Source organism: Chryseobacterium sp. JV274 (assembly GCF_903969135.1).
Lineage (GTDB): Bacteria > Bacteroidota > Bacteroidia > Flavobacteriales > Weeksellaceae > Chryseobacterium.
The window spans coordinates 4,988,898-5,104,240 of sequence record NZ_LR824569.1 but is presented as its reverse complement, the minus strand read 5'-3'; the positions used below and the strand labels follow the sequence as shown (position 1 = coordinate 5,104,240).

Sequence of the window (115,343 nt, the reverse complement as noted above, 5' to 3'; positions counted from 1 at the left end):
GGGCTACCCGTGGTATTACCTATCTTTTTATTAGTAAGCTGTCCAAGGTCATTGTAGGTGTTTTCTACCAGAAGTTCTTCTGTTAGACTGTTCACCTTATGATAGAGCTTAAGCAGCCTTTTCTGGTCGTCGTATACAAATCTTTCTTTGATAACCACTTCCGCATCTGCATTTCCTTTTTTGTGATAGGTATAACTTTCATCCACAGCACCAGCGAAATCAAGCTTGAATTCTTTTTTGGTATATCCGCCTAGATGATTCCAGGTTTTTTCAGCTACCTTTCCACCTTTGGTGTTGTAATAGAAATAGGTTTTCGTCCAGTTGTCATCCTCTATGTTCTTTATATAAGAAGCTGTGGGCAGACCTTGGGTATTGGCACCTCCGTTGAGAGCCTTATCTTCATTAACTACATATTGATCGAGGATTTTCGCCGGAGGGAACTCTTTAGTATCCCTTGGATAAGAGTCATAATAATTAACGGAAAGAAGAGTTTGAAAATTAGTAAAAAGCGTGTTGGTATAATAAACTACAATCCCATTTTTGCTAAAACCTACAGCAGTAGGTGTTTCGCTGATAACAAGATTATTAATCTGTCCTTGTAGATCTGCCCGGCTTCCTCCGGTGATAAGCCCTGTGTAAGCAACACGACCAAAAGCATCGTATTTGGTCAACAACCACTGTCCCTTATTTTTCAGGTTCACATCCTGGGTAAGCACCGGACGGTCTGCAGCATCATACACCACAGATTCCCAATCATCCCTTCCAGAAAGTCTTTTTTCCACCTGCCTGTCTAGTCCATCATATCGGTACTGGTAGCAATAGGTGTTCAAAATATCTGTAGTAACAACGTTATTATTCTGCTCAATCTTCTTTACTGCCAGAGCCGGAATTACAAATGCCTTTTGGCCGTATTCGTTGTAGACATAATAGGTATCAATATTCTGTGCTCCGTCTGTTCTGCGTACCAGTACCGTCTCACCGCGCCCATTTTGAAATTGAATAACCGGAGTTCCGTCTTCATCGGTAACCGTATTTTTGTATAGTATCCCTGCATCATAAAAGCCACTTCCTGATGCTATGGAAACCGAAGAAATGGTTTTATTATCCGTTCCTACCGTATTGGTAGTTGTATTGGTAATAAATTTCTTAACCTCTGTCCCAAGGTTTACCTCATATTTAAATTTTTGGGTGTGTCCGCTGCTCATCTTCCAGGGATCACCCGGCTGAGCCACTTGCTTTATCCTGTCTAAGGGTGAATTTTCAATTTCCTTTTCTGTGTAGGCATTAGCTGCTCCATAATAAGAGTTAGCTGTACTTTCATTTACAATTCCGGTATGGATAGCTGAATTGAGGGTATTGGCGGGAACAGGAAGAATTTCCTTAGCCTGTCTTCCAAAGGCATCATAAGTGATAGGAGTAACAAGATCTTTTCCTGTTGTGGTCGCTTTTACACTGACAATTTGCTTGGGTCTTCCCAGTCCATCGAAATAGGTAACGGTCTCTGTCTTCTTAGTACAGTCACCGCTTAGACAGGTTTTGGATTGTATATAATTTTCTGTTGTACTTTGTGCATAGGTCGTCATCGCTGTAAACAGCAGACCTAAAATTTTAATTTTTTTCATTGGTGTTTTACTGCTTATAGTTATACTTAAATTCTTTGACTACCTTAAAGCTGTATGTTCCTGCATTATCTCTTTCTCTTACCTGAATTTGTTTCAGCCGCTTCGCACTGTCATAGACATAGAGTTCCCTAACACCTGATGGGGGTGTTATCGTTGTTACCCCCACCAAAGGATCGTAGGTATATTTGGTTACCATTCCTACTGGCTGGAAGGCATCAAGAGCCAGTAACAGGTCTGCTTCTTTGGTTGGATCAGCTGCATCTTCATTGGATCTGGCTACGATAGTACTCATCAAACCTTCCACCTGGCTGTACAATGCCCCTACAATTTTTGCAATAGGTCTGGTTTTGTTGTATCCCCAAACTAAACTCACCGGAGTTCCGTCTTTCTCCCTGTATTGGAGAATATTTCCTTTTTCATCATATTTTTCATAGTTGACGTCCTTAGAAGAAACAGTAGGGCTCAGGGTATCATAAGAATATTCAGACAACGGAAGCACTAAATTCCCGGTAATTGCATGAGGCAGAGCGGTTGGGTAACTCGTTTCTTCTCTTGATGTTACTTTAGTGATGTTATCTACAGTTTGCTGTGTTTTGGTTTCCAATGGAATACCCACCATATTCTTATCAATCATCAGCTGGTTGCTTTTCTCGTGGGCGTACTGATACGTTTTTTCTGTAGTGGACAGATCAGGGAATATGGTCTTTTGTGATGTGATCTGAGTATGCTTTGGATTGTTATAGAAATACTGGGTTTCCGTTTTCATCGCATTTCCATTCAGATAATCTGTTGTTTTCTGGGACTTCAAATATTCAAAATGAGAAATGTTTTTGTACTGCATAATATCCAGATTATCCAATTGTTCTTCATAGGTGATCATTTCGCCTGCATTCTTACCATAGCACCTGGTTTTGTAATAAGTTGTCACATTATTAGCTCCGGGGGCAATGCAGTCTTTAAGTGCATCGGAAGTTGAGTAAAAATGATGATGATTGGCAGTACAAGCGGTATATGAAACCATTTTTGTGATATCTTCAGCGCTGCAGGTATAAGTAACGTTCTTCGGGATTGGATTTTCATAGTTCTTTCGGATAGAATAACCATCTACCTGGTATTTTCTGCTATTGTCTTCCTCGTAATTCATCTCCACAGTACGCATCAGGCTTCCTCCTGCATCAAGATATTGGGTGGAAATTTCCCGCCCATTATTCCATCCCAAATTTGTCCACACAGAGTTGCGGATATTATCTCCACGGAGAACTTTTCCAAAATCGTCAGAAGCAACAGAATATTTATGAATAATATTTGATTTTCCCTCTACAATCTCCTGAACGGTTTTATAAAATACGTTAGGATGGGTGGCAAACAGCTGGTTGATATTAGAAGAAGTAATCATCGTATAAGGAAATCTTTCAACACCATTAGGAACCGGCCCACCAATATTTCCTGCTGGAGGGTCAGTATAACAGGTTCTTGTAAATTTGAGCTGTTCCTCAAACGCAGGAGGTCTTAATACAACGGCTTCTGTATATTGTTCATTTAAATCGCGGTAAACAAATTTTCTTGTAGATGCCACCCCGTTTTCTGTTGCATCTGTAATCTTAGCAATTCTTAATCCACCAATAGGAGCTTCTCTGTCTCCATAGACCGCCTCTTTAGTAGTATAACTCGCTGATGCGGTGGAACGGGTACAAACAAAAAGCGTCCAAAGTTTAAGAGTTAAAGGTTCGTCTTTCTGAACTTGGGCAAAAATGCCTCCTCCATTATTAGTAGGGAAAGTAACCGAATTTCCTGCAGGGGTAACAACACCTGTTGAAGTTTTATAATACAATGGTACGGCCTGTCCGCCAGGCTTTAGCAGGCTAACAATAGCTCTGTGTTTTCCGGTAACCTGTTCAGCCGGATCACACGCGCTATTAAACTGGGCACTTCCTCCCAAGCTGATCTCTTCTGTTCTCAGCGGAGTAAAAACCGTCGTATTCTCAACATGACCATTATTATCGTCAGCTGTTGCTTTGATCTGAGTTCCGGTTCTCTCAGATGGACTCAACATTACATTTTTCTCAATCGCGGTATTATTTTCATAGGTAAACTCGGTAGATCCTTTCGTAGGATAGACAATCTTTTGAAGTATTCCAATAGCTGTATTTTGCGGAACGACCGATTGTGATGCTCCAATATATGAACTCCACATAGCCACCTCCTCTTTGTAAGGAACCAGGTTGGTGTTGGAGGTATTACCGTTATAATATCCCCAGCTGTCTCTACTAAAGGCAAGTCTTTGGGGAAATAAATCCGGCAGATTATACTCAAATCCATAAGTCGTATTTAAAACACTATCCACAACCGAAGTCAAAAACAGTCGGTTATTAGCGGTAAGATTGTAATTAAGGGTAACATCATTAATAATACTTCCATTAATCTTTTTTGTAACTTTCTGTAATCGTTTATAATCACTGCTGCCCCCTGATTGCAGATAATCAAAAATAATTTCTCCGTAAGAGGGATTATTACTATAAATTCTTTTGATCTGTTTTCCGGTAACAGTCTGATTATGACTGATTAGCTCACTTACCTGCGGGTATCTGATAAATGCAGGGTTTCCACAACTGGAATACATGGGTCCGTCATTGGGAGTGGTATAAGATAGGGTCTGTGACTGGCTCATAGTAGCACTATACCCACCATCTACATTCTCAATAAATACAATTTCTCCACTGGTGATATCTTCAATTTTTGTCAGATACCAGGCAGTGGTAGAAATGGATATAAGGGAATGTCCAGCTCCGGCAGTACGGTTGGAAGTGGTCTCCTTATCTGTAAAATAATATTTGGTTCCATTATCTACCGTTATGGTAAAGGAATTTCCTCCGCTTGTTCCCTCAATCACAACATCTTTTTGGGAATAAATGACCGGGATTCCTTTTTTGTCAAAGACAAATTTGATCTGCATCCCTCCAAAACTGGCCATATACAAATCCTGTTCCGTATCTACATCATCAAGAGAGGCATCCTGAAAGAACTGCATTACTGTTGGATGATTTACCCCAAGTTCATCAATATTGGTTGGAATCAATATACTGCTCTGATGATCTTCATCAGGCATATCTCTTATTACTCTGGTTATCACGCCTCCTGAAACAAGATTCCAGCCGAGTCCTGTAGAACCGTTCATATCATCGACTTTGAGTCCATTGGAAAAATAATTAAGCCTGATTGGAATATTAATATTTTCGGTATCAAAAGATGTTACAGGTATATCTACATTGGCATTCCCTGTAAATAGGCTTACCGGAAGATTTCCAAAGGCTCCCAATTTATAAGACTCCGCAGATGGAGGAATGATATTGGGAAGCGTGGACTGTTTGCTTCCTGTAGTTTGCGCAAGTGCAGCGCCCATAGACAAGCAAAAAAATAAGCTTGTAATATTTCTTTTCATTGTGTTTTTATTTCTTAATTAATTTCGCGTTCGCCGTTTTATTGCTATCAGTTTTGATCGTTACCACGTATGCACCTTGAACAAGGGCTTGGGTATTAATCTTAGTGACTTTGTTCTTTGTCTTTATACTTTGAAGCTGCCTTCCGCTCATATCATACAGCATAATATCAGCCTCCTTGAATAAGCTTCCAATTTCTACGTAGGCATAATCAGATACAGGGTTGGGATAGATTTTGATGTCGTATTTTTCAATCAATTGCTCTACCTGTTTGTCTCCCAATTTTACGATCTTCCAGTTCTCTTTACCCAGTTCTTCTGCACTGGTTCCAGCCAAAACAATAGATCCGTCTCTGTTCAGCTTCAAATCGGAAAGTCTTTCTTCTTTTTGCCTGGATTCTCCGGTAATGTGTTTCCGCCATTGTTCAGTACCATTTACATCGAGGTAAAGAATCCAAAAAGTATTGTCTTCTTTCTCCGCTCGTCCCTCTGAAGGAGTATAACCACCCAATAAAATTCCTTTTGAAGATTTGTCATCTGCAGAATGAAGAACATTCATGCCCATTAAAATGTCACGATTTCCAAAATTGTAGGATTTTTGCCACTGCTCATCGCCTTTGTCATTTAGAGAAATCAGCCAAAGATCTGTTCCTTCCTCTATTCCCGCAGTTTTATTTCCTGATCTCTCTGACCTGGATTCTCCTCCAATGATGAAACCATCAGCAGTTAAAGCCAATGTTCTGAGGTGATCATCTGCTTTTCCTCCGAAGTTTTTTCCCCATTCCACTTTATTTTCTTTAGAAAGTTTTACCACCCAAAAATCTCCTTCTCCATAATTTTCGGTTTTCTTTATACCTCCGGTATCACTTCGTGAGTATATTCCGAGTAATGCACCACCGTCACGGGTTGGAATCATTTTTTCGACTTCATCTAAACCCTTTCCACCTAAAACAAGCTGGGATAATTCTTTTCCGTCTTTATCCAATCGAGTAATCAAGACATCTTTAGAACCATAGCCTTTTGCAGCGTTTTGCACATTACCTGCAACAAAGAATCCTAAATCGGTAGTTTGAATGACTGCTCTGGCTTCTTCATCGGAAGAACTTCCCAACGTTTTCTGCCACAGTTCATCTCCGAATTCATTGATTCTGATCAGCCAGATGTCTGATCCTCCTTTAGATTCCTCCTTTTTATCAAGACCCTTTCCGGAGAATGTGGTTCCAGAAATTAAAAATCCACCATCCTGTGTGGTAACAGCAGCAGAGAGATAATCATGATTCTGCCCGGAAAAATATTTTTCCCAGACTTCTTCTCCCTGTTGATTTAGTTTGATAAGGTGAAAATCATAACCGTTGTTCTGCTTGCTCGCTTGTTGTACTTTGTCACTCTGGATAGAGCTTCCCGTGATCAGATACTGCTGATCCATTGTAGTGGTAACCTGGCTTAGAAAATCCTGGGTAGAGGATTTGATGTCTTTCTGCCAGAGGACCTGTTGTCCCTGTAAAGAAATTGCGGTATACAATAAGAGTATACTGTAAAAGTTTTTTTTCATAGTTCTTAGGTTTTTTTGGCTCCGCCAAATTTAGTTTAGTTTCTTCTGTAGAGATATGTGGTTTTCCCTATTTTAACGACCCGTGATTTCCCTGATAGATGAAAAACTAAATCCTTCTGTTTTTAAGCCAATTGGTTAATAAGCCAAAGATAATTTGGGTCAGCGACAATACATGTCGTATTATATTTCATTTAAAATATTTAGGCAAGATAGCGTGATGGATTTTCAGCAACAATGCTTATGGTTATAAATTTAATAACTGCTGGTTATGAATTTGTATAGTTTTTCTATATTAAAATTCATTAAATTTGTCTGATTAAATATATATTATGGTTTCTCTCGGCACTAAATTAACCAGGCTACGTAAAAAGAAAGGATATACGCAACAGGAGGTTGCTGATTTATTGAATATTTCACAACCGGCATATCATAAATGGGAAACACATTTGGCAAAACCCGCTGTTGAAAACCTATTAAAGATTTCTGAAGTTTATGAAATCGACTTAAATGATCTTCTGGAGGAAGTTCCTACCTTTAATATAACAAATAATGATTGCAGTATTCAAAATATTGGTAATCCACATTCCAATTTTTATGCAGAATCACCTGAGCTCATAAATGGAATTTTAAAGAATCAGGACGCAATTACTAATCTTCTTAGTGTTCAAAATAAACTTATTGAAACTCTCATCGATAAAATTAAAAAATAAGAGTAAATATTCTCGTTAATTTTTTGTCATGTTTTTTACTCTTCAATGGGGATGCAAATATATACGATATTTCAAAATTAGCCCTGCATGTTTTGAATTGAAAAAGAATGTATTATCTCAGGGATGATCTCTTTATTAAAATTATCCAGGGTATCGGTAATAATAAACAGTGAAAATAGAATGCCATCGACTTCCACTAAAAGTATTTTCAGATATTGGAGATTTTCAATAGTTACCACTTTAACCTGCATTACCTTGGTTGATACAAACCACACATTATCATGTTTGATTCGTCTAAATTTGATAAAATCATTCTCAACCGCTATGATATCAACAAATGCCTCAAGATAGACCAGCTCATTTCTTAGGATGGTAGCAACATTGGTTACATTGTCTGTTAATTGTAAGGGTTTACTATTATAAATGTTCAATGCTATGATGAAATCATCATTTTCAACAATAAGCTGGGGTTTTACCAATACCTTTTTTAGGGCTTTGTCAGAGGTATCAAAGCGTTTCCTTAAGTTCTCAGAAAATTTCCATGCCGTAAAAAAGTCATCGTATCTTTCATGATCAACACGCACAAATCCGGTAGGAATTTGAAATAATATTTCATTATGGACTGTTTTTAGAAGCAGTTTTTCATCTTCATTTGTAATAGTTAGATTTCCTTGGTAGAATTTTAAATTTCTTTGATGAAATGTTTCAGTGAAAGAAGGTTCTATTCTTTTACCATTAGGATTTGAAAATAAGGTATCTACAGATTGATACTGATTAAGAAATTGCTGCCGTTATAATTATTCTTTTTATTTTAATCTAATCCATCATAAAAATCACTGTTACCATTCCTTTTTACAATACCATTTTCTCTTTTTTCAAAGATATAATCTCCATTAAAAATTAAATAGTAGTCTTCTTTAGGATAAATTTCATTAGTGATTTTATGAACCATTTGTAATACAGATTTTCTTAATAATACTGAACCTGCATATTTTTTTATAACATCAAATGAAATAAAAGAAGCCCCTGCAAATTCCAAATCAATCAACTCACCATCAAAATCTCCGTTCACACTCCCGAAAGTAGAATCATAGAGTTTAGATATTAAGAAAAGTGAATTATCTTGTACTTTAATAAGGTCTGTTAATTCCTGTTTTTGTTCTAATTTTCTTTTAAAGCGTATATTATAGGTTAGCCCCATTTTATTTTGTAATGATTAATTTTATCGGCTTTTGTTATATAGATAACCTCTTCCAGACCTTCAATAGTCCAATTTGAATGCATCATATTCCAATGTTTTTGAAATGAATCCTGCACTCGGGATTACCATTCTATAAAATCATTATAAATTTGAGATTGGACTTGGCTTTGCTCCTTGACTGATTAATCGTGTTTTCATATCTCGGAAATATTTTATGTCTCCAAATGTTCCATCTTGAAAGTCTTCTTTATATAATTCACCTTCCCTCATAGGATCTGTCAAAAGCACTGGAAATACACGATCTAAGCTCTTTTTACTTTTCTCAGGAATATCTGATCCATTTTTGTATAATTCAATGCTATCAACTCCAATCCAATTATATAAAAAACGTATATCCTCAAAACAAGGCTCATTATTAATTAATACTCTATAGTTGGCTGAACGGTCAACTTTTCGAATAATATACATCCAGTCATCCATATTAAAATCTTTCCATAGTTCGGGGATAACTAAAAGAAGTACTTTTACATCAGTATCTCTAAATCGCCTTTCATTTAAAATTTGAACAATAAGATTTTTAGTATCTACACTTAATAATTCATTTTTCAAACTTTTATAACTTTCCCAGTCATTAAATTTTAAAAAGCCTAATAGTTTTATAATAATTTGTTCCATTTTTATTATTTTAAATTTTCTATAAATATTCTCTTATTTATTTTCATACCTGTAACAAAACCTTCTTCATTAGCATGTATTATATAAATATCATATCTTGCTTTTTTTATAGGTATTCCAAGTTCCTGTAAAATCTTTTCCAATCTCATTGCTTCTTCAATCGTAGGTCTATAATGTCCTGACAAGTTGTGTAATTCTGAAATTCTCCCATTTTTAAAACTCATACTTCCTGCTGCTAAAACATTCTCACGATTACCTAAAAGATGATGCTTATTTCCTATTCTTAATTCACCAGATTTTGTAATTACAAAATCATATTCTCGTGATTTAAAAATATTACCTGTAGACTGCTTGAAAATACCATTAGAATCAAAAGTATATGACAGAATAAAACCTTCTTCAGGCAATGATTCCAAAGGAAATTTATTTGCGATTTTCGGTATTCTTTCACAAAAAGCAATTATCCTATATTCTTCTAAAACCTGCCCGACTTTTTCAGCGTTGTAACTTACCTTTCTTATTTCCTGTAAGACTTTCTGATATGCCTTATCATAACGGCTTCCCTGGGCAATAACCTCACCTTTATACACCAAAGCAAATCTCCTGTTACTGCTTATTGAGCCTATCGCATCAGGATTAATACCTCCTTTTTTTCCAATACTCTCCATAATTGCAGCTGCATCAAGCTCCATAAAGAATGCTCCATTCTGTATCAATGCATCACATTCCGATGTTTTTGAAATGAACCCTGCGCTTGGGATTACCCATTCTGTAAAATCAAATAAACTAACCGTTCAAAAGTTGAACGGTTAGTAAGCATTTAAAATATTTCTATTATATAAATTAGAATGATCAAAAATCATTATAAATTTGGCATCGGACTTGCCTTTGCCCCTTGACTTATTAATCGCGTTTTCATATCTCGGAAATATTTTATGTCTCCAAAAGTTCCGTCTGAAAATTCTTCTTTATAATCTCCATTTCTCAATGTATCATGTAGGAACATTGGAAATACCTTATCTAAGCTTTGTTTACTTTTAGAAGAGACTCCTTGATCATTTTTATACAAACTAATACTATCTATACCAATCCAATTATATAAAAAACGAATGTCTTCAAAATAGGGTCCGTCATCTATATATAATCGGTAGTTTGTAGGACGGTCAACTTTTCGAATAATATACATCCAATCATCTAGATTAAAATCTTTCCATAATTCGGGAATAATCGTAAAAAGACTTCTTATGTCTGTATATCTAAAATCTTTTGTATCAAGCAATTTAACAAGTAGGTCTTTTGAATTATAAGTTAATAATTCATTTTTTAAAGGCTTATAAGAATCCCAACCACTTTGTTTTATTCCAGAATGTAATTTTTGTATAATCTGTTCCATTATTTTATATTTTGTATATATATTATTTTATCCTTCCCAGTCCGCACTACCTCTCCTCTGCTATTTATACCTAAAGGAGTGATTTCATTACGTGCTCTTTTAATAGGTATTTCAAGTCCATTTAGTATTTCTCCTAATCTCTCAGCTTCTTCTGCTGTTGGTCTATAGTGACCAGACATATTATTAAATTCTACGATTTTACCATTTTTAAATCGAACGCCCCCTGCAGCTAAAACTTCATTTCGATTACCCAATAAATGATGCTTACTCCCTATTCTTAATTCACCGGATTTTGTAATTACAAAATCAAATTCTCTTGAAGGAAAAATATTATCATTCAATTGTCTAAAAACTCCCTGAGAATCCATTTTATACCCGAGAACAAATCCATCTTTTGGTAACTCCTCTATAGGATATTTATTTGCGATTTTCGGTATTCTTTCACAAAAAGCAGTTATCCTATATTCTTCTAAAATCTTTCCGACCTTTTCAGCGTTATAACTTACCTTTTTTATCTCCTGCAAAACTTTCTGGTAAGCTTTATCATAACGGCTTCCTTGAGCGATAATCTCACCCTTATACACTAAAGCAAATTTTCTGTTACTACTTATTGAGCCTATGGCATCAGGATTAACACCTCCTTTTTTTCCAATACTCTCCATAATAGCAGCGGCATCAAGCTCCATGAAAAAGGCCCCGTTTTGTATCAATGCATCACATTCCGATGTTTTTGAAATGACTCCTGCGCTTGGAATTACCCATTCTGTAGGACTAAACATACGGAGATCTTTCCTTTGAAACACTCCACTGTTCAAATCCAAAAATACGGAAATTGCACTTGCACGCAAGCCCTGTTTCACATTTTCCGCAACATTAACAGATGTTTTCAATAAACTTAAGCAACTTCTGTAAAAGGCTGCTGCAATTTGAGCCACACCAACGACAAGCTGTGGTGCAGCTACAGCAGATCCCAATACATTATAAAAAAGATCCCACTGCCGCAGAAATTCATCTCCTCCTGGAAGCTTGGCAATTTCCGCCCGGAATGCCTGTATGGTAAGATCCGGTAATGCCAAACTAAGATCTGCAGCCGCAGCTAATAACAGGTACGGGTTTCCGGATAGTGCTAATGTTCCAATTCCAAAAACGACTCCAACCATATCGGCTACAATTCGGATGGTCTCATTAATATCTTCCCATTTTTCTGCATCAGCCAACGCTTTTACATAAATAGCCGGGACCATCATGACAGTACCCTGCTGTTCTCCTCCTTCATTGGTTTCTGATGTATTCTGCTCGATGAAATAAACCATGTCTAGAGGATAAAACTCGGCTCCTTTATCCAGATCTTCTGTTACCTGCTCGGTTGCATTAGGATCTCCTTCTTTGGGTACAATGAAAATTCTCTTTGTTACTTCTTTCTGCTGCTGAAGAAAAAAAGTTTTTTCATCTGATTTTCCAAAACCCAATAGATCTCCCGCAAGTCCAAAAACTTCAGTATTGACTTTATATTCATTTCCTATCCTGAAAGTAGGAGCTCCTGCTTTTGGACGGTTATCAGAAAACAGACAATACTCCATCAGAATAGTGGCAAAAATGATACGGTTGGATTTCATTTCTCCATTGAACTCGCTTGCCCCATCCAGGTTGAAATAAATCCTGTTACAGAGTTCAGGACTTTTTCTGAACTTGTCCACTAAAAAAAAACGATCGGAAAATGCTTTCAAGACATTGACTAAAGCGGAACTTCCATCCTTCCATCCGCTGAAAATTCCTGTATCATCAAGCTTTGTTAAGGCAAGTAGGTGTCCGAATAACGTTTCGTTCTCAAGAGTCATTCCCCGAAGAACAAACTCAGGAGTATTGGTATAAAGGAATTTAAGCTCCTCTGCACTCTTTGCTTTTAAAAAACTTGATTTAAAGATTTCTGTGAAGTAGTTTTTGTATTCAGAATAATTTTCAAAATCATCAAATCCTACATGCATGACCAATCTCCTGAATTCCTCATAGGAAAAGGTTTCCAGTACGATAGCTTTCTTTCTCCTAAGTTCTTTTTTATTCGCATTTCTATGATAAAAATAAATAAGCTGGCAGGAAATCTGCTCTTGTGCTGCATTAATTACAAATTTGATTTCACACTCTGTTTGGACCAGATTCACAAGCTCTTTATTCTTATTGAGATAGGTTTTTAAATATATAATGTTCTCTTTATCATCCTTTATGTATTTTTCTTCAGCAGTTCCATCATAATCATTGATGTTATAATCAAGAATACGCTGCATTCTGAGCTGATTACTGTATTTTAATTTATTACATAACAGCTGTTTTCTTATATAATCATCAGTACGCCATTCTTTACTGATGGTTTCTCTAAGTTCAAGTGTTTCCATAATCTTTCCTTTTTTTGAAAAAGGCAGGGCTTTATGGCCCTGCCAGTAGAATAGTTATTGATTCATTTCAATAACATGTTGTATTTAAGACAGTTTATTGAGCTCATTGCTTTTCATCTCAACAAATTCCTGTAAATAGCTTTTCAGAAGATCCAGAAAACCTATTTTATTGTTCTTAACAAGCCAAAGCATGTAATGATGGGTATTCACCTTAACAATAGAGGTTTTAGGATATCCATCCTCATCCAAAACAGGATTCTGCGTTTCTTCATCTACTACAGGAACCAGTATTCTGTCGAAATTTTTATCTCTCAGGCTTGACCATTCTTCTTCTCCAATCAGCCATTCCGGAGTCGGAAGGTTGGAAGGTTCTATTTCATGGGTTTCCTTATCTCTTAAAATCTGCTGATAAAAAAGGTAAGTCCTTGGAAGCTCTGTGTCTACCACCATTTTATTGATCCTGATAAATCTGTTAAAAGATGTAAGTAAAGGATGTTCGGAGATCTGGATTTCCCCAAGGTTTAGATTTGTTGTATTAATTTCTTTTAAAAGCTGCTCTACCTGCTGAGGTATTAATAATTTTTCTTTCATTGTTTTAAAATTTTGTTGGTTAAATAACAGTGTCTATAAAGTCATAGATCCTGTTTTATTGAAAGACAGAATTTTTAGGCTCTGCCTTTTTATTGATTTAAACTCAAAGTTTGATAAAGGTTATAGTTTATACAATTCAACGATATTGGCGCTTACACCAGTATTTCCCATTGTATTCATATTGTACATTCCGAAAGCAACCGGGCCTGTATAGCCTGTTTTGGTATAGGTAACCGTCTTGTTATTGAAGTTGACAATAACGGTCCAGCTTCCCCCACGTCTTATAAATGTTGCATTTAGGGCATACGTCGGCTCTGCAGTAGTGACTGCTTCGGCTGAATTATCAGGAAATATCTTTCCCATTGGATACCAGTAAGACTGTACCAACCTAACGTTTGCAACAGTTTGATTTAACAGGTCTACTCCACCAGTAGCATTGACTAATCCTACAAAATGGGTCATCGTTCCAAAACCGTTAGGTCCGTTAATTGTTGCAGTTTTACCTGTAATTTCAACACTCATGTAAAAATCTTCATCTGCACCAATCAATTGGTTTGTCTTTCGGGCTGCGATGAAAGAAGAATCATCAGCAAGTGCTTTTACATTGCTATCGGAGCTATAGCTTACAGCGGCTCCTGCCTGGGTAATGGCGGGTGATACCGCATTATTGTATATTTTTTGTTCCCAAACGATGTTATTTAGGGGGATACGTTGTATCTGAGTTACCACACGAATGGTAAAACTTGTTAAATACCAGGCTACCCCATTCCACAATCTGATTTTATATTCTCCTACCGGAATATTTTTGAAATTGTAATAGAATGTCAGATCAATTCCATTGGTATAAAGCTGAACCTGTGAGCCGGGGATTATTGCAACAACAGTAGCTGTATCAGCAGAAACACTGTCCTGGGTACATAATTCCACTTTAAAGCTTGTGGAAGGGAGGTTTAAATTAGCTCCCTTAAGATTGATCCAAAACGGACGGTCTGTTTTATCCACAATTGGTGGTGATATAACGGCCACACTCATGGTATCTGTACTCCAGCCTCCGTTCATTTTCGTCTTCCATGCTGACCTTTCAACTTCTGTCATTTGATTGGGCATTTCCGATAGTAGATTTTTACTGTCTACAATGGCATTTAAGCCACTGGTATTTTGAACTACAACTTTTTGAAAGTTAGTAATGTCAGAATTTTTATTGGGTAAACCAGATAAGACATAAGGGTTTCCTAAAGTATCGATCGAAAATGAAGCATTAAGGGTATGACTTCTTGCAGCGTTGTTTGACAGGTTTGCGTTCATCATATTTTTCCCCAAATCACCCGCAGGAAGTTTGGCAACATTCCCATTAGCATTCAATCCTATAATTTTAGGATAGTCCTGAGCATTTCCATCTGTCAAAGGAATTTCTAATTTTTTAGCTAATCTTTCCCTTGTATTGAGATTGTATTGAGCCTGACTTGCTATTCCTTCTGCTAAAAAATCAGCATTTGAAATACTAACATGGTTATCAGCTAATTCCAGGGGAATGGTTCCATCAACAACGGCATGGGTCTTTAAATCACCGTTTTCATCAACGGCATAATCTGTGTAAGATAGAGAACCTGAGGCTGCTACCTGATAAATAGCATTGGTTTCTCTTTCTCCAATGGGAGGTAATTCATTGACACGTATAATTTTTCCTATAATTGGCATTTTTTTTAATTTTTAAGGTTAATGACTATTTTATTTCCAGTCTCCTGAAATGACTTTTTGTCCTTCCAATGATTCTACTCCAAGGAGATAATCATTAGGTTCAAAGTTGGTCCCGCAGACTTCTCCCAGCTCATCATCAAACTTCACTCCCGGTTCACAGTTGCAAGGCAAAGCTTTTTCAACTTTTAGTCCAATAGAACCTGCCTGAAGAATGGTAAGGGAAGTAGGAATTTTCTCTCTCCATGGCTCTCCTTCTTTTGTCGCTTTTGGTGAGCGTAATTCATCCACAATAGATAAGAATAAAGGATCATCAATGACAGGAACTTCACCTCCGTTCCAGATTTGTCCTGTAGCAAGGAAATGTCTCACTGCTTCTTCAAATCCTGGTCTTACCGTAACAATAACTCTTGCCATTCCTGACTGCATAAAGGCTCTGAATGTAGGATCATTATCATCAAACTGATATAAATCTGCCCAGGATTTTCTTTCCCCCCAATAATAAGGATAGAAATAATAGCTCATAATTTCCCATTCAAATGCCTGTTCCATAAATTTGATAAATGCAGCATATTGATCCAGTTTTTCATCTACTTTGATGTCTGTATTCTGGAAAGTTTCTACAGAAGCATTATCATTGGTGTAATATCTCTTTTTACCAAAAGTGAGCAATGCATCAGGACTTTGGTTCAGCATATAGGAGATACAGTTTCTTCTTAAAATGGTATTTTCTATTTTTCTATAGAATCCCGGATTAGATCCTTTGATCTGAACTCCTACGGCTTTTGCATCTGCCAAAGCCGCTTCATATTTGCTCAACTCTACTTTATAGGCTTCAATAATTTTATTGAATGCTTTCTGCATCCATCCGTTTTTATATTCTTCCTGTAATACACATTTGATATTAACCGTTGCATGGAAATAATGAGCATTGGTTGTAGCAATAGTGATAGGAACCTCCCGAACGAATTTCAAAAATGCATTAGACGAACTATCTCCTCCTACCAGTAAACTTGCTCCATTTCCCCAACCATTGTAGCCCGGGAAAGAATTACTGCTTTTCACAACATACGATTCAGTGATATAATGTTCCGGAATAGGAATAAGATCAGATTTTGAAGAGGCTTGTTTTGACTCGGTGGATGAGTAATCAATGGATTTTCCAACATACACAACTGGCTCCAGCTTTTCATCAACTTCAACATTATAATAACCCAACCAGTATTTTAGCTTTGTGGAATCTGTCAGAGCACTCCAATCTTTGATTTGCATTCCGGCAGACTCTCTTGGATCAATAGGTTTTACCAATTGGTTCTCAGGGTTATTACTTACTTGCATTCCTAATGAATGTAATTTGGCAGGTTCCGGAATCATAAACTCAAACATCATACGCTTTCCATAATTAAAGATCTGGTTCTTTACTACTTTATCTACCCAACGGTAAACTCCCACCACATGATTGCTGCCTTTGGTGTTATCAAAACCATGTTTGTTATTTTCCTCATATTCCTCAAGGATTTTATCAATACGTTCTTCTTTCACTTTGGTGACAATCCTTTCCAGGGCTCTCGCGGTAACATCTTTCGCCTCAGTAACAGCCTGTCTGTTGCTTTCCTCTTTGGAACTATGGGTAGCATAATTGGCAGCAGTATTTAACATATATCTTGGAGAAGCACTTCCTCCCCATGAGGCATTAAATCCTGCCTGTGCTGCAAAATCCTTAGATTCCTGAAGTACTTTGGAAATTTCGCTTTGCATCTCATTCCTTTCCGTAGAAGTAGTATCCGTCAACTTCTCTTTTTCAGATTCCGTAGATTTAGTGGTTTGGGATTCACTTCTTTTTAATCTTCTTGAAGATTTTTCTCTATACTCCCTTGCCATAATATTTTCGATGTGTGAAACATCTCCTTCTACATAACAGTAAGTACTTTGTTCTACCTTTCGGTAATCCGCAATACCTATATTTTTCATTCCAAAGCCTGATGGGATAAATGGCTGATCATCCTCAGGTGTTGTCGGGGTATCTTTACTTTTCAGACAAACACTTCCTTCACCTGCCAGATTATAGGTTTTTGTTACCGAATCTATTCCTCCTGCGGTATATATGGTCATAGGAATTTTGCAGGCATATACTTTTCCGTCGTCAAGGGTAAGCTCTGCTTCAAGCTGGCAGCCATTCTTTATAGCATCTGTAATTTGTAATTGAGGTAAAATCCCGTCGCTAAACAGGGATAAGTAATCTCCTCCTCCAGCAACTTGTAATTGATTTGAACTTTGAACTACATTCCCATTATTATCCAATATTTTGAGTGTTCCTGAAGCTGAAGAAAATAGCGATGTAGTTTCTTTAGGCGTCATACTTAATAGCCATCTGTCCGAATAGTTTTGAAAAGATCTGGTTCTTAACAAAACAGGCAGGCAGCTACCGGTTCCTCCATCACCTCCGGTACCTTTATTTTTTACTATAAATGTTCCAGGCCCTTCAAATCTGTACATTCTGTTTGCCGTCCACAATAGCTTTGCTTTCATGGTATATGCAAGACCATCATTAAGAATAACTTCACCTTCCAACAGCAAAACTTCATTTGTATCTATAACAGCAACGGGAATTTTTTCCGGAGTATTGAATAAAGAGGTTACGTTAGGTGCATCAAATGTATAAGCTAAGGTTCCACCTGCTAAAAGTTGATCATCATAAGACTTTATAGTGTAACTTCCACTTACAATATGTTTAGGAGCATTGATATCAGTGGTAAGAATCATGGTATGATCCCCCAAGCCCATATTGCCACTCAATGTTCTGGCAAAAAAAGGAATCTCCTGAGTATTGACAGATTGTGTTACAGGAATAACAACACCTCCTACCGTTGTAGACACCTGTGGATTGAGGTTTGTATTATTTAAAATCGTTTGCTGCAGCTGCTGGCTGTTTTGCTCAATGGTTTGAAAAAGCTCTGTAAAGGTTGAAACTTTATTTAATGCACCTGCCAAATCAGAAGTATTAAAGATTCGGTGTAAGGACTCGTTATGTTCCTGGTTTAATTGTCGCTGCAGATCTTCTGCCTGAATTTCAGGACGAAAATTAAATTGGAAATTGGAAACTTCCGGAACCGGAATATATTTTAAACTTGATAGCCCTTCACGATTATCTGCTGCCAGGAAAATTTCTTTCTGATATTCCTGTTCTTTTACAAGAGCATCATATCTGGACTGTTCGGGTCTTACCTGTTCCTGATATTGTTTATAAGCAGTATCATATGCCGCTCCATATTCTTTTTGATAATTTTTTTCAAATTGTTCCAAAGTTCTTTTAAGCTCCTCATTTCCTTTTAAGTTTACGGTGGCTTCTGCAAACTTCAAAGCACTGTCACTAAAAGGAATACTTTTCAAACTGTTTTCCTCTCTTGAAACAACCGTATTTGAAGACGCTGTTTTTGCGCTAAAAAGTTCCTTAGGAAGGACTACTTTGGCTTTAATAACATCTTCATACTGCGCCTCAGTAGCTCCATCATAATTGGAAAGGATATGATCAAGATGTAAAAACTGCATTAAAGTTTCTTTTGCATAAAAATCCTTTTGGGTGACCACCTGATAAATAAGATTATCCCAAATATTAGAATCTATTTCAACAATAGGTTTTGGAGTCTCTTTGTAAGTCTTAATTTTAGCATCAAATTCCTCTTTGGTTGCTTTTACTTTATTTTTTGCAACCCAAACTGACAACTCATAAAATTGTACACTTTTAGCTTTAAGAGATGCTTCTGTTTCTATTGTTAAACCTGTGATCTTTTCGCAGACGTTTTTCAACGATTCTCCAGCTTCTACTTTTGGGTCAATTATCCCTTTTTGTCTTAGATAGTTTCTGAAAATAAATCTTTTCTCCCTGTTCTTTGGATCAGATAATTCCGCGCTGCGCATCGTTGCAAATCTGAATAAAGTTTGTGAGCCATTATTTTGATTAATTGCTTCCATTTTTTAATTTTGTTTTGGTTTTTATAAAGGTTAGGATCTGAAGCTCTTTTTAGTAGATTGTCTTCAGGTTTTAGCCTTATTTTTTTAGGTGGTTTCCGGCAAAAGATATCCACCATCAGTTTTTAAATCTGATTTCATTTTCTGTGTTTTTTCTTGAAGCAAAGATCACCCCCAGAAGCGACAGAACTCGTCGTATTAAATTTTATTTGGAAAAAAAATGAAAAATATTGCGATGCACAAACTATAGCCCATGGAGAAAACAGCAAAATGAGTTAGTAGACACATCTATAGAATAAATTGACTTTATTTCAAATAAAGTACTACTCTTTTCACGTTGATATTTTATAAACCCATACTTATGAAATCAGCATATCTATATGTCAGAGTGAGTACTGATGAACAGAAAAGAAAAGGCTATTCCTTACCTGAGCAGGAGGATAGGTTATTGAAATATTGTAAATATAACAATATTGAAGTCAAAGGAATTTATCGTGAAGATTACTCTGCTAAAAACTTCAATCGACCTGAGTGGAGGGAATTATTTTCCGAAATTAAAAAGAAATCATTAGGAGAAGACAAAAACATATTATTTATAAAATGGGATCGATTCAGCCGTAATGTCGAATATGCTTACGAAATGATTGGAAAACTTCGAAAATACAAAACAACAGCAATGGCCATTGATCAACCAATTGATTTTTCTGTGCCGGAAAGTACAGTTATGTTAGCCGTATATTTAGCTGTTCCGGAAGCAGAAAATACACGGAGAGCTCAAAATACTTCGAATGGTATCCGTCGCGCAAAATTAATGGGTAAATATCCTAACAAAGCTCCCATTGGGTTTATCAATGTGACATTAATGGATGGAAAAAAAACCATTGTCCCTAAGGAGCCTGAAGCCGAAATTATAAAATGGGCCTTCAATCAAGTTGTTCAGAATGACCACAAAATATCTGAGATTAATAGAATAGTTAATGATAAAGGTCTAATATGTTCAAGGTCGCACTTTTTCAGAGTATTGCGCAATCCTGTTTATTGTGGGTATATATCAATAAAACTTAGCTCTAATGAAAAACAGATTATCAAGGGTTTGCATGAACCCTTGATCTCAGAGTCTCTATTTTATCAGGTACAGTCTGTCATTAATACAGAAAGAAAAATTACAGCTAAAATAGATGACTTAAAAGCAATGTTTTTTCTCAGAGGTTTTTTGACCTGTCCTATTTGTAATCGAAAACTTACCGGTAGTTTCTCAAATGGTAAGCGGAAAAGATATCCCTATTATCATTGCCATGATGGTTGCAGAACTAGAATTAACGCAGCTTTGCTTAATGATTGTTATCAGCATAAACTTCAGCAGTTAATCCTATCAAATAGTACAATTGAATTATTTAAAACAATTTTGCAAGATCAGAATATAAAGACCCAGAAAACAAGTTACTTATATACTAAACATCTAGTAGAGAGGAAAATGAAAGAGGAAAAGTTAACTCTTTCTCAAGGTAGAAAATTACTTATAGCCGGGATATTAAAAATTGAAGATTATGATGAATTAAAAAAAGAGAATCAAGTTAACACAAAAAATCTTAAGAAGGAAGAGCATAATATTGTTCTTAAATTAAGAGCTATCAATAAGATGAATCAAATGGAAGATAAAACACTAGTTCATATTTTTCAAAAATTTTCCGAGTTTGATACTGCAGATAAAAAGCATCTTGTGAATCTTATTACCCCAGTTGATATTGATTACAAGACAGGAGCTCTTTCTTTAGAGCTAAATCAAACATTTTCAAAAATATTATCAGAAAAAAATAATAAGAAAAATGAATTTCATTGATAGGAATGTTTCAGTAGAACAAGCAATTACCATTCTTGCCAAGAATGGTGTTCAGGTAAATGATAATGAAGCTAAAATTATTTTAGAATTATTATATTTAGTAGCAAAAAATTACAAAAAGTCAGAAGAGAGAAAAAAGCTTTAGCCGTAGGGAGATTTCGAACTCTTAATAATGATAGATTAAAAGCCTGTTGTAGCACTTTAAGACTGCTTATCTCAAACAGACTAAGTATTTTACACATAAAATGTCAAACACTAAATGTCAGATTATAAAAATCTGATAAAGAGATATTTATGCGTAAAAAAAAGAGACAACTATTAAATAGTTGTCTCCTTAAGTGACCCGGCTGGGATTCGAACCCAGGACCCATACATTAAAAGTGTATTGCTCTACCAGCTGAGCTACCGAGTCGGTCACTTACTTTTTCAAGTAAATCCCTTTGTTTAAGGGACTGCAAAGATAGAAACTTTTTCTTTATTTACAATACTTCCCAAACATTTTATGATCCAAATACTGCTAACTTTTACAAAATCAGAGACAAAAATTTCATGTTCTATCGCAGATCAGATCATTTGAATTTCAAATATTATAAAATGAATAAGAAATATAATTAAACTAAAAATGGATTGCTCAATTAAGCAATCCATTTTACTAGTGACCCGGCTGGGATTCGAACCCAGGACCCATACATTAAAAGTGTATTGCTCTACCAGCTGAGCTACCGAGTCGGCCATTTACTTTTTCAAGTAAATCCCTTTGTTTAAGGGACTGCAAAGATAGAAAAACAGTCTTTAATTCCAAATTTTTCTATGCTTTTTTACAATAAAATTTACACCCAAAAAGTCAAACACCTGTTTATAAATTAATTACGTTAATTATTTTTTTTCCAATACAATCTTAGGAATAACAAGAATCTCCGGATGAACCGGTTTTTTGGACATAAAATATATTTTGCTAAGTCAAAAATAAAATATATCTTAGCAACTAAGATAATTATTAAATAATTAAATTAATGACTAAAGATACTATATCTCTTTTTCGTGAGGCCAGCAGAGCCTATTCTGATGCTTCTATTTTTATGCACGAAGCTATTGCCAGAAAAGCAGGTCTTTCCAGTGCTGATCACAAGTATCTGGGACTTATTTTGCAGTATGAATCTATCACAGCCGGTGAAATATCAAAGTTAACAGGTCTTACTACCGGTGCTGTGACGGGGTTGATAGATCGTCTGGAGAAAAAAGACCTTCTTAAAAGACAATTTATCCGGGAAGACCGAAGAAAGGTAGTCATCATTCCAAATGTTGAGAATAGTATGAAATTATTGGGACCTATTTTCGATGAGCTGCAGAAAAAAACACTTAGCCTCATTGCTGCTTTTTCTCAAAAGGAAATAGAATCTATTGAACGGTATTTCAGGGAAGCGACCCTCCTTATGAAAGAAACAGCAGATCATTTAAACAACCCATAAAACCATAATAAACCCATGGAAAGTTTAACCGTGACTTCAATTACCCGTGCAGAAATATGGCTTTGCATTACGACATTGCTTTACTTCCTTATGAATGGTGCACAGATTTTCGAAACTCTTGTATTTGTGCCTAAATGGGCTTCTTCCCCACCCGACACCTTTAAGCTGCTTCAGAACGGAAAAGGAACAAGTCTGCAGTTTTTTTGGATTATCCTTCATTCCCTTCACGAAATTGCCTTCATTCTTGCCCTCTTTTTTTGCTGGAAAATTGATCCGGTAAGGAACTGGCTTCTGGCTTTATTCATCATTCATGCAGCAGTAAGAGTCTGGACATTAGCCTTTTTCGCACCAAACATTATACAGTTTCAAAACCTGGCAACATCCTCTTCTGTTTCAGAAGAAATATTATCCAGAATCTCACTTTGGAAAACCCTTAATTATATTCGGGTAGCTATTTATATTGCTATTTCAATAGGCCTTATTCCTCTTTGTATTAAACTATTCAGCTTCCGATATTAATTAAACCCTCTTTAAAAAAAATTGCCGGCTCATTACAGTCGGCAAAAATGATAAATCAAATTCTTTTACATTGAAACATCAGCTTTACTATTCTGGTATTCAAAAAGCTTAACGATAGTATCAACGGTTTCCTGGCCCAGATGCTTTCCAATAAGATAGAGAGCAGCATCAATTCCGGCTGTAATTCCTGCAGTTGTTATCAGCTGTTCCTGATCAATATAACGTACGTTCCGGATGACATTAGCTTCAGGATTGTGCTGTTCCAAAACGTCTAACAGCATACTATGAGTTGTGATATTATGACCAGCAAGTATACCCGTCCCCGATAGCAGCATACTTCCCGTGCATACAGTAAATACAACAGTTCCGGTGTCGTACTGATTTTTAATCCATTTCAGCACAGTTTCCCGAAAATCCTTATCCTGAATATATTTCATAATATGGTCAGGGTTTGCGCCGGGAATGACAATGATATCCGGCTTTGGACACGTCTGTAAGTCATAGGTAGGAATAACAGCCATCGTATTTGCTTCGGTGTATATGGCTTCTTTTATTTTTCCGACTGTAAAGCAATAATAACTGTTGGGCTGTATGACATTTGCTTTGACAAAAACATCCAAAGGACCATTTAAATCAAGTACTTCTACCTGATCATAGACTAAAAACGCTACATTCATTGTTTTACTGTTTTGTACGTGTTTCATAATTCTGTTATTTTTAAGATGATTATTTTGAGAATAAAGGCATAGCTCTTCCTTACTGACAATTGATGATCATCAGTTTTATTGTAAGCAAGGGAAAAATGATTATTCTATGCGCTTAAATGTTTTCCGGTATTGTGCCGGGGTAAGAGAAATATTTTTAATGAATAAACGACGCAGCGAAACAACACTGCTAAAGCCACACTTATCAGCAATGATCTCTATACTCATATCAGTATATTCCAGCAGATTCCTGGCCTGATCCAGCCTCATTTTTTCCAGAAACCGGCCAGGAGTTAATCCTGATTCTTTTACAAATACCCTCGAAAAATTGCGGACACTCATATTCAGAGAGTCAGCAATGAATTCTACGGTTACCATCTCTCCGAGTTTGTCTTTCAACAGATCTCGAACCTGCTTTGTAAAGGGAGACATCGTTTCATATTCCGGCAATGCATTTCCAAACTGAGACTGCATTCCGGGTCTTTTTAAATGCAGAACAAGATGGCAGGCAACTTCTGCTGCCAAAGCTTTACCAAAATCCTCCTCTAAGAGTGCCAACGCAAGATCCATTCCTGAAGAAACACCTCCTGAAGTATAGATGGGTTTGTCACAAATAAAAAATGGATTAACATTGACTTCTAACTTTGGGTAAGATTTCTGCAGTATATCTGCAAATTTCCAATGGGTAGTGACTTGCCGGCCATCCAGCAGGCCTGCTTTGGCAAGTACAAATGCTCCCACACATACTGATCCCATCCGCCTTACTTGTGGTGTTATATTTTGAAGATAAAGATAGACATCGGGACTGATTTCGTCCAGCACACTCAAGTTGGTACCAGCTACGAGTAAAGTATCTATAGGAAAGTCGATATCATAAATGGTGTGACTGCATGACAACGGCATTCCAGAACCGGAATATATTATCTTTTCTGATGTGCCGGATACCAAATGAACATGATAACCCGAATCCTTACTTTCACTGTTCAGAAAGCGGTTTGCTGATGTAAAAACATCCCACGGTCCGGCAATATCAAGCAGCTGTACCTGTGGTAATGCTAAAAGCACTATATTTTTCTTTCCGGTATGCTGTTCTTCTTTCTTCATATCTCATTCTGTATGAGTACAAATGTAGCGAGAAAGTGCCTTGTCTGCAATGACAAAAAACATACAGTTCCGGCCAAAATACGTTTACTTTTTCTGTCATAACAAAAGAGACTGCCTTATTTATAAGACAGTCTCAGCACTCTACTATAAAATTAGCTTAACTAGCTATACTTTCCAAATCATTAAAAATTTCACCTAAGCTGGTGACAGTCTTCGTGATTTCAAATAAAGAGCTGTACGATTCAGATAGGGAAAAAGAAAAATCAATAACAGTGAAGCCGCAAGCAGCCACATCATCATTTCATAATAATCCATAGCAAAACGGACATGATCCTGAACATTCATTCTTCCTACCAGCAGCTTATTGGCCGCTTTTACCGCCTTGTCTTCAGGCATCCCTCTGGAAATAAGTTTAGCTGTCTGCTGATGAAGAAAATTTTTGACTGCCGAATCCACAGCACTTAAATGATCCTGAAAAGCATTATAATGGCGACTTTTTTCAAACAATTCAAAAAAATTGATCAGTGCTATACTGATGCAAAATCCCAGATATCGGACTGCCAGAGCCGTTGCAGCAGCTGAAGGACCAATAATAGCAGGAACTGAAGAAATAATAAAAATAATAGTCGGAACCATAATCAATCCTACCCCCAATCCCTGGAGAAACAACGGAATATAATAATTAAACTCATCAGCCTGAACATCAAAAGAGTAATACATTAATCCATGAAAGATCAAAAGCATTAGAAATCCAAAGCCCCAGATATACCTTATATTTTTCTTTTGCAAAACCATACAGCAGGCAATAATTACCCCTGCAACCAACCCTGCAAGATTGAAAATATTGATATAGGAAATATGAAACGGATCCAGATGCAGTTCCGAAGCAAAATAATTGTTGACAATTCCTGAGGCAAACCGACAGATATACATCACAAAAAGGATCAGCAACCCTACTTTAAAGTTTCTGTATTTAAAAATCCGAAGATCAATATAGGGTCTTTTAATGGTCTGCTGGCGGAAAATGGATATCCCTCCCAAAACAACAATTCCTATGACACTACCCAGAATCCGGTTATCTTCCAGCCAGTAATATTCCTGTCCAAAAATGGTAATATATCCTACCAGTACCAGGATCGTACTGAACAGCCCGAAGCTCTGCCAATCCAGCTTATACAGATGAAATCTCGCATGGGTTCTGTAATTGCTCATGGCAAGAGTGAGGAAAATAAGTCCCGGCAGGTAAGAGAATATTGCCGTTTTATAGACAATATTAAAATTATAGGAATCAATAAGATCCGCAGTGATCAGATTATTAAACGGCAGCGCACAGATCAGAATTCCGAAGAACACTGAAAAACTAATCTCCCTTCCTCTTTCACTGCTCAGCCTCGTAAAAATCAGGGTAAGCGAAAGATTCACATTTCCTGCAAATAACATTCCCTGCATGAAACGCACCGGAAACAGGATATAAATTTCACGGGTAAAATAACATACGAGGCAGGCCAAAATCTGCAGTGTGGTAAACAGAAGAAAATATTCCTTTGCAGCCAGAAAGCTAAAAAATCTTCTTTCCAAACTGTAAAATCCTACATATCCTGCATAAAACAGTGCTACAGAAAACTGAATATCCGCTGGTTCGCTCCCATAATATCCCGCTGCTGCATTCACATTAGCTAAAGGAAGAAAAAATATAATGATTCCCGGAAGAGTCATCGAAAAGAGAATGATCTTGATCAGCCATTCCGGTGCCCATTTTTTGAAAAAGGGCATTTGTCTTTTAGCCATTAGAATGTTTTTTGTCGGCATATACATTCACATTCATTCCCACTTTCAGCACATCAATATCTTTTCTTGTTCCATCTACTTTTATTCTCACAGGAATACGCTGTACAATCTTCACATAGTTCCCGGTAGAATTATCCGGTGGCAGTAATGAAAAACTTGATCCGGTAGCCGGGGAAAGCGAAATGATAGTTCCTTTAAATTCCCTGTCAGGATAAGAATCTGCTACAATTTTCACATGATCCCCGATATGCATATCCTTGATCTGTGTTTCCTTATAATTCGCAACCACCCATTTATCTGTTTCATTATTGACAATAAATGCCAACGTTTCTCCGGCATCAATCATCTGCCCAACTTCAACAGTTCTTCTCCCCATTCTTCCGTCATAAGCAGCAGTAACTGCGGTATAGCTGACATCAAGTTTATGACGGTCCAGCAGTGCTTCCAGTCTTACAATTTCTGCCAGTACAACTGTTTTTTCTGCCTGAATATCATTTATTTTTGATTTTGAAGCTGCATAATTATCCTGAGAAGATTTGTAATCACTTTCATTGACATCCAACGTTGCTTTTACATCTTCAAGCCGCTGTTTTGTGGCAGATTCTTCATCATAGAGTTTTTTATATCTGTTATAATCAAGCTGCTGCTTCCATACTTTTGCTTTATTGGCATCTATCTGAGCCATTGCTGCTGCAGCTTCTTTTTCTGTGGTACCTGTGTTGCTTTCCAATACTTTCAGCTGGGCACGGGCTTTCTGAAGAGCTGCCTGAGTCTGTTTTTGCTGAAGGATATATTCACGGTTATCTATAATCAGAAGCGTATCCCCTTTTTTAACTTCCTGATTTTCTTCAAATTTCACAGCTACGATAAAGCCTCCGGCTCTTGAAATAATAGGGTTCACATATTCCTGAACCTGTGCATCATTGGTCTGTTCATATGCATAATAGTTCTTTAGAGTAAAACCGCCCCATATGGCAAGTGCGGCAACGATTAAGACTGAAATCCATCCTGTGATCTTTGTGATCAACCTGTCCGTGGGAGTATATTTTTTTTTCATTGTATTATAAAACGCCTGTAATGTTTTGTAGTAAATAATAATTGTTCTGTGCCATAATTTTTGCTGCTTCCAGTTCAAATTTTGTCTGAAGAAGCTGTATATCTGCATCCAGCAGTTCTGTAATAAGAGAAGTCTGGCTGAAGTAAGTATTCTTAATAATACGTGCATTCTCTTTGGCCTGAATGACATTGGCTTCCGCTACCTTTATCTGCTCAAGAGCTTCCTGATACCTCAGATAAGCTTCTTTCACCTGTTGTCTTACTTTATCTTCTGTATCCTTGTGTACCTCCTCTTCTTTTTCAAATTCCAACTGTGCGGCTTTTACTTTATGGGTATTATGATAAAGAGAAGAAATGGAAAAAGATGCCTTGACTCCAACTATTCCCAATGAATACCAATAAGGATTGTAGGGATAAAGAAAAATCTGCGGATTGGCATAGTAGAATTCACCATACATCCCGATTTTAGGTCTTACATTGGCTTTTACCTGCTTCAGTTTTATCTTACTCAGTTCTGTCTGCTGTTCAGAGACATGATAACTGAAAGAGTGATCCAGCGCCAGTTTCAAATAGTCATTGTAAGGAGTATTTTCATTCCATTGATTAAATGGTGCTTCAGGAATAACAATCTGCTCATCAGGAATACCCAGGATAATGTTCAGCTTTTGTGTAGCAATGAGAATATCATTTTCTATAGTTACTAAAGCCATCTTCCGTTTTGAAAGTTCAAGCTCAATCCTTAAAACATCACTTTTTAAAACGACTCCGTTTTTATAAAGGGCCTGAATTTCTTTAAGCTGTGTCTTCTGATCGGCAATATCTTGCTGTATAAGGTTTCTGAAAATTAAAGCTTTCTGGAGTTCAAGATAAAGCGCTGCAGTTTTATAATGAATATCAGAAACAGACTGCTCTTTCTGGATATCCTTAATTTTCTGAAGAGTCTGATTTTCCTTAATCTTAAGATTCAGCTTGTTTCCGTTATAAATGTTCAGATAAAAATCTGCTCCCGCCCGGTAAAGCGTGTGAATGACTTCATGCTGGGTTGGTTTGGAAAAGATTCCGTTTTCATAGATGGGAATGTTGGACGCTTTTTCTGCAGAACCTTTAACTTCTATTTCCGGAAGCCGTTCTCTTTTTGCATCTTTTACTTCAGCTTCCGCAATGTCTACATTGATGGTATTGATTCTGATATGACGGCTGTTTTCTTCAGCTTTTTGCCATGCATCTTTTAAGGAGAGTCGTAGGGTATCCTTTGTTGAACTGCCTGTCTGAGCTGATATTGTGTAGGAAATTCCCAGCATCAGCAATCCGGCGACATAAATTTTCATTTGAATTTTTGAATTATTGCACTGCAAATTTATCCTCAATCCGGAAATTATATTTATCTAAAATAGTCAACTTTTACATGATTCCGGCCAAATGATTATATTTGCATTCTCATTGGTATTTTATATTTTTTTATGGGATTAATTGCTGCACTTCCTGATATTGATAAAGACGACAAAAGTGTATTTGTTATGCACGAGAAATCGGAAAAACTGATTCCTTTCCACAAGCATACGAAAGGACAGCTGAGCTATGTGGAAGGTGGTATTGCCTATATTACGATCAGCAACAGGACGTATGTGGTTCCGGCCCGGCATTTCTTCTGGATTCCGCAGGGAATGGAACATATTTTAGAGATCGGACACTCCGCCACAGTTCTTCGTTCTCTTTATTTCTATGCTCATGATGACCTCTCAGATCCCTTCTACAGCAGACTGGGAATATATCCGGCATCAGAACTGCTGATTCAGATGATCAAGTATACTGAAATATGGGATGAAAAACATGTTACTGCAAAAGACGAAAATTTTGAATTTCTGGTCGCTTTAAAAAAAATACTGCCCAAAACCCATCAACAGCCGTTACCCATCATTCTTCCTGCCACTCACAACAAACAAATGATGAAAATTGTATCTTATCTGGAATGGAATATCAGCGAAAAACTTACTTTGGCCAATGTAAGCACCAGATTTGGCCTGAGTGAACGCTCTATGTCCCGACTTTTCAAAGCAGATATGGATATTTCTTTTCTTCAATACCTGAAAACATTAAGAATCATCAAAGCCATTGAATTACTTTTAAATACAGACAAGCCTATCAATGAAATTGCTGATGATGTAGGCTACAGTTCCATTAGCGCCTTTAGTGATACTTTTCGCGAATTTACACAATCCAGACCTTCAGACTTGAGAAAGAGTAATAAAACGACTCAAAGTTCCATCGGATAGCCAGTTTATTTATGACCTTCGTCAGCTTTAAAAAAATAAAAGAGTAATTTATCTTTTATTAAAAATATCTTTCTATCTTTGTCTCATAAAACTCAGAAAAATGTTTTCAAAAACCTGTGAATATGCCTTAAGAGCTTTGATCTACATCGCCCAGCAGTCTAAAAATGGCAGCAGGGTCGGGATTAAAGACATTTCAAAAAGCATCCATTCGCCGGAACACTTTATCGCCAAAATTTTGCAGGACCTGAGCAGAAAAGGATTTGTACAATCTGCCAAAGGCCCGAATGGAGGTTTTTATATGGATCAGAAAAACCTGAATACTTCCATTGCTGATATTGTAAGGGAAATTGATGGTGATAAGCTTTTCTCCGGTTGTGGACTTGGTCTGGAGCAATGCTCAGAAATACATCCCTGCCCTTTGCATGAGCAGTTTAAAAGCATCAGACAAGATCTTCGTATCATGCTTGAAACTTCAAAAATTCAGGCTTTTGTTGATAACCTGGATTTAAAACTAACCCATCTGAAGGTGTAAAAAAATTTAAATAAATAAAAGACAAAAAAGTCTTTATATATTAAATAAATTCAAAAAAATGGGGTCTTATAATTTAATTAACTTATTAAATAACAATCTAATGTATACAGAAAATATTGAGAAAATGTCCGGACACTGGTTACTGGCTAAAATCGGTAAAAAAGTGTTGCGTCCCGGAGGTCTTGCGCTGACCAAAAAAATGTTATCAATGCTGGACATCACCTCTGCTGATGATATGGTGGAATTTGCTCCCGGTCTTGGATTCACCGCGCACATGACATTGGAAAAAAAACCTGGTTCTTATATAGGAATTGATGCGGAACAAAGTGCCGTAGAGTATCTTAACAGGGAATTTGGAGGGATATCAGCCCAATTTAAACTGGGAAATGCAGCAGAGAGTTCTTTACCTGAACAATCGGCCAGTAAAGTCTATGGAGAAGCGATGCTGAGCATGCATGCAGATCACCGGAAAGCAGAAATTATTCAGGAAGCCTACAGAATCCTGAAACCTAAAGGATATTATGCAATTCATGAACTGGCTTTAAGACCGGAGAATCTCGACAGTAATGTAAAACTGCATATTCAGAAGGAACTGGCTTTGGCTATCAAGGTGAATGCACGTCCGCTGACCGTTTCTGAGTGGACCGCATTATTGGAAAAAGAAGGATTTAAAGTACTGAAAGTAGAAACTGCACCCATGCATCTTCTGGAACCTCAAAGAATTATTGATGACGAAGGGGTTTCCGGAGCCATTAAAATTGCTAAAAATATATTACTCAATCCTTCCATCAGAAAGAGAGTGCTCAAAATGAAAAAGATATTCAAAAAACATGAACAAAACATGTGTGCTGTGGTGATTATCGCAACAAAAGAATAAATTTTGAAAGTGAAAATAAGGTGATAAAAGTCAGAACAAATAAAAAACAATTCACTCTTTTATCCTTAAAATAGATTTTATATTTGTATAAGAAAAGGAGAAGAAAGCACCTTCAAAAACCGGTAAAAATTACAGTTCATCAGCAGTTCAGGATAAAGATATCCCTGCTCATGATATAAGTATCTGGTTCCTATTTTTAAAATTAAAAGACTAAATATTTATCGATTATTTAACAAAATTTTCTCAGAAAACAATTTAATAAAAGATAAAAAGGTATTAATATCTCAAATAATAATAAAAATGAAACTGAATGCTAAAAACCCATTGGTGCTAATGATGCTTTGCCTGATGGCAGGTGTTTTTATCACGGTCAGTTTTCTGGAAACCCCCATGAAGTTTCAGGTTCCGGGAATGACACTTCCTGTAGCCCTTGAGCTGGGAATGATGATGTTCGGAATATCCACTAAAATACAATGTGTTTTCCTTATTCTTATTGTAGCAGGAATGTTCGTAAGCAGAAAAAAATACACGAAAACAGACTTTATAATAATAGCCGTTTTATTAGCCATCCTGCTGTTAGAAAAATTCTGGATGCTCCCTGCCCTTGATAACCGGGCCCAGTTGTTATCAGCTGGAAAACCGGTTTTATCGTCAGAAATGCATAATTATTTCATCTATGCTGAATCTGCCAAAGCAATATTTCTGTGTATAGCCATCAGCTTACAATTTATAAAACAAAAAAATGAATACTGAAGCAACTCTGCACAATATTTACTCCAACAGAAAAATTTAAACTATTAATTCCCTTATTATGAAAAAAACGATCGTACTCACCACAGCATTATGCACAGTAATGATATTCAATGCCTGTAAACAAAGCACTTCATCCGATACAGTCAATGGTACCAATACGGAGAATATAAAAACGGATGGAACAAGTGAAGAATTAAAGATGCCAGCTCCACCTCATGTTCCCGCCCCTGTTGGAACCCGTGCTGCTAAAAAAATCATTGTAAAACTGGAAACGATAGAGAAAACGGGAGAACTTGCAGATGGGACACAGTATAATTTCTGGACTTTCAACGGAACAGTTCCCGGAAGCTTTATCCGGGCAAGAGTTGGAGATGATATTAAACTTCATCTTAAAAACCATGAAAATAATACCTTCCCCCATAATATTGACCTTCATGCTGTAAACGGACCTGGCGGTGGTGCTGAAGCTACTTTTGTGGCTCCCGGTAAAGAAGCTGTCTTTACTTTCAAAGCACTCAACCCCGGATTATATGTCTACCATTGTGCAACAGCACCTGTAGGAATGCATATTGCCAACGGAATGTACGGTCTTATTCTTATAGAGCCTGAAGGCGGACTTCCAAAAGTAGACAAGGAATTCTATATCATGCAGGGAGATTTTTACACGAAAGGAAAATTCGGAGATAAAGGTTTGCAGGAGTTTGACATGGATAAAGCGATTGCTGAGCATCCTGAATATGTAGTCTTCAATGGAAATACAGCCTCTCTTTTAGGCGATAAAGAACTTCAGGTAAAAACAGGGGAAACAGTAAGGTTTTTTGTAGGGAACGGCGGCCCGAATCTTACCTCTTCTTTCCATATTATCGGGGAAATCTTTGACAAAGTATACATCGAAGGAGGCAGCAAAATAAATGATAATGTACAGACCACTGTAATTCCTCCCGGCGGGGCGTCTATTGTAGAGTTTAAAGCGACAGTTCCCGGAGAATATGTGATTGTAGATCATGCAATTTTCAGGGCATTCAACAAAGGTGCTCTAGGTAAGATTAAAGTAACCGGACCAGACAATCCGGCAGTGTATAAAAAGAACCAGTAATGAATTAAGGTTCATTGGGATTTTAAAAGAGAAACAATGAGAACTTTTGTAATTATAGTAGGTCTGGCAGTCTGTTCAGTAATGACATGTTGTTCCGAAAAGACGAAAAGAGCGAAAGTAAAAATTCCAGCCCAAAAACATTTAAACCTGATTGTAAGTCAGAAGAAAATGATCAGAATACAGGGAGGAACATATAAGGCATTCATAGGCAAAGATTCAGGAAGGATTGTAAGAGTACAGACTTTTTACCTGGATGACAGCCCTGTTACGAACCGGGAATATCTTGGATTTCTTAAAGCAAATCCTCAATGGGCACGAAGCAAAGTACTAAGACTCTATGCAGACAGTAATTACCTGAAACATTGGAAAAGTGACTATGAAATCCCGGCAGGAATAAGCCCGGAAGCACCTGTCACCAATATTTCATGGTTTGCCGCTGAAGCCTATGCTAAAAGTACAGGAAAAAGACTTCCGGCAATCGACGAATGGGAATATGCGGCACTGGCAGATCAATATACTCCGGATGCCTCCAGGGATCCCGCTTTTACAGATTATATTCTGAAAGCTTATCAAAAAAAGGATAAAAACCAACAACCTATAAAACAAGAACCTCCTAATTATTACGGAATTTATAATATGTATGGAATGGTTTGGGAATGGACTTATGATTTCAATTCGGTAATGATGAGTGGAGAATCCAGAAAAGATAATACGGTGAATGACAACCTCTTCTGTGCCGGAGCAGCAGTAACTTCTTCTGATCTAAGAAATTATGCAGCCTTTATCCGGTATGCATTAAGGGGAAGTATAAAAGCAGATTACTGCCTTAATAATCTAGGATTCAGATGTGCTAAAACAAAAATTGACCCTTATGAAAAATATAACCCTCATGCTGCTGGCTTTGATGATGATATCCTGCAGCAAGAAAAATGAAGGGATAACCCCTGATTCTATCTACAATGTACAGACAAACTGGGAGAAACAGAATGGTGAGAATATTACATTCTCGGATCTGAAAGGAAAAGTACTGGTGACTGCAATGATTTTCACTTCCTGTAAAACGGCCTGCCCAAAACTGACCGCGGAAATGAGAACGATCGCCCAGAAAGTAGGAAAAACAAATCCAGAGGATATTCAGTATGTATTAATTTCCATTGATCCGGAAAATGATACTCCAAAAGTAATGAAGAGATACCTGTATGTAAACCGATTCGATGAAAAAGAATGGACTTTCATCCGGGGTAATGAAGAAGATACCAGAGAACTGGCCAATATAATGGCTGTAAAATACAAGCAGATATCTCCTATAGAATTCTCCCACTCCAACATCATTACAGTGTATTCAAAAAAGGGAACTCTTGCTTTTCAAAAAGAAGGTCTCGATAGTGATTACGAAGCTATTGTGAGCGAAATAAAAAAACAAATACAACTTTAAATGGATAAGATTATGAAAAAATTACTTGTAGCAGTTTCACTGTTTTCACTTGCTGTAACATCATGTTCAGATAAAAAAGGTACAGATCCCATTCCTCAGCAGCAGGAAACCAATACAATGCTGGAAGAACCAAAACCCCAGGCTGCAACTCCGGCATCCACACCACTTTCAGGAGCTGATGCAGAAATTGCTGAAGGAAAATCCCTTGTAGAAGGAACAGACTGTTTATCATGTCATAAAATCGCTTCAAAACTTGTAGGTCCCGCATATCAGGAAGTTGCAGCAAAGTATAAAGAAGCAGATCTTGATATGCTTGCACAAAAAATTATTGACGGCGGTAAAGGTAATTGGGGAGAAATTCCTATGACTCCTCATGCAGGATTGAGCAAAGATAACGCCAAGCTGATGGTAAAATACATTCTGTCACTTAAGAAATAGATTTTAAAAAATTTAAAATAATAAAAGATAAAAAAGTATTATATTATGAATACAAGAACAGACTTTATAGGAAATATGGTTGCTGAAGATTTCAGAGCGGCAGCAATTTTTAAAAGACATGGAATCGATTTCTGCTGTAAAGGAGGAAGAACCATAGAAGAAGCCTGCAGTAATAAAAAATTGGCTCCGGAAAAAATTTATGAGGAACTGGAAGCGCTTCCAAAAAATGAAGGATCTACAATAGATTTCAATAGCTGGCCTTTGGATTTGCTGGCAGATTATATTGAGAAAACCCATCATCGTTATGTAGAAGAAAAAACGCCTGTGCTGCAAGCTTTCCTTGATAAATTATGTAAAGTACATGGAGACAGACATCCGGAGCTGTTTGAAATTAATACATTATTCAATGAATCGGCTCACGATCTGGCCGCTCACATGAAAAAAGAAGAACTGATCCTGTTTCCTTTTGTACGAAATATGATGAAGGCTAAAATATCAGGCACAGCGCTCCCCCAACCTGCTTTCGGAACAGTAGAAAACCCTGTTAATATGATGCAGCACGAGCACACTGTGGAAGGTGAACGTTTCAGAAAGATTGCCGAAATTACGGATGAATATCTTCCTCCCGCAGATGCCTGCAACACATACAAAGTAGCATTTGCCATGCTTCAGGATTTTGAAAATGACTTGCATAAACACATTCATCTTGAAAATAATATCCTTTTCCCAAAAGCTATCCGACTGGAGAAAGAATTTGCCGTTGAATCTTAAAAACTAATACAGAATGACACCTAAAAAACTTTGGATATGGCTTGCTGTAGTAATGGTTGCTTCGTTTGCTGTTCTTATCTTTTATGGAACTGAAATTTACAGAAAAATCCCCCCAATTCCTGATAAAGTAGTAAGCACGGATGGAACTGTGCTCGCTACCGAACAGGATATAAAAGACGGGCAGAATGTCTGGCAGTCTATTGGAGGGCAAACGGTAGGAAGTATCTGGGGACATGGTGCTTATATTGCTCCGGACTGGACTGCGGATTACCTTCACAGGGAATCTGTGCTGCTGCTTGATGAATTGGCCAAAAAAGATGGTAAAGTGTATAAAGACCTTCCGGATGATGAGCAGGCCAAATATAAGGTACTGCTGAAGAAAGAGCTTCGTACCAACACCTTTAATGAAAACAATAATGAAATTGTTTTCTCTCCCGAACGGGCCGAAGTACAGAAACAATTAGCTCAGTATTATTCAAAATTATTTATGAATGATACTTCTATGGCAAAACTCCGGGATCAGTACGCAATCCCGGAGAATACCATCAAAGATACCGGAAGAATGGCTCAAATGAATGCTTTCTTTGCCTGGAGCACATGGGTTTGTATTACGGAAAGACCGGGAGATGATGTGACGTATACCAACAACTGGCCGCATGATGAATCGGTAGGAAACGTTCCTCCCCCTTCACTGCATTTATGGTCAGGTTTCAGCATATTACTTCTGTTGGGGGCTGTAGGTCTTCTGGTGTTTTACCATGCCCGAAATAAAGAGGAAGAAGTAAGTGAAATCCTTCCCCTTGAAGATCCGTTGCGAAATATGAAGCCTACTCCTTCTATGAAAGCTACTTTAAAATACATATGGGTAGTTGCTTTACTGATTTTGGTTCAAATGCTTGCCGGAGTCGTTACCGCTCACTATGGTGTGGAAGGAAGTGGATTTTATGGTATTCCTCTGGATCAGTTTTTACCTCAGTCAGTTTCCAGAAGCTGGCATGTACAGCTTGCCATATTCTGGATTGCTACCTCATGGCTGGCAACAGGACTTTATATTGCCCCGGCTGTGTCGGGACATGAACCGAAGTACCAGAAACTGGGAGTGAATATCTTATTCGGAGCCTTACTGATCGTTGTGCTGGGATCTCTTACCGGGCAATGGCTTGGCGTCATGCAAAAGCTTGGCCTTGTTGATAATTTCCTTTGGGGACATCAGGGTTATGAATATGTGGAACTGGGAAGAATCTGGCAGATTTTACTGCTGATTGGCCTTATTTTATGGCTGGTTTTAATGGTGAGAGCCCTGCTGCCTGCTTTAAGACGTAAGGATGGAGATCGTCATTTACTGACCCTGTTTACTCTTTCAGCCGTAGCTATTGCGCTATTTTATGGGGCAGGATTAATGTATGGAAGACAAACCCATATGGCCATTGCTGAATATTGGAGATGGTGGGTGGTTCACCTTTGGGTAGAAGGCTTTTTTGAAGTATTCGCAACGGTAGTCGCAGCATTTTTATTCACCCGATTAGGATTATTGAGATTGAAATCTGCTACGAATTCGGTATTGTTCTCTACAATTATTTTTCTTGCCGGAGGGATCTTAGGAACATTCCACCACCTTTATTTCAGTGCTACTCCTACAGCTGTGCTGGCATTAGGTGCTACCTTCAGTGCATTGGAAATTGTACCGCTTGTCCTGATTGGTTACGAGGCCTACCAAAATTACCAGCTGAGTAAATCAACCAAATGGATTCAGGCTTATAAATGGCCAATCTACTGCTTCATTGCGATGTGTTTCTGGAACTTTCTGGGTGCAGGAATCTTCGGATTTGCCATTAATCCTCCCATTGCGCTTTACTATATTCAGGGGCTGAATACCACTGCTGTTCATGGTCATGCTGCCCTGTTCGGAGTATATGGAATTTTAGGAATCGGATTAATGCTGTTTGTATTACGGGGACTTTATCCTGAGAGACAATGGAATGACAAATTAATAGGCTGGGCTTTCTGGCTTACCAATATCGGATTGCTGGTCATGGTAACCATCAGTCTTCTTCCTATAGGCATTATGCAGTCGGTAGCCTCTATAAAAGAAGGGTACTGGTATGCCCGTTCTGCGGAATTTATGCAGACGGATATCATGCACTTCCTCAGATGGATGCGTGTGCCGGGAGATATTTTACTGGCTGCAGGTGAGCTGCTTCTGGTACTATTCATCATCGGACTTAAATTGGGTTGGTCGTTGAAAGAAAAACGTTAGCATTCTTTATTCAAACCTCATGGTCATTCAACTTATGGGGTTTGATTACCTTAAATCAAAAAAATCATGAAACGAAATGAAAATATTATCCCGCTTTCCAAAGATCATCATTTCGGGCTTCTGTGCAGCTGGAAAATAAGACAGGGACTGAAAAAAGAAATTGAGGTTTCCCGGATCAGAGATTATATTCTGTATTTCTGGAATCATCATCTGAAAAAACATTTCAGGGAAGAAGAAGAAATTCTGTTTCTTTATCTTGAAGATGAATATATGCTCCGCATACGGAAAGAGCACAGACATATTCAGAATATTGTTTCTCAAATTTCATCCTCAGAAAACATTGATCTTTTCTCAGATTTTGCCGATCTTCTGGAACAGCATATCCGTTTTGAAGAACGTGAATGGTTTCCCCATCTTGAAGAAACATTGGAAGTTCCTGCTCTGGAAAAAATCGGAAAAGAACTGAATGATATTCATACAGAAGAAAAAGACGGCTATGAAGATGAATTCTGGAAATAGGCCTAACTTTATTATTTATGTTATATTAAAAAGCCTTTAAATATTGAATTTAAAGGCTTTTCTATCTATAATTTATTGTGTTGCTTTCATCATGGCATTGGTAATTTCAATTTCCTTTTTCCTGGAATATGCAGAATCAAAAGGCTCCATAACATTGAATAAATATTGGTAAAAAGGAGCAATCTGTCGTACATTTTCCGATTCTTTTATCGCTTTCTCTTTCCCCATTTGAAGCAGTCCGTTTATAAAAACACTGAATTTTTTATCAATCGGCTCAATTGACTTTAGAAGATAGGCATGTGCTTTTTCATTCTGCCCCAATGTTTTGTAAGCTTCTGTAACAGCTGAAACAACTAATGCATATTCCATTGGTTTGGACCTCATCTGCTTTCTGGCAGCTGCTTTAAATGCCGGAGAAAGATTTTGATAGTAATCATATTCTTCAAATATTCCTTTCTTAAGGGTTTCTGCCAGCTGAAGACCTTTCTGCTCCTGTCCTGCAACAATATATCCTGTTACCATTGAGCTTAATGACCGTGGATCATTATATTTCTCCACTGGAATTTCTTTCGCTACAAGATCCAGCAGCTCTACTGCTTTAGCTTTCTGGCCGCTTACCACAAGTGCAGATACAGCCCTGCTTACCGACATTCTGTAGCTTAAAATATTGGAAGTAGCCGTTTCATTATAATAAATACTGAGGTCTTTAAAATTTCCCCATCTGAAGTTTTTCACCACCTGATAAAGCGAATTGGCATCTACCCTTCCTTTATCTCCATCCGGACTCTGAGGCGTGTGAATAGGAACAAGTCTGTAGCTGAAACCATCAAACTGCAGATATTCGTCAAGGTAAAAAATATTCTCACTTTCATACATTCCACCTGATGAGAAATTAATGGGACGTTTCCAGTCGAAATTAGCCAGCATATCCAACATCATCAGATTGCTTTTGTAAAGGGTATTCGCTTCATAATTGATCATAATCTGATCTACTGTCTTAGAAAGATCAGCCTGATTGATAATCCCCGATTTTACAGCATTTTCCTTATTTACCGGAAGTATAAATTTATTTACCGGGAGTATATTATATTTTTCATATTGCTTTTCCCCGAAGTACATCTTCAGCAATTCATCTTTTTCGGATGATTTAAGTTTTAAGAATCTGATAGCATCCTTCACCGTCAGAGAATCCTGGGTAAGATATTTTCTGAACTCCTGAAAAGCAGTGTCTGGTGCTCCCTGTTCTTTCAACATCTGGAAAAAGCCTTCCCAATCTTCTTTTTTCATCAGATAAACCTGATCATTGACACCGTCTCTGTATTCTTCATGAGTGAGTTCTCCCGGAATTCCTTTGGCATTATATGTTCTTCTTTTTACCTGATCTATATTCCATGGAGTGGCTAAAAGGGTAAAATTGACTGTTTTCACATCATCCCTGAATCTTTCTGTCTCCTGAATTGCCCATACGGGAAAAGTATCATTATCACCATAAATGAAAAGAATATCATCTTTAGGCAGCGAACGTAAGAATGAATAGGCATAATCACGGGCTGCGGTCTTTTTACTCCTGTCGTGTGAAGTATAATTCTGGAACCCCATCATAAAAGGAATTCCCAACAACACGACTCCCAAGATAATGTTGACTGCATTAGATTTAAGTTTAGACTGAATCAGCCAAAGTACAGCTCCTGCTCCCAGACCAATCCAGATGGCAAAGGCATAGAATGAACCTACCATCGCATAGTCTCTTTCTCTTACTTCAAATGGCTTTACCCCGGTATAGAAGACAATTCCCATACTTGTAAGAACAAACAGCGACAGGATAGCATAAAATCGCCCGAAATCCCTGTTCAGCTGAAAAAAGAAACCGATAAGTCCTAAAATCAATGGCAGAAAGAAAAATTTGACGGTACTTTCATTTTTAAATTTAGCAGGCATATGATCCTGATCACCCAGCAAAGCATTATCAATAAAGGAAAATCCTGAGATCCAGTTGCCATTGGTATTTTCCATATGTCCCTCAAGATCGTTCTGTCTTCCTACGAAATTCCACATCAGATACCGGACAAAGTAGTATCCGTTCTGGAAAGAGATGAAATACTCCATATTCTGAGCAAAGGAAGGCCGTTGTACCTTAATAAGATCATAGGGTTTTACTTTCAGGTAATCTTCTGCGGTAATGGAATCTCCTTCATATTTCGCTCTCAGTTCATCAAAAATCCTTTTAGCCTCCGGATTGTCTGCTACCTCTTCATTATCATAATTGAAGGTAAAATCAGGAGCACCGTACAAGGCGATATAATTTGCGGTAACCTCTTTATCTTCATTGAACATCCTTGGCATGAAGCTGATGTGCGATTTATTAAACACATAATTGAATCGTTCCCCGGTTTTTCTGTAGGTTCCGGTTTTTTCATCTTTTTCGTAAATATCTCCTGTCACTTCTCTTTTGTAACTTCCGTCCTCATCTTTTTCCAAACCGTTTCTGTCGAGAAATGCAGTATAGTTTTGTCCATAAATCGTTGGCCAGTCACCATATTGTACCCTGTTATAGTAATCTCTCATTCCTATCGCGGTATCCGGATCATTAAGGTTCATCGGTGGATTGGCGTTTGCCCTGATGGGAATTACCAGCCAGCAAGAGAAACCAATCATCATATACACAAGGGATAAAACGATCGTCTGATAGACTTTTCTTTTTGTTTTCCTCGCATATTTAATCAGGAAATAACTGATTGCAATCATAAGAACAAATGCCACAATTGTCCCTGAATGGAAAGGAAGTCCCAGCCCGTTCACAAAGAAAATTTCAAGTTTCCCAAACATGGTCATCACCAAAGGGAAAATAATCTTGAATACAAAAGCAAGAATTCCTAATGTAATCAGATTGGCAGCTATGAAACTCTTCCATGTAAAAGTATAGTTACGGGCATAATATACCAGACATATGGCCGGAATAGCCAGCATACACATCATATGCACGCCTACAGAAAGTCCTATGGCAAAGAAAATAAGAATGATCCATCTCTCACTGTCAGCAGCTTTAGATTCATTCTCCCATTTGGTAATCAGCCACACCAGCAGCGCAATAAACAGTGAAGCCATTGCATACACCTCTCCTTCTACCGCTGAAAACCAGAATGTATCTGAAAAAGTAAAACATAAAGCCCCGATGACTCCGGCAAACAGGATTGAAATTTCCTGAGATTTGGTAATATCATCAAAATCCTTATTCAAAAGCCGTCTTAAAAAATGGGTAATCGTCCAGAACAGAAACAAAATGGTAAATGCACTGAATACTGCTGACATCGCATTGATCACAAGGGAATAATGCTCTTCGTTCCCCAACGCAAAAATACTTGCCACCGCTCCCATAATCTGGAATAAGGCGGCTCCCGGAGCATGGGTCACTTCAAGTTTTACCGCAGAAGAAATATATTCTCCGCAATCCCAGAAGCTCAGGGAATGCTCCATTGTTGAAAGATAAGTGACAAGTGCAACAGCGAAAAGGAACCAACCCAGTATGGTGTTCCATTTTTTAAAAGACCAGTTTTTCATATACTATTTTTCAATATGTATATGACAACCGGGGGAAAGGGTTTATTACATGAAAGAAAATCTATTTAATTATTTTTTTTTTCTAACCACAAAAGTCATAAAAGCTTTATTTCAATTTATTAGTTTAAAACGATATGTATAAAAAAGTTCAAATAAGAGAGAAAATAAAAGATTTTCAAAAACTTAAGTGTACTTTAATGATTAAGCTTAATACTTAAAAACTTTTGTGTCTTTTGTGGTTTAAAATATCTTGGTTTATATAAATTTTTAATACGTATTACTCAATCCTCCATCCAAAGGAATGCTTGTTCCGGTAAGATAATTTGAATATTCTGAAGCCAGAAAAGCTACCAGATGACCATATTCTTCCGGCTGCCCGAATCTTTTCATAGGAATCTTATTTTCTCTTGCTTTTTTTATTTCTTCCGCGGGAGCACCCGTTTGCTGGGCTTCATGAGTAACCAGTTTTTGAATTCGTTCGGTATCAAAATATCCTGTCAGAACATTATTAACGGTGATATTATGTTGTGCAATTTCATTCGACAGGGTTTTTGCCCATGCAATGACAGCAGAACGGATAGAATTGGAGAGCGCAAGATTTCCGATCGGTTCTTTAACTGACAAAGAAGAGACATTGATAATACGGCCGTTTTTCTGTTGGATCATATGAGGTAAGACCAATAATGTTGTTTCGCAAACCGTTTTGAAAAGAAGATCAAAAGCTTTCTGATAATCATCCGGGGTTTTATCGAGTGCCAAACCTGGTTCCGGACCGTTTGTATTGTTAACCAGAATATCAATCGAATGATCATTAAAATATCCTGTAATAATTTTCTTATAACTTTCAAAGTCCGAAAAGTCAGCCACCAGATATTCGTGTTTCTGTTCCGGATTGAGTACTGGCAGGGAAGAAACGAAATCTTTAAGTTTTGTTTCATTGCGGGCCATAACGGTAACATTAGCGCCGCATTTTGCCAGTTCCAGAGCAATTCCTGCTCCTATTCCCTGAGTTGCCCCTCCCACCAAAGCGTTTTTTGAAAAAAGTTGAATATTCATAAAATTTTGATCAATATTAATTGGTATAAATAAATGTAAGAAAAAACCTCCAAATTATATTTTGAAGGCCTGTCTTTTAACTCAAATTTATCACTTATTTCACCACTGTTGCTTCAAGTTCCACCTTTAATGTTTCGAATAAGCCATTTACTTCAAGCATTGTTAAAGCCTGTTGGATCTTATGCCGGGCAATCCACTCCTGAAGAATGGGAAAATAAGGCCAAAGCTCTTCTGCAGAAGTTGTATAGACATTTAATCTTACAATTCCTGCACATTCATATCCCGCTGTGCGGATCACTTCTTCCAGATTGGCAATAGCCTGTTCCAGCTGGGATTTCATATCCTTATCACTGGATGTTCCATCGGGATCAATAGCCGCCTGCCCTGAGCAGTATAGGGTACTTTCAACATTTTTTACCTCTACCGCCTGAGAATAACTTCTTTCATCCTGCCATTCCCATGGATTAACTGTTCTTTTTTCCATTGTCCTGAATTTGTTATTTGTTACAGTACAAAATTGCAGAACAAATACAGCAAAACCCTGTGATCCGGATCACGATTATGGAGTGAGTTCTCTCACAGTTTTATAGTGGAAGACGGCTCAAAGTTTCCCTGGAAACTCCTAAATAAGCAGCTAAAAGAGATTTCGGAACGCGCTGTACAAGGGAAGGATATTTTTTCAAAAGCTGGTCATACCGCTCTTTTATTCCGGTTGTCATCATGGAAATGGTTCGTTGCTGAGCCGTAATAAATCCCATATATGCTTTTTCCAGAAAGAAATGCTCCAATTTTGGCAGATGGGCACAGAGCTTTTTGTAATCCTCTAACTGAAGGCACAATACTTCTGTATCTTCAAGACATTCCAAAGACATCGTTGCCAAAGTTTGCTGATAGTAAGCAGGAAAATCTGTTTCCCACCAATCTTCCATGGCAAATCCTATAATATGCTCTTTTCCGGTTTCGTCAGTATAAACCAGCTTCAGAAGACCTTCCAATACAAAATAATTATAAGGAACCGGTTCACCTTCCTGTACTAAAAACTGGTGTTTTTTATATTTTTTATAGGTAAAACAGGATGATATGAATTCAAATTCATCATCATGAAGAGGGATTATTTTTTCAATGTGAGTCCTTAGCTGATGCAGCATATTCTATTTCTTGTGGTATAAAAGTATTCTTTTTTCATAAAGACATTCAGTATTTCGGCTTCTATTTCTGCAAAAGTCAATAAGGTAAAGAAGTCATAAGCTGAAAAAATTATGGCTTTTGTTTCAACAGTTCATCAATCTGTTTGTAAAAAGAATCTTTACTGTAATCTGCCAATCCTTTATGATGCAGACGGATGCTGCCTTTTTTATCCAGCACGACTGTTGTGGGTAATGATCCGCTGTAAAGTACACCAGGAATATTGCCAGCCGGTACAAGAAAAGGAATGGTATAGCCTTTTTCTTTTAAATAGGATTTTCCAAAAGCAGCATTGTCGTCAAGATTCACGGTAAGAAATATCATCTCCGGATTGTTCTTATATTGATCATACAGTTTTTGCACAGAGGGAAATTCTGCCCTGCAGGGAGGACACCACGAGGCCCAAAAGTTAATGAAAACGACTTTGTTTTGTAAAGCAGCAGTATTGATAACCGTTCCATCTTCATTTTTCACCAGAAACCCGGCATAAGAAACCCGTGCTGAAGTATTTTGATGCTCTTTTGATTCTGATATACTGGAATTGAGGATTCCCGTGGAAGCAACCTGTCTCATCAGCCATGCCTTTGCATCTTTATTCACCAATACGATAATGAATAATATTGTCAGTATTACGGTAGAGCCATTTTTCCTGATCCAGATTTTTACATTTTCCATACTCGTTCCTCTTAATTCTTAGCCAAGATAAGATTAAAATTCCGATCAAAGTTCTGAAGGAGCATTTTTAAGCTAACAGTCTTTCCATCACAGGATATAAAAGACTTTCGAGTGTTCAGTTCCATAATTTTCCTAACAGACAGCAATAAAGTTCACACAACAGTCGTTAATAATTTATTTTTTAACATAATTAACTAAAAAACAATTAATAAATCAGTATACAATGCATAATATTATTTTTTATGTAACAGTCTTATTTTATTCTTGCTTTTACCATTTTCAAAAACACACTTTTTCAATGGATTTATTTCATAATTAATTTGTTACATGTAACAAATTCCCTGTTCATCCAACTAATCGTACATCAACAAAACATTAATTCCTATACAAGAGATCTACTACTTTAAAATAAACTAATGCAAACATCCTTTTTAAAAATTACCGCTGCCACCGCAGCGCTCTGTTTCAGTACCCTGGCAATAGCCCAACAAACCTATTCTGTAAGTGGAACTGTGAAAGACAAAAAAAACGGTGAGCTGTTAATCGGAGTATCGGTAAAAGTAAGTGAAGATCCTACCATCAATGTTGCAGCCAATGAGTATGGATTTTACTCTCTATCACTGCCTGCAGGTACTTATACCATCATTATTTCCAATCCGGGATATAAAGATTTTGAACAGCAGATCAAAGTAGATCAGAATATAAAACTTGACCTTCCTCTTCTGCCTCAGGAAGAGACCACAAAGGCCATTGACGAAGTAGTTGTAACTGCTGTTAAAAAGGATAAAAATTTAACCTCCGCTCAAATGGGAGCAGAAACGTTAAATATAAAAAGTATAGAAAAGCTCCCTGTCCTTTTTGGGGAAAAGGATGTGATGAAAACCATACAGCTTTTACCAGGTATCAAAAGTAACGGTGAAGGAAGCAGCGGATTCAGCGTAAGAGGCGGTGCTACCGATCAAAACCTGATCCTGCTGGATGAAGCTCCGGTTTATAATGCGTCTCACCTTCTTGGTTTTTTCAGTACATTCAACAGTGATGCCCTGAAAGATGCCAGCATCATCAAAGGAAACAGCCCTGCCCAATATGGAGGCCGACTTTCTTCTGTTCTGGATGTAAAAATGAAAGACGGAAATAATAAAGACTATAACCTGAATGGAGGAATCGGTCTGATCAGCAGCAGGCTGAGTGTAGAAGGACCAATTCAGAAGGAAAAATCATCATTCATTGTTTCGGGAAGAAGAACATATGCCGATTTGTTTCTTAAAACCAACAAAGATTATAAAGACAACAAGTTATACTTCTATGATCTCAACCTGAAAGCCAATTATCAGATCAACGAAAATAACCGTATTTACCTTTCAGGATATTTCGGAAGAGATGTTTTGGGATTGGGAGATACTTTCAATACAGACTGGGGAAATACAACGGCAACTTTAAGATGGAACAGCATTATCAGCAGCAAGCTATTCTCCAATACATCTTTTATCTACAGTAATTATGACTATAAAATCAGTCTGAAAAATGATGATACTGTATTTGATTTAAATTCAAAAATACGTGACTGGAATCTTAAGCAGGACTTCACCTGGTTTGCCGGGAACAAGCATTCTGTACGTTTCGGCCTTCAGTCTATTTATCATACGCTTACTCCAAGCAGTGCTTCCGGTACTACGGTGAGCAGCTTTCCAAGAAATCCGAGATATTCATGGGAGAACGCGGTTTACATCAATGATGATTTTAAAGCAACGGAAAAGTTAACCGTTAATTACGGAGTAAGACTTGCAATATTCAGTGTATTGGGAGGAGATACATTCAATACGTATGAAAACGGAGTCCTTACCGACAGTAAATTCCTGGAGAAAGGAAAATTCGGAAAAACGTATGTGAATCCTGAACCGCGAATCAGTGCAAACTACCGCATCAATGAAGTAAGCAGTGTGAAAGGAGGTTATTCCCGCAACACACAAAATCTTCACCTTTTAAGCAACAGCAACAGTGGAAATCCTACTGACCAGTGGATAGGAAGCAGCTATACGGTAAAACCTGAAATTGCAGATCAGATCAGTGTGGGCTACAGCAGAAATTTCAACAATAATAATTATGAATTGAATGCTGAAGTTTACTATAAATCCATGAAAAATCAAATCGACTTCAAAAACGGGGCTCAGATTGGATTTGATGCCGGATCTGATGTAGAAAGTGAACTGTTGTTCGGAAAAGGAAGAGCTTACGGGCTGGAACTTATTGCCAAAAAGAAAAGCGGAAAACTTACAGGATGGATTTCCTATACCCTTTCTAAAACGGAAAGAAAGATCGACGGAATTAATAATAATGAATGGTACAACGCCAGAATGGATAAAACACACGATCTATCCATCGTTGCCACCTACCAGCTTAATCCGAAATGGAGCTTTTCAGGATTGTTTGTTTACAGCACAGGAAATGCCGTTACCTTCCCTACCGGAAAATATGAGCTGAATGGTCAAACAATATTCCAGTACAGCAACAGAAATGCTGACAGGATGCCTGCCTATCACAGAATGGATCTGAGCGCAACTTATGAGCCAACTTCCAATAAGCGATTCCGCGGTTCATGGACCTTCGGTATTTATAATTTGTATGGTAGAGAAAATGCCTACACAATCAATTTTGAAGACAATCCTGACCATCCCGGAACTACACGTGCAATGCAGACTTCTTTGTTCCGCTGGGTACCCAACATCACTTATAATTTCAAATTTTAAATCATGAAAAATACTTTTTATATCATATTATCTCTCTTTGCATTAACCTCTTGTGAAAAAGAGATCGATCTGGATCTGAATGATCAGGGCGGAAATATTGTCATCGAAGGAAATGTAACCAACCAACCGGGGCCTTATACCGTAAAAATCACAAAATCAGTTAGTTTCTCAGAGCCTAATCAGTATCCGGCTGTAACCGGAGCTCAGGTTATTTTAAGTGATGATACCGGCCAAACCGAAACCCTTCAGTACACAGGAAACGGAATGTATCAGACAACTACTTTTGTGGGGCAGCCCGGAAGAACCTATACTCTGAAAATACAGGCGGAAGGAAAACAGTATACCGCTCAGAGCAGTATGCCTGAAATTGTTGATTTTGACGGGCTTGAACAGAGTTCATTTAAATTTGGTGACAAAACCACTTATACCCTTTTACCGATCTTTACCGATCCGATGCCGCTTGGGAATCGTTATCTTTTTAGTTTTACGATCAATGATCTTCCTAAAAAATATATGAATACCTTTTCAGACAATGTAAATAACGGAATGCTGAACCAACAGCCACTGATTCTGCCTAATGACGATAACAAAGGTAGAGATCATGAAGTGATTGTGGGAGATAAAATCCATGTAGAGATGCAGTCTATAGATAACAATATATTCACTTACTATAGTGCTCTGCTTCAGATTTCCGGAGGCAATGGCGGAGGTGCTACTCCAGCCAATCCACCAAGTAATATCAATAATGGAGCTTTGGGTTATTTTTCTGCCCATACAACAGATACAGAGACTTTTGTAATCCAGCCTGTAACTCCATAAATTTAAAAAGGATATTCCAATCAACGGAATATCCTTTTTTATTTGTCTTATCTCAACTTTCTTTTCAAGGCATAATACCTATACATAAGCTTATCATATCGGATAACGAAGAACAATAATCCCGCAGTTATAATCAGTGTTTTTAATTGAATCATATTATAACTATAGCCGCCAATAATACATCCTGAAAAAAAGCATGCAATGATAACCAGTTTAAGGGTAATATTCTTTTTAAGCTGTCTCTGTTCATTTTTTCTCTCCTTAAAAAACAGTTTTGAAAGTTCTATTCCAAGATCTGTAAACAACCCTGTAAGATGAGTTGTTCTTACTACAGACTGTGATACTCTTGTAACCAATGAGTTCTGAACTCCCATTGCAAAAAGTAAAAGACCTGCAGTGATATAAGAAGATAACGAGATTTTTAATTCCTTATAATCTGACATTCCTACACATCCTAATATCAAAATTTCGGTTATTAAAGGGATGAGATGCGGACGAACTGTTCTGTGCCCTGACGAGAATTCAACCAGAAAGCTTGAACAAAAAGCTCCGCTCAGAAAACAGATAATAAACAGAAAGTAAGTAAGTGCTTCGTTGTAATGATCTAGAAGTATCTCTTCAGAAAAGAAAGCAAAGTGTCCTGTTATATTGGTTGTCAGCACTTTAACAGACAAAACACCTACAATATTTACTATTCCGGCAACGAATGAAAGTGCTGATGCCAGCTTAAGATTGTGAAAATAGGTTCTGTTTTTCCCTTTGTGTCTGAACATTTTAAATCTCTGTAAGAGCTGTGTATTATTGTCAAAAAACAGCTGGATAAAATAAATAAGTAAAAAATAAATTTAGAAATGTCAGTGTCAAACTGTGAAAAACATGTCCGCTTAAGTATTTATCCAGTGTTCTTTATATCTGCTGTACTCTTTTTTGTATTCTTAATAATAAATTAGAGGCTTTTACAGAAAGTAAAACAGCTTCTCTGCAACGCTCTGAAATGTTCTGTTTTTTAATTCAGAATCAATTTTATTACTTTTGTAAAAGTAATTCGTTTAGGAAAAAAACTTGGTGATCTGTATCAGTTTAAAATGTGATTTAAGTTAAAAAAACCTAGCGTTTATTCAATAGTCCGTATAGAAAAATTATGATCTCAAAATTTATTTTTAATAATCAGTATCTTTTTGATGAGCTCCCTGAATATGATAAAAATCTGCTTACAGGAGCAATGAAAACCAGGAACTACCGTAAAAATGAGCCTATATTTACTGACGGGACAAAACCTAATGGCGTTTACTACCTCAATGAAGGGAAAATAAAGAAATACAAGGTTGATAATGATGGAAGGGAACAGATCATTTACATTTACAGTTCTGGTGAATTTTTCGGATATTCTGCTATTCTGAGCAATGAATCTTATGGAGACACTACCTCTACATTGGAAAGTTCTGTTATCTCATTCATTTCAAAAGACAGTTTTCTGGATATCCTAGGCCAGTCATCAGTACTTTCAAGACTGCTGCTGAAATCTTTAAGCCACGAATTCAGTGTCATGGCCAATCTTATTGCCGTTTTATCTCATCGTACGGTCAGGGAACGAGCTGCTTTGAGTTTGCTTATTCTTCATGATAAGTACAAATCAAATAATGAACCTGATCAGGAAGTATTCATTTCCCTTTCCCGCATAGATCTGGCAAATATGGTAGGAACAGCCAGAGAAACCTTAGCCCGGATTATTAATGATTTTAAACAGGAAAAACTCATCAGATCTGAAGGTCGTAAAATACAGATTATCAACTTTAAGCAGTTAATTCATATTGCTAATTTTTATTAGTAAATAATTTAGTTTAAAAGCTTTAATTTTCTACTGACAAACTGTTGTCATAACTACCTGTTACCTTTGTTTAAAATTAGTTTAAACAAAAAATACCTTATGAAACTTACCTCATTAAGACTCATCAGCAAAGACATCAAAGCGGCAGTAGAATTTTACGAACAAATCATGGGAGCAACAGCCAGATGCTATACTGAAGATTTTGCAGAACTCTCTGCAGATTCCATAACCATTGCAATCGGAAGTATCCGGACGATGCAAATGTTTTCAGAAGGTCTTACCCAATTTGCGGGAACAAAATCAACCATTATTGAATTTATGGTTAAAAATGTAGATGAAGAATATGAAAGAATTAAAAGTTTAGCCTCCGAAATTATCCAGAAACCTACAACAATGCCTTGGGGAAACAGATCACTTTTGTTCTGTGATCCGGATGGAAATCTGATTAACTTTTTTACTCCGGTAACTGTGGAAGCTGTGCAAAAATTCAGCTAAGCCACCCCTTCAATAAAAAATAAAAAGAGGCTGCCTCAAAGGTCAAATAAATTGACTTTTGTCATTCTGACGAAGGAAGAATCTTATTAGTAACCGAACATATTAGATTCTTCACTCCATTTCATTTCATTCAGAATGACACTTTTGAGACAGTCTCTTTTTGTTATAATTAAAATCTATTTCCCGAGGAACTCAATTGCTTTCCCTACAAAAGTATCATGGTATTGATAGAAAGAAGCATGTCCTGAATCCGGGAAAATCACCAATTCTGCCTGATCTAAATTCTGCGCCATATTTTTAGCATTCTGAACAGACACCGGAAGGTCATTTTCACCATGAACAATCAGTACTGGGTTCTTGATCTTTTGTATTTCTGTAAGAGCATCAGCGTTAGGTTGAGCCCAGGCCAATACGGCAGTAAATTGCGAGTTAGAAGCAGCATCATTTAACGGAAGGTCTCTGTCTGTAGTACGAAGCTGAACTCTTGCAAAAGATGCTTTTCCTTCTGCAATACTTTGAGCCGATTCTGTAAATCCAAATTTTAGATAGGAAGCTTCCGGGCTTAATCCGGCTGTTCCTGCAATAATATTAGGTAGATTAGACAACCCGATTGCCCCCTGCGGACCTGTTCCGGTTAAAATCACTTTATTAATCAGTGAAGGATGGGTCAGTACGATTCTCTGAGCAATAAACCCATCCATGGAAAATCCCATGATATTCACTTTGTTCAGGTTCAATGCATTGATAAAATCGACAGCATCATCAGCCATTGCCTGAACGGTATTGGGAGTAATTCCCTTTGAAGAAGCAACTCCTTTATTGTCGAAGATAATTACTTTGTATTTCTTTGCCAGTCCATCCGTCACGGCAGGATCCCAATCGTCCATTGCCCCACCCAATCCCGGCAGAAGCACCAATGGAATTCCATCTTCTTTTCCTAAAATACGGTATGCAATGGCATTTCCTTTAACGTTTATGAATTGGGTTTTGGCAGTTTGGTGGTTTCTGTTTTGTACCTCCTGTACCGTGGGAGGCTCATTTTCTTCAGTGCAGGAAACTGTCACTACGGTAAAAAGAGTTAAGCATAATAGGCTAACGGCTGAGATTTTTCTGATTGCTTTCATTGTAGTTTATTTTTGTTTGATTATGGTGCAAACATAAAACACAAAAACAGGCAGAACACTCAAAAGCTTTCTCAACAGGGCATTTTAGGAATTCGATTAGACATTTTTGAAGGTGAAAATGATAAGTGAAAAGTGTAAGATCATTTTTTGAAACTTCTTAAACCATTTTCAATGCATGAAGAGCTTTCATTGCTTTTTCAGCATCTTCTTTTGCAATAAAAATATGATCATGAAAATAAGCAGCAACTACATTACAACTGATATTTTCCTGTTTCAGGGCATTTGCAAAGGCCGCAGTGAGCCCTACAGCTTCCAGGGAAGAATGAATATTCAGAGTAATCCATGAAGCAATATAACTGTAGATCATACTCCATTCATTTGCCGTCTCTTTTTTCAAAACAACAGTAACCGCTTCAGTTTCCCGAAAGAAAAACAAAACCTTGTCTATATCCGGTATCTCACTCAGGTTTTCAACAGTACAAAATACATATTCTCCGGCATTTAATACCGGTTCCATGTTCTGAAGCAGAACAGCCAAATCTTTTTCTCCTGTCATCTTTTTGAATACAAAACTAAGATATACATGACAGCATCTGCTTATCAAATGATAAAAAACAAAAAAGAAGGCTGTGCGCCTCCTTTTTGTTTTGTAATTGTAACCGTCAACTGAACCTCTTTATATGTATTTGTGTTTTTTTCATTTGGCCTTTTAAGAAGCCCAATTAAGGTTATTCATCACTCAATTAATTTCATCAGTGTTTTATTAATTTCATCATTTGTGTCTTTATAACTATCATTTATTAATTATATAGTTATAATCATTTGTTGTTTTTTGTATGAAATTTAAAATTTGAATAAGCATTTTTGATTTACTCTTTTCATTACTTAAATCTCACAGTACAAAGGAACAACATTACAAAATAAAATCCTCTATAAACCCCATCGATACATCTCGACCCTCTTATAGATATTTATCGATAAAATTAAATTCTCTGACAATAAGAAGTGAAAAATATCCTAAAGACTGCTATAGTTTATGATGTGTTTTAATGAGATCCACCAGCTCAACCATGTTCTCTATCTTCAGTTTTTCAAAGATATTTTTTTTGATTGTGCTTACTGTATTCTGTTTGATATTCAAGCTGTTTGAAATTTCCAGGTTTCCATATCCTTCGGCATAAAGTTCTGCAATCTGCAGTTCCCGTTTGGTCAGACTGTTGAGAGGGCTTATCAGATCCGGATTGTAAACAAGCTGCACCAATAGATTCCTTAAAAGACCAGAAAAATACTCTCCCTTCTCTATAAAAGTTGTGATAGCTTCCCTTACCTCTTCCTCTTCACTCATTTTGCTCAGGTAGCCGTTAGCGCCCGCTTTGATAAATTTAAGGCCATGCAGTTCCTCTTCAAGTCCTGTAAAAATTAAAACTTTAAGATCAGGATTTACACTTTTCATCTGAGGCAGAATATGCAGACTGTTTCCGTCCGGGAAATGTGCGTCAATGATGGCCATCTCAACCCCTTTTGATTCTATCAGCTCCAATACCTGATGTAAGGATGATGTCTGAAACACTTTAGCGTTGGGAACAATATCACTGATAACAATTTCCATTCCCTGGCGCACAATGCTGTGATCGTCTGCCAGCAGGAAAATAATCTCTTTATTTTGAATTGATGTTTCCATTATTATTACTATTTAAGTTGATCCTGAATGTCACTTTCGTTCCTTTGTGCAGTTTACTTTCCACCGATATATCACCATCGAAAAGCTCTACGATTTCCTTTACCAGGTTAAGACCAAGTCCTGCTCCCAGATTATCTACCTCATCAGATACCATTCCCTGATAGTAAGGATCGAAAATTTTACCCAAATCAGATTCTGATATCCCCACTCCGGTATCTCCTACCGTGGTAATTAAGGAAATTTGGTTTTCTCCTATAGATTCTGTAGCCATCACGAGATCAATCTGTCCGTTTTCTGTAAACTTATTGGCATTCCCCAGAATATTCATAAAAATCTGGTTGATTCTTATATTATCAGAATATACCACCAGCTCTTCAGGAATTCTGTCTGTTACCACAAACCTGTTATTTCTGGTTTCCAGATAAGGAGTAATTACCTTCACAATAGAACTGATCTCATCTTTAAGATTGAAAACTGATTTTATAAGTTCTTTTTCAGCATTCTCATTTTTTGTGTATTCCAGAATCTGGTTAGATTGCAGAAGCAGAGTACTGTTGGTAAACTTGATAGATTTAAGATAATCCTTTATTGTTTCATCCTCTGTAGTTCTGTGAATCTTATCTATAAAAATATTGATGATTTTTAACGGAGATCTGAGATCGTGGCTCAACATTCCCAGAATTCTGTTTTTAAAATTAAGGTTCTTTTTAATCTCTTTATTAGCGGCATCCAGTTTTTGTTCATAAATAAATGCCATTCTTGTAAAATACATGATCAGAATGGATACAATAAACATAAGAATCATCAATCCCAATACCAGATACGTTCTAATCCTGTTATTATTAGAACTCTGCTCGTTATATTCTTTTTCCAGTTCAGTTTTAAAATCTTTGATAGCATTTTCGTACACTTCTATTAAGCCGTTACTATACACCAGCAGTTTACTGAAATTGCTGTAAAACTGTAGGTTGCTCTTCTGTTTTTGGGCAGCAAGCATCTGTACTTTCTTTACTTCAGCAGCATAATGCTTATCCATAGACTTTATTGTGTTGTCCATTTTAGATTTAACCTGAGAAAGATCCAGCGTTTTGTTGTTGGTCATTGTGATCACCGTACTTTCTTTCTGAACATCCACTTTCCCTGTTACAGCATCTTTTAAACGGCCAAAAAAACCTTTCTTTTTAACAGTGTCTGCATAGGTGCGGGTTTGAATCTTGAAATCTTCAAAATCATTTTTATATTTGGTAGGTTCATACTGCTTATCCTCAATTTTTGACGGTGGATTAAGAGAAGTCTGGTATACTGAGTCTATCAATGTTTTCAGTTTCGCCATTTTCAGGGTGTCCTGCCTGTGAACTGCCAGATTTTTTTTCAACCTCGGACTTGTATTTTCATATTCACCAATCTTATCGAAATTGATTTTAAGTTTTCTCAACGACTGAAAATATAACTGCAGTTCTTTATTATTCTGAGTAGCCATATATTTCTGAAGATGTTCCTGGGCATCCAGAAAATCTTTCCTCGAATTATCTGTCAGTCCACCCAATGCACGGCTTTCCTCAAGCTGATCTTTAATAAATTTCAGCTTCTTCCCGTTGACAAATTCGTTATAAAAAAATATGGCGATGATGACCTGTATCAATAAAATACAGAGGATCAATGAGTAATGAACGAGTTTTCTCAATTTAAAATTTAAGAATTTATATTTCATATTTCTTTATCAGTTAAATTAATTTCCTGACTATATAAGTCCATGAGATATTAGCCTTCAACAATATACCATTATTTTCAACAATTTCGTAATAGCCGTATATCATCTAACTTGCAAAGTTAAATTAATTTTTGTCTTCTTATAATAATGAATATTTGACAAAACCCACAGAATTTAATTTTTTTCTATATCAAAACGCCATATAAATATTCAGTTTTATTTACGTAAAACCATTTTTTTATATCAATTGCAAAAAATTAGGGCTCAGTAAAATATTCTGTATCTGCCTATTTTATTGTATCTAGCGAATAACAAATAATCAATAACGTGTGAAAAAACAATAGATACCCAATCATTATTTCAGTCATTTTGAAAGATCAGGGCTCCATTGCTGAACACGTTTGTATACCATTAAGTATTTCTACTAGATACCACAATTGGTCATTTACACTCTAAGAACATATATTCTCTTCTTTGTTACTTTGAAATGCTTATTAATAGTGACAATATTCAATGGAAAACCAGAATATGCACATGTACCGGCAGATTCGTCTCTATACTTAATCTATCTCAGCAGATGGGACACAGAGATTATTGAAGATCAGTAGTGGTGGTACATTCCTTCATTTTGATGTCTTTACTTTTCTGTATCTCTTCAATACGATTATAAAAAATAAAAACAATAACCTATGATTACAGAAAACTACGACGTAATTGTCATTGGCGGAGGAGCAATAGGCCTTGCAACGGCCTACCATCTCGGCCAGCGCCAGGCCAAGACGTTGGTATTGGAACAATACACCTTTGTGAATCAGCTGGGCAGCTCTGCGGGGGTATCCCGTCAGTTCCGGATTCCCTATCCGGATGAATATATGGTACAAATGGCTTTGGATTCCCAACCTTATTGGGATGAGTTTCAAAAAAAGACTGATACCCAATTGCTCGATAAAGTAGGTACCCTCTGGTTTGGAGATCCTGAAGTACATTCTACCGAAGGAAATATTGCTGAAGCAGAGAAAGCTTTAGAAGCTTTAGGTGTTTCCTATACAAACTTAACTTCAAAGCAAATTGAAGAGCAGTATCATTTCAAAAACCTGCCGGACAATTATGTAGGACTGTTTCAGCCTGATGGGGCCAGCATTAATTTTAAAGCAACTATTGAAACGCTTCTAAGTCTTTGCCAGAAAGAAGAAACCGTAGAGCTCAGAGAAGATTCTCCTGTGCTTGAGATCAAACAAAATGGTGAACTTTTTGAGCTTACCACTCCCAACGGAATTTATATCGCCAAAAAACTGGCCATTATTCCCGGACCATATATAAACAGTGTTATCAACCTACTTGATTTTAAAATAGAAGCTACCTACTGGAATATGTCTTCTGCTTATTTCAAAAAGACTGATCCTGCAATACAATACCCAACCTGGTTTGTGTTCCAGAATGCAACGGGAGATAACGGCAATCAGTTTTACGGTTTTCCTTCTGTTGAATGGGACCATCCGGAATATATCCGCGTAGCACCGGATTTTGTCATCGAGCCTTTGGAGGAACCCAATGACAGAACATTGATTCCGAACCCGAAGGAACTCGCCTATACTTCCCAATGGATACAAAACCATATGACGGGTCTGAATATTGAACCGGAATATACTTCAACATGTCTTATCGCTTTGAGCACAATTCCCAATAAAGAATTACTGATTGATTTTGCTCCTTCTTATGTCCCCAATCATAAAAACATTGTGATTTATGCCACAGGATGGGCCGCAAAATTCACCCCTTTCTTAGGTAAAATCATGTCTGATCTTGCATTAGACGGACATACCAATTTTGACATTACTCCATTCCGATTAGGATATAAATATTTCTTAGCACTTTAAAAAATTATAAAACCATGAATCAAAAAAACGTAAATAAAAATACACCGCTGTATCCGGGAATGCAGCCCGATCTGAAAGTAGAAGTAGCCATTATTGGTGCCGGAACTTCCGGACTCTATACAGCTTTCCGTTTGGTAACCGATAATAAGTATAAGGCTCACGAAGTACAGGTCTTCGATATGAGTAACAGATTGGGCGGAAGACTGGAATCCGTAGTCATGCCGGGAATGAATTTCTGGGGTGAGCTTGGAGGAATGCGTTACCTGACTTCTCAGGAAATTGTAACCACATTGATAGAGGGTTATCCATTGAAAGAGGATCCAAACAAAAGAACACCTGTATTAAAAGATAAGATGACCCCTGTTGAGTTCCCTATGGGTGAACCGGAAAAACTTCTGATGTACATCAGAAAAGAACGTTTCAAACAAAATGCATGGACAGAAGAACAGAAACACGATAACAAACTGATTACCCGTTATTATCTGAATGAAGGGGATGAAGGCTTCAGCTCTGACCAGCTATTTAATAAAATCATTTACAATGTTTTAATGTCAGATGCATGGGTCGCAGAAAACTATAAAGAACTGATCATTGCAGATCCTAATGGTTATGATTACTCTTTCAAACTGACCAGCAGAGACTGGGATACCATCAAACCAAGAATGGTTTACAATTTCCCGGGTTCCCCTTATGATAAACGTCTGGTAAATGATATCGGTTTCTGGAATTTAATCAAGGACCAGGTTTCTCAGGAAGGTTATGAGTTTTTGGCCAATGCCGGAGGATATTATTCCAATACCATCAACTGGAATTCTGCTGAGGCATTTCCGTATATGGTAGGAGATTTTTCTGCCGATACTACTTACAAAACCATCGAAGAGGGATATGACAGCATTGCTTATGCAATAGCCAACACTTACATGGAACATGAAGGAGCTCGTATCTGGTCTGAAAATAAACTGATTACCTTCACCAAAGACCACCATTTGATCCATACTCATAAATATGAACTTACTTTCCTGAATATACAAAGCAATACAACGTGGAAAGTATATGCCAATTCCATAGTATTGGGTATGCCAAGAAAATCTCTTGAACTTCTGGATCAGAATAATTTCTTTTTCGATGCTAGCAGACATCAGAAACTGAATGAAAATATCCGTTCTATTATTATGGAGCCTGCATTTAAAATCCTGATGGGCTTTGACCGTCCTTGGTGGAGAGATCTTGATATTTATTCCGGGCATTCTATTACGGACTTACCTATGAGACAATGCTACTATTTCGGTACTGATGCTGAGAATAATAATTCAATGCTGCTGGGAAGTTACGGTGATATGGAAACGGAAACTTTCTGGAAAGCGCTTTCTGATGACAAAGTTCTTTTCAAAGTAAGAGCGAACAAGTCTACATCCATGGAAGAATTACACAAATTTGATGATGTTCAGGCCACTGAGTTCATGGTCAACGAATTGATAAACCAATTGAAAGAATTACATGGTATAGATATTCCACAACCTTATGTAACCTATTTCAGAGACTGGACAGACGATCCTTATGGCGCAGGATATCATGCCTGGAAAGCAGGTTTCTCAGTGAAAGATGTCATGCCTTATATGAGAAAACCACTGGTGGATGAGCAAATCCACATTATCGGGGAAGCCTATTCTGATCAGCAAGGCTGGGTGGAAGGCGCCTTCTGTGAAGCGGAAAAAATGCTTCAGACCCATTTTAAATTAGACTGGCCGTACTGGCTGGATCGTGAATATTATTTAGGATGGTAATCTTGAATATATAATAATAAGTAAGATGATGTGTATCAATAAAGCTCCGGATTATTTCGGAGCTTTATTATTCCTGTATTTACAGTAAATTATTGCTCAGACAATCTTCTGTGGGATCTTTTATGACATTATTTTAAATACAATTAATAATTTTAATTCAATACATTCATCTTGGTAATTATTAATTCATTACATTTGTATAACTGGTTATATAATTAGTTATTTTATAATGCTTATATAAAGTACAGGAACTTAGTGTAAAACAAAAAAACATAAAAATGTCAGTTCATAAAAAAGAAGATAAGAAAAAGATTACCACGCTTCAATTAAAAAAAATGAAGGAGAAAGGCGAAAAAATAAGTGTTTTGACGGCTTATGATTATACTACTGCGAAGATCATTGATGAAGCAGGAATTGATGTAATCATTGTGGGAGATAGTGCATCCAATACAATGATCGGAAATCCAACGACATTAAGCATCACCTTAGACCAAATGATCTATTATACAAAATCAGTAGTGAATGGTAGCAAAAGAGCGTTGGTGATCGCTGATATGCCATTTGGAACCGTATCTGGAAATCCCTTGAAATCTCTTGATGCAGCTATCCGCATGATGCAGGAAACTGATGCAAATGCTATTAAGATTGAAGGTGGAGCAGAAATCAGGGAGGATGTAAAAAAAATAATTGATGCCGGTATTCCTGTAATGGCTCATTTAGGGTTAATGCCTCAATCTATCAATAAATATGGAACGTATGCTGTAAGAGGAAAAGATGAAGACGAAGCAAAAAAACTGATAGAAGATTGCCATTTAATGGAAGAATTAGGAGCATTTGGAATACTGCTTGAAAAAATACCTGCTGATCTTGCTACTCAAATTTCTCAACAAATATCTATCCCAACAATAGGAATCGGTGCGGGTGTAGGCACAGACGGACAGGTATTGGTTATACAGGATGTAATGGGAATGAACAAAGATTTTTCACCCAAATTTTTAAGGCGTTATGCAGACCTGTATACCGTAATGACAGAAGCTGCACAGCATTATATAGATGATGTAAAAACAATGAATTTCCCTGCCAAAACTGAGAGTTATTAATAAAAAAATATTGAAATATGGACTTATTCAACAGAACAGGTAAAATGGCGTTAGGCAGCAGGCTCCGTTTGCTGACAGCAAAAGTGACCGAAGATGCCACTAAAATTTATGAGTTGTATAATGTAGAAAACTTTTCGCCCAAATGGTTTCCTGTATTTTTTGTATTGCATGAAGAAAGCAATCAAACCATTACTGAGATTGCCGAACAAATTGGACACTCTCAACCTTCAGTAACAAAAATTATCAAGGAAATGCTGAAGGCAGGATTGGTTGAGGATAACCTTAAATCAAGTGATAAGAGAAGAAATATCGTAGGCTTAACTGCGGAAGGTAAACAACTCGCAGAGAAAATGGTAACAATACAATGTGCAGATATAGATCTTGCTATTGACCGGATTATTGAAGAAGCTACACATAATCTCTGGGAAGCCCTTGCAGAATGGGAGCACCTTTTTGAACAGAAATCCTTGCTTTCCAGAGTAAAAGAACAGAAAAAGGCTCGCGAAAGTAAAAATGTAAAGATCGTTGATTATGATCCGAAATACCAATCTGCATTCAAAGCACTTAATGAAGAGTGGATCTCTACTTATTTTGTAATGGAAGATGCCGATTATAAGGCATTGGATAATCCTGAAGAATACATTTTAAATAAAGGAGGAAAGATTCTTGTCGCACTCTATAATGATGAACCGCTTGGGGTCTGCGCTCTTATCAAAATGGATGATCCTGATTATGATTTTGAACTGGCAAAAATGGCCGTTTCCCCAAAGGCACAGGGAAAAAATATAGGCTGGCTGCTGGGACAGGCAATCATCAGCAAAGCAAAAGATTCCGGAGCATCAAAAATATATCTTGAAAGTAATACCCTACTGAAACCCGCCATTAATCTGTATTACAAACTGGGTTTCCAGAAAGTAACCGGACGGTCAACTCCCTATCAGCGCTGTAATATTCAAATGGAATTAAATGTAAACAATTAAAATATGTATGATAAAAAAGTAGCCATCGTTATCAAAGACGACCTGTTACCATGGCAAAAACTTAATGTTGTTTCTTTTTTGGCCGGAAGTATTGCAATCGAATTTCCGGAAACCCACGGTGATAAATTCGTGACAGCTGACCATGAGGAATTTCTGCCTTTTATAAAGCATCCTACCCTTGTCTATAAAGCAGACAGTACAGAAAAGCTTCAAAGGGCATTCCACCGCTCAAGAGACCGTGAGCTGGCCATTGGAATTTATACCCGACAGCTCTTTGATACAAGATCTGGTGAAGAAAATGTTCTTGAAATAGCAAAACATACTTCAGATAATCTGGATCTGGTTGGTATTATCATGTATGGCGAAAATAAAAAGGTAGATAAAGCTTTGGATGGACTAAAATATCATGAATAAAAACCAATCATTATGTACGATAGAATAAAACAGAGTTTTGACAAACAGGGGATCATGAAAACAATTGGTGCCCAATTAGAAGAAGTACAACAAGGACAGGCTAAAATTACCTGCAAGTTTTCTGAACATCTGACCCAGCACAACGGTTTTTTTCATGCAGGCGTTCTGACAACCATTGTAGACAGTGCCTGCGGATATGCCGCTCTAACAACGATGCCCGAAAATTCCAATGTACTGACAGTAGAATTCAAAGTTAATTTTATGAAACCTGCCAATACAGATAAACTTGTGGCCATTGGAAAAGTTCTGCAGACAGGAAGAACACTTACCATTTGTGAGGGTTACGTCTATGATCAAAAAGAGGAAAAGCTCATTGCAAAAATGACAGCCACCATGATAGCCATCCATTCATAAAAATCAATTTTCTCCAATAATTTAAAATGTACAAATCTTTATTTGTACATTTTTTAATATCAATCTATGGTAAAGAATACTTTAGATTTTATTACAACAATACGTTATTATATTCTTATTCCATATCACCACCATTAGTTTTTTCTATTTCTCTGGAGGAATCTTCAAGTGATATTTTCCTAACTTTTCAGTTTGAAACAAAGTAAAGGTATACAGAATACTTCAGGCAGTTTCATTGTATGATCAACTGAAATATTCAAAACCCAATAACAGCAAAACAGCTTCATCATCTTATGACAGATAAAAATTTTAATCCTCAGAAAGGCTTTATATTCAGTAAACATGTGCCGGAGGAAATATCACATTTTGACCGGGTCTTTGATGTTTTCAAAGATTTGCTCACCCATACCTCCGGAGATCTTGAGGAAGCCTTTGAATGGCTTGATATGCTAGATAAGGAATATGACATTTTCGACGAGGAATACACCCTTCAGGATTTTGAAGAAGATTTGAAAAAAAGAGGTTATATCAAAGAGGAAAATCCTGAAGAAGGCAATACCGGAAGTGGAAAAGGTAAAAATATATTAACTCCAAAACTGGAAGCTGCCCTTCGTGAATATGCTTTAGATCAAATATTTGGAAAGCTGAAGAAAAACGGAGCAGGAAATCACCGTACCAGCAAAACAGGAATTGGTGACGAGCGCGATGGTGAAAACCGTTCCTTCCAATATGGAGACGATCTAACAGCTGTAAACATGACTGAAAGCTTAAAAAATGCCCAGATCAATAACGGAATTTCAGACCTGCGTCTTACGGAAGACGATCTCATTGTAGAAGAAACCAAACATAAGGCACAAATGAGTACCGTCCTCATGATCGACATCAGCCACTCTATGATCTTATATGGTGAGGACCGTATTACACCAGCGAAAAAGGTTGCCATGGCACTTGTAGAACTGATTAAACGGAAATACCCCAAAGATTCCATTGATATCATCGTTTTTGGAAATGAAGCATGGCCCATCAAGATCAAAGACCTTCCCTATTTAAAAGTAGGGCCTTACCATACCAATACTGTAGCCGGTCTGGAGCTGGCAATGGATATTCTCCGCAGAAAAAGAAATACCAACAAACAGATTTTTATGATCACCGACGGAAAACCGAGCTGCATTCAGCTGCCCAGCGGTGAGTTTTATATGAATAGTTTTGGTCTGGATGAAAAGATTGTTACCCAATGTCTCAACAGAGCAGCACAGGCCAGAAAATTGAAAATCCCCATCACTACTTTTATGATTGCCCAGGACCCCTATCTGCGTCAGTTTGTAGAAGAGTTTACCGCTCAAAACAAAGGAAAAGCATTTCTGACAGGGCTATCAGGTTTAGGACAAATGATCTTCGAGGATTACGAAAAAAACAGAATAAGAAGAATATAGAGGTCGGATTTCAGACTTCATCAAAGCATTACAAGAAAAATCTTACCAGATAATTAGCAGTACAAGAAAATGAAAAACGATATTACATTCAAAGAATTAAAAGATTCCGGTTATACCCATAAAACGATTAATGAGGAAATCCAGGCGAACCTGATTACCAGGATTAAAGCTAAAGAACCTGTATTTGAAGGACTTTGGGGATATGAAGACACGGTGGTTCCCCAATTGAAAAAAGCCATTCTTGCCGGCCACCACATCAATTTATTGGGATTACGCGGACAGGCAAAAACAAAAATCGCAAGAAGCATGGTCAATCTGCTTGATGAGTATATGCCTATTGTAAAAGGCTCTGAGATCAATGACAGCCCATTCCTGCCCATTTCAAAATTTGCCAAAGATCTCATTGCAGAACTGGGTGATGAAACTCCGATTTCATGGGTACACCGCTCCCATCGTTTCTATGAAAAATTAGCAACTCCGGATGTGAATGTGGCTGATTTAATTGGAGATATAGACCCCATCAAAGCGGCTACTTTAAAATTACCATATTCCGACGAACGTGTTTTGCATTACGGAATGATCCCACGTGCCAACCGTTCTATTTTTGTTTTAAATGAACTTCCGGATTTACAGGCACGCATCCAGGTTTCCCTGTTTAATATTTTGCAGGAAGGTGATATTCAGATCCGTGGTTTCCAGCTGAGAATGCCTCTTGATATTCAGTTTGTTTTCACAGCCAATCCGGAAGATTATACCAACAGAGGAAGTATTGTAACGCCATTGAAAGACAGAATAGGGTCTCAGATTTTCACCCACTATCCAAAAACAATTGCTCTTGCTCGCCAGATTACAGAGCAGGAAGCATTGATTTCTGCTGAAGATAAAGCACAGATACAGATTCCTGACCTGGCGAAAGATCTTTTAGAGGAAGTCGCTTTTGCAGCACGTATCAGTGAATATGTAGATGCAAAAAGTGGTGTGAGTGCCCGTCTGACCATCAACGCTATGGAAAACTTAATTGCAGCCGCTAAATTACGTTTGATTGAATCCGGAGCTGAGCGAACCACTGTCCGTCTGCTTGATTTTATATCGATCATTCCATCCATCACAGGAAAAATTGAACTGGTTTACGAAGGAGAACAGGAAGGCGCTGATTATGTTGCCAAAATATTAATTGACAAAGCGGTGATGACCCAATTTGAAAGTCTCTTCCCGCGTATCTCCAAACTGGAAAAAGAAGGGATCAAAACACCTTATACCGACCTGATCAGATGGTTCAATAAAAATCATCTGGAGCTTAATTATAATGATACCGATGAAGAGTTTTATGCTAAACTCGATAAGATTGCTCCTCTGGCAGCCGTGGTGGAAGAAAATACGTCTGAACTGAGTCCGGAAGATCAGAATTTCTGTAAAGAATTAGTATTGTGGGCATTGACTATCAGCAATAAAATTGATAAGTCTGAAAATCAAAATGCCTTTACTTTTGATTCACCTGGAATTGGTCAGTTTTTACGCAATTAAAAATCAGTATCCAATAGATTAAATATAAAAACCTTCAGAACAGTTCTGAAGGTTTTTTATTTTGTTTCTGAAAGACTTTGTCCCAACCCTTGTCAAGGTTTGAAACCTTGCCAAGGGTCAGAAATCAGACTTTATACCATATTATCATTTTTAAGTATAGCAGCTCCAAAAGGATTGTCAACCAGCCACAGCCACTCCCCGTTTTCATTTCTTTTCATAATGCACGAAGTATGACCGGTCATGTGTATAGAATGTCCATTCGGAGCAATTCCTGTCATTTCCCACTGATCAACCCACATCGCAAGATCATTCACAACGGTCACATGGGAAACTTCTCCCTGAATATCCAGCTTTAACCTGCAGATTTCATTCATGGCCAATTCTATCTGTTCAAGACCTCTCAGCTCCTTCCCTTCTCTGTCTATATAGACTGCTTCAGGATGAAAACAGCTTAATGCTCCTGCAACATCTCCGTTTTTTATACAATCGCGGAAATAAGCTACTGCCCCTTCTTCTGTTTGTCTGTTAAAGTCCTGCATTTATTTCAGATTTCTGGAGTTTAATTCTTCTTCTAATTGTTTCTTATTTTTATTCCAGCGGCTGGCAATAGAACCTACAAAAAATAATGGCAAAACGGTCAAAAATCCAAAGCCGCCAGTTATAGTGCTATAAATCGAAATACCTACCATTACTCCCAGAAGCACAGCATTGAGAATATTATTGGATTTGATTTCTTTTTTCTTTTCTAATAATTCATGATCTGTTAATTGTGATAATTCTTTTTCCATGGTTTATTTCAAGTTTTTTGGTCGGTTTTTGGTTTTTAAAATGGCAAAAATTTTTATGCTGAAATTTATTTTTACCGAAAGCTAAAATACAATATTGCTAAGACATTTTTTTATTTCTTTTATTTGTAAATTATTTCCAGCTGTTTATTTCTGAAAATTTCAAAGCTTATGGAAGACAACCTGAATTCTATTTACAGAGTTATCAATTTCATGGAAAAGAATTATGACCGGCCTGTTTCTGTAAAGGAACTGGAAGATATCTCACATTATTCTTACCGGAATATCCAGCGTATTTTTAAGTACAGCTGCGGAGAAACAATAGGTGCTTTTCAGCAAAGATTAAAGGTAGAAAATGCTTATAAACGGATTCTTTATACCCAGGAAAATCTCACCTCTATTGCTATTGAAGTAGGTTTTTCCAATATCGCTTCTTTTTCCAAAGCTTTTAAACAGCATTTCGGGATTTCTCCAAAAGCAGCAAGATTAAGTAAGGAAAAACTTTTATGTGAAGACGAGATCATTCCGATAACATCTGATGAACTGCTGGAGCCGGAGATTGTCTATCTTAAATTATTGCAGGTATACTATCAGAGTATTAAAACCTATTATAACAACGAAGAAATTGAAGTACTGTGGAAAAAATTTATGGAAAATAAGTTTCCCGATTCCGGAACAGAATATTTTGGCGTAATAGCAGACGAACCCTTGATTAAAACAGAAATCAACTGCCGGTATGATGCATGTTCTTCTGTACAGTCTATCAACAAAAAACTGCCTTCAAAAACAATATTTGGAGGGAAATATGCCCGCTTTACCCATACAGGCAGCTATGAAACAATAGACGAAACATATACTAAAATCTATTCCCGCTGGATTTTTAATTCCGGTCTTGAATTTTCACACGCTCCTATCATAGAAAAGTACGAAAGACATGCTGACAATGAAGATAAACAGGAAAATCAGTTAACTTATATTTTACTGCCTTTGAAGTAAGTTGTCAATTTGGGACAAGTTTTCACATTTTTATCGATCTAATTTTGCCCTGTTAAAAAATCAACCAATTATGCAAAAAAAGAAAATCATGTCACTGTTATTACCAGCTATTTTACTTTCCTGTTCTCAGACACAATTACCAGAACCTCCAGATACAACAAATCCCGGTGCTGCTGCTTACAAAATGCCTGAAGAATCAGCTCCACACGAAGGAACATGGCTTCAATGGCCTCACCATTATCAGTATGGAACGACTTACCGTAACCGATTGGATGCAACCTGGGTAGCAATGACCAAAGAACTTGTACAAAGTGAAAAAGTTCATATCATTGCTTACGACAGTATAGAAAAAGCTCGTATCACAGGGTTATTAAACAATGCAGGAGTTCCCCTTACCAATATCAATTTCAAGCTTTATCAGACAGATGATTTTTGGGTAAGAGATAATGGCCCCATTTATGTAAAGGATCAAAATGGCCAGCTATACATTCAGGACTGGGGATTTAACGGCTGGGGTAACAAAGCCGATTACAGCAGGTGTAATGCAATTCCTTCAAAAATAGCGACAGACACCAATATACCTAAAATCAACCTCAATTCTGTGATGATCAATGAAGGCGGAAGTGTAGAAATTGACGGAAACGGAGTATTGATGGCCTGTAAAAGTTCCATCCTTAATAACAACAGAAATCCTGGGATGACGCAACAACAGGCAGAAGCTATTTTTACCAAAAACCTAGGCGTAACTAAATTTATCTGGCTGAATGGAAAAGCGGGTCTTGATATCACCGATATGCATATTGACGGTTTTGCCCGATTTGCAAATTCATCTACTATTATCACAATGAATCCTGATGATCTTAACTACTGGCAGGTTCCTGACGGCGACATTGATAAATTATATGATGCTACTGCAAAAAATGGTTCTCCTTACCAGTTTGTAAAAGTTCCGTTAACAAGAAATGATGTGATAACCACTTACGGAAAAAATGTAGGCCGTGCTTCTTACATCAATTATTACATCGCAAACAACCGCGTATTGGTCCCTAATTATAATGATCCGAATGATGCCGTTGCCAACAATATTATCCAACAGCTGTATCCCGGTAAACAGGTTGTTGGAATAGACTGCCGTAATTTATTTGCCAATGGCGGAATGGTACATTGTGTAACGCAGCAGCAACCGCAATAAAATAATTTTCCAAATAGAAAAGTCTGCTGATTGTTCGGCGGGCTTTATTCATTTATAAGACAAAGTATTATCTAGTCAGATTTTAAAATACTTACCCGAATTATGCTCTATTTGTTAATACAACTGAAAGGCAGTCGCCAAAAAATAACGTAAATTTGCTCTGTCCATCAAGTAAAGGATGGTTTCCAGTGTAAGTATTATGAAAAAAACAGCAGTTTCTTTATTAGCTCTTCTTCTGAATATTATTTGCCATGCACAAAATTTTGATGTCATTCCCTTAGGGATTTATGGTGGAGAGCAGGAAGACAATTTATCAGCCTATCTGGTAGGCGCTCCGAAAAACAATGCATTTCTCTGCCTTGATGCCGGTACCGTAAATGCAGGAATACGAAAAGCTATTCAACTGAAAAGTCTTGACGGATCTGCAGAAACAGTTCTCAAGGATCAGATAAAAGGATATTTTGTATCCCATGGTCATTTGGATCATTTATCAGGGCTTATCATCAATTCTCCGGCAGATTCTAAAAAGGATATTTTCGCTATAGCTCCGGTGATTCAGATTTTACAAAATCACTATTTCATCACGGATACCTGGATTAATTTTGCCGATCAGGGTCAAAAACCTATCCTTGGAAAATACCATTATAATGAACTTCAGGAAGGAACTGAAATCCCGGCTCCCAAAACTCCGTTTTTTATAACAGGCTATGAACTGAGCCATGTAAATCCTTATAAAAGCAGTGCTGCACTGGTAAGAAAAGATGATCATTATCTTCTTTATCTGGGCGATACAGGTGCTGACCGCATCGAAAAGTCCGACCGTCTTGATCTCCTTTGGAATACTATCGCTCCTCTTGTTAAAAAAAGACAGCTGAACACCATATTAATAGAAGTTTCTTTCCCAAACAGCCAGCCTGAACATCTGCTGTTTGGCCACCTTACTCCTAATCTGTTGATTGAAGAATTAAGCAAACTGAAAGAAAAGACAGGACAAAGCAGCCTTGAAAGCCTCAGTATTGTAATTACCCATAGAAAACCAACTGGTGATAACCCTGAACTTATCAAAAAGGAACTCTTGAAAAACAATCCTTTAAAAGTAAATTATATTTTCCCGGAACAAGGCAAAAAGATTAGTTTACCATAAAACAAATCAAAAGATGAAGCATATCTCTGTTTCATCTTTTTTATTTTCGACATTATACCTTATCAAATAACTTTAAATAATTACAAATCAATTATTTAAAAATAAATTGCTAAAATTAATTAAGTTTTTTATGTTTATTATATTTTAATATCGTAATATTGCAATATTAAAATAAAAATAATGGGAGTTACTAAAACAGAAATCTATACTGACGAACAAAACAGATTAGCTTCCCTTCTTAAAGTTTTGGGACATCCTGCCAGAATAGCTATTTTACAATATATTATTAATCAAAAGGCATGCATCTGTAATGATTTGGTTGAAGAGCTTGGTTTGGCTCAGGCTACTATCTCGCAACATTTAAAAGAGCTGAAGAATATCGGAATCATCAAAGGTTCAATTGAAGGAAAATCAGTATGCTACTGTATTAATGAAAGTACCTGGAAACAATTTCAAAACGAATTCAACCTGTTTTTTAATCAGGATGTTACGATAAAACAATGCTGTTAAGGCATTTTTTTTGAACAACATAATCGTAATATTGCAATATAGCACTAATAAATTTTAATCTAATGAAACTATCCGAAATCAAAAAAATCCTCCCGACACTGGAAAATGTAGAATTTCAATTGGAAAACGGCACTTTTGTACCTGAGCATTTCCATGTAACAGAAGTAGGTCAGATTACAAAAAACTTCATAGATTGTGGCGGTGTAATCCGAAATGAAAAGGCGGTCAACTTTCAGCTATGGGATGCTGATGATTATGAACACCGTCTGAAACCGGGAAAACTGCTGCATATCATTCAACTTTCTGAAGAAAAACTGGGAATAGAAAATTCAGAAATTGAAGTAGAATATCAGGGAGAAACTATCGGTAAATATGATCTGGAATTTAACGGTAAAAATTTTGTCCTGAAAAACAAAACAACAGCCTGTCTTGCTCAGGAAGCATGCGGAATTCCTTCTGAAAAACAAAAGAAAAATCTTTCTGAATTGTCTGCAAACCCAACATCAGCTTGCAATCCGGCTTCAGGCTGCTGCTAATTAAACCTTATAAAATAGATAGATGTATCAAGAATTATTAAACACGGTTCAATCTTTACAATGGGAAAATATAGAGACCAGCAGAAAAGAGATTCTGGAACCATTGATTAGCTACATTCAGCAAAAAGTAAATGAGGGAAAGGAAGTCAATCTGAATTTTATCTGCACGCACAATTCGCGCCGTAGTCATTTGACGCAGGTTTGGGCACAGGCAGCGGCTGCTTTTTTTACGATCCCGGGAGTTCATAGCTACTCCGGAGGTACGGAAACAACGGCATTATTCCCCAAGATAGCAGAAACTTTAGCTGAGCAGGGTTTTACAGTATTCAGTATTGCAATTTCAGATAATCCCATATATGCCATAAAATATGATGACAATACCCTCCCCGTTATAGGTTTTTCAAAAAAATATGACAGTCCTTTCAATCCCGTTTCCGGATTTGCAGCAATTATGACCTGTTCGCAGGCAGATGGCGGATGTCCGTTCATCCCCGGAGCAGAAAAAAGAATTCCTATCACATTTGAAGACCCAAAAGTTTCAGACAACACCCCTGAACAAACAGGTGTATATACAAAGCGAAGCTTACAAATTGCAGAAGAAATGTTCTATGTTTTTTCTAAAATCAAAAAATAATCATGCAGCCAAGATTAAAGTTTCTGGATCGTTATCTCACGTTATGGATATTCATTGCGATGGGTTTGGGGATTTCTTTGGGACATTTGTTTCCTTCTATTCCTAACCTCATCAATTCCCAGTCTGTAGGAACTACCAATATTCCTCTGGCAATAGGACTCATTCTTATGATGTATCCCCCATTGGCAAAAGTTGACTATTCTCTTCTGCCATTGGTATTTAAAGATAAAAAAGTAATTGGGGTTTCTTTATTGCTCAATTGGATTATTGGTCCTACTCTGATGTTCGGTCTCGCGATCCTCTTTTTAAGGAATGAACCTGATTATATGGCAGGTCTGATTCTTATCGGGCTGGCAAGATGTATTGCTATGGTCATCGTCTGGAATGATCTGGCCAAAGGAAACAGAGAATATGCGGCGTTGTTGGTTGCCTTAAACAGTATCTTTCAGGTGTTTACATACAGCTTTATGGTGTGGTTATTTATTAATGTACTGCCCACTCAATTAGGTCTGGCCAATTTCAATGTAAATGTGTCTGTGAAAGATATTACTGAAAGTGTCCTTATATACCTTGGAATTCCTTTTTTAGCGGGTTTTCTCAGTCGTTATTTTCTGATAAAATCTAAAGGAGAGGAATGGTACAACAGAAAATTCATTCCAAAAATATCACCCGTTACGCTGTATGCTTTATTGTTTACAATCATACTGATGTTTAGCCTAAAAGGCTCAAAAATACTGGAACTGCCTGCAGATGTAATTAAAGTAGCGCTCCCCCTGATGATCTATTTTATTCTGATGTTTTTCGTGAGTTTTATGATCAATAAGTCATTAAAAATACCTTATGATAAAAATGCATCTATAGCCTTTACAGCCACCGGAAACAATTTTGAACTGGCCATTGCTGTTGCAATCTCTGTCTTCGGAATCCATTCTCCACAGGCATTTGTAGGAGTGATTGGCCCTTTGGTAGAAGTTCCGGTGCTAATACTTCTTGTAAAAGCAAGTTTATTATTAAAAAAGAAATGGTATCATGATTAATCTGGCAGGAAGAATAATAAAAGCTTCACTAAATTTGTGATGCTTTTATTATTTAATTTTTTCTAACGGGAAACATTCTCATAAATTACTGGATGATTAAATTTCACCAATGGCAGGGCGGCTGTTCTTATCATTTTTTGAATTGGCATACCGGTAAACAAAATACCATGTAATAAGGATCTGAAATAGGATAACTGAAGGTAAAATGAAAGGATATCTGACAAAAGGAGCTAATGTATCCCCGTGTGCCAGCATCATTGGTAGATCAAGGACATTGAATATAATAATTACCCAAAGCAATGCTTTATTTCCTTTAAAATACCACCAGCAGAATATCCCATAGGCAAGTTCAATAATGAAATTCAGAATAGGATAATCTAGAATTCCGAGTCCTAAAACCGGTTTGGCAGAAAAGGGCGAAAGCTGAATATCCTTCTCATGAAAAATCACATCAATGACAACATGAGACAGAACTCCAATAGCAAATGCCAGCGCTAGTTTTCTGTTTTTATACCCCCAGTTGATCACACAAAATGAAAGTACCGCAGCAGCAATTCCTGAAAAAATAGAATGTGAATACGGCAGAAAGTCAAGATGTACCCTACCCCCGGAAATTGAAAAGTGTTCCCAACCCAGATAGTTGAAAAATACCCAGCATACTTCTACAAGCTGTACGGAAACCAACAGCGGGAACAGTGGCAGTTTGGGGTTGTTTTTTTTAATCAACAAAGCTGTTGCAGCATGGTTAATGGCAAACATAATATTAGATTTAGATTATATAGGCAAAGATGCTGCAGCTATTTTACATACGCTTGTATGATTTGGCTATTCTGCAACAACAATGTAGGTGACTGCCCAAACATCCTCCTGAAGGTACGGTTGAAATGTGGAGCATCTGAAAAACCAGCTTCCAGAGCCGAATCTGTGAGATTATGGCCATCAAAAATATATTGTAATGCCCTTAAAAGTCTCGCCCACAGAATATACTTCCTCATAGGAATACCCACCTGTTCTGTAAATAAATGAATCAGCCTGCCTGGAGAAAGATAGACTGCAGATGATAGATTCTCAATCTTCAGAGGCTCAATTCCGGGCTGCTTCAGAATCTCCAGAACCTTGACGATCCTTTCATCCATTTCTTTGGTTTCATCAGTATTTGATAGCTTCTGAAGAAATTGAAGTATTGTATTGAAAAGTGGATCAACCGACATATTACTTTCCAGCAGCGGTTTGATATCCTCCAATAATTCTTCCACGGTTGATTCAGGTAATCGTGTGATTTTTTGTCCTGACAAATAAGTTTTTTTAAGACTCGTCCCAATTTTACATTCAGGATCAATATTAATCAATAAGAATGTATTATCATAGGTTCTGCATTCATGCGGTTCATCAGAATTGATGATAACAGCCTTATATTTCATAACAGAGCCGGATGAGATCACCTCTATTTCATTATCAAGACTTATAGCAATCTGTATTGCATGATGCTCGTGAACAACAGTGTCAATAGCACGGCCAATATAGATAAAGTATCCGGTTGAGAAAAATAATAGGGGTTGTGTCATATAAGCTTAGCCTTATAAGTTTTATACTCAAATATATTTAAATAAAGATGATAAATAAGACCTGCCCTACAAAAATATTATATTTCTATGGAGAAGAAATCACTTTCTGGTACTTCATAATGTGCAGTTCTCCTATTTTGGCTGTTACAAATGATTCTTTGTTGAAATTAGCACAGTGTAATATTAAAATTAGTCTTGGAACAAAAAAATAAAAAAGAGATATATGAAAATAAAAAAGCCTTGAATCAAATGATTCAAGGCTTTTTTTGCGGAGAGTGAGGGATTCGAACCCCCGGACCTGTTACAGTCAACAGTTTTCAAGACTGCCGCAATCGACCACTCTGCCAACTCTCCTTTAACTCCGGTTGTACCGTTGTTTTCAGTGGTGCAAATATAGAAACTTTTTTATTACTGACAAAATCTTTTTTCAATAAAATTCGTATTTCTACAACTTTGGAGAAAAATCTATTTTCTCAGGCTTGAAAAATGAGAATATGAAGAACTCATCATCAGCTATTTACCCCTTAAACAGGGAGTATCCAGTCTTCTATATTATTTTTAACAACTATTTTTATCCGTAGTAATATTCGGTGGTGACATCTCCGCTAAAAGCCGGATGCAGGTCCTGTTTCTGCATATTCAGTTCGAATAATCTTTCGCCATTTTTATTTCCTCCCCGTATTTTTAACGAATACCATCCGTTTTCTAAAGATAAAGTAATACTGTTTTCCTCATTAATAGAAGTAACGTCTTTTAAATAACCGATACCAACAACTTTTATTTCATTATTAGCGGTCTGAAATATCCAGCCTCGTGACTCCACCTCTACCTCATCATCATTCAAAATCCTTTCGTCATTTACTGAAACCCGAAATGCATAATGGTCTTCTTCTACCCCTATGATGGGGATTGCGATTCCTGATTTGGTTATTTCATCTCCATGTTCGTTTTCTACGAAGTATTTTAAAATATTAGTACCCGAAAGATGATTATCCTGTAGATATTTTGCTAAAAGTTGCGGACTGAATACCACGAAACCTTTAAGTTCTGAGAATATTTTCTTCATATATATATTTGGATTGGATTTGGATTAAGTTTTATCTGTTGATCATAGTGTAAACATGTTCAGATTTTTTTTATTATTTTGATCAGTTCAGTTCAGCCCGTGAAAATAAATCCTTGATTAAGGTTTCATCTTCGCATGCATTTTTAAAGTTTAAAATAAATTCTTTCAACTTTTCTATATCGGAAGGGTAAGACTCAATATTTTTTTTGAGTAAATAACCGTTGATATAATTTTTTATTCGTAAAATTTGGCTTCAAATTTATTAGATTTTTCATCCTATTTTTCTGTTACTCAATAATATCTTTTAGCCAATTGTATATCAACCGATAGTATTTCATCAAATTTAGTTATTCAGTAATTTTAATTGGTTTATCTTTTCTTTTGAAATCAAACCAAAATATTTTACTTTGCCCGATACTTTTTAAATAAAAAATATCCTTGTAAAAAGTTCCCGCACCAGAGTAAACCCCTTTCTCATAATCAGCATCTTTCTTTAGCATATTAAGCAGTGCATTAAAAAATGATTTAATATTTTTTTCAGGAGTCTTGCTTATCATTCTTAATGCTGTCTGTTCAATATTATCTCCATCTTCTCTACCTCCGGTTCCCTCTATTGTATAACCATATATTTCATCACTATAGAAACTTATTTTCTGTGAAACATCAATTAACTTTGTGGATAGAAAAAAACAACTATAACTTTCATTAATCTCAATTTCTTTAACATTATTTTCTAACAAAGTATGCCATACTTTTCCTGAATCTCTATATTCAATATATATATAAACTTCATACTTATCTAAAAGAGGTTTAGCATACTCTATTACATTATCAATTGTATTTAAAATACTTATTTTACTTGCCATTTAATCTCTATTTACTATTTTAAATTATCTATACGCAGATGCTTTACCATATCCTTCAAAAGTAACATCATGGCCAGCATTTCTAACATCTTCCAAAGCTAGCCTTTCTCTTATTACTCCTGTTTTTCCATCTTCTAATGTTCGTCCAACATTTATGTGGTATATATCTCCATCAGCATTTTTAAATGATGCATCCATTCTTCTCACATCTTTATGCCCTCCTAGGTCTTCTAATATTATTTCTGTTTTAGAACCTCCACCAATATGCTCTACTCCAGGTTTAGCTGTTTCTCTTGCTATGATTTCATCAATTTTAGCATTATGATCACCAGTTCCTTTACTCTTCGGGCCTGGTTTTTGATAAGGCGTACCATCTTTTTTAGTTTTTCCAGCCCATCTTTGCCCAGCTAATCCAAATATATCTAAATAGTTGTTAGAATCATGAACATATGCATAAATATTATAACCTCCATCGATATCTATTGGATCTTTACTAATATATAGACCACTGTTTACATCATAATATCTTAACCTATTATAGCAAAGATCAATTTCAACATCATAATACTGTCCCTGATAACGGAAAGGCACAAAATTTCCAATACCAATTTCAACTTTTATATCTCCATAAATGTTGAGTTCTCTCTCCCAAATCTTTTCTCCTTTTTCAGTGTAAACCTGTATTGGCGTTCCTAAATAATCATTAACAATCGTGTAACATTCATTATCTATTATTTTCGCACTCGGTACATGACTTCCTCTTTCATACACCCAGGTCACCACATTCTCCACAGGTTCTTTTCCCACAATGACATTTCCGTCATCATCTACAAGCGTTTCAGGAATTTCTTCAGCATCATAGCTCCATTCATGCAGAAGAACATTACCATCCCAAATATAACGAGTTATTTTCTTTAGGCCAATTTTTGAGGTTCTTCTTCCGAGGGCATCATACTCAAAGCTTACCTCTTTGCCGTCGGGGCGTTTTACTTTAGCCAGCATCCCGTTAGCATTCCAGAAATACGCCCAGTCTCCAGAAGACCATTCCGGGTTTTGTATTTCTGTTGGAGAGTATTCGGTTACATCGGGTAAATCAGCTCCATCCGGCAGTTTCGGGCTGTTCAGCCAATCTGAAGCAATGGTTTTATAATAAGGATGTGCATTCTCCTGTTCTTCTTTATGCTCCGGTTTGGCATCATTGATAGGCCGTTTACTTTTTAACAATAAATTTCCTTCTTCATCGTAATGGTAAAACCAGTTTTTATCGCGCATCAGCTTTCCTCCTTCGTCGTAGACGCGGTCAGTCTGCCGGGCACTTTCATATAAACATCCCGTAGCATCCGGATTTTTGTACTGTACTTCTCCGTTCGAATATTCTGCAGCAACAAGACTTCCGAAAGCATCGTAATCAAATCTTGTTCTTCCTCCCGTCACCCTGTCCAGCGTATGCAGCAATCGGCTTCCGGCTCCCCAGTCATAATCTTTATGGAAGGTAGTATTGGTTTTATTCACTGTTACTTTCTGACTTACCGGCATTCCGATATGATCAAATTCAAAAGTGCTTTCTACCCCGCCGGTCATTTCACGGGAATGCATCTGTCCGTTCCGGCTGATCTCAAGATTCATCTGCCAGGGTGCATGCACTTCCGGAATAGTGGCAGTTACCGTTTTAAGCTGTCCCAGATCATTATAAGAATAGTCTACTTCGGCTCCTAAGCTACTTTTCAAACCGATCAGATTTGCCTGAGTGTCATATTCATATTGAATGGTGTACGCACCCTGTTTTTCACTGGTGATCTGTCCTAATTTATTTCTCTGAAAAGCTACACTGCTGTTTTCATTATCTGCTTTAACCAATAATCCTGAGGAGTCATACTGATAGGCTTCCCAGGTTCCGTCGGGATAATGGGTCTGTGTTAATCTTCCGCCCAGATCATATTCATAAAAAATATCTTTCCCGTGGGGAGTTCTGGTTTGGGTGACCATTCCGTCTTTATCTCTTACAAAGAACTTTTTCTGGCCGTCAAAACCTGTCTCCCCGGTGACTTCGTCATTATAGTTTCTTTCAAACTGGTAAACTTCTCCTTTTTCATTGGTAATTCTCATCAGATTTTCATAAGCATCATATCCGAAAACCAACGTTTCTTCTTTTTTATGAGAAAGAGCATTCCTGCGGACCTGACGTTTAAGCCTTCCCATTGGCGTATAGCTCATCAGCCATTCTGCGCGCCCATCAGTAGCATACACCGGAAGATCATAGGCGTCGTAACGAAGTTTTAGTGGCAACTGCCCCTGTTCATTCACTTCTACAACCCTTCCCATTTTATCTCTGTTCCAAAGGACTCTGTTTAGAGGTTTGGGGCTGAAAACCAATAATCTTCCATATTCATCATACCTCCAATATTGCTCAGCTCCTATTGTATTGGTTAGCTGAATAAGCTGACCTCTCTTATTATATTCGTAAGATGTTGTAATATGTTCTTTTATGCTTTTTTCGGGAAGTCTGCCACCGTCTGCATATTCATAATATACACTTTCTTCGGCAGGATCGTTATAGCTTATCAGTTTTCCCTCATCATCATAGATCCATGTTTCCGAAGCTCCCGAAGGGGAGAAACGGGCAATTACCTGTCCGAATTCATTGTACTGATAATGGTATTCTTCTCCATCCGGAGTATGGAAAATTTTAATATTTCCCATTTCATCATAGGTATACCCCTGGACACGTCCTTCAGGCGTTCCTATCATCTTTAGTTCGTTGTGCGCTGTAAAATCGTACCATGTTTCTCCACCCTCTCCATCTACTTTTTTATAAACCAGAAAATTTTCATCGTAATGATATTCCTCTGTTTTATTGTTTTGCTTTGGATAGATAACTTCTGTAAAACCTTCCTCATCATGGTAATGAAGTTTTCCTTCCATATATCCATCCGTACCTTTGGTATGAACTACTCTTCCGTTTTTGTCATATACCCATTGATAGCTCATTCCGTTCCGGTCAGTTCTTCTCACAACATGGTTTTCTCCATCATAGTCAAATACAATAGCCTTTTTATGAATATCCCAAACATGGGTAAGATTGCCTCTTTCATCATAATCATAGCGAACTTGTAAGTCTCTTTGTTTTTTATAACAGTAATATACTTCTGTTACTTTTTTATACTCAGGATTGATAACAGTTTCTATGCTGAATCCACTCTTTACATCTTTTATGCTTTTCAGGATAATATTGCGGTCTTCATACTCATATTCTCTGATCGTACCATCTCCATATTCAATACGAATTACCTTATAAATTGGTCCTTCCGTAACATGATAAAAGCGTCTATAAGTATAAATATCAGTTCCTTTACGAATAACCCAAACACTGCTGCTTGGTCTGTACTGCCATATTTTCTGATCTCTGAAATAGGTCATCTCTTCACCAATTTCAGGTGCGGGAATCAACATTGCAATATTTTCATCAGGATGCATCCAACCGGCAAACTTATTGTCTTCTTCAGGAAGAATAAACAGGTCATGATTATTAAAGACACCGTTTCCTAAAGGACCAAAATCGTAAGGCCGGTCGCTGTGCCAGATATTTCTCCAAGTTAAAGGTGTACTGCCCTGAATAATAAAATCTTCCCATTCGAAAACCATGGCACCGGTTGCAAAATTCACAGGTTCAAGGCCGTAATGACATAATTTTTTGGATAAGGCATTGGCCAATTTAAATTTATTGAAAGGCGCTTTTTTAAGAACACTGTTATTGAGTTTTTTTAATCCATTGGCTCCCAGTTTTCCTATTTTCTTAGTCAGGCTTCTCATCAAAAACATCCCCGCAAGACGCATCAGCATTTCTCCGGGGGTATACACATGCGGAACAAAAGCTCCACCCACCAACACAGGACCTCCTGTATTGATCTGAATATACATACTTGAAAAATTATTATAGAAGGCGAAATAAGCCAGTGGATTTTTCTTTGGTTTGTCCGGCATGGCGGGCAGCATAGTCATCCCAAAAGGAAATCCCATACAGGTAAGCACCTGTTGCGGTTGATTTCCACTCATTTTACTTCCTTGCGCCAGAACGGTCTGTGAACCATAATAAACTTCCCCTTCATGTGGAGCTTCCTGAGGAAAAGGAATTAAATATACAGGAATTAATGATGTGATATGTCTGAATGGAATCACTACTCCCATTACACTTGTTGTAGTGGTTGCCTTATGTCTTCCGTGAACATAAATAGAGCCTCCCATCGGAATACTTTCCGGCAATGAGGGCATCAGATTTCTTGCGAACTGTGGAATCGGAATGGTGATGGTGATGTAATCCATGATGTCAAACACAATTCCGATAAAAGGATGTGGCAACGGCAGAGGAATCAGCATAAATGATGGCGGTGGTGGAATCAATGTCCAGTGGATATCAATTGCCAGCACAATATCAAAATGCTTACTCGTATGCTGAATCGCAGTGGAAGGCATTGCCGGTGTATTGACTTTAATTAGCTTCACCTTGCTTTCCGGAGCAGCTTTTTCAGCTGTTACAGCACTCTCTCCACCGCCTCCGCCACTACTTTTTTGTGGCAGACCACCGTCTCCTCCGGCTAAGGATTTAACCATAGAAACAGGATTCAGGGAGTCAACATTATTTTTCATCCCATTCTTCCATCCCTGCTTGGTTTTGTCCCAGCTAACCGAAGTAACGTCTGCGTTCACCTTCAAGGAGCGTTCCGGGTTCATATCCGGTTTTGCAACTTTGATCGGTTTTACTGTCTTTTTATTCAGATCTGCCATGATTTTTTTAATTTGAGATTACCCTGCTTTTGGTTTTTCTACACTCACTCTCCATTCATCACCAAAATAAGTCTTCATTTCATTGTCCAGTATTGTTTTTTTATCACGATCTCCTTCGTATTTGAGAATCAGCATTGAGGCTACAAACCGCAGGCTGCTTTGGTCCCGTACTGAAGGCTCCATTAATTTTGCTATGTCGAGGCATTTTTCAAAATACCTTATCATTTTATCTTTTGTCAGCACAGTATCATTCAATGTTGCAATGATTCTGTAACATTCAATAGCCATCGCATATTCTCCTATCTTTTGTGCTGTTTCTGCAGCTTTTTCAAATATTTTTTCAGCCTTGGATTTTTTGGAATTTCCTAACAGATGGCTTCCATAATTCATATACATCTGAACTTCCAAAGGCGAGTCGGGCTCTACTTCTTCAAATATTGTCCTGTACGTATCTTCTGCTCTATCTTTTTTCTTGTCTGCTGTATATGACTGGGTAAGCATAAAATAGGCAGAAATCTCTCCCTGTTTATTTTTCTGTTCTTTAGCCAGCTTCACTGCTGTTTTTAAGGCATGCTCCGCTTCTTTGAATCTTTCTTTACTTAAATGATTGCTCGCTATAAGAATCTGCTGCTGAAAATCTGTATCCGGACTGTTTTTTTTCCTGTTTGTATGAGCTGCTGTATTCTGCATTAACTGATGAATATCCACTTCTACCCTGAAACTGTGCGCTGAAGGAATCTGCGATAGTGTTCTATAGGTATGATGTTCTGCCCAAACCAGTTTAATATCTTTATTTTCTGATATCTCACATATCTTACACCATTCTTTCACCCACAGGGACAATTCTTCTGTATCACTGATCCTGAGTGGGGCAATATATAGGTAGATTTTGGAATCCTTAATATTCGGGAAGTTTTTCTTTAATTCCAGTAAAGGATAAAATGCCTTATAAGCATCAGTTTTAAAAGTTTTTCCCGGATCTTTGAAGTCCCATTGCGGAATATTTTCTTCACTTTTTTTCAGCATTTCGTAGAATTCGGTCCATTCATCCAGTAAAGTCTGTCCAAAGGATTTCATTCCGTTAAATTCCTGATAATGGAGTAAAAAAATATCATCCCCTTCTTCATCTTCGGAAAGTTTTGACTTGATAAATCCGTCAAAAAGATCGGTTTCATGTTTTTCTCCTATACAGATCAGCATAGGTTTTTCTTCGTTCTTTAAAACGACTTTCTGCCATTGTCTTTTTAATTTTACCAACTCCAAATCTACTGGATTCATCTGCTTTTAATTCAGTTTTACAGTTCCACTTACAATATTTGTTTCACTTCCGCCACCCACATTAATTTTTCCTCCACTGCTGAGATTGGCTTCCGTATCTCCTCTCATTGAAAGGGTTTTGGTTCCGATATCCAGGGTATCTGACTTGATTCCGACTCCGGAAGTAGGATCACCGTCTTCAGGTCCTACCCCAACTCCGATACTTGTTGTTCCCCCAACTCCGATATTAACTCCCTGTACAAATATTTCTTTTCCTTTGATCTGAATATTTCCATCTTTATCCATATAAATAGAGCTGCTTCCACAGTTCAGGGTAATAGAAATTTTACTGTCTATACTTATATTTCCTGCACCATCCAGAAAAACAGAATTCTGGTCTTTATCTCTCACGGTAATTCCTCCCGCATCATCCAGACTCATGGTATGCCCGCTTTTACTGCTTAAGCTTTTAATATTATTTCCGGTTCCGCCGCCGCCGCCAACTCCACCGTGAAACATTCCTCCCATCACGAAGGGACGGTCAGGATGCTGATGGGCAAAGTTGACCACTACCTGATCACCTTCTTCCGGAATGGCCATAAAGCCTCGGTTTTTACTTACTTTTTCACTTCCACCTCCATCGGGAGTCATCACCCGGATGTATTCTGTAGTGGTAGAACCATTCTGCCAGTCAAACTGAACTTTAACTCTTCCCTGATTTAAAGGGTCTGTATTGGAAATCACTTTGGCAAATTGTGCATCCGCTTTTGGAATATGAAACTCCGGGCGGGGAATAAATCCTGTGTCAGAAGCTATTGCTTCAAATGTTCCGGTATAATATCCTCTTGCATCCACCTCATGATACATATCTATAATCATCAGTTTGGTGAAATAGGTGGTTTCACTGCTTTCTGCTTTCCGCATTTCAATATCAGCAATACATCCCGGATATAGGAATGGTACTGTAGTAATGCCTGAAATAACAAATACTTCTGAAGCTTTACTTCCGGCTGTTCCTTTCTGAGAGTTTTCCACATCCATAAAAGACACTGCTTTTATTGGAGCTACTCTCAATGAAGGGGTTGTAAAGGTTTTTTCTGATATTTCATACGCTCTTTTAGCAATATCTGAAGTATGGGTAATCTTAGAATTTCCTGCCGTTAATTTTTCATTTTTACTGCTGTTATATCCATAAAATGAAGGATTCACGTGCTGGGCTTTCATTTTGATTTTTACGTCACTCACACTGCTTCCGTAAGTAAGTTTCACAGGCTTTTCCTGAGGTGGAAGCTTCCCGAAATGCAGAACTTCACCATCATAATAAAACTGTTCACCATACGCTTCTGCTATTCTTGCCAGATAGTTGTAATGGGTTTCTTCATATTGTGAGCTGTACGAAATGTTTCCGTGGGCGGCATCCACTCTGAAATCAAAGGAATTCTGTCCAAGACCTTCTTTGATCACCTGATCTGCAATACTGTTCAGACTGATCTCCTGTGCTCCGCCAAAACTCTGAATATGAGGAGCTGCATCCAAAAGAACAGTCGGGCTTGAACCTGTAAGAACAATATTTCCCAGACTTCCTTTTTCCTGACTGAAACCTACTTCAGTGATTACACCTACAAAGTTTCTTTCAGGGCCGTCTTCAACGTCTTTGTATCTGAAAATAACCGTAATTCTTTTTCCCAGAAAGTTCTGAGCTTCTTCCAGATTATGGTTTTCCGTGCTTCCCAGTGTATCGTGAGCCAGCATAAGATCGAACTCATGATGTTTTACAGCACTTTGTTTTAGCTGAAAATGTTTGAAATGTTTGATTACTTTTCCGTCAATTACAATTTCAAGCTTTACCACACGGTTGATTCCCGCTACCTGATTGCCAGGGATTGTATTGGCATTATAGATTCCGGAAGTAGGTTGTTTTGACCATACTTTATCCTCTACCAATGTGGGTGGATTAGGCTGCTTAACCTGATTCATAAACATTTGGGACCCACTTTGAACCATTCCGGTATAAGCCTGCGCCTGAACCATTTTTTCGGTAGCTTTTTTAATGGTTCCACTTGATTTTTCCTGTACTTTCTGGGCAGCTTTGCTTACTGCCTGGTCTTTGAGAGTCTCTTTTAGATTATTTACAGCTGGAATTTTATCTTTGGAAACAGGCATTTTGGGTGAATGATCGTCCTGAAACATAGTTGTAGTATTTTGATTGATTGGGTGTCAAATTTTTTAAAGGCTAAAATCTACCTGAATCAAAAAGATCAGATACATTTTCGTTATCCGTGTTCTATTCTAAGGAATAAAAGCCGGATATTGAGATCAAAAACAGGGTATAATGTAATGAGTAAAAAGATAAAGCAGCATATTTATCTACTTTATTTCCCTGCTGGATTCCAGGATTTCTCCTGAGTTTATTGTGATGATATGCAAATTTTAATCATTATTAATTTTTTTGTAATTGGATTTGGTGTTATTACAAAGATAAAACGCTAATCTCTATTCAAAAAATTTTCTGTGACTAATCTGAAATTTTGTAGTAGTTCTACGACTTTTAATTAATAATTCTAAAATAAATGATTTAAATAAAATAATAAATACCTCTTTATCAAATGAATATTTAACAATTTTTAATAAATAAAAACAATAAATTTATCACTTAAAATAGAAATAATCTAAAATAAAAATGGATTCTGGCAACAAAAAAACCAGCTGCAAATAATGAATTTAGAGCCGGTTTTATATTTAGTAATACAATAAAAGGAATCGGTTTTACGGTTTTCGGAGTTCTGATACTTTTTTCATATAAATATCAGTCTGATCAAGAAATTCCTGATCAGTCTGCTGTATCTGAATGTGAGGGATAATTCCGTGACCTCTTTTCTGATCAGGAAGATTCTGCGCATCCTGAATGACATGCACAATAGAGAATCCGGTCTGGATACCGGTATTGGGAAGTTCATATACCAGCGGAAGATGCCCGTTATGCTCATAATACCCTCCTACCGTTTCTTTCCCGATCACAATGGCATTGGTATAAGATTTTATCAGTGAGGCCAAATGTGAAGCTGCGGAAGCCACTCGTTGGTCTACAAGCAGATAAAGCTGTCCTTTAAAAGTTTTGTTATTGGGTAAAATCAAAGGATTTTTGTCATCTGCCCAATAATATTTTCCTTGAACCTCTTTAGGATAAAGCTGTTTCAGATAGGCATTCAGTCCATGTTTGTCCTGTACTCCATTGGAAAGAAAAAGAGGTGTTATGACCAGCTTTTCTTCCATAGGCACTTCATTAAAGTTGGTATAAGCATATTGGCTGTCGCGGAAAGGTCTTTGGGTAAGATAAGAAAATACTTTTTCATAAAGAGCCCCTGTACCTCCGGTATTTCCTCTTAGATCTATGATCAGGTTTTCTGTTTTTTCGCTTTCCAGAGTATTCATCATCTGGTCAAGAAAAGCACTGAATTTTTTATAGGCAGGATCTTCTTTCCCGGTTGCAAAATCAAACCCTCTCAAGGATAAGCGATAGATTCCATCTCCTTCTTTATTCAAACTGTATTTTTCAGACAGCAGTTTTTTGTCAAAGGCAAGCGAAAATCTTAAATCCTGAAGTTTTTTAAAATCGTCCAACGATATTCCCGGCAGTGATATTTCTTTTACAGTTCCGTTCCATTTATAGCTGATGAGATAGTTTTTGTGGGTTCCGAATTCCATATAAAATTTATCCAGCATTCCTCTTTCAAAACCTGTTGTTTCTTTGTAGGGTGCTGAATATCCGTCAGAAAAATAATATTGAGAAAAACGGCTGATCATTTCTTTTGCAGAAACTCCGTTGATAGAAAGGATCTCAGCACCAAGAGGCAATGCATTATCTTTTGAATCCTGAAGCAAACGACCGTCAATATTCTTTAAAGTAATGGGTAAATATTCCGGTTTCTGTGTGAGATAATAAGAAGCGTGATTGGGAAGATCTGTATAGTTATGGCAGCTTCCTTCAAATCCGGTAATCTTTGCAATGACTTTATAGAAATCAAAAATATTTTTGCTGTTTCTGGCTTCTTCCTCAGCCTGTCGGTAAATACTGTCAATTTGCTTTCTTGTTCTGTATACATACAGTCCGGAATTTGCTTTTTCTCTTATAGAACGGAATGTTTGAAGATCTTCTACAAACTGATCAGGACTGAATTTCCCTTCCAGAACAGGCACATTTCGGGACTCTGTAATGGAAACTCCGGCCGTTTTACTTTTTTCTGAATACGATTTGGCCCAGATTTTAAATTCATATTTTTTTCCTTTTTCCGGAGTAAAATAGAAGCGTTCAACACTCTTTATACCTCTGGAATCATCCTGTTCTTTTACCTTTTTCCCATCCATAAACAAAGCAACTCCTAGATTGGCATCTGCAGACTGTACCGAGATCCAGGAAGATTTATGAGATTGGGGAGAATATTTTAAAGTGTCTCCAGGTTTCAGATCTGAATGGGTTTGTGCATAGGCACTGTTTAAAAATAGTAAAAGAGGGATGATAAAAGGTCTGGCCATTATTATTTTTTGAATGGGCTAATATACAAATTAACCCAAATGGATTGAAACTCTTTAAAATCTACTTCCATTCTATAGTTTTACGCTCAGGTTCTGAACTTCTTCGGCAGAAAATCCGTAAATCTGAGGTGTTTTCACATCCAAAAGATTGAGATAGATGTATAATTCTGCTCTGTGATGAATCTCATGTTCTATCATCGCGCGAAGCCATTTCCAAACAGAGATTTCACTGTTGGCCGGAGTTAAACATTTGCGGGTGAGATCTTCATCAGAAAGGCCGTTAATGATTTCCAGCGTTTGTCTGTGCATTTCATTGAAAAACTTCACGGTATTTTCATAGCCATCAGCAAGTTCTTTTCCACATCCCGGATAAGCACTTTTCTTTCCAGTAATGGTTTCTCCATACATATAGCGTTCTATGGTAGCAATATGTCTTATCTGATCGCCAATAGTAAACTTCCCGGGTTTATAGGAAAAATCTATATGTTCAGGTGGAACAACTGCAATAATGCGGTTGGTTCTTTCTCTTATTTTCTCATAATAATTGATGAATGACTGTACCGTTTTTATTTCCATATTTATTGAGCTTTGTCTGTCTTTTTTACAGGATGAATATAAGCAATCTAATGGGGAGAAGTTTTGATTTTACTATAAATTATTCATAAAATTTAAAAAAATCCCCAATATGTGACCGTAAAATTTGGAGGCGTATTAAATATCCAATATTTTAGTTAAAAAATAACCATGATGAAAATAGGAATTTGCTTGTGCATTATACTATTAGGCTTTAACAATATCACTGCTCAGTCTGCAAAAATTGACACTGAAAAGCTTCTTGAATATTATGAGACACAGCGCTATGCCGATGCTGCCAAATACCTTCAAAGCATATATCCCGGAGATACGCAGGATATAAAAGCTCTTTCACAAATAGCCTACTGTCATATGATGGCCGGAAAACTTCCGGAAGCAGAGAGAAATTATATAAAAATCAATACTATACAACCGAACAGCCTGCCAACTCTATTTAGTCTGGCAAGCATCAATTCCAGACGGGGAAATGTGACTAATGCCAAGGCTTACCTTCAACAGATCATTCAGCTGGATAGTCTTAACTTCAATGCTTACAAGCAGCTTGCCACCTATGCTGATACTCCCGAAACTAAACTGAACTACCTCAAAAAAGCAAGCTCCTTGAATTCTACTGATCCCGATGTAGCTTATGATCTTTCTCTGACTTACAGTGGCCTGAAACAATATCAGCCTGCTTATGATGTTTTAAAAACAGCCATCGCTTCTGACACAGAAAATTTCACTTTACAACAGGCTTTATTACCCGTTGCCAATCAACTTGCCAAATATCCGGAAGTGATTGAAATTGGTGAAAAACTCCTGAAAAACCATGCTGATGTGAATGTAATGAATGATATGGGACAGGCTTATTTTTATGTAAAAGATTATCAAAAATGTGTTAGCCTTTATAAAATGCTGGAAGTTATGGGAGTACAAAACGAAGGCACGTTGTATTTCATGGCCTTAAGCTATCGTGAACTGAAAGATTATAATAATGCTGCTATCTATGCACAAAAGACTATTGATGAAGCTGTTTCAGATCATACCACGCTGTATTATGCCGCATTGGCAGGCATCTATGAAGCCAAAAGCCAGTATAATGATGCATTAACAGCTTATAAAAGAGGATTAACCTTTGGTACGAGTAATATTATTTATTATCGCTTAGGCCTTCATTATGATCTGAATCTGAAACAGCCTAAGAATGCGGTCACCTACTATCAGATGTACCTTAAAAACCATCCGGACCAGGAAAAAGAAAAAGATCAGATTGCGTATGCAAAAGGGAGAATTCTTATTTTAAAATAATAGAAGGCGAATACATACAATTTTACATCATTGTCATTGACTACGTCAAATCTTCGATTTCTGACAAAGGAAGAATCTCATGTAAAGCCAGGATTCTTCATTTCACTACGTTACATTTATAATTACCTAACAGAAAATTCCAGTTATTTTTGTGATTATAGTCACAAGTGAGCTATTCAATGAACCGTTAATTTTGCATTCAACAATAAAAACAATATTTATGGACAATACAACCCAAAATGTGGCAGAACAGTTTATTCAGTATTTAAATGAAGAAAATTTTGACAAGGCGGAAAGCTGTCTTGATCCTGATTTTAAATTTATCGGAGTATTGGGAAAAAGGGATAATGCTTCGGTTTATATCAAAGATATGAAGCAAATGAAGTTTAAGTATACAATTCTGAAAGCTTTTACGTCTGGTGAAGATGTATGTTTCTGGTATACTATTGATATGGGAGAAAAAGCGATAGAAGCTTCCGGATGGTATCAAATTAAAGAGGGGAAGATTCATACCTTAAAAGTACTGTTTGATCCCAGACCTTTATTGGACAAGTAAAAATCTTGAATATCCTGGAAATACGGCACCTGATTGTATGACATTTGAGCAAAAACCAAAGGGCAGATTTAAAATAAAATTAAAACGCTGTCCCTATTTTTATGTCTTCATCGTCATTTAAATAAAGAATCTGCTTATGAAAGAATTTGCATTAATTTTCAGACTGAAAGACATTTCTGATTTTAAGCCTTCTCCGGAACAGATCCGGGAGCGTCTGAATTGGCTGGGAAGTATCGCTGCCCAAAACAAGCTTGTAGATAAGGGAAATACTCTTTTGCCCGCACCGGGAGCTGCAAAAACGGTAAAGGCGGATAATATTGTAACGGATGGTCCTTATACCGAAATCAAAGAATTTATCAGCGGGTATATTATTGTACGGGCAGACTCTATTGATGAAGCGGTAGAAATGGCTAAGGGCAATCCTATCTTTAAAATCGGAGGAAATATTGAAGTGCGTGAGGTTTTGAAAGTGGGTCAATAAGATGGAAGCAGGAAGATGGGAGTTGGAAGTTATTATAGTTTACGTATAAAATCCCTTTCTTCATTCTGCAATCTTTTTAAATCCAGCCTACTTTTTTTCTCCACACTGTATATTCAACATTTTTATCATCTATTTCCGGAATGTCCTCAGGTTCCGGAATTTTGTTGATTTCTATCTCAGGCAATACCGGAAGGTTTACTTTTTCGCGTTCTTTGTTTAAATTTTCTTTGTTTTCTACGGGATATATTATTCCTTCGGCCGTCAGCTGTGTTCCATATTTTTGAGGTTTACTTTGAAAGAACTGAATCCGGTCATATAAATAAGCTTTATGTATCGGATTAATATCACTGCTGTTTTCTTCCATCATAATACAGCATTCTTTCATAAACTCTGGCTCACCAATAGCGTGCTGGATAATCAGCCATGCGGCATTGCTTCCTTTTTCACCTACTTTTGAGAGCGTTGGAAACCCGATCTCAGTTATAATTTCCCGGAGCCGCAGTGCATTAGCTTTATGAACCTTTTCCATTTCAGGATGGTAAACTCCGGAAAGTTTTCCGGCAGCGAGCAGCTCTTCTCTTACAGTGAGATCTTTATCAGCAAGTTCGATCAGTTCTTTTTCAAATAAGAAATTGTCCATATTATTAATGATATTGATTGATGATAAAGGATGTACCTCAGCTGAACCTACTCATTTCAGTTTTATATCAGAACTCTGTCAAGGATAAAACGGGCTCTCTTTTCTACAGTAACTTTCGGTACTTCAATGATATTGAAGCCGTACTCCTCATAAATCTCTTTCATACATTCAAAAGTGAGGATGGCTTTTTCAATGGTCTGTTTTCTCTCCGGGTCATTTTCGTAAATCTCTTTCCATGGAGGAAGAATGAAGACATTGTTATTATAAACCATTTCTCTGGCTCTTGCTGTCATTAATTCCGGAACAGGAATATTTTCAAGCCTCATATACCCCAGCGTGTCCCATATTCCGCGATCAAAGAAAACAGGTTTCAAATGGGACGCTTGGTTTATTTCCAGATAGGTTTTTACCGATTCTTCAAACATCAGACTGGCAAAAAGTTCTTTGTTCAGCCAGGGAAGCCCTTCTCCTCCGGACTCAATCTGTTCTTTTATAATTCTCCTGCCTTCTTCAGGGACTGCTGTCAATCCATATTTATTTAATTCATCCAGCACCGTTGTTTTTCCAGCTCCGGGACCGCCCGTAATAATATATAATTTTGAAATATCCTGCTTCATGCATTCGAATTATGTTTAAATACAGCCCCAGTAAAACAGAAATTTTGGCTTTCTTACAGGGCTTAATTATTATTTTTAATGATATTTTTATAGGTATAAATACGATCTCCCTCCTTATACATATTACTCAATATCAAAAGATTATCCGTATTGTATTTTTCTGAAATCTGCTGCAATCTCTGCGCCACAGACTGCGGTGTTTCTATAATAATTCTCTCTAAAAAGGTGAAAAACTCATCTTCATCTTTAGTTCCCAAAATCTTTTGCTCTACGACTTCAGGAGAAAGAACAGCATTGGGACTGACTAACTGGCGGGATTGTAAAAACTGGTAGGCCATTCCATAAGCATTCCGTCTGGCTTCTTCAATGGTATCTGCTACCGATACAGCAACTGCCACCTGCAGAGAAGGCTGGGAAAAATATTGAGTACCATCAAATTCTTTGAGATAAGCTTCTGTATTTTCCATCCCGTTCTCACTGTTCATAAAAGCAGCGAAGGAATATCCTGTCCCATGTTTAGCCGCTTCTTTTGCCGAAGTCATTCCTGATCCCAGCCACATGATTTCAGGAATGTGCTGCACATGGGTAGGTTGCGCAATAAGTCCGTCATAAGATCCTTCTTCCTCTCTGATCAATTGAATGATCTCTTCGAGTTTCGTTTCCATGTTTGATAACACTACCGGCTTATGATTATTGAGTGCCATAACAGCATCTTTCAATCCTCCGGGAGCTTTTCCCAATCCGAGAATAAAGCGTTCAGGATACAGAGTGGACAGCATTTTGGCCCATTCCGCAATTTTATAGGCAGAATAATTCCGCATCATAATTCCGGCGGTTCCTATTTTGATACGGTTTGTTTTACTTAGTATAATTGCTGCTAAAAGTTCAGGACTGGAACTCCCATAAGCTTCTACTCCATGATGTTCGGCATACATGACACTATGAAAGCCTGTTTCTTCAGCCAGTAAAGCAAGGTTGATACTGTTTTTCAATGCGGAGGCTGCACTGCCACCCATTGTTACAGGTGACTGGTCCAAGATCCCTAATTTCAGCTTCATACTATAGAATAGATTTTATGTGAAGGTATGAAAAAAGACAATATATTTTTTTATTCTTTAGGCGGAAAAACAATGCCTTCATCTTTAATCAGATCATAGCCGTACTGCATAATGGTCTCAATAACCGGAATGGCTTTTTTCCCTTTCTCCGTAAGGCTGTATTCCACTTTCGGAGGCACTACGGGGAATACTTCACGATGAATCATGTCTTTAGCTTCCAGTTCTCGCAGCTGGCTGGTCAGCATTTTATCTGTAATATGAGGAATATCTTTTTTAAGCTCACTGAAACGAAGAGGTTTTTCCTGTAATCTCCATAGAATAGGCATTTTCCAGGTTCCTCCAATATGACTTAATGCAAATTCAATAGGTGTATAATACAGTCTTTTATCGTGGAAAAATTGAGGCATAATAATCGTTTTTTATTTACACTTTCAAAAAGGTAAGTATAGAACTAAAAGGTAAGTATATAGTTTCCTGATAGTCTATTCTGCAAATTTGCAAAAAAATAATGAAAATGAACAGAAATCTGTATGTACTGGCACTTGGTGTTTTCGGAATCACAACCACAGAATTTGGTGTTATAGGGGTATTGCCTGAAATAGCTTCAGCGTTCCGGGTCTCCATTGAAAAAGCGGGATGGCTGCTGAGTGCTTTTGCGTTGATCGTTGCTGTTTTCGGCCCTTTTATGCTGATGGCATTATCTACCTTCAAAAGAAAAAATCTATTGATTTCTTCATTATTTATTTTCGTTGCTGCCAATATTCTGTCTGCGTACATCACCAATTTTTATATGCTCCTTGTAGTCAGAATGATTCCCGCGTTCTTTCATCCAGTTTACTGGTCGATTGCTTTATCTATGGCCGGAGAAACCTCAGATCCTACAGAGAAATCCAGGGCTGTTAGCATTATTTTTTCGGGGCTTACTCTGGCAACGGTAATGGGTGTTCCACTGGCAACTTTTATGTCTGATCTCTTTTCCTGGCAGTCTTCCTTTTTGCTTACCGCTTTTATTAATGGAATTGCACTGACTGGTGTATGGATCTGCTTACCGCCTATTCAACATACAAACAAGCCTTCAATAGGTTTTTCTGTTAAAATATTTTACAATACCCATTTATGGATCGGGCTTCTCCTTGCATTTTTCACCATTACAGCCATGTACTCTACGTATGGTTATATGGCAGATTTCTTCAAAAAGGTCACCGGAATGAATGGCAAACAGATAAGCCTCATGCTTTTTTTATTTGGAACAGTGGGAATTGCAGGAAATAAAATTGCAGGAAAATACATGAGCAGATTTCCATTTCAGACTACTCTCCTGTTTTTAATTCTATTATCAGGAATTCATCTGCTGATGGGATATTCTGGAACCTATTTTATACCTATGATATGGATTATCGGTTGCTGGGGAATGGTACATTCGGGAGGTTTTCTGATCAGCAATATCAATGTCACTTCTTCTGTTTCAGATTCTTCGGAGTTTATGAATAGTATTTTTACTTCGTGTGGAAACTTTGCCGTAACCGCAGGTACTTTATTTGGAGGATTCTGGATTGCCCGTTTTGGTATAGAAAACATAATGTGGTCAAGTATTACAGCATTATTTCTGGCAGTTATGATGTTGTTTATCAAAAAGAAGTATGAAGAAAACAAGCCATAATAACGTAAAAATAAACCTTCCGTACTCCGGAAGGTTTTTTATAGAAAAATGATCATGCACATCTGATATCGGCACAACCACCGCCGCCGCCATTTCCATTTTTATAATAACATGTTGATGTAGGACAGCCACATGCTATACACTCACTTTCTGCAGGTGGGCGACCTCCTGTGATTGTTTTTAAACTTTGTCTCGCGATTTTCTTTAGATTTTTCATAATAAATAAGTTATTAGTTTGAAAAGGCAATTTAATAAAAAAAATCCTTAAGAATTCTTTCTTCTAATGTTAAATAGTATTAAAAAAACGATCTAGAATTTAAGTACATTCAATTGGCTGAATTCTTCCTTTTCATATATCTTTTCAATATTGCCGTTTTGTAGAAAAGCAATTTTATCACAGGTATGAAAAAGAGTTTCAATAATATGGGAACTCACAATAACTACTTTGTTTTCGGATTTCAGCTGTCTGATGATACCATAAAGGATGTGAACTCCTTCAAAATCTACTCCATTGAATGGCTCGTCAAGGATATTAATAGGCTTATCCAGCATCAGCATTCCGATAAGGGCCAGCTTTTTCTTCATTCCGCTGGAATAATACTGCACATATTTTTTCATCGGAAGATTGAATTTTTCAATAGTCTCTTTAATTTCAACTTCTTTTTTTGAAGTGAAATAAGCAAGATATTCTTCTCCCGTAATGTAAGGGTAAAAATAGTTTTCGGTTTCCAGGTAAGAAATCATTTCCCGTTTCAACCGCTCATTTCTCCAGCTGATCTCTCCGGAGAATGGTATACTTTGGTACAGGGATTCAAACAAAGTAGTCTTTCCCGCCCCATTTTTCCCAAGCAGTCCCAATATGCAGCCTTCTTCTATAAAAAGATTCAGATCGTTTAAAACATTTTGATTTTTAAAATGAACATGTATATTTTTAATCTCCAACATAGGTTTTAATATTTTGAGAAGCTTCTTTTATATTATTTTTCAATATAAATACCGCCGGGATAATGATTATACTGGATATTGTATACTCAATAAAAACACCTATAGTGTAGTAATTACTCTTTTCTTTATGATGGTACTGCTTATATTTTCTGGTCAGAATCAGCATACAATACAGGTTCATAAAAGCAAAATAATAAAGTATATATAAACTTTCAGCAGGGTTCAGAATCAGAAACATAGCGTATGTTGGTAACAACAAAGCATTGAAAAGCAGAGAATTCCTTCTGAGTTTCTCTTTTAAAGTATATTTTTTAAAATACATCTCCAGCATTTCTTTATTTTCATTAGGTTCGTAAAGATGTGAGATATAATCCAGTGCAAAAACTCCTGTAAGAACCAGAGCCACAAAGTGATAAGCTGAACACCAGAGAATAACCAATCCCCAAACTGCCAGCAAGGTATTTTTTCTCAGAAAGCTTTTCCATTCAAATAAATCATCCGGAATAAAGTTCCACTGAAATGTGATCCATGGCTGGGTTCTTGGAGTGATAAAGGCCAGTAAGGCAAACATCGGCAATGAAAGTAATGCGGTTTTCTCAAATATGTAATGAATATTTCCGCATAACAAAATACTGTAAATGAATACCGTTTCCAATACAATAATCCAACGCCAGCTTTTGACAAAGACTTTTTTAAGGAAAGGAATATCTTTTCTTTCGTAATGAAACAGCAATGCCAGTATAAAAAATAAAGGCGGGTAATAATAGCTTTCAGGCAGCTTCATGATGACAAGAACTCCCAGAATAATCAGCACAGGTATACCTGTTCTTGGGTTCAGATTGAGCAGTCTGAAACTTTGATGAAATCTGAATTTTAAATGGTTGAATAATTTCTTCAAGGTTTTACAGTTATCTTTTAATCCTTATTTTTTCGTAACCTGTTGTCTTTGATAATAGTTGTTATTACAAAGTAAATCAAAAGTGCCAGCATATGACATCCTGATACAACAAGCAGGCAAAACCACCATACAAGATCTGCTCCTCCACTGCTATCATAAATTAAATGATAATATAATATTGAATTGTATAAGCAGAACAGGAGCATATTGACACCGCCAAACTTCCGGCTATGCCTGAAGGTTAGAATAATAAGAAAGAAACAAACTATTGAAGCTAGATATAAAAGCTGGTTATCATTCATAATGATCAAACTATTTATCCCTTGTTTTAAATTTTACAAGAAGTGTTTCATCTCTCAGGGGATACCCGTCTTTAGAAGCGAAACTTTTGTTCGTCAGCACAAATTCATACTCCTTACCCGGTTTCAGATCTGCTGAAAGAACCAATGTTCTGTCATTATTTTCCATTCCTATTATTTTGGTAATTGGAAAATACTCTTTTCCTTTATCGGAAAGATTGAAGGAATAGCTTTTGGGAACCATTTCTTTTGAAAAGGTAATTCTTATTTCTTTTGTGTCAGCACTTACATTTACGGACCCGTTTGCAGGTTCTGTTTTTACAACATAGGGTAAATTTTTTTCATATTCTTTGATCAGCTTTTGTTTATCAATTTTTTCTTTGAAAAATTTTGATCTGGTGAGGAAGTCTTCAACAGCTTTATCGTTGTCATAATTCAGCTCAATAATATCTTTTACAGCCTGTTTTTTATCTTTTGCATTCCGGTAATAAGATTTAGAGATTTCATATCCTACATAATATCCCAGATCGGCACTTTCTCCCTTCTTTCTTCCATTATAAAGCCAGTTTGTAAAATTACCGGTAAACATTTCTTTTTTAAAGAGATCTTTAACCTCAGCTGCATGAGCATTTCCATAAGAGAGATATTTCCTTTCCAGTGGCTTATTCATCACCAGTTCAGCAATCAGATCGCACGATCCTTCTTTTATAGATTTATTCAAAACTCTTCTACGGTCTCCGATCTGCTGGGTATGGATATATTCATGAACATTTAAAGAGACGATATTATCCAGAGATTGTTGGCCAAATACGGTTTTCAGCCAGTCTTCCTCAAATTCTGAAACATCTGTAGACGGAAGCCCTGTTGCCAGTTCAGCACCCACCAATACCTTATTTCCACTCACTGTCCCCCCGGAATTAAGTCCACCTATCGTAAAATACATTTCAGCTTCTTTAAGATCCGGATAGATCTCCTTCAGCCGGATAACACTGGCTTCCAGCTCATTTGTTTTAGTTTTTATAGTCAGAGTATTTGGTCTGATCGAATTCCAGAATTTAGGATACTTATCAATAATGTTTATAAACACAGTATCATTATAGTCTCTGGCTTTCATAAAAGCTTTTAAGCCTGCTGTTCCTTTATCGATATATAATTCTTTAATCAGGGTCAGTTTTTGGGTATGATCGTTTGTTTTTTGAATGCTGTCATAGGCAACCCAAAAATTGTCAATATCTGAAGTGAAAATTTTAGCTGATTTTTGTGAAAAGGCACTTGCAAATACAAGCGAAAAAATAATCGTAGTGAAAGTTTTCATGGCTGTTTTTAATGTCACAATAATACATACAATTATTCTATTTCACAACGATCATTTTACAGCATAAACACAGTATATTTAAAAACTATTTGAACTAAAAATCTAACACAATAACTCTAAAAAAAAGACAGAAATATGTATTTTATCATTTATTTATATTAATTCCAAATAATTTTATTTCTTTCCGTTTTATTGTCGCAAATATTTAATACTTTAGCTTAATAATTTGAACGAATGGGAATAATCCTTAAACCAATTGATATTGTAGATGATATTTCACAAGAAGATTTCCGTGAAAAATATCTAAAGCCATGTAAGCCAGTGGTAATCAGAAATATGGCAAGAAAATGGCCTGCCTACCAAAAGTGGACAATGGAGTATATGAAAGAAGTGGTTGGCGACGTTGAAGTTCCCCTTTACGACAGTTCCAAAGCAGATCCTGCCGCTCCTATCAATACTCCGACTACGAAAATGCCTTTCAGTGATTATGTAGACCTTATTCAGAGAGAACCTACTGATCTGAGAATCTTTTTCTTTGACCCTATAAAATTTGCTCCGAAACTTTTGGACGATTATGTTCCGCCAAAGAATCTTATGGGTGGGTTTTTAGATAAATATCCGAGTATGTTTTTCGGAGGTAAAGGTTCTGTAACTTTCCTTCATTATGATATAGACATGCCTCATATTTTCCACACTCACTTCAATGGAAGAAAACATGTTCTTTTATTTGAATACAAGTGGAAATCCAGACTTTATAAACTTCCGTATGCTACCTATGCACTGGAAGATTATGATATTTCCAATCCTGATTTTGAAAAATTCCCGGCATTGGATGGTATTGAAGGAATCGAATGCTTCCTGGAACACGGAGATACTTTATTCATGCCTACCGGCTGGTGGCACTGGATGAAATATCTGGATGGATCTTTCTCTATTTCCCTGCGTGCATGGGACAAAAGCTGGGCTGTAAAAGCACATTCTCTTTGGAATCTTGCTGTTCAGCGTAATTTTGATAATTTCATGAAAGGCCGATACAAAAAAAGATATATGGACTGGAAAGAAAGAAAAGCGGTAGAAATAGCCAATAATGCATTAAAAAGAGGACTTCCTAAATAATAAGGAACGTTTTTATACCATAAAATAGTGGATGATTTATCTTAAGTCATCCACTATTTTATTATGTTTTAAGATGTAATACAAAAATTGATTAAATTGCAAAAACGTTCCCTTAATATCCTTCTATATGTTTGAAAAGTTGATTGATAGTTTTGAAAAGCTGTGCCTGCAGATTATTATTGAAATATTGTTGGTTCCCGTAACCATTTTTAAATTGTTTCAGGATCCCCGCCGCTGCTATGATCTTTCCGTACACGAGATGGAAAAAGAGGAGACAGAACGTTTTCGCGACTATCTCTCTCCTATCAAACTTTCAGTGTATACTTCCGTGATTGTCTCCGTACTTTTAATGGATTATGGTGGTGAGCACAATATTATTTCAAAAATCAAAGGGTTAAGCATGGTAGAAAAAGCGCTCTTTATTTTTTTGATGAATAATATTACCGCAGTCATATTCACTGTTGCTTTGTTATGGTACAAAAAAGAAAAAGTGAATACAGTCACCTTCCGAACGTTATTATTTTCTTTTATTTATACAACGGTGTATACCTCCACTCCTTTTTTTATATTAATCAGTTCGGCAATGTTTCTTGGGCAAACTATGAATGTAGATGCTTATATACAAAATATGGGCAAGATAAGTAACTATGGTACAAGAGAATACCTGTTCTTTCTGGTCTTTCTGGTTTTTATTATCATTGGAATTATCGGAATTTTCAAACTTTTCAAAGCGTTGCATTATATTCTGAAAAATAACTTCACCTATCATCCTTATATCGTATGGTTTTTTACCGTACTTTTCTTTGTTATTCAGCTATATTATGCCACAGGGTTTATTTAAAAATAATTTTATTTTCAAACCTACCAGTCTGTTTATTTTTTACATTTGTAAAAATTTTATACGATGCCCAAACCTCGCGAAAGGATACTAAATACAGCAATGGTTCTCTTCCATAAGCAAGGTTACAACAATACAGGCATCAACCAGATTATTGATGAAGCTGGTGTTTCAAAAGCAAGTTTCTACCATCATTTTAAATCTAAGGAGGAACTTTGCATTGAATTTCTCAATAAAAGATATGATTACTGGGTGTCTGAACTTAAAAAATTTACATCGGAAGCAGAAACACTGCAGGAAAAATTCCAAAAGTCCTTTGATTTCCTGATTTACATGAATAAAAGAGAAGACTTCAGAGGATGCAGTTTCCTGAATATTTTATCTGAAATCCCTGCCGATAAGGAAGAGATTCACAAGGTAATCCGATATCATAAAAATAAACTGAGAGAATGCTTCAATAAAGACATCCAAAACGATATTACATCCGCCCATATCTATCTTCTTTTTGAAAGCTCTATACTTACCAGCCAGCTCTATAGATCCAATGAATTGATAGAGAAATCTAAAATTATCGTGCAGGAAATACTTAATATTTCAAAATCTTAAAAAGGTCAAATTTCAAAAAAATTAAATGCATTATTTGGATTCCTACGGAATGACAATGTGCGCGTGTATTTGTATAGTATTCATAATTATTTCATCAGTTATATACGCTTAGTATATCCATACAGTTTATCATTCCGAGGAATCTATATCTATCTTATTTTTTGTCTGAACTTTAACAACAATATCTTTTATCTTTTACAAAATCATCTATATTAACAATTCTTAAGAAACAGTTAATTTTCTCTTCAACACTTTTCCCAAACAGACGTTTAATTTTGTTGTGATTTTTATCTAAAAAAGGAAAAGTGAAGAAAATTTTTACATCTGTTTTATTTTGTGCCTCTATTTTTTTCTATGCGCAAACCGGATCTCTTTCCGGAAACATTAATGACGATTCGAAAATAGCCCTGCCGGGAGCTAAAATCTCTCTAAGTCCGGGGAATATTTATACCACTTCAGATGAACATGGAAACTTTGTTTTCCTGAACGTTCCTCCGGGGAGTTATACCATGAAAATTGATTATCTTGGGTATGGTGTTCATGAATACAACGTTACAGTTGAAAGTGAGAAAAACACCCGCCAGAATATTATTTTCGATAAAAAAGAAACCTCTATTGCAGAAGTTGTAGTATCAGGAGCTACTTTAAAAAATCAGGCAAGAGCTTTAAACAAGCAAAAAAACAACGCCAATATTACCAATGTAATTTCTTCTGATCAGATCGGGCGTTTTCCTGATGCCAATATCGGGGATGCTTTGAAGCGTGTTCCGGGAGTTACCATACAAAATGATCAGGGAGAAGCCAGAAATCTTATTATCAGAGGACTGGCTCCCAATCTTAACTCCGTTACCCTGAATGGTGACAGAATTCCCTCTGCTGAAGGAGATAACCGTAATGTACAGATGGACCTGATCCCTTCTGATATGATCTCTACGATTGAGGTTAATAAAACCCTGACTCCAGATATGGACGCTGATGCCATCGGAGGTTCCGTCAATCTTATTACCAGAGCTTCCCCGAATGGACAAAGAATTTCTGCAACCGTTGCCGGAGGATACAATCCAATCCGCGAAAAAGGAAATTATACCGCCGGTTTTGTCTATGGAAACCGGTTTTTGGATAAAAAACTAGGGGCTGTATTCAGTTTTTCCTATAACAACAACAATTTCGGTTCGGATAATATAGAACCGGTATGGAGCCAGGCGAACGATCTTGCACAGACTGTTTATGTAAGCAAAATGGGTGTACGTTATTATAATGAACACCGTATCAGACACAGTTTTGATCTTAATATGGATTATGAATTCAATTCCAAAAACAAGATCTACGCTTCTGCAATGTATAATTTCAGAAATGATAAGGAAACCAGACTGGCATTAGGGTATAAAATAAAACCGGTCTATAACGCCGATGAAACTGAGATTACAGACTGGAAAGGAAGTATCACAAGACAGAATAAAGGCGGTGATGCTGATAATGACAATACCCGTCTTGAAAAACAGAAAGTTCAGAACTATGCTTTAAGAGGAGAACATTTATTAGGTTCCAAGGTAGATCTTGACTGGTCTGTCAACTATGCAATCGCCAGTGAAGATAAGCCTCACCAGCGTTATATAGAGTTTGAAAACAGCAAAATGAATTTCTCTCCTGACCTTAGTAATCCTGAAAAACCGATGTTCAATCTCCTTGCTGCAGATAATTTAGGAAGTTATAAATTGAGTGATCTTTCCGATGCCAATAACTTTACACAGGAAAAGGAACTGGGAGCAAAAGTGAATGTACGTTTTCCATTTTCAGTGATTGATGGCCAGAAAGGACGTCTTCGTACCGGTTTCCGCATGCGTTTGAAGAAAAAAGAAAGAGAGAATGACTTCTACGCCTTTACTCCGGTCAACACTATGGGAAGCCTTTTATCTGTTCCGACAATAAATCTTGATGGTCAGAACTTCCAGCCGGGAAATTACGTTCCGGGAACATTCGTTGACCCTTCTTTCCTTGGAGGGCTGGATTTATTCAATCCAACTTTGTTTAATGGTAAATTAAAGCCTGAAAAATATCTTTCAAGCAACTACAATGCGAAGGAGCAGATCTATGCAGGCTATATCCGTTGGGATCAGGATTTCAATGATAAATTATCCATGATCGTTGGAGCGCGTGTTGAAACGACCAATATCGATTACACCGGAAACTATGTGATGAATGAAAAGGACCTGGTAGGACAAATCAATAATACGAATACATACACCAATGTACTTCCGAATATTTCCTTCAAATATGTTCCGGTGCAGGATCTTGTGCTTCGTGCAGCATTTACCACAGCTCTGGCACGCCCCAATTATTACTCACTGGTTCCTTACCTTAATGTTATTTCAGAAGACGAGATCGTAGCAGCCGGAAATCCAAACTTAAAAGCAACCTATGCCTATAATTTTGATTTTATGGCAGAAAAGTATTTTAAGTCTGTAGGGATACTTTCCGGAGGTATTTTTTATAAAAACCTGAATAATTTTATTTATACGTATTCCCAAAGAAATTATACTGCGAATGATTTCGCGAATGATTTTGCAGGACAGTCCAACCCAATTCCTGCGGGAGAAAGCAACTGGAAGTTTACCCAGCAGCGTAATGGTGACAATGTAGATATTTATGGGTTTGAAGTGGCTTTACAAAGACAGCTTGACTTTATTCCAGGCGCTTTCTGGAAAGGACTTGGAGTTTATGTAAACTATACTTACACCAAATCCAAAGCAAAAGGAATCACCAATGAAGAAGGCACTGAGAGAACAGATGTAGGGTTTCCCGGCGCTGCTCCTCATATGTTCAACGGATCTCTTTCGTGGGAAAATAAACGTTTTTCAGCAAGAGTTTCCATGAACTATGCGTCTCATTATATTGATGAACTGGGAGGAAAAGCCTTTGACGACCGTTATTATGACAAACAGTTTTTCCTCGATGCCAATGCTTCCTACAAGATTACAAGCCAGCTCAGAGTTTTTGCAGAAGCCAATAATCTGACGAATCAGCCGTTAAGGTATTACCAGGGAATCCAGAGCAGAACCGCTCAGGCTGAATATTACAGGCCAAGATTTACAATGGGGGTAAAATTTGATTTTTAAAATACACATGAAAAATATACATTATATATTGGCTCTTTCAGTTCTTCCTTTTGTGATCAACTGTACAGGGCAGAAAGATTTAGCGGAAAAATTAAAACCAGCTGTTATTACAGAAACAGTGGTTCATGATACTGATGATCCCGCCATATGGATTAATCCACAGGATGCCTCAAAAAGCATCATCATAGGAACCGATAAAGATACCGACGGAGGATTGTATGCTTTTGACCTTAACGGAAAAATTATCAATAAGGTTTCGGGATTGAAACGTCCCAATAACGTTGATCTGGAATATGGTTTTATACTAAATGGCAAAAAAACAGATATCGCCGCTGTAACGGAAAGGGAAACCAACAAAGTAAAGTTATATACGCTTCCTGAGCTGAAAGAAATTGGAGAAATCTCTGTATTTGATGGAGAATCTGAACGTGATCCGATGGGAATTTCTCTCTATAAAAATCCGCAGACAGAAGAAATATTTGCTGTTGTGGGAAGAAAATCAGGTCCGGATGACGGATACCTCTGGCAATATAAACTGATTGAAAAGGGCGGTTTTATAACAGGAGAAGTTGTTCGTAAATTCGGGAAATACAGCGGGCTGAAAGAGATTGAAAGTATTGCTGTAGATGATGAAATGGGCTATATTTATTATTCTGATGAACAGTTTGGCGTTCACAAATATTATGCAGATCCGGCCAAAGGGAATGAAGAATTATCGGTTTTCGGGAAAGGAGATTTTAAATCTGATGTGGAAGGAATTTCAATCTATCCTACTTCTCAAGGAAAAGGATATATTCTTGTTTCGAATCAGCAGAATGATACATTCAATGTATATCTGAGAGAGGATCAGTCTAAAGGAAAAATTGCCGAAATTCCCGTTTCTACGCTGGAAAGTGATGGTTCTGAGGTGACAAATGTTAATTTAGGACCCAAATTTCCTAAAGGAGTTTTCGTTGCGATGAGTAATGGCAGAGTATTTCATTTTTATGATTGGAGAATGGTTGAGAAAGCTATTCAATCTGCTGTGAAAGCCACTAAATAAAAATTAACCTTTAAGCCATTAAGGCCGATAAGGTTTTAAGAGTATTAAGTTGAACCGCATTTATGAGATTGCTTCACCTTTGGTTCGCAATGACAATACAGTTCAACTTAATACTCTTCATTATTTTATCTTACTGAATATGTTTCTTCAGAAACTCTGCGGTGAATGACATTTTGTTCTTCAACAGCTCCGGCGGAGTACCCTCAAATAAGACTTTCCCTCCAAATTTTCCGGCACCTGGCCCCATATCAATAATCCAGTCTGCCTGTGCAATAATATCAAGATTATGTTCTATGACAATCAGCGTATTATTCTGATCTACAAGACCGTTAAAAAAAGTCAACAGTTTTTGTGTATCACTTGGATGCAGCCCTGTACTCGGCTCGTCAAGAATAATGATCTGATTGGTGTTTTTCAGCTCTCTTGTCAGTTTCAGGCGCTGTCTTTCACCTCCGGAAAAGCTATCCAGCCTTTGTCCAAGAGTCAGATAGTCAAGTCCCAGTTGTATTAGCAGGTCAAAATTTTTGAGAACAGGTTCTTCTTTAAAAAAAGATACTGCTTCAGAAACTGTCATATTCATAACTTCCACAATTGTTTTTCCATTGTATCTGTATTGCAGCACATCAGGATCAAATCCTGAACCTCCGCAAACCTCACAAGGCTGCTCAATATCATCCATAAAAGCAAGATCAATCTTTTCTGTTCCCAATCCTTTGCAGTTTTTACAGGCTCCTTCGCTATTTCTGCTGAACAGTTTGTCTGAAACATGATTAGATTGTGCAAAAAGCCTGCGCACAATATCTGATATCCCCAGATACGTAAGCAAATTGGAACGAGTGCTTGCAGCAAATAAAGATTGATCAATAATGGTCACATCAGGATAAAGCTCCGGCAGAATACGATTAATAAGCGTACTTTTACCGGATCCTGCAACTCCAGTTACGACTGTCATTACTCCGGTCGGAATACTTACAGTCACATTTTTAAGATTGTACCTGTTGGCACTTTTAATTTCCAGATAGCCATCAGGCTTTCTGAATTTTTGCTTTATAAACGGTTTCCTTGCAAAATAAGAACCTGTTTTGCCAGTTGAGGCCTTTAAGTTTTTAAATGTCCCTTCATATATTATTTCTCCTCCATTTCTTCCTGAACCCGGGCCTATATCAATAATATGGTCTGCCATTTTTATCAGGTCCGGATCATGCTCTACAATCAAGACAGAATTTCCTTTATCCCTGATCTGCTGTATAATGGTGATAATATTCTGGAGATCTTTTGGATGAAGACCGATACTGGGCTCATCAAAAATATATAAAAGATCTATCAGACTGTTTCCAAGACTCCGCACCATTTTTATACGTTGAGACTCTCCTCCGGAAAGGGTGTTGGTACTCCTGTCAAGAGTCAGATACTGCAACCCGATGGTCATCATATTCTGGAGTTTTGCTGAAAGTTCTTTGATGATAACTTCATATGGTTTTGAATCCAGCGAAGTAATAAACTCAAGCAGTTCATCCACGGAAAGTGCCATACAATCCGCAATACTTTTTCCTTTGATCTTACAGGACAGTATTTTTTCATTCAATCGTTTTCCTTCACATGAGGGACAGGTTTTTGTGATGACAATATTCTTCAGTGCATCTTTTCTTGTGATGTTTTCTTTAGAATCTTTTTTCAGGAACGCTTTTTCTATTCTTGGAACAATTCCTTCGTATTTTACAGTTTTCCCCCATTCTTTATGTGGATGCTTAGGCTTATGTTCAGGTGCGTGCAGCAGAATCTCCCATTCTTTTTCAGTAAAATCTTTCAGCTTTTTATCATTATCAAAATAGCCGGACAAAGTATATCTTGTTAAACGCCATCCACCCGGCTGGAAGGTCGGAAAACGGATTGCACCTTCATGTAAAGATTTTTCACGATCAATTAAAGCATTCACGTCCAGGGTCTGAACAAAACCCAGCCCCTCACATTCCGGGCACATTCCCTGCGGATGATTAAATGAAAAAACGTTGGAATATCCTACAAAGGGTTTTCCCATTCTCGAAAATAGCAGCCTTAAGGAAGCAGACACATCAGCTGCCGTCCCCACGGTAGATCTGGCATTTCCTCCTAACCGCTTTTGATTGATGATGATAGGAACATTCAGGTTTTCAATTTTATCTACGTCAGGCAGACCATAATGCTGCAGACGGTTTCTGATAAAACTGTTCTGGGTCTCATTAATCTGCCTTTGAGCTTCTGCTCCAATGGTTTCAAAAACCAATGAAGATTTCCCGGATCCTGATACTCCCGTAAAAACCACGATCTTATATTTTGGAATTTTTATGGAAATATTTTTGAGATTATTTTGCCGGGCATTGGTAATTTCTATATTTTCCATTTTAAAATACTTAACTTTGTTAATAATTAACTAAGTTAAGTATATTTATCATGAAACCCATTGAAAAAGAATTTTTTAACACATTTACAAATTTCCAATGTCTTATTCTGGCTCATATGAACCGGGGAAATATCAATGGAGTAACGGCTGCTCATTATAATATCATTGAATTTATTTTAAGAAAAGAAACAGCCACAGGAAGGGAAATTTCAACAGCATTTAATATCAGCCAGGCAGCCATCTCGAAGCAGCTGAAATTTCTGATCAGCAATGATTTGATTATTAAGAAACAGGAAGAAACAGATCATCGGAAATTCAATCTTTCAGTAACGGATAAGGGAAGGTTTATTATAGAAAATTCGGAAACTTTCCGTAAAAATATTACAGGACAGACGGCTTCTATACTGACTTCTAAAGAACTGAAAAATTTCAATTACCTGCTAAGCAAAGTGCTGAATCATGTAAAATTATAATACTTTTCCTACTTATAGGTTCCAAATACCCTGTCCCAGATGGAAGTATAAAATCCAAAGTTTTTGCTTTCATCCAAATGATGCTGATTATGAAATCTTGTTGTTCCTACCAGCAAGCGGTCAAATGAGGCCGGAAAAAACTCTCTGTTCAGATGCCCTATGGTTCCCCAGATAAGGTTCAGCATAAGATAAATGGAAATAGAAATTACAGAAAAATCATATCCAATAAGCAAAGCAAGCATCATCAATCCAAATCCAATTGTTTCAAAAGGATGCAGAACAAAAAGACTCAGAAAATTGGTACTTACATGCTCGTGATGTTTTCTATGCAGTATTTTGTAGATAAAAGGCAAATGGGCTCCATAATGAAAGAAATACATCAGAAGATCCATCAAAAGAAGCAAAGCTGCAACTTCTGCTATGATCCTGACTACCGATTGAGTTTCTCCAAGTACAATCCATCCGTTTTTCCATAAGAAAACTCCCAGCAGCATAACAAAACTGTTACAGATTATGGTAAAGAGACTGAGATAGAAGTCGGATCTTGTGACGGGATGGTTTTTTTCCTGCAGCTGACTTTTACGGCAAGTCTTTTCAATGAAAACATATAATCCTATAGAAAACAGGTACAGAAAACCGTTAATGATAAGGCTGAATATGATCCACTGCGGCCAGGAAAACTGCCATAATAGATGCAAATAACCGGAAAGTTCTGTGTGATTAAAATTCATAAACCTGTCATCCTTCAGCTTGATGTCATAAAGGTAAGAATTTCATTGTAAAATCAGCTGATAAAGTAAATTTCAGGTATTATTTCTGTCTTGCTTTTCTTCTAAGTTCCCGAAGTCTTACGGTAAGGTTTTTCCGTAAATCATTATGATACTGCCGATAGTTTTTGATGCTGTTCTCCAGATTCTTTTTATTAAGCAGATATTCTTCATACAGATGACCCAGCTCTGAAATCTGCGTCGCTACATCCGAAGGCTGGCTTTCAGGATCTTCTGCAGCTTCTATCAACAGCCGGTAATATTCAATACGGCTGGTCAGGTTCATGTGAAGTTTCGGTTCTATTCCCTGCATGATTTTGTGATTTTATGGTGTTCCTGAATAGGTAAAAGGGCAAAAGATTTTATCCTTTTACTATTCGATATATTATTTTTTATTAGTTAAATAAACCTTTTAATTTTTCTTGCCCCATTAAGATTGTATTAAGGTGTTAAGATTATTAAGATCAAGCTTCGCTTTAACTTAAGATCAGAATGATTGATCTTAACTATACTTTATTTCTTCAAACTTCTTAATGGTTTAAAATATTGACATTCATTTTCTTTCTTTGTCTTTTCAATCCAAATTCTATTTTTCCATCATCACCGGAGGTACATTACTCTGATATAGAATTTTTACGCTTCCGGTCTTTTCCTGAGCTGCAGATTTGAAATAGCCTCCGTTAAGGGCAGAAGAAATAAGAGTTTCATTAGGATCGCCCAACGGTAATAGTGGCAGCCCGGCATATTCGTTGATCATGACCTGTGGAGAAATTCCATTGCTGTATTCTCCGGTTCCGCTGGCATTAAATACTTTATAAATTACCGGATGAATCTGCCAGGAAATTTTTCTCGGTTTCCGCTTATCTTCCACTACAAATCCAGCCATATCTTTACCCAGCGTAGTATCCCCGATCTGAATAACCTGCATATACGGCTTCAGATTGTTGATGACAATTTCTGCTGCAGATGCTGTACTGTTGGATGTGAGAATAAATACTTTCTGTAGTCCCAATGCATTGGCACGTAAAGTAGTAAAATCAAGAGCTTTGGGATCATAAGCGATCTGCTGGGCAAATGTTCTTTTTACTTCTCCTCCGTTTTTATTTCCTTTAAAAATAATGAATGGCGAACCAGACGACAGCCCTGAAGGAATCAGTGAGCAAAGAGCCGCGGCAGAGGACACCGAACCTCCATAGTTGTAGCGGAGATCAAGAATGAGTTCCTGTACTCCGGCAGCCTTAAATTCTGCAAACTTCTGGTTCAGAGTTTGTGTCATTTCGTCTGGGAAATCGTAGATATACAGGTATCCTGCTTTTTTACCATTTTTCTCAAAAACTTTAGATAAAATGGGCTGTTCAAAAGAGAAGCCATAGTAAACTGTAATATTTTTTTCATCAGCAACCGCTCCATTCTGCCATTTTCCTACGGTGAGGTCTACAACGGTCTGGTCTTTAATAGATGCGGCCATTGATTCTGCATTCGCTGCTGTAATAACTTTTCCATTGATTTTGGTCATAATCATTCCCCGTTCCAGCCCCGCATTGAAAGCCGGAGAATTTTGAAGAACCAGCTTAACGATTGTAACAACCTGGTTATTGGCAAGCTTGGCAACGGTATAATCAAAACCGTACATATTCCTTATGGAACGTGGATAGGTAGAAGAATCTTCAGTATTGACCATGAAAGAAAACCGATCCTGGGAAGAAAGCAGACTTTTAAAAAAATCTTTTACGGGAAGGCGGTAATCTGGTTTTGCAGGCATCTGATCTGCCCAATAATAGTACCGTTTCATACTGTCCTGAACCCAGAGATTCACAGATTCTGTACTTCCTTCCGGAAAAACAGGTGCGCTTTCGTCATTATTATTCGTACACGAAATGAGAAAGACTGCGATGGCAATGCATTGAAGTTTAAAAAAATTTTTCATACGCAATTACAGATATTCTGCGACATCAATATCTCCTTTTACCACCCATTCTCCATTTTCCATTTTTTCCTGAAGAACAATCATGTTTGCCCCTGTGTGCTGTTTCAATTTTACCTGAATCATTTTAGATCCGGAATAAGGCACCGTAGTTCCGGGTTTGTACAATTCCAGGTATACCGGAGCTGCAGAACTGAAAAAACTATAGATTTTCACTGCGGTAAAATTGTCTTTCCCAATGTTGTCAAATTCTGCCAGCACCACTCCATTTTCTCTTTTCAGAACGCCTTTCACATCTTTCAGGGTGGTTCCGGAAAATTCGCCAAGATTAGGGAAAATAAATTCAAACCCTACTTTTCCAAGATTAACCTGAGGTTTTACCGCATAAGTCTGCAGATAAATCCCCGGAAGATTGAAAAAGTATAAGTTTTTATAATCATTTATATTGTCATAAGTAATATTGTATTTTGCAATTTCGGTACCTGTTTCATTATTATATACAGACAGCTTATTGGTTTCACCCTGATCCAGGACAAACTGAAGCTGCGTTTCTATTTTATTGGTATAAGACGTTTTTCCGTCAATGGATACAGGTGCTCCATTCAACCTCAACTGAAGGACATCAGGCTTGGAAAATCCTTTGATGTTAACCTCTCCAGGTTTCTGTACCTTATCATACAACTCCATCGTGTTGTTGTCTGTGCATGAAAACAGTACAGTAAATAATAGTAGTAATGCAAAGATTCTGTTCATCTTTCTTCAATTATTTCATTGTAAAACTTAAAAATATTGCCCTACCCGAGAGCAGGGCAATATATAATTATAAAAAAACTAGTTGGATATGTTCTGGATAGTCTTTATCAAATACTATCCATTATCTTATATTAAAAATTCATGGTGTTTCTAAAATCAGTTTCTAAGAGAAGAAGGGTTATTTTTTAATAAACTTCAACCTTTCCGTAGTCTTTCCATCTGTAATTTCTGCTATATAAGCTCCAGATGTAAGCCCTGTTGTATTGATCGCTTTAGAATACTGAGCGGTAAGTACTTTTTGTCCTGCTGCGTTGTAAATGTTTACCGCCGTCATATTTTCTTTCAATGCCGGATTAAGCTGCAGCTGTAGAGATTCTTTTACCGGATTTTCTGCTATTTGTGTTACAATTTTGTTTCTTTTTACATCCTTAGTTCCCAAAAATGAAGTAGCGTAGATTCCCATTTCATCAATATTGATATTCTGGACATTATTTCCGCTTGCTTTTCTGTTTGACCACATTCCGATATAGATTTTCTTCCCTGCAAAAGCAGAAAGATCTACAAGGGATTCTACAAACTGGGTAAGATCAGCCGGAAAGGGATTGGCTGAGTCACCTACCTGTATTTTATAAATACTCTGAACATCATTTCCACTTGCATCTACGGTCATTGCCTGAAAATCTGATAATGTAGGAACTTCTTTCTGTGGTGTGCTTACATAGATAAAAAGTTCTCTGGCAACAATAGTATGAGTAGATCTCTGTCTCCCGATATAGGCAGCCAGAGTAACAGTTCCTGCAGTATTGGTAAGATCAATCTGAGGAGAAATAATCCAGTCATTTTCTGCCCCAAATCCTGTAACACTTCCACTTGGAACCAAACTGATAGAGTGACGAAGAACGCCGGCAGTTCCATATGCTAAGGATGTTCCGTTGTGATAGATATTCTGCCCCTGTACCCATCCGTTGCTATTGTTGTTCAAATCATGGAAAGTCCATCCCTGAAGGTCAGCAGGAGTATCAAAAGAATTTCCCCATACCAGAGACTGTGCTGCAGCCATGTGAGATAAAAACAGAACAGATGATAAAATTATTTTTTTCATAATGCTGATTATTAAGGTTTTTGAAGTAAAAGCAAGGAATCAGCATGTGCTGTTCCCTGCTTTTTTAAAGTTTTTATTATTCTACAATTGAGAAATTGTATTTTGTCCAAAGTCCCTGGAAGTTTCCACAGTTTCTTGGAGATACATTCCAACCACCTTCGTTGAAGAAAGGCTGGCTCATACCCCATAGAGATGCAGGAGTACCAGTCGCCAGGTTAGATGCAGGGATTCCTGCTGTTCCTGTACCTGTAACTGAAGTAGTAAATCCGTGGATCTGGATTGTGTTGTATGCTGAAGCTGAAGAAAGTTCAGAACCTGTACCTTCTACTTTAATACCCACAGGGTAACCTGTAACCACAGCGTTATTTAATGTTAATCTTCCGTGTCTTCTGATGTGGATACCGTTTTCATACAAAGCACCTTTAGTAGAGTTCTTAGAACCAACGATCGTAAGGTTGTTGATAACCGGGTGAGTCAACAATGATGTAGAAGAACCGTCTGCGTTGTTATCAAGCTCAATACCGTTAGAATCCGGGCTTGATCCGCTAAGACTGTGTGTAGAGTTGTAATCTGCCAAAGCAAGAGCACAAGTAATAGTTCCTGTATATCCGTTATCAAAATCGAAGTTATCATCATCCGCAGCGAAAGAAACAAGGTTTGAAGCGTTTACAGTACCACCGAAGAATTCAAAAGAGTCATCTTTTCCGAAAGATACCTGAATATGATCTAGAGTAGTTCCGTTTCCTACTCCTCCTAAAGTAAGTCCGTTGATTTCGTTTCCTGAGTTTGGAGCTAAAAGATCGAATCCTGCAAACTCAATACGTACATACTTCAATGTTCCTCCGTTGTGAGAAGCATTAGTACCTCCGTAATAGAAATCAGGACCAGATAATCCTTCAATTGTTTTTGTGAAAGGAGTGTTGGTAGGAGCATCTCCTAATATGATAACTCCTCCGAAATCACCAGGAGCAGCAGTTGTATCTTCATTTCCGTCCAGCAATTTGTAGCTTGTGAAGATGATTGGCTGTGCTTCAGTACCTGCTGCATTGATTTTTCCTGTTTTAGCAATTACCAAAACTCCTGTAGCAGTATTGCTTGTGTTTGGTTTAGCTTTAATGAATGTACCCGGCTGGATTGTTAATGTAGCACCATTTTTTACGGTTACAACTCCATCTAATTCAACTACACCGCTCCATGTAGTATTTGTAGTAATAGCACCACTTACGCTGGTTACCGGAAGAGCCGAAGCTGTAAGGTACTCAGCAGAAGTAGATTTCATTTCGAATGGAGATGATGAATCCGCCAGTTGATCGTTTTGACAAGCTGTAAGAGATAATGCTGCCACTGCAATTAGAGTTAGTCTTTTCATTGTTATAATTTTTAATAAATCCGGTCGTGTTATTTTATACCAGATCAGTTTTTTAATATTCAGGAATATCTGCCTCTCTATTCCTTCGATTTGGTTTTTAGAATTCATCCGTCACTGCAGGAGGAGCTGCATTGGGGAAGTTCCCATAGAAACCGTTAATACCTGGGAAAAGCCATTAACGCTCGGTTTTTTTCTGAACCGGTACTGCTGTGCGCTTCATCAGTATTCTTCCAGTCTTTGATCAGGTTACCGAAACCTGTACGGTGCTATCCTGAGCTCTTTTATATTATATATTTGGTGTCTTCTTTTTAAAAAGTATAATTCACACTTAGGCTGAACATTCTTCCGCTGTACGCCCGAAACATGATCTTATCAATATTTTTATCATACTTATCTGTTGCTCCCGGAAGAAGATCCCATGCTTCTCTTTCTGTACCAACGTTACTTCCTCCTCCATTTTTGGCAGCGAGATAAGAATTGAAGTTGTTATAATATTCCTTCACCCTGTTGAAGAGGTTTCTTACATTAAATTTCACTTCAAAGTTTCTGTTACGAAGGAATTTATAAGAAAGCTGTGCATCGGCTACAGCATAAGGACGCTGTATTTCCTCTCCTTTGTAAGCATATCCTACCGTGATGTACTGATCTCCTTTCGCGTTATACAAAAAGCTTAGTCCCAAACGGCTTCCATCATAGACCAATCCAAGGTTGTAGGCATAAGGAGTCTGTCCGTAAAGCGGTCGTTTCACTTCATACGTTTCATCATTATCACCTGTTTTATACAGGTCTTTAAAGGCCACTACTTTCGTATGGTTATAGGTAAAGTTTCCGCTTATGAAAAGCTTTTCCAGAAAAGTTCCGTCCGCAATAAAGCCTAAACTTTTTCTTACTTCGGCTTCCACTCCTATCAGCTTTGCATTTTTTGAATTTCCGTTGTATAAGAAAAGATTCCCTTCACTGGAAATATGCCCTTCACGTTCAATTGGCCTGTCTATATTTTTGTAATACAATCCTGCAGAAAATATCTCGCCCAGCCCCGGAAACCATTCAAATTTGAAATCATAATTATTAATGACTGAAGAACTCATTTCTGTATTGTAAATTAACCCATTGGCGATTGGATCAAAATATGGAAGCCCTGTTCTTTCATTAAACTGAGGGCGTATTACTGATTTATTATAAGCAAGTCTCAGGTTGATTTTATTGGTAGGACTGTATGTGAAATTCACAGAAGGCATCCATTGCCATGGTTTATCTTCTATCGCAGTTCTCATGATATACTTGGAATCTGAGGGATCCAGCTGTTGAGAAATCATATTGTACTTAAAATATTCTGCACGAAGCCCCCATACCAATCTTAACTTCTTCCAACGGTTGTCAAACATAACATATACGGCATGCTGATTAACTTCTCCTTCATATTTGTCATTTTTATAAAGTCCTCTGGTTTCCCAACCAATACCACCCGGAACATAATGGGAGCCATTAAACCAGTCAGCAAGCGAACCATACATCGTCAAATAGTTCTTCTCGCTATTCGGAACGTCCCGGTTTTCATCAACACGAAGGAAAAACTTCTGCTGTTGGTTGGTATTGTTTTTTATAGCTCCGGCATATCCGGTTTTAATAGTATTTTTAAAGCTTCCTGCGTCCATATCCCATTTCGCAGAAGCTCCATAGTTGTAGTCTGTTTCTCTGTTTTCAATATATCCTCTGTAGAAATCTGCTCCGGAATTATAGATCTTATGAAAGGCTAAAATTTCATTTCCGATAAAATCATACCGGGTGATATACTGTGTATAATCTTTGGTATCGGAAGAAACTCCTGTGCGAGCTCCAAACCAACTGATCTCTGTATTTCCTATTTTATGACTTCCTTCCAGCTTATTTTGCAAAAGGGTCTGAAAAATCGGGTAATTGGTATTATCGGTATAAGGTCTGTCTAATGTTTTGATCTGAGCCGGATCATTATTGGGAATAACTCCGTTATAAAAATAATTATAGGCTAATTCAGCATTGGCAGCCATTCCGCTCCCGGTTGAATATTCATTCCATCCTGTAACTCTTGTCAAAGTATTATCAAAAATATGGGTATATGAATTACGGAATGAAATTCTATTTTTTCCCAGCTGTAACCCGAAATTCAACATCCCAGCGAGCGTAGAATTATAATTGTAGGAAGCTCCGCTGTTTTTGAAATTGTAAAACGGAATCTGCCCATTGGCATCCGGCATTCCTGTTGTATCCAGCCAGTTTCCTCTTCCCGTATGGTCGATATCCAGTTTATTCTGTTCGTTTCTGATGACAAATGCTCCGGCAAATCCCCATTTATTATTGTTCCTCAGAGCGTAAGTTCTTCCCAGGGCCAGCTGTATATTAGATCCCATGTCACCTCTGGTTTTGTAGGTACTAAAATTATCATTGGTAAATTGTTTGGACTGTTCAAAAAATTTCGGATCCGTCCAGTTCATGGCTTCCAGTCCTTTGGGGAAATCCCTGCTTCCGTCATCATATCCAAAATAATCATACTTTCCCCGCTTGCGTGTCAGGAATTCTTTAAATGCCGACTGATCATTATAAGAAGTTCCCATTGTTACGGTTGTAAAATTTTCATTGGGAATATCTTTGGTTCTCACTTCTACATAACCTCCTGCAAAGCTGGCGTTCATATCGGGTGTTGCAGACTTACTCACCACTACACTTTCCACCATGGCTGTAGGAATGATGTCAAATGAGAAATTCTGATTATAAGCTTCCGTACTTGGGAGATTAATTCCGTCCATGGCTGCTGTATTCCATCGTTCACCCATAGATCTTACGACTACATATTTATTATCAATAGTGGTAATTCCCGTTACTCTTTTCAGAGTTCCTCCTACATCGCTGTCCGGTGTTTTGGAAATCTGCTCTGCTGAAATACCGTCACTCATCTGTGCCGCTTTTTTCTGTTGAGCAAGGAGCCCTGCCTGTGTATCTGCTTTACGGGCGGCGGTAATTACGACCTCTTTAATATCTGTGATTTTATCGGAAGCTTTGTTCAGGGCAAATGATACGGAACTTGTTTCTTTATTGATGACGGATAGTTTTTCAACTCTCAGCGTATTGTATTTTGGAGCTTTTATTGTAAGGTTATAGGTTCCCGAGGGAAGATCTACCGTAAAATCTCCGTTATTATCTGTTACTACAGTTTTCCGGGCTATAGTAATTTCAGCTCCGGTAATGGGATTTCCTACCTCATCCACTATTTTACCGGAAATACGCCCGTTTCCCAATACCGAAATGTTAGAATTTTCATATTTTATCGAAATAAGATCACCATGCAGACGATACACAACAGGAAGTCCATTGGTAATATCCTTCAGACAGTTGTTAACAGAAGTATTTTCACATTTTACTCCCTTTACCTTCAGCTCTTTAATATCTACTTTAGAATAGGCCAGTCTCATTCCTGTTTTTCCGGCAAATTCCTCCAAAACTTCAATCAACGGTCTGTTGGCAGGTACAGAAAATGTTACTTTCTGAACCAGCTCCTGT

98 protein-coding genes, 3 tRNA genes and 1 pseudogene (2 of these 102 cut by a window edge) are annotated in these 115,343 nt (G+C 37.2%); 45 read left to right on the top strand and 57 right to left on the bottom strand.

Annotation, left to right across the window (positions count from 1 at the left end; translation table 11 throughout):
- The 3 genes in view from CHRYMOREF3P_RS23490 to CHRYMOREF3P_RS23480 are tightly spaced (at most 7 nt apart) and all read right to left on the bottom strand, a layout consistent with a single transcriptional unit that may run on beyond the window.
- A protein-coding gene (locus CHRYMOREF3P_RS23490) for a DUF6443 domain-containing protein (RefSeq protein WP_180565654.1) crosses the window boundary here: on the bottom strand, positions 1-1,622 show its start. Its footprint begins 1,699 nt before the window's first position; 1,622 of the gene's 3,321 nt are visible here — the first part of the coding sequence; the start codon lies at positions 1,620-1,622; its stop codon lies off the left edge, out of view.
- A gap of 7 nt (positions 1,623-1,629) precedes the next feature.
- The gene (locus CHRYMOREF3P_RS23485; protein ID WP_180565653.1) at positions 1,630-5,061 is read right to left on the bottom strand and encodes a hypothetical protein; all 3,432 of its coding nucleotides are present in this window, start codon (positions 5,059-5,061) and stop codon (positions 1,630-1,632) included.
- Between the two features lie 7 nt (positions 5,062-5,068).
- Positions 5,069-6,610, bottom strand: coding sequence for a T9SS type A sorting domain-containing protein (locus CHRYMOREF3P_RS23480; protein ID WP_180565652.1), 1,542 nt, complete (start codon positions 6,608-6,610; stop codon positions 5,069-5,071).
- A 329-nt stretch (positions 6,611-6,939) separates the two neighbouring features.
- Between CHRYMOREF3P_RS23480 and CHRYMOREF3P_RS23475 the strand changes: the two genes are divergently transcribed.
- Positions 6,940-7,320: a helix-turn-helix domain-containing protein gene (locus tag CHRYMOREF3P_RS23475; protein ID WP_180565651.1), complete on the top strand. Its 381-nt coding sequence runs from the start codon at positions 6,940-6,942 to the stop codon at positions 7,318-7,320.
- Between the two features lie 77 nt (positions 7,321-7,397).
- Here the strand turns inward: CHRYMOREF3P_RS23475 and CHRYMOREF3P_RS23470 are convergent, their stop codons facing one another.
- From CHRYMOREF3P_RS23470 to CHRYMOREF3P_RS23430, 9 genes are all read right to left on the bottom strand, one after another.
- On the bottom strand, positions 7,398-7,904 hold the full coding sequence (locus tag CHRYMOREF3P_RS23470; protein ID WP_180565650.1) for a hypothetical protein: 507 nt from the start codon (positions 7,902-7,904) through the stop codon (positions 7,398-7,400).
- A 227-nt stretch (positions 7,905-8,131) separates the two neighbouring features.
- Positions 8,132-8,521: a hypothetical protein gene (locus tag CHRYMOREF3P_RS23465; RefSeq protein ID WP_180565649.1), complete on the bottom strand. Its 390-nt coding sequence runs from the start codon at positions 8,519-8,521 to the stop codon at positions 8,132-8,134.
- Positions 8,522-8,662: 141 nt separating this feature from the next.
- Complete coding sequence (locus tag CHRYMOREF3P_RS23460; RefSeq protein ID WP_180565648.1) at positions 8,663-9,196, bottom strand: hypothetical protein; 534 nt, start codon at positions 9,194-9,196, stop codon at positions 8,663-8,665.
- A gap of 5 nt (positions 9,197-9,201) precedes the next feature.
- Positions 9,202-9,888 carry a hypothetical protein gene (locus tag CHRYMOREF3P_RS23455; protein ID WP_180565647.1) on the bottom strand — a complete coding sequence of 229 codons (687 nt, stop codon included), beginning with the start codon at positions 9,886-9,888 and terminating at the stop codon, positions 9,202-9,204.
- Between the two features lie 170 nt (positions 9,889-10,058).
- Positions 10,059-10,589 carry a hypothetical protein gene (locus CHRYMOREF3P_RS23450; RefSeq protein WP_180565646.1) on the bottom strand — a complete coding sequence of 177 codons (531 nt, stop codon included), beginning with the start codon at positions 10,587-10,589 and terminating at the stop codon, positions 10,059-10,061.
- Positions 10,589-12,979, bottom strand: a complete 2,391-nt coding sequence (locus tag CHRYMOREF3P_RS23445; RefSeq protein WP_180565645.1) for a hypothetical protein — start codon at positions 12,977-12,979, stop codon at positions 10,589-10,591. Before CHRYMOREF3P_RS23445 ends, CHRYMOREF3P_RS23450 begins: the two co-directional genes overlap by 1 nt.
- Before the next feature lie 84 nt (positions 12,980-13,063).
- Positions 13,064-13,570, bottom strand: coding sequence for a hypothetical protein (locus tag CHRYMOREF3P_RS23440; protein ID WP_180565644.1), 507 nt, complete (start codon positions 13,568-13,570; stop codon positions 13,064-13,066).
- Positions 13,571-13,690: 120 nt separating this feature from the next.
- Complete coding sequence (locus tag CHRYMOREF3P_RS23435; protein WP_180565643.1) at positions 13,691-15,268, bottom strand: hypothetical protein; 1,578 nt, start codon at positions 15,266-15,268, stop codon at positions 13,691-13,693.
- Between the two features lie 30 nt (positions 15,269-15,298).
- Positions 15,299-19,237, bottom strand: coding sequence for a hypothetical protein (locus CHRYMOREF3P_RS23430; protein WP_180565642.1), 3,939 nt, complete (start codon positions 19,235-19,237; stop codon positions 15,299-15,301).
- Positions 19,238-19,595: 358 nt separating this feature from the next.
- Between CHRYMOREF3P_RS23430 and CHRYMOREF3P_RS23425 the strand changes: the two genes are divergently transcribed.
- Positions 19,596-21,074 (top strand): recombinase family protein, encoded by a 1,479-nt coding sequence (locus CHRYMOREF3P_RS23425; RefSeq protein WP_180565641.1) that lies wholly within the window; start codon positions 19,596-19,598, stop codon positions 21,072-21,074.
- Entirely contained in the window at positions 21,061-21,219 is a 159-nt protein-coding gene (locus CHRYMOREF3P_RS23420; RefSeq protein WP_180565640.1) for a PTS sugar transporter subunit IIBC, read from the top strand. Before CHRYMOREF3P_RS23425 ends, CHRYMOREF3P_RS23420 begins: the two co-directional genes overlap by 14 nt.
- Positions 21,220-21,413: 194 nt before the next feature.
- Here CHRYMOREF3P_RS23420 and CHRYMOREF3P_RS23415 read toward each other — a convergent pair.
- Positions 21,414-21,486: transfer RNA gene (locus CHRYMOREF3P_RS23415), tRNA-Lys, on the bottom strand.
- Positions 21,487-21,730: 244 nt separating this feature from the next.
- A tRNA-Lys gene (locus tag CHRYMOREF3P_RS23410) sits at positions 21,731-21,803 on the bottom strand.
- A 284-nt stretch (positions 21,804-22,087) separates the two neighbouring features.
- On the opposite strand from CHRYMOREF3P_RS23410, the gene CHRYMOREF3P_RS23405 reads away from it, so the two are divergent.
- Together CHRYMOREF3P_RS23405 and CHRYMOREF3P_RS23400 are read left to right on the top strand one after the other, a co-directional pair.
- On the top strand, positions 22,088-22,543 hold the full coding sequence (locus tag CHRYMOREF3P_RS23405) for a MarR family winged helix-turn-helix transcriptional regulator (protein WP_077414726.1): 456 nt from the start codon (positions 22,088-22,090) through the stop codon (positions 22,541-22,543).
- 15 nt (positions 22,544-22,558) lie between these two features.
- On the top strand, positions 22,559-23,062 hold the full coding sequence (locus tag CHRYMOREF3P_RS23400) for a transposase (protein ID WP_180565639.1): 504 nt from the start codon (positions 22,559-22,561) through the stop codon (positions 23,060-23,062).
- Positions 23,063-23,127: 65 nt separating this feature from the next.
- Here the strand turns inward: CHRYMOREF3P_RS23400 and CHRYMOREF3P_RS23395 are convergent, their stop codons facing one another.
- The 5 genes from CHRYMOREF3P_RS23395 to CHRYMOREF3P_RS23375 all read right to left on the bottom strand — a co-directional run bounded on the left by CHRYMOREF3P_RS23395 (position 23,128) and on the right by CHRYMOREF3P_RS23375 (position 29,042).
- Positions 23,128-23,766, bottom strand: a complete 639-nt coding sequence (locus CHRYMOREF3P_RS23395) for a DJ-1/PfpI family protein (RefSeq protein WP_077414730.1) — start codon at positions 23,764-23,766, stop codon at positions 23,128-23,130.
- A 102-nt stretch (positions 23,767-23,868) separates the two neighbouring features.
- Entirely contained in the window at positions 23,869-24,870 is a 1,002-nt protein-coding gene (locus CHRYMOREF3P_RS23390) for a GlxA family transcriptional regulator (protein ID WP_077414732.1), read from the bottom strand.
- A 195-nt stretch (positions 24,871-25,065) separates the two neighbouring features.
- Entirely contained in the window at positions 25,066-26,658 is a 1,593-nt protein-coding gene (locus tag CHRYMOREF3P_RS23385; protein ID WP_232539090.1) for a beta-carotene 15,15'-monooxygenase, read from the bottom strand.
- Entirely contained in the window at positions 26,651-27,715 is a 1,065-nt protein-coding gene (locus CHRYMOREF3P_RS23380) for an HlyD family secretion protein (protein WP_077414734.1), read from the bottom strand. The genes CHRYMOREF3P_RS23385 and CHRYMOREF3P_RS23380 overlap by 8 nt, the downstream gene beginning before the upstream one ends.
- Before the next feature lie 4 nt (positions 27,716-27,719).
- Positions 27,720-29,042 carry a TolC family protein gene (locus CHRYMOREF3P_RS23375; RefSeq protein WP_077414736.1) on the bottom strand — a complete coding sequence of 441 codons (1,323 nt, stop codon included), beginning with the start codon at positions 29,040-29,042 and terminating at the stop codon, positions 27,720-27,722.
- Between the two features lie 132 nt (positions 29,043-29,174).
- On the opposite strand from CHRYMOREF3P_RS23375, the gene CHRYMOREF3P_RS23370 reads away from it, so the two are divergent.
- The 11 genes and pseudogenes from CHRYMOREF3P_RS23370 to CHRYMOREF3P_RS23320 all read left to right on the top strand — a co-directional run bounded on the left by CHRYMOREF3P_RS23370 (position 29,175) and on the right by CHRYMOREF3P_RS23320 (position 38,665).
- On the top strand, positions 29,175-29,987 hold the full coding sequence (locus tag CHRYMOREF3P_RS23370) for an AraC family transcriptional regulator (protein WP_077414738.1): 813 nt from the start codon (positions 29,175-29,177) through the stop codon (positions 29,985-29,987).
- A gap of 100 nt (positions 29,988-30,087) precedes the next feature.
- On the top strand, positions 30,088-30,519 hold the full coding sequence (locus tag CHRYMOREF3P_RS23365; protein ID WP_047384164.1) for an RrF2 family transcriptional regulator: 432 nt from the start codon (positions 30,088-30,090) through the stop codon (positions 30,517-30,519).
- Positions 30,520-30,619: 100 nt separating this feature from the next.
- Positions 30,620-31,396 (top strand): class I SAM-dependent methyltransferase, encoded by a 777-nt coding sequence (locus CHRYMOREF3P_RS23360; protein ID WP_180565637.1) that lies wholly within the window; start codon positions 30,620-30,622, stop codon positions 31,394-31,396.
- Between the two features lie 300 nt (positions 31,397-31,696).
- On the top strand, positions 31,697-32,149 hold the full coding sequence (locus tag CHRYMOREF3P_RS23355; protein ID WP_180565636.1) for a hypothetical protein: 453 nt from the start codon (positions 31,697-31,699) through the stop codon (positions 32,147-32,149).
- A 58-nt stretch (positions 32,150-32,207) separates the two neighbouring features.
- Positions 32,208-33,242 (top strand): annotated as a pseudogene (gene nirK / locus CHRYMOREF3P_RS23350) (copper-containing nitrite reductase); the annotation flags it as partial.
- Positions 33,243-33,281: 39 nt separating this feature from the next.
- Positions 33,282-34,178 (top strand): formylglycine-generating enzyme family protein, encoded by an 897-nt coding sequence (locus CHRYMOREF3P_RS23345; protein WP_232539089.1) that lies wholly within the window; start codon positions 33,282-33,284, stop codon positions 34,176-34,178.
- Positions 34,117-34,680: an SCO family protein gene (locus CHRYMOREF3P_RS23340; protein ID WP_077414748.1), complete on the top strand. Its 564-nt coding sequence runs from the start codon at positions 34,117-34,119 to the stop codon at positions 34,678-34,680. Before CHRYMOREF3P_RS23345 ends, CHRYMOREF3P_RS23340 begins: the two co-directional genes overlap by 62 nt.
- Before the next feature lie 12 nt (positions 34,681-34,692).
- Positions 34,693-35,118: a c-type cytochrome gene (locus CHRYMOREF3P_RS23335; protein WP_180565634.1), complete on the top strand. Its 426-nt coding sequence runs from the start codon at positions 34,693-34,695 to the stop codon at positions 35,116-35,118.
- 45 nt (positions 35,119-35,163) lie between these two features.
- Positions 35,164-35,889, top strand: a complete 726-nt coding sequence (gene ric / locus CHRYMOREF3P_RS23330) for an iron-sulfur cluster repair di-iron protein (protein ID WP_180565633.1) — start codon at positions 35,164-35,166, stop codon at positions 35,887-35,889.
- 13 nt (positions 35,890-35,902) lie between these two features.
- On the top strand, positions 35,903-38,146 hold the full coding sequence (locus CHRYMOREF3P_RS23325) for a nitric-oxide reductase large subunit (RefSeq protein ID WP_180565632.1): 2,244 nt from the start codon (positions 35,903-35,905) through the stop codon (positions 38,144-38,146).
- 66 nt (positions 38,147-38,212) lie between these two features.
- Positions 38,213-38,665, top strand: coding sequence for a hemerythrin domain-containing protein (locus tag CHRYMOREF3P_RS23320; RefSeq protein WP_180565631.1), 453 nt, complete (start codon positions 38,213-38,215; stop codon positions 38,663-38,665).
- Positions 38,666-38,737: 72 nt separating this feature from the next.
- On the opposite strand, the gene CHRYMOREF3P_RS23315 is transcribed toward CHRYMOREF3P_RS23320, so the two are convergent.
- The 5 genes from CHRYMOREF3P_RS23315 to CHRYMOREF3P_RS23295 form a co-directional block, all read right to left on the bottom strand.
- The gene (locus CHRYMOREF3P_RS23315) at positions 38,738-42,223 is read right to left on the bottom strand and encodes a DUF2723 domain-containing protein (protein ID WP_180565630.1); all 3,486 of its coding nucleotides are present in this window, start codon (positions 42,221-42,223) and stop codon (positions 38,738-38,740) included.
- Between the two features lie 267 nt (positions 42,224-42,490).
- Positions 42,491-43,279 (bottom strand): SDR family oxidoreductase, encoded by a 789-nt coding sequence (locus CHRYMOREF3P_RS23310; RefSeq protein ID WP_077414758.1) that lies wholly within the window; start codon positions 43,277-43,279, stop codon positions 42,491-42,493.
- 94 nt (positions 43,280-43,373) lie between these two features.
- Positions 43,374-43,763: a RidA family protein gene (locus CHRYMOREF3P_RS23305; RefSeq protein WP_180565629.1), complete on the bottom strand. Its 390-nt coding sequence runs from the start codon at positions 43,761-43,763 to the stop codon at positions 43,374-43,376.
- Positions 43,764-43,863: 100 nt separating this feature from the next.
- Positions 43,864-44,427 carry a Crp/Fnr family transcriptional regulator gene (locus CHRYMOREF3P_RS23300; protein WP_077414762.1) on the bottom strand — a complete coding sequence of 188 codons (564 nt, stop codon included), beginning with the start codon at positions 44,425-44,427 and terminating at the stop codon, positions 43,864-43,866.
- A 109-nt stretch (positions 44,428-44,536) separates the two neighbouring features.
- Entirely contained in the window at positions 44,537-45,139 is a 603-nt protein-coding gene (locus CHRYMOREF3P_RS23295; RefSeq protein WP_077414764.1) for a TlpA family protein disulfide reductase, read from the bottom strand.
- Positions 45,140-45,555: 416 nt separating this feature from the next.
- Between CHRYMOREF3P_RS23295 and CHRYMOREF3P_RS23290 the strand changes: the two genes are divergently transcribed.
- Positions 45,556-47,886, top strand: a complete 2,331-nt coding sequence (locus CHRYMOREF3P_RS23290; protein WP_077414766.1) for a TonB-dependent receptor — start codon at positions 45,556-45,558, stop codon at positions 47,884-47,886.
- 3 nt (positions 47,887-47,889) lie between these two features.
- Positions 47,890-48,705 carry a DUF4249 domain-containing protein gene (locus CHRYMOREF3P_RS23285; RefSeq protein WP_180565628.1) on the top strand — a complete coding sequence of 272 codons (816 nt, stop codon included), beginning with the start codon at positions 47,890-47,892 and terminating at the stop codon, positions 48,703-48,705.
- 47 nt (positions 48,706-48,752) lie between these two features.
- Here the strand turns inward: CHRYMOREF3P_RS23285 and CHRYMOREF3P_RS23280 are convergent, their stop codons facing one another.
- On the bottom strand, positions 48,753-49,478 hold the full coding sequence (locus tag CHRYMOREF3P_RS23280) for a YoaK family protein (protein WP_180565627.1): 726 nt from the start codon (positions 49,476-49,478) through the stop codon (positions 48,753-48,755).
- A gap of 368 nt (positions 49,479-49,846) precedes the next feature.
- On the opposite strand from CHRYMOREF3P_RS23280, the gene CHRYMOREF3P_RS23275 reads away from it, so the two are divergent.
- Both CHRYMOREF3P_RS23275 and CHRYMOREF3P_RS23270 read left to right on the top strand, forming a co-directional pair.
- Positions 49,847-50,533, top strand: a complete 687-nt coding sequence (locus CHRYMOREF3P_RS23275; RefSeq protein WP_180565626.1) for a Crp/Fnr family transcriptional regulator — start codon at positions 49,847-49,849, stop codon at positions 50,531-50,533.
- Positions 50,534-50,632: 99 nt separating this feature from the next.
- Positions 50,633-51,028, top strand: coding sequence for a VOC family protein (locus CHRYMOREF3P_RS23270; RefSeq protein WP_180565625.1), 396 nt, complete (start codon positions 50,633-50,635; stop codon positions 51,026-51,028).
- Positions 51,029-51,204: 176 nt separating this feature from the next.
- Here the strand turns inward: CHRYMOREF3P_RS23270 and CHRYMOREF3P_RS23265 are convergent, their stop codons facing one another.
- The 4 genes from CHRYMOREF3P_RS23265 to CHRYMOREF3P_RS23250 form a co-directional block, all read right to left on the bottom strand.
- Entirely contained in the window at positions 51,205-52,152 is a 948-nt protein-coding gene (locus CHRYMOREF3P_RS23265; protein ID WP_180565624.1) for an alpha/beta fold hydrolase, read from the bottom strand.
- A 157-nt stretch (positions 52,153-52,309) separates the two neighbouring features.
- Entirely contained in the window at positions 52,310-52,708 is a 399-nt protein-coding gene (locus CHRYMOREF3P_RS23260; RefSeq protein WP_077414778.1) for an ACT domain-containing protein, read from the bottom strand.
- Positions 52,709-53,179: 471 nt separating this feature from the next.
- Positions 53,180-53,833: a response regulator transcription factor gene (locus CHRYMOREF3P_RS23255; protein WP_175627210.1), complete on the bottom strand. Its 654-nt coding sequence runs from the start codon at positions 53,831-53,833 to the stop codon at positions 53,180-53,182.
- The gene (locus CHRYMOREF3P_RS23250; protein ID WP_232539088.1) at positions 53,811-55,517 is read right to left on the bottom strand and encodes a sensor histidine kinase; all 1,707 of its coding nucleotides are present in this window, start codon (positions 55,515-55,517) and stop codon (positions 53,811-53,813) included. The genes CHRYMOREF3P_RS23255 and CHRYMOREF3P_RS23250 overlap by 23 nt, the downstream gene beginning before the upstream one ends.
- A gap of 716 nt (positions 55,518-56,233) precedes the next feature.
- On the opposite strand from CHRYMOREF3P_RS23250, the gene CHRYMOREF3P_RS23245 reads away from it, so the two are divergent.
- The 8 genes from CHRYMOREF3P_RS23245 to CHRYMOREF3P_RS23210 all read left to right on the top strand — a co-directional run bounded on the left by CHRYMOREF3P_RS23245 (position 56,234) and on the right by CHRYMOREF3P_RS23210 (position 65,070).
- Positions 56,234-57,421 (top strand): FAD-dependent oxidoreductase, encoded by a 1,188-nt coding sequence (locus CHRYMOREF3P_RS23245; RefSeq protein WP_180565622.1) that lies wholly within the window; start codon positions 56,234-56,236, stop codon positions 57,419-57,421.
- Between the two features lie 14 nt (positions 57,422-57,435).
- On the top strand, positions 57,436-59,205 hold the full coding sequence (locus CHRYMOREF3P_RS23240) for a flavin monoamine oxidase family protein (protein WP_180565621.1): 1,770 nt from the start codon (positions 57,436-57,438) through the stop codon (positions 59,203-59,205).
- A 278-nt stretch (positions 59,206-59,483) separates the two neighbouring features.
- Positions 59,484-60,305 (top strand): 3-methyl-2-oxobutanoate hydroxymethyltransferase, encoded by an 822-nt coding sequence (gene panB / locus CHRYMOREF3P_RS23235; RefSeq protein ID WP_180565620.1) that lies wholly within the window; start codon positions 59,484-59,486, stop codon positions 60,303-60,305.
- Positions 60,306-60,322: 17 nt separating this feature from the next.
- On the top strand, positions 60,323-61,285 hold the full coding sequence (locus CHRYMOREF3P_RS23230; protein ID WP_077414788.1) for a helix-turn-helix domain-containing GNAT family N-acetyltransferase: 963 nt from the start codon (positions 60,323-60,325) through the stop codon (positions 61,283-61,285).
- A gap of 3 nt (positions 61,286-61,288) precedes the next feature.
- On the top strand, positions 61,289-61,699 hold the full coding sequence (locus CHRYMOREF3P_RS23225; protein ID WP_077414790.1) for a DUF2000 domain-containing protein: 411 nt from the start codon (positions 61,289-61,291) through the stop codon (positions 61,697-61,699).
- Between the two features lie 12 nt (positions 61,700-61,711).
- Positions 61,712-62,113 (top strand): PaaI family thioesterase, encoded by a 402-nt coding sequence (locus tag CHRYMOREF3P_RS23220; RefSeq protein ID WP_077414792.1) that lies wholly within the window; start codon positions 61,712-61,714, stop codon positions 62,111-62,113.
- A 293-nt stretch (positions 62,114-62,406) separates the two neighbouring features.
- Entirely contained in the window at positions 62,407-63,546 is a 1,140-nt protein-coding gene (locus tag CHRYMOREF3P_RS23215; protein ID WP_180565619.1) for a vWA domain-containing protein, read from the top strand.
- Between the two features lie 69 nt (positions 63,547-63,615).
- Positions 63,616-65,070, top strand: a complete 1,455-nt coding sequence (locus tag CHRYMOREF3P_RS23210; RefSeq protein ID WP_180565618.1) for a sigma 54-interacting transcriptional regulator — start codon at positions 63,616-63,618, stop codon at positions 65,068-65,070.
- Between the two features lie 131 nt (positions 65,071-65,201).
- On the opposite strand, the gene CHRYMOREF3P_RS23205 is transcribed toward CHRYMOREF3P_RS23210, so the two are convergent.
- Positions 65,202-65,609: a YybH family protein gene (locus CHRYMOREF3P_RS23205; RefSeq protein WP_180565617.1), complete on the bottom strand. Its 408-nt coding sequence runs from the start codon at positions 65,607-65,609 to the stop codon at positions 65,202-65,204.
- Complete coding sequence (locus CHRYMOREF3P_RS23200; RefSeq protein ID WP_077414800.1) at positions 65,610-65,858, bottom strand: hypothetical protein; 249 nt, start codon at positions 65,856-65,858, stop codon at positions 65,610-65,612. It abuts the gene before it with no gap.
- Between the two features lie 168 nt (positions 65,859-66,026).
- Between CHRYMOREF3P_RS23200 and CHRYMOREF3P_RS23195 the strand changes: the two genes are divergently transcribed.
- The 7 genes from CHRYMOREF3P_RS23195 (at position 66,027) to arsB (ending at position 71,904) form a co-directional block, all read left to right on the top strand.
- Positions 66,027-66,851, top strand: a complete 825-nt coding sequence (locus CHRYMOREF3P_RS23195) for a GyrI-like domain-containing protein (protein WP_139348480.1) — start codon at positions 66,027-66,029, stop codon at positions 66,849-66,851.
- A 70-nt stretch (positions 66,852-66,921) separates the two neighbouring features.
- A complete protein-coding gene (locus tag CHRYMOREF3P_RS23190; RefSeq protein ID WP_077414804.1) occupies positions 66,922-68,043 on the top strand; it encodes an agmatine/peptidylarginine deiminase in 1,122 nt (373 codons plus the stop codon).
- 199 nt (positions 68,044-68,242) lie between these two features.
- Positions 68,243-69,187: an MBL fold metallo-hydrolase gene (locus tag CHRYMOREF3P_RS23185; RefSeq protein ID WP_077415862.1), complete on the top strand. Its 945-nt coding sequence runs from the start codon at positions 68,243-68,245 to the stop codon at positions 69,185-69,187.
- 180 nt (positions 69,188-69,367) lie between these two features.
- Complete coding sequence (locus tag CHRYMOREF3P_RS23180) at positions 69,368-69,697, top strand: ArsR/SmtB family transcription factor (RefSeq protein WP_047384082.1); 330 nt, start codon at positions 69,368-69,370, stop codon at positions 69,695-69,697.
- A 62-nt stretch (positions 69,698-69,759) separates the two neighbouring features.
- Entirely contained in the window at positions 69,760-70,233 is a 474-nt protein-coding gene (locus CHRYMOREF3P_RS23175) for a DUF6428 family protein (RefSeq protein ID WP_077414806.1), read from the top strand.
- A 22-nt stretch (positions 70,234-70,255) separates the two neighbouring features.
- A complete protein-coding gene (locus CHRYMOREF3P_RS23170) occupies positions 70,256-70,867 on the top strand; it encodes a protein-tyrosine-phosphatase (RefSeq protein ID WP_077414808.1) in 612 nt (203 codons plus the stop codon).
- A 2-nt stretch (positions 70,868-70,869) separates the two neighbouring features.
- Complete coding sequence (gene arsB / locus CHRYMOREF3P_RS23165) at positions 70,870-71,904, top strand: ACR3 family arsenite efflux transporter (RefSeq protein ID WP_180565616.1); 1,035 nt, start codon at positions 70,870-70,872, stop codon at positions 71,902-71,904.
- Between the two features lie 96 nt (positions 71,905-72,000).
- Here the strand turns inward: arsB and CHRYMOREF3P_RS23160 are convergent, their stop codons facing one another.
- From CHRYMOREF3P_RS23160 to CHRYMOREF3P_RS23115, 10 genes are all read right to left on the bottom strand, one after another.
- The gene (locus CHRYMOREF3P_RS23160) at positions 72,001-72,663 is read right to left on the bottom strand and encodes a hypothetical protein (RefSeq protein ID WP_077414812.1); all 663 of its coding nucleotides are present in this window, start codon (positions 72,661-72,663) and stop codon (positions 72,001-72,003) included.
- 38 nt (positions 72,664-72,701) lie between these two features.
- Complete coding sequence (locus tag CHRYMOREF3P_RS23155) at positions 72,702-73,469, bottom strand: helix-turn-helix transcriptional regulator (RefSeq protein ID WP_180565615.1); 768 nt, start codon at positions 73,467-73,469, stop codon at positions 72,702-72,704.
- 269 nt (positions 73,470-73,738) lie between these two features.
- Positions 73,739-73,823, bottom strand: a tRNA-Ser gene (locus CHRYMOREF3P_RS23150).
- Between the two features lie 217 nt (positions 73,824-74,040).
- Entirely contained in the window at positions 74,041-74,535 is a 495-nt protein-coding gene (locus CHRYMOREF3P_RS23145) for a hypothetical protein (RefSeq protein WP_077414609.1), read from the bottom strand.
- A 347-nt stretch (positions 74,536-74,882) separates the two neighbouring features.
- Positions 74,883-75,401 carry a hypothetical protein gene (locus CHRYMOREF3P_RS23140; protein ID WP_180565614.1) on the bottom strand — a complete coding sequence of 173 codons (519 nt, stop codon included), beginning with the start codon at positions 75,399-75,401 and terminating at the stop codon, positions 74,883-74,885.
- A gap of 24 nt (positions 75,402-75,425) precedes the next feature.
- Positions 75,426-80,183, bottom strand: coding sequence for an RHS repeat-associated core domain-containing protein (locus CHRYMOREF3P_RS23135; RefSeq protein ID WP_232539087.1), 4,758 nt, complete (start codon positions 80,181-80,183; stop codon positions 75,426-75,428).
- An 18-nt stretch (positions 80,184-80,201) separates the two neighbouring features.
- On the bottom strand, positions 80,202-81,461 hold the full coding sequence (locus tag CHRYMOREF3P_RS23130; protein ID WP_077414613.1) for a tetratricopeptide repeat protein: 1,260 nt from the start codon (positions 81,459-81,461) through the stop codon (positions 80,202-80,204).
- Between the two features lie 6 nt (positions 81,462-81,467).
- Positions 81,468-83,630: a type VI secretion system Vgr family protein gene (locus tag CHRYMOREF3P_RS23125; protein WP_077414615.1), complete on the bottom strand. Its 2,163-nt coding sequence runs from the start codon at positions 83,628-83,630 to the stop codon at positions 81,468-81,470.
- A 576-nt stretch (positions 83,631-84,206) separates the two neighbouring features.
- On the bottom strand, positions 84,207-85,973 hold the full coding sequence (locus tag CHRYMOREF3P_RS23120) for a S41 family peptidase (RefSeq protein WP_077414617.1): 1,767 nt from the start codon (positions 85,971-85,973) through the stop codon (positions 84,207-84,209).
- Between the two features lie 72 nt (positions 85,974-86,045).
- On the bottom strand, positions 86,046-86,549 hold the full coding sequence (locus tag CHRYMOREF3P_RS23115; RefSeq protein ID WP_077414619.1) for a DinB family protein: 504 nt from the start codon (positions 86,547-86,549) through the stop codon (positions 86,046-86,048).
- Positions 86,550-86,717: 168 nt separating this feature from the next.
- Between CHRYMOREF3P_RS23115 and CHRYMOREF3P_RS23110 the strand changes: the two genes are divergently transcribed.
- From CHRYMOREF3P_RS23110 to CHRYMOREF3P_RS23100, 3 genes are all read left to right on the top strand, one after another.
- A complete protein-coding gene (locus CHRYMOREF3P_RS23110; protein WP_180565613.1) occupies positions 86,718-87,854 on the top strand; it encodes a tetratricopeptide repeat protein in 1,137 nt (378 codons plus the stop codon).
- A 220-nt stretch (positions 87,855-88,074) separates the two neighbouring features.
- Positions 88,075-88,410 carry a nuclear transport factor 2 family protein gene (locus CHRYMOREF3P_RS23105; RefSeq protein WP_180565612.1) on the top strand — a complete coding sequence of 112 codons (336 nt, stop codon included), beginning with the start codon at positions 88,075-88,077 and terminating at the stop codon, positions 88,408-88,410.
- A 136-nt stretch (positions 88,411-88,546) separates the two neighbouring features.
- Positions 88,547-88,891, top strand: a complete 345-nt coding sequence (locus CHRYMOREF3P_RS23100; RefSeq protein ID WP_077414625.1) for a YciI family protein — start codon at positions 88,547-88,549, stop codon at positions 88,889-88,891.
- Between the two features lie 76 nt (positions 88,892-88,967).
- Here CHRYMOREF3P_RS23100 and CHRYMOREF3P_RS23095 read toward each other — a convergent pair whose 3' ends face one another.
- The 4 genes from CHRYMOREF3P_RS23095 to CHRYMOREF3P_RS23080 form a co-directional block, all read right to left on the bottom strand.
- Positions 88,968-89,531, bottom strand: a complete 564-nt coding sequence (locus CHRYMOREF3P_RS23095) for a DUF6624 domain-containing protein (protein WP_180565611.1) — start codon at positions 89,529-89,531, stop codon at positions 88,968-88,970.
- 62 nt (positions 89,532-89,593) lie between these two features.
- Complete coding sequence (locus CHRYMOREF3P_RS23090; protein ID WP_180565610.1) at positions 89,594-90,148, bottom strand: AAA family ATPase; 555 nt, start codon at positions 90,146-90,148, stop codon at positions 89,594-89,596.
- 62 nt (positions 90,149-90,210) lie between these two features.
- On the bottom strand, positions 90,211-91,206 hold the full coding sequence (locus CHRYMOREF3P_RS23085; RefSeq protein WP_077414631.1) for an MsnO8 family LLM class oxidoreductase: 996 nt from the start codon (positions 91,204-91,206) through the stop codon (positions 90,211-90,213).
- A 50-nt stretch (positions 91,207-91,256) separates the two neighbouring features.
- Positions 91,257-91,613, bottom strand: coding sequence for a winged helix-turn-helix transcriptional regulator (locus CHRYMOREF3P_RS23080; RefSeq protein WP_077414633.1), 357 nt, complete (start codon positions 91,611-91,613; stop codon positions 91,257-91,259).
- 107 nt (positions 91,614-91,720) lie between these two features.
- On the opposite strand from CHRYMOREF3P_RS23080, the gene CHRYMOREF3P_RS23075 reads away from it, so the two are divergent.
- On the top strand, positions 91,721-92,866 hold the full coding sequence (locus CHRYMOREF3P_RS23075) for an MFS transporter (protein ID WP_232539086.1): 1,146 nt from the start codon (positions 91,721-91,723) through the stop codon (positions 92,864-92,866).
- Between the two features lie 52 nt (positions 92,867-92,918).
- Here CHRYMOREF3P_RS23075 and CHRYMOREF3P_RS23070 read toward each other — a convergent pair whose 3' ends face one another.
- From CHRYMOREF3P_RS23070 to CHRYMOREF3P_RS23055, 4 genes are all read right to left on the bottom strand, one after another.
- Positions 92,919-93,083, bottom strand: a complete 165-nt coding sequence (locus CHRYMOREF3P_RS23070; protein ID WP_180565608.1) for a bacteriocin-like protein — start codon at positions 93,081-93,083, stop codon at positions 92,919-92,921.
- Between the two features lie 92 nt (positions 93,084-93,175).
- Positions 93,176-93,811 (bottom strand): ATP-binding cassette domain-containing protein, encoded by a 636-nt coding sequence (locus CHRYMOREF3P_RS23065; RefSeq protein WP_077414637.1) that lies wholly within the window; start codon positions 93,809-93,811, stop codon positions 93,176-93,178.
- Positions 93,798-94,709, bottom strand: coding sequence for a hypothetical protein (locus CHRYMOREF3P_RS23060; protein ID WP_077414639.1), 912 nt, complete (start codon positions 94,707-94,709; stop codon positions 93,798-93,800). Before CHRYMOREF3P_RS23060 ends, CHRYMOREF3P_RS23065 begins: the two co-directional genes overlap by 14 nt.
- 312 nt (positions 94,710-95,021) lie before the next feature.
- Positions 95,022-96,323, bottom strand: a complete 1,302-nt coding sequence (locus CHRYMOREF3P_RS23055) for an Ig-like domain-containing protein (RefSeq protein ID WP_077414641.1) — start codon at positions 96,321-96,323, stop codon at positions 95,022-95,024.
- Between the two features lie 234 nt (positions 96,324-96,557).
- Here CHRYMOREF3P_RS23055 and CHRYMOREF3P_RS23050 point away from each other — a divergent pair, with 234 nt between their 5' ends.
- The 5 genes from CHRYMOREF3P_RS23050 (at position 96,558) to CHRYMOREF3P_RS23030 (ending at position 103,041) form a co-directional block, all read left to right on the top strand.
- Complete coding sequence (locus CHRYMOREF3P_RS23050) at positions 96,558-97,439, top strand: cupin-like domain-containing protein (protein WP_077414643.1); 882 nt, start codon at positions 96,558-96,560, stop codon at positions 97,437-97,439.
- A gap of 127 nt (positions 97,440-97,566) precedes the next feature.
- Positions 97,567-98,280 carry a hypothetical protein gene (locus CHRYMOREF3P_RS23045; protein ID WP_180565607.1) on the top strand — a complete coding sequence of 238 codons (714 nt, stop codon included), beginning with the start codon at positions 97,567-97,569 and terminating at the stop codon, positions 98,278-98,280.
- Positions 98,281-98,343: 63 nt separating this feature from the next.
- Complete coding sequence (locus CHRYMOREF3P_RS23040; RefSeq protein ID WP_180565606.1) at positions 98,344-98,883, top strand: TetR/AcrR family transcriptional regulator; 540 nt, start codon at positions 98,344-98,346, stop codon at positions 98,881-98,883.
- Positions 98,884-99,188: 305 nt separating this feature from the next.
- Positions 99,189-101,999 (top strand): TonB-dependent receptor, encoded by a 2,811-nt coding sequence (locus CHRYMOREF3P_RS23035; RefSeq protein ID WP_077414649.1) that lies wholly within the window; start codon positions 99,189-99,191, stop codon positions 101,997-101,999.
- Positions 102,000-102,006: 7 nt separating this feature from the next.
- Positions 102,007-103,041, top strand: coding sequence for a phytase (locus CHRYMOREF3P_RS23030; protein WP_077414651.1), 1,035 nt, complete (start codon positions 102,007-102,009; stop codon positions 103,039-103,041).
- Positions 103,042-103,171: 130 nt separating this feature from the next.
- Here CHRYMOREF3P_RS23030 and CHRYMOREF3P_RS23025 read toward each other — a convergent pair whose 3' ends face one another.
- Complete coding sequence (locus CHRYMOREF3P_RS23025; protein ID WP_180565605.1) at positions 103,172-105,421, bottom strand: ATP-binding cassette domain-containing protein; 2,250 nt, start codon at positions 105,419-105,421, stop codon at positions 103,172-103,174.
- Positions 105,422-105,471: 50 nt separating this feature from the next.
- Here CHRYMOREF3P_RS23025 and CHRYMOREF3P_RS23020 point away from each other — a divergent pair, with 50 nt between their 5' ends.
- Positions 105,472-105,894, top strand: coding sequence for a MarR family winged helix-turn-helix transcriptional regulator (locus CHRYMOREF3P_RS23020; RefSeq protein WP_077414655.1), 423 nt, complete (start codon positions 105,472-105,474; stop codon positions 105,892-105,894).
- An 8-nt stretch (positions 105,895-105,902) separates the two neighbouring features.
- Here CHRYMOREF3P_RS23020 and CHRYMOREF3P_RS23015 read toward each other — a convergent pair whose 3' ends face one another.
- From CHRYMOREF3P_RS23015 to CHRYMOREF3P_RS22985, 7 genes are all read right to left on the bottom strand, one after another.
- Positions 105,903-106,625 carry a sterol desaturase family protein gene (locus tag CHRYMOREF3P_RS23015; protein WP_180565604.1) on the bottom strand — a complete coding sequence of 241 codons (723 nt, stop codon included), beginning with the start codon at positions 106,623-106,625 and terminating at the stop codon, positions 105,903-105,905.
- 79 nt (positions 106,626-106,704) lie between these two features.
- Positions 106,705-106,974: a hypothetical protein gene (locus tag CHRYMOREF3P_RS23010; RefSeq protein WP_077414659.1), complete on the bottom strand. Its 270-nt coding sequence runs from the start codon at positions 106,972-106,974 to the stop codon at positions 106,705-106,707.
- A gap of 273 nt (positions 106,975-107,247) precedes the next feature.
- Positions 107,248-108,588, bottom strand: a complete 1,341-nt coding sequence (locus CHRYMOREF3P_RS23005; protein ID WP_180565603.1) for a S41 family peptidase — start codon at positions 108,586-108,588, stop codon at positions 107,248-107,250.
- Between the two features lie 6 nt (positions 108,589-108,594).
- Positions 108,595-109,338, bottom strand: coding sequence for a hypothetical protein (locus CHRYMOREF3P_RS23000; protein ID WP_228408694.1), 744 nt, complete (start codon positions 109,336-109,338; stop codon positions 108,595-108,597).
- A 178-nt stretch (positions 109,339-109,516) separates the two neighbouring features.
- Positions 109,517-110,440, bottom strand: a complete 924-nt coding sequence (locus tag CHRYMOREF3P_RS22995; RefSeq protein ID WP_077414665.1) for a T9SS-dependent choice-of-anchor J family protein — start codon at positions 110,438-110,440, stop codon at positions 109,517-109,519.
- Positions 110,441-110,516: 76 nt separating this feature from the next.
- Positions 110,517-111,809 carry a hypothetical protein gene (locus CHRYMOREF3P_RS22990; RefSeq protein ID WP_180565602.1) on the bottom strand — a complete coding sequence of 431 codons (1,293 nt, stop codon included), beginning with the start codon at positions 111,807-111,809 and terminating at the stop codon, positions 110,517-110,519.
- A 308-nt stretch (positions 111,810-112,117) separates the two neighbouring features.
- Positions 112,118-115,343, bottom strand: the 3' portion of a protein-coding gene (locus CHRYMOREF3P_RS22985) for a TonB-dependent receptor (protein ID WP_180565601.1). 62 nt of this gene lie beyond the right edge of the window; only the last 3,226 of its 3,288 coding nucleotides appear in the window; the start codon falls outside the window, past its right edge; its stop codon occupies positions 112,118-112,120.

Coding starts and splice junctions, on each gene's coding strand:
- CHRYMOREF3P_RS23440 (WP_180565644.1), bottom strand. CDS start 13,570: ATGAAAGAAAAATTATTAATACCTCAGCAGGTAGAGCAGCTTTTAAAA.
- CHRYMOREF3P_RS23000 (WP_228408694.1), bottom strand. CDS start 109,338: ATGAACAGAATCTTTGCATTACTACTATTATTTACTGTACTGTTTTCA.
- CHRYMOREF3P_RS23320 (WP_180565631.1), top strand. CDS start 38,213: ATGAAACGAAATGAAAATATTATCCCGCTTTCCAAAGATCATCATTTC.
- CHRYMOREF3P_RS23015 (WP_180565604.1), bottom strand. CDS start 106,625: ATGAATTTTAATCACACAGAACTTTCCGGTTATTTGCATCTATTATGG.
- CHRYMOREF3P_RS23420 (WP_180565640.1), top strand. CDS start 21,061: ATGAATTTCATTGATAGGAATGTTTCAGTAGAACAAGCAATTACCATT.
- CHRYMOREF3P_RS23355 (WP_180565636.1), top strand. CDS start 31,697: ATGAAACTGAATGCTAAAAACCCATTGGTGCTAATGATGCTTTGCCTG.
- CHRYMOREF3P_RS23300 (WP_077414762.1), bottom strand. CDS start 44,427: ATGCTGCATCAGCTAAGGACTCACATTGAAAAAATAATCCCTCTTCAT.
- CHRYMOREF3P_RS23230 (WP_077414788.1), top strand. CDS start 60,323: ATGGACTTATTCAACAGAACAGGTAAAATGGCGTTAGGCAGCAGGCTC.
- CHRYMOREF3P_RS23065 (WP_077414637.1), bottom strand. CDS start 93,811: ATGTTGGAGATTAAAAATATACATGTTCATTTTAAAAATCAAAATGTT.
- CHRYMOREF3P_RS23310 (WP_077414758.1), bottom strand. CDS start 43,279: ATGAATATTCAACTTTTTTCAAAAAACGCTTTGGTGGGAGGGGCAACT.
- CHRYMOREF3P_RS23130 (WP_077414613.1), bottom strand. CDS start 81,461: ATGAATCCAGTAGATTTGGAGTTGGTAAAATTAAAAAGACAATGGCAG.
- CHRYMOREF3P_RS23140 (WP_180565614.1), bottom strand. CDS start 75,401: ATGGCAAGTAAAATAAGTATTTTAAATACAATTGATAATGTAATAGAG.
- CHRYMOREF3P_RS23135 (WP_232539087.1), bottom strand. CDS start 80,183: ATGGCAGATCTGAATAAAAAGACAGTAAAACCGATCAAAGTTGCAAAA.
- CHRYMOREF3P_RS23340 (WP_077414748.1), top strand. CDS start 34,117: ATGAAAAATATAACCCTCATGCTGCTGGCTTTGATGATGATATCCTGC.
- CHRYMOREF3P_RS23260 (WP_077414778.1), bottom strand. CDS start 52,708: ATGACAGGAGAAAAAGATTTGGCTGTTCTGCTTCAGAACATGGAACCG.
- CHRYMOREF3P_RS23050 (WP_077414643.1), top strand. CDS start 96,558: ATGGGAATAATCCTTAAACCAATTGATATTGTAGATGATATTTCACAA.
- CHRYMOREF3P_RS23190 (WP_077414804.1), top strand. CDS start 66,922: ATGCAAAAAAAGAAAATCATGTCACTGTTATTACCAGCTATTTTACTT.
- CHRYMOREF3P_RS23285 (WP_180565628.1), top strand. CDS start 47,890: ATGAAAAATACTTTTTATATCATATTATCTCTCTTTGCATTAACCTCT.
- CHRYMOREF3P_RS23085 (WP_077414631.1), bottom strand. CDS start 91,206: ATGAAGCTGAAATTAGGGATCTTGGACCAGTCACCTGTAACAATGGGT.
- CHRYMOREF3P_RS23335 (WP_180565634.1), top strand. CDS start 34,693: ATGAAAAAATTACTTGTAGCAGTTTCACTGTTTTCACTTGCTGTAACA.
- panB (WP_180565620.1), top strand. CDS start 59,484: ATGTCAGTTCATAAAAAAGAAGATAAGAAAAAGATTACCACGCTTCAA.
- CHRYMOREF3P_RS23080 (WP_077414633.1), bottom strand. CDS start 91,613: ATGCCTCAATTTTTCCACGATAAAAGACTGTATTATACACCTATTGAA.
- CHRYMOREF3P_RS23485 (WP_180565653.1), bottom strand. CDS start 5,061: ATGAAAAGAAATATTACAAGCTTATTTTTTTGCTTGTCTATGGGCGCT.
- CHRYMOREF3P_RS23430 (WP_180565642.1), bottom strand. CDS start 19,237: ATGGAAGCAATTAATCAAAATAATGGCTCACAAACTTTATTCAGATTT.
- CHRYMOREF3P_RS23205 (WP_180565617.1), bottom strand. CDS start 65,609: ATGCAGGACTTTAACAGACAAACAGAAGAAGGGGCAGTAGCTTATTTC.
- CHRYMOREF3P_RS23055 (WP_077414641.1), bottom strand. CDS start 96,323: ATGAAAACTTTCACTACGATTATTTTTTCGCTTGTATTTGCAAGTGCC.
- CHRYMOREF3P_RS23170 (WP_077414808.1), top strand. CDS start 70,256: ATGTATCAAGAATTATTAAACACGGTTCAATCTTTACAATGGGAAAAT.
- CHRYMOREF3P_RS23105 (WP_180565612.1), top strand. CDS start 88,075: ATGGACAATACAACCCAAAATGTGGCAGAACAGTTTATTCAGTATTTA.
- CHRYMOREF3P_RS23125 (WP_077414615.1), bottom strand. CDS start 83,630: ATGTTTCAGGACGATCATTCACCCAAAATGCCTGTTTCCAAAGATAAA.
- CHRYMOREF3P_RS23100 (WP_077414625.1), top strand. CDS start 88,547: ATGAAAGAATTTGCATTAATTTTCAGACTGAAAGACATTTCTGATTTT.
- CHRYMOREF3P_RS23185 (WP_077415862.1), top strand. CDS start 68,243: ATGAAAAAAACAGCAGTTTCTTTATTAGCTCTTCTTCTGAATATTATT.
- CHRYMOREF3P_RS23195 (WP_139348480.1), top strand. CDS start 66,027: ATGGAAGACAACCTGAATTCTATTTACAGAGTTATCAATTTCATGGAA.
- CHRYMOREF3P_RS23045 (WP_180565607.1), top strand. CDS start 97,567: ATGTTTGAAAAGTTGATTGATAGTTTTGAAAAGCTGTGCCTGCAGATT.
- CHRYMOREF3P_RS23115 (WP_077414619.1), bottom strand. CDS start 86,549: ATGGAAATAAAAACGGTACAGTCATTCATCAATTATTATGAGAAAATA.
- CHRYMOREF3P_RS23225 (WP_077414790.1), top strand. CDS start 61,289: ATGTATGATAAAAAAGTAGCCATCGTTATCAAAGACGACCTGTTACCA.
- CHRYMOREF3P_RS23160 (WP_077414812.1), bottom strand. CDS start 72,663: ATGTTTGCCATTAACCATGCTGCAACAGCTTTGTTGATTAAAAAAAAC.
- CHRYMOREF3P_RS23325 (WP_180565632.1), top strand. CDS start 35,903: ATGACACCTAAAAAACTTTGGATATGGCTTGCTGTAGTAATGGTTGCT.
- CHRYMOREF3P_RS23240 (WP_180565621.1), top strand. CDS start 57,436: ATGAATCAAAAAAACGTAAATAAAAATACACCGCTGTATCCGGGAATG.
- CHRYMOREF3P_RS23005 (WP_180565603.1), bottom strand. CDS start 108,588: ATGAAAAATTTTTTTAAACTTCAATGCATTGCCATCGCAGTCTTTCTC.
- CHRYMOREF3P_RS23255 (WP_175627210.1), bottom strand. CDS start 53,833: ATGGAAACATCAATTCAAAATAAAGAGATTATTTTCCTGCTGGCAGAC.
- CHRYMOREF3P_RS23380 (WP_077414734.1), bottom strand. CDS start 27,715: ATGAAAAAAAAATATACTCCCACGGACAGGTTGATCACAAAGATCACA.
- CHRYMOREF3P_RS23155 (WP_180565615.1), bottom strand. CDS start 73,469: ATGACACAACCCCTATTATTTTTCTCAACCGGATACTTTATCTATATT.
- CHRYMOREF3P_RS23145 (WP_077414609.1), bottom strand. CDS start 74,535: ATGAAGAAAATATTCTCAGAACTTAAAGGTTTCGTGGTATTCAGTCCG.
- CHRYMOREF3P_RS23295 (WP_077414764.1), bottom strand. CDS start 45,139: ATGGAAAATGTAAAAATCTGGATCAGGAAAAATGGCTCTACCGTAATA.
- CHRYMOREF3P_RS23180 (WP_047384082.1), top strand. CDS start 69,368: ATGGGAGTTACTAAAACAGAAATCTATACTGACGAACAAAACAGATTA.
- CHRYMOREF3P_RS23455 (WP_180565647.1), bottom strand. CDS start 9,888: ATGGAGCTTGATGCAGCTGCAATTATGGAGAGTATTGGAAAAAAAGGA.
- CHRYMOREF3P_RS23010 (WP_077414659.1), bottom strand. CDS start 106,974: ATGCAGGGAATAGAACCGAAACTTCACATGAACCTGACCAGCCGTATT.
- CHRYMOREF3P_RS23475 (WP_180565651.1), top strand. CDS start 6,940: ATGGTTTCTCTCGGCACTAAATTAACCAGGCTACGTAAAAAGAAAGGA.
- CHRYMOREF3P_RS23095 (WP_180565611.1), bottom strand. CDS start 89,531: ATGGACAATTTCTTATTTGAAAAAGAACTGATCGAACTTGCTGATAAA.
- CHRYMOREF3P_RS23220 (WP_077414792.1), top strand. CDS start 61,712: ATGTACGATAGAATAAAACAGAGTTTTGACAAACAGGGGATCATGAAA.
- CHRYMOREF3P_RS23175 (WP_077414806.1), top strand. CDS start 69,760: ATGAAACTATCCGAAATCAAAAAAATCCTCCCGACACTGGAAAATGTA.
- CHRYMOREF3P_RS23215 (WP_180565619.1), top strand. CDS start 62,407: ATGACAGATAAAAATTTTAATCCTCAGAAAGGCTTTATATTCAGTAAA.
- CHRYMOREF3P_RS23365 (WP_047384164.1), top strand. CDS start 30,088: ATGTTTTCAAAAACCTGTGAATATGCCTTAAGAGCTTTGATCTACATC.
- CHRYMOREF3P_RS23435 (WP_180565643.1), bottom strand. CDS start 15,268: ATGCCAATTATAGGAAAAATTATACGTGTCAATGAATTACCTCCCATT.
- CHRYMOREF3P_RS23465 (WP_180565649.1), bottom strand. CDS start 8,521: ATGGGGCTAACCTATAATATACGCTTTAAAAGAAAATTAGAACAAAAA.
- CHRYMOREF3P_RS23460 (WP_180565648.1), bottom strand. CDS start 9,196: ATGGAACAAATTATTATAAAACTATTAGGCTTTTTAAAATTTAATGAC.
- CHRYMOREF3P_RS23370 (WP_077414738.1), top strand. CDS start 29,175: ATGGGATTAATTGCTGCACTTCCTGATATTGATAAAGACGACAAAAGT.
- CHRYMOREF3P_RS23245 (WP_180565622.1), top strand. CDS start 56,234: ATGATTACAGAAAACTACGACGTAATTGTCATTGGCGGAGGAGCAATA.
- CHRYMOREF3P_RS23360 (WP_180565637.1), top strand. CDS start 30,620: ATGTATACAGAAAATATTGAGAAAATGTCCGGACACTGGTTACTGGCT.
- CHRYMOREF3P_RS23120 (WP_077414617.1), bottom strand. CDS start 85,973: ATGGCCAGACCTTTTATCATCCCTCTTTTACTATTTTTAAACAGTGCC.
- CHRYMOREF3P_RS23395 (WP_077414730.1), bottom strand. CDS start 23,766: ATGAAACACGTACAAAACAGTAAAACAATGAATGTAGCGTTTTTAGTC.
- CHRYMOREF3P_RS22990 (WP_180565602.1), bottom strand. CDS start 111,809: ATGAAAAGACTAACTCTAATTGCAGTGGCAGCATTATCTCTTACAGCT.
- CHRYMOREF3P_RS23040 (WP_180565606.1), top strand. CDS start 98,344: ATGCCCAAACCTCGCGAAAGGATACTAAATACAGCAATGGTTCTCTTC.
- CHRYMOREF3P_RS22995 (WP_077414665.1), bottom strand. CDS start 110,440: ATGAAAAAAATAATTTTATCATCTGTTCTGTTTTTATCTCACATGGCT.
- arsB (WP_180565616.1), top strand. CDS start 70,870: ATGCAGCCAAGATTAAAGTTTCTGGATCGTTATCTCACGTTATGGATA.
- CHRYMOREF3P_RS23275 (WP_180565626.1), top strand. CDS start 49,847: ATGATCTCAAAATTTATTTTTAATAATCAGTATCTTTTTGATGAGCTC.
- CHRYMOREF3P_RS23290 (WP_077414766.1), top strand. CDS start 45,556: ATGCAAACATCCTTTTTAAAAATTACCGCTGCCACCGCAGCGCTCTGT.
- CHRYMOREF3P_RS23025 (WP_180565605.1), bottom strand. CDS start 105,421: ATGGAAAATATAGAAATTACCAATGCCCGGCAAAATAATCTCAAAAAT.
- CHRYMOREF3P_RS23090 (WP_180565610.1), bottom strand. CDS start 90,148: ATGAAGCAGGATATTTCAAAATTATATATTATTACGGGCGGTCCCGGA.
- CHRYMOREF3P_RS23070 (WP_180565608.1), bottom strand. CDS start 93,083: ATGAAAAATCTAAAGAAAATCGCGAGACAAAGTTTAAAAACAATCACA.
- CHRYMOREF3P_RS23280 (WP_180565627.1), bottom strand. CDS start 49,478: ATGTTCAGACACAAAGGGAAAAACAGAACCTATTTTCACAATCTTAAG.
- CHRYMOREF3P_RS23210 (WP_180565618.1), top strand. CDS start 63,616: ATGAAAAACGATATTACATTCAAAGAATTAAAAGATTCCGGTTATACC.
- CHRYMOREF3P_RS23020 (WP_077414655.1), top strand. CDS start 105,472: ATGAAACCCATTGAAAAAGAATTTTTTAACACATTTACAAATTTCCAA.
- CHRYMOREF3P_RS23425 (WP_180565641.1), top strand. CDS start 19,596: ATGAAATCAGCATATCTATATGTCAGAGTGAGTACTGATGAACAGAAA.
- CHRYMOREF3P_RS23110 (WP_180565613.1), top strand. CDS start 86,718: ATGATGAAAATAGGAATTTGCTTGTGCATTATACTATTAGGCTTTAAC.
- CHRYMOREF3P_RS23200 (WP_077414800.1), bottom strand. CDS start 65,858: ATGGAAAAAGAATTATCACAATTAACAGATCATGAATTATTAGAAAAG.
- CHRYMOREF3P_RS23345 (WP_232539089.1), top strand. CDS start 33,282: ATGAGAACTTTTGTAATTATAGTAGGTCTGGCAGTCTGTTCAGTAATG.
- CHRYMOREF3P_RS23270 (WP_180565625.1), top strand. CDS start 50,633: ATGAAACTTACCTCATTAAGACTCATCAGCAAAGACATCAAAGCGGCA.
- CHRYMOREF3P_RS23400 (WP_180565639.1), top strand. CDS start 22,559: ATGGAAAGTTTAACCGTGACTTCAATTACCCGTGCAGAAATATGGCTT.
- CHRYMOREF3P_RS23315 (WP_180565630.1), bottom strand. CDS start 42,223: ATGAAAAACTGGTCTTTTAAAAAATGGAACACCATACTGGGTTGGTTC.
- CHRYMOREF3P_RS23030 (WP_077414651.1), top strand. CDS start 102,007: ATGAAAAATATACATTATATATTGGCTCTTTCAGTTCTTCCTTTTGTG.
- CHRYMOREF3P_RS23480 (WP_180565652.1), bottom strand. CDS start 6,610: ATGAAAAAAAACTTTTACAGTATACTCTTATTGTATACCGCAATTTCT.
- CHRYMOREF3P_RS23450 (WP_180565646.1), bottom strand. CDS start 10,589: ATGGAACAGATTATACAAAAATTACATTCTGGAATAAAACAAAGTGGT.
- CHRYMOREF3P_RS23075 (WP_232539086.1), top strand. CDS start 91,721: ATGAACAGAAATCTGTATGTACTGGCACTTGGTGTTTTCGGAATCACA.
- ric (WP_180565633.1), top strand. CDS start 35,164: ATGAATACAAGAACAGACTTTATAGGAAATATGGTTGCTGAAGATTTC.
- CHRYMOREF3P_RS23445 (WP_180565645.1), bottom strand. CDS start 12,979: ATGGAAACACTTGAACTTAGAGAAACCATCAGTAAAGAATGGCGTACT.
- CHRYMOREF3P_RS23305 (WP_180565629.1), bottom strand. CDS start 43,763: ATGGAAAAAAGAACAGTTAATCCATGGGAATGGCAGGATGAAAGAAGT.
- CHRYMOREF3P_RS23265 (WP_180565624.1), bottom strand. CDS start 52,152: ATGAAAGCAATCAGAAAAATCTCAGCCGTTAGCCTATTATGCTTAACT.
- CHRYMOREF3P_RS23405 (WP_077414726.1), top strand. CDS start 22,088: ATGACTAAAGATACTATATCTCTTTTTCGTGAGGCCAGCAGAGCCTAT.
- CHRYMOREF3P_RS23375 (WP_077414736.1), bottom strand. CDS start 29,042: ATGAAAATTTATGTCGCCGGATTGCTGATGCTGGGAATTTCCTACACA.
- CHRYMOREF3P_RS23385 (WP_232539090.1), bottom strand. CDS start 26,658: ATGGCTAAAAGACAAATGCCCTTTTTCAAAAAATGGGCACCGGAATGG.
- CHRYMOREF3P_RS23390 (WP_077414732.1), bottom strand. CDS start 24,870: ATGAAGAAAGAAGAACAGCATACCGGAAAGAAAAATATAGTGCTTTTA.